This is a genomic window from Sphingomonas bisphenolicum (genome assembly GCF_024349785.1).
GTDB lineage: Bacteria > Pseudomonadota > Alphaproteobacteria > Sphingomonadales > Sphingomonadaceae > Sphingobium > Sphingobium bisphenolicum.
Window position 1 is genome coordinate 3,404,633 of record NZ_AP018817.1, and the last position, 111,345, is coordinate 3,515,977.

Genomic DNA, 111,345 nt, shown 5'->3' on the forward strand with positions numbered 1-111,345 from the left:
CGACAGCGGCTGGTCGCCCGACGGCTCCTATATGATGGCCAATTTCGTGTACGACCTGGCGCAGCTGGTCGACCTGCTCGACCGGTCGCCCGTGACGATCGTGGGCCATTCGCTCGGCGGCGCGATCAGCCTGCGCTATGCGGGTCTGTTCCCTGAAAAAGTGCGCAAGCTTGTCGCGATCGAAGGTCTGGGTCTGTCGCCCGACCGCCTGAAGCAAAAGGCCGAACAGGCGGCGCCCCAGGTCTGGCGCGAATGGATCGACACGCGCCGCGCCAGCGCACGGCGCACGCCGCGGCGCTATCCCACGATCGAGGCGGCGATCGGCCGGATGCGCGAGCGCAACGAGCATCTGACGGTCGAGCAGGCGCTGCATCTGACCAGCCACGGCGTCAACCGCAACGAAGACGGCAGCTATGGCTGGAAATTCGACCCCTATCTGAAAGGGCTGGCGCCCCAGGCCGGCACCGATGAGGAACTGCCCGACTTCTGGAAGCGGATCAGTTGCCCCACCCTGCTCTGCCTGGGCCAGGATAGCTGGGCATCCAACCCGGAAAAGGACGGCCGCATCCGCCATTTCAGCGACGCCCGGCTGGTCGAGTTCGCCGATGCCGGCCACTGGCTGCACCATGACCAGTTCGAGCGCTTCATCGGCGAGGTTCGCGGCTTCCTAGAGGGTGAAGCCGGCGACAGCCGCACGGTAGTCCGCCTTTAACCCCGCGACGAAATCGGCGGTCGGCTGCACCTTGTCGACCGCGCCGATCCCCTGGCCGCAACCCCATACGTCGCGCCACGCCTTCTTGTCGCCGCCGGTCATCGCCGCGAAATCCATGTCCTTCGCCTTGGGCAGGCTGTCGGGGTCCAGCCCCGACGCGACGATGCTGGGGCGCAGATAATTGCCGTGGACGCCGGTGAACACGTCCGAATAGACGATGTCGGCGGCATGGCTGTCGACGATCATCTGCTTGTAGGCGGGGTCGGCATTGGCCTCCGCCGTGGCGATGAAGGGCGATCCCATATAGGCGAGGTCCGCGCCCATCATCCGCGCGGCGGCGATGGCGCGGCCGGTGGCGATCGATCCCGACAGCGCCAACGGCCCGTCGAACCATTGGCGGATTTCCTGGATCAGCGCGAAGGGCGACAGCGTGCCGGCATGGCCGCCCGCCCCCGCCGCCACCGCGATCAGGCCATCGGCGCCCTTCTCGATCGCCTTGCGCGCGAACATGTCGTTGATGATATCGTGCAGGACGATGCCGCCATAGCTGTGGATCGCCGCATTCACATCCTCGCGCGCGCCGAGCGAAGTGATGACGATCGGCACCCTATATCGGACACACAGCGCCAGATCCTCCTCCAGCCGCGCATTGGTGCGGTGGACGATCAGGTTGACGGCGAAGGGCGCATCGGCGTCGGTCAGTTCCGCCTGCAACTGCTGCAACCACGCCTCGAACATGCCCGACGGCCGCGCATTGAGCGAGGGAAAGGCGCCGACGATCCCTGCGCGGCACTGCGCCATGACCAGCGCCGGTTGCGAGATGATGAACATCGGCGACCCGATCAGCGGCAGCGCAAGGCGGCCTTCCAGCAATGTCGGCAGGGTCATGGAACAGGCGTCTCCTCTATTATCACACCGCGCTAACACCGCTCGACCCTCGGAAAAAGGTCAAAATCAACTGTATTGATGTATTAATACAGCAATGCTATAACGACGCTGCCAGACAGTGTCGGGAGCAGGACGATGTATAGCGAGAGCGATCTACAGGATGCCGTAGCGGCGGGCGCAATCCCAGCGCAGGCGGCGCAGGCGTTGCGCGATCATGTGGCGGGACTGCGCGCCTCGCCGATGGTGGACGAAGAACATTTCCGGCTGCTGACGGGCTTCAACGACATCTTCGTCGCGATCGCCAGCGTCCTGCTGCTGGTGGCGGTTGGCTGGCTCGGCAACAGCCTGCGATTCGGGGCGCCGGACCATCATCCTGCCTTCATGGCCGGCCTGCTGGTGGCTGCCGTCAGTTGGGGCCTGGCCGAATATTTCACCCGGCGCCGCCACATGGCGCTGCCCTCCATCCTTTTGCTGGGCGGTTTCGTCGGCGGCATCGTCTTTGCGGTCGGCGCGCTGGGTGCGCAGATATTCCCCCATGCGGGCGACAGCCTGGCCTCTATGATCGTGTGCGTCGCGGCCGGCGCGGGCGTGCTGGCGGCCTGGGCGCACTGGCGGCGCTTCATGGTGCCGATCACCGTGGCGGTCGGCGCGGCGGCGGCGGCCGGCGTCGGCGTCAGCCTTGTCATGGCCGGCACGCCCGACGATATGACCCTGCCCTTCGCGTTGCTGCTGATCGCGGGCCTCGCCATCTTCGCGCTGGCCATGCGGTGGGACATGAGCGACCGCGCCCGCACCACGCGGCGATCCGACGTCGCCTTCTGGCTGCACCTGGCCGCCGCGCCGATGATCGCGCATTCGCTGTTCCACCTGCTGGGCGTGATGAACGGCGACGAGATCAGCGCCGCGCGCGCCGCGCTGGTGATCGCCCTCTATGTCGCCTTCGGCCTCATCGCGCTGGCGATCGACCGGCGCGCGCTGCTCGTCTCCAGCCTCGCCTATGTCCTTTTCGCCCTGTACGGCCTGTTCCGCCAGGTCGGCGCGGTGGAACTGTCCTGGGCGCTCACGACGCTGGTGATCGGCGCGGCGTTGCTGCTGCTGCTGTCGGCGCTATGGCACCATGCCCGCGCGCTGGTGGTGCATGGCTTGCCGCCACGCCTTTCCGAGCGCCTGCCCTATCTGGATCGCGCCGTCGCGTGACCGCGACCGGCGCCGCTCCCTCTTTTCAGGAGGGAGCAGCCGCAGACCTTCAATCCTCGACGATCCGCAGCAGCTTGCGCTCGACCGGTGCCAGCACGCCCTGCAACTCCTGGCCGCGCTTCAATATCTGGCCGCTTTCCCCGACCAGCGCCCACATGCCCTGGCGATGGCGCAGCGCCGGGCGCTTCTCGATCCGATATTCGGGGCGTTCGGCGGAGCGGCGGAAGGCGCTGAAGATCGCCGCCTCCTGCCCCATGTCCATCGCATAGTCGCGCCAATGGCCGGCCGACACCATGCGGCCGTACAGATCCATGATCCGTTGCAGTTCCAGCCGCTCGAACCCGACCTGGCCGCCCTTCGGCCCCGGCCCCGCTCCTTGATGGGGAAACGGCGTCACATTGGTCATCAGGCCCGGCCGCGCTCCTTGAACAGCGGCGCATCGTCATCGTCGCCCAATGCCGATGGCAATATCGGTCTCTGGCGCTCCGCCATCAGTTCGGCGAGGCGCTTCTGCAACTGTTCGACCTCGCACTGAAGCATCTCCAGCTTCTGCTTTTCAGGATCGAAACAGTCCGAACAGGGCGTGCCATAGGGCATGAAGTCGCGCTGATAGGCGGTCACGTCGACCAGCATCGCCCGCGCGGGAATGCCGACCATGGTCGCGCCTTCCGCCACATCCTTGGTGACCACGGCGTTCGCACCGACGCGGGCGCGCGCGCCGACATTGATCGGCCCCAGCACCTGTGCGCCCGACCCGACGATCACGCCGTCGTTCAGCGTGGGGTGACGCTTGCCGGCGATGCCGTTGGCGGGGTCCGTGCCGCCCAGCGTGACATTCTGGTAAAGCGTTACATCGTCGCCGATCTCGGCCGTCTCGCCGATCACGGTAAAGCCATGGTCGATGAAGAAGCGTTTGCCGATCTTCGCGCCCGGATGGATGTCGTTGCCGGTCAGGAAACGCGACAAATGGTTCACGGCGCGCGCAAGAAAGAACAGCCGCGCGCGATACAGGCGATGGGCGACCCGATGAAAGGCCAGCGACCAGACGCCGGGGTAGAGCAGGATTTCCGCGCGGGACCGCGGCGCCGGATCGCGGGATTTGATCGAATCCAGATAGGAAATGAGGCTGCGCACCATCCAGACGTCCCTGACCGTTCCTAGACTTGTTATGAGCATCCCATATAAGGGGAATTGCCCGGCTTTTCCAGATGGGGCGCTAACCGCGCTTTTTCGCCGCAAATAGAAACTTGCTTGGCGGCACGCGATATACCAATCATGGAGGTAGACAATTCCAGTGAGGGGTAGCGGATGATCGACACTTTTATCGCCCATTTCGGCGAAATCCTGCCTTTCATCCTCGTCGGATTCGGCGCGCAGATCATCGATGGCGCGCTGGGCATGGCTTATGGCGTCATTTCCAGCACCCTGCTGCTGACCCTGGGCGTGTCGCCCAGCCGCGCGTCCGCCAGCGTCCATGTCGCCGAAACCTTCACCACCGGCGTATCGGCGATCAGCCATATCCTGCACCGCAATGTCGACTGGAAACTATTCGCCCGGCTCATCATTCCCGGCGTGATCGGCGGCGTCAGCGGCGCCTATTTTCTGTCCAATATCGACGGCGCGGTGATCAAGCCTTTCGTTCTGGCCTATCTCGCCGCGATCGGCTTCTACCTCATCTGGCGCGGCTTCCATCTGCCGCCCAAGCCCCGCGATCCCAAATGGGTCGCGCCTCTGGGCCTGGTCGGCGGCTTCATGGACGCCAGCGGCGGTGGCGGCTGGGGACCGATCGTGACATCGAACCTGCTGCTGCAGGGGTCCAGCCCGCGCCACACCATCGGCACGGTCAACACGGTCGAATTCATCCTGACCCTGTCGATCAGCCTGACCTTCCTCCTTCATCTGGGCTGGGAAGCCTTCACCACCTATACGCTGGGCCTGCTGATCGGCGGGGTGATCGCCGCGCCCTTCGGCGCGATGCTGGCACGCCGGGTGGCGCCGCGCATCCTCTTCTCGGCGGTGGGCGTCATCCTGACGATCACGTCGCTGTTCGGGGTCGCCAAATATCTTGGATATATCGGCTAAGACGCTTATATTCGGATTTCTGATCGAGGAATCCGATAAATGTCCAGTTATCTGCCCACGCTCAAGCAGCTGCAATATCTGGTTGCGCTCAAGGAGCAGGGCCATTTCGGCAAGGCCGCCGATAGCTGTTTCGTCACCCAGTCGACCCTGTCGGCGGGCATCCGCGAACTGGAATCGCTGATCGGCGTCACCCTGGTCGAGCGCACCCGCCGGGTGGTGCGCTTCACCGCCCTGGGCGATCGCATCGTGGTCAAGGCGCATCGCGTGCTGCGCGAGGCGGAGGAGCTGGCCGCCATCGCCGAGGCGTCGGGCAAGCCGCTGACCGGCGAGTTGCGGATGAGCGTGATCCCGACCATTGCGCCCTTCCTGCTGCCGCGGATGCTGCCCAGGCTGCGCGCCGACCGGCCCGACCTCAAACTCTATCTGCGCGAGGAAACGACCCAGGCGGGGATTGAATCGCTGCGCCACGGCCATGTCGATTGCGTGCTGATGGCGCTGCCCTTCGCCATGGGCGAGGTGGACAGCGAAATCCTGTTCCAGGACCGGCTCTATGTCGCCTTCCCGCATGACGAGCCGCGCGATCCGCCCGAATGGATCGGCCCGGACATGATCGACGAGAGCAAATTGCTGCTGCTGGAGGACGGCCATTGCCTGAAGGACCATGCGCTGGCCGCCTGCAACCGGCCCGACCTGCGCGCCAGCGCGACGATGATGGGAACGTCGCTGCACACGCTGATCCAGATGGTCGATAATGGCCTGGGCATGACGATGATCCCGGAAATGGCGATTGCGAGCGGGATATTGGAGCATACGCAAATTGTCGCGCGGCCGCTGCAGTCGGAACGCGCCTGGCGCGATATCGCGCTGGTGTGGCGCCGGAACAGCCCGCGCGAGAAGGAATTCCACCTGCTGGCCGGCATCTTGCGCGACGCCGCGGCGCTCAATTGCCGGTTGCCCGAAGCGGCTTAAGCCTTCCAGCCCTTCGCCCTGGCCTCATCCTCGGCCCGCGCCGCAACCCATTGAGTTGCGCCGTCGCCAAAATGCTCCTTCTTCCAGAAGGGCGCGTCGGACTTCATCCAATCGATCAGGAAGGCGCAGCTTTCCAGCGCGGCGGTGCGATGGCGCGACGCCGTGCCGACGAAGACGATGCGCGCGCCCGGCGCCAGCCGCCCGAAACGATGGATCACGCTGACGCCCAGCAGCGGCCAGCGCGCCAGCGCCTCGTCCACGATCCGGTCGACCTGCGCCTGCGTCATCGCCGGATAATGTTCCAGCTCCAGCGCGATCAGGCCGCCGTCCCCGCGCACTACGCCGGTAAAGCTCGCCACGCCGCCACCGCCCAGCGCCTCCAGCGCGGCCAGTTCGGCAGCGACATCGAAATCCGCCGCCTGGATGGCAACCCGTTTCATCCGCCCGTCACCGGGGGAAACAGCGCCACTTCGCGCGCGTCGCCGATCAGGCTGTCCAGCGGCACGAAACGCTGATCGATCGCCGCACGCAGCCGCGCCGGATCACTCAAAGCCTGCGCGTAACCCCCGCCCCGGGCGGCCAGCGTCGCGACCAGATCGGCCACGCTGCCATCTGCCGCGGGTCGCGCGACCCGCTCCTCGTCGCGGCCGATGGCTTCGCGCACCCAGGCGAAATAGACGATGGTCAGGTCCGCCATCGCCGGTCAGTCCATATGCTTAATGCCGACGCGCAGATAGTCCCAGCCGGTGACCAGCGTCAGCATCGCCGCGGCCCACAGGGTCACGATGCCCACCGTCTGGACGAAGGGGAATTGCGGCACCGCCCCGGCCAGGATCAATGCGCCCAGCGCGATGATCTGGAACGTCGTCTTCCATTTTGCGAGGCGCGACACCGGCACCGACACCTGCAGCCCGGCCAGAAATTCGCGCAGGCCCGACACTGCGATCTCGCGCAGCAGGATGATCATCGCGGCGGCGATATGGATGCCCGCTATGTCGCGGGTCGCCGCCAGCATCAGGATGACCGCGCCGACCATGATCTTGTCCGCGATCGGGTCCAGAAACACGCCCAGTTTCGACACCGTGCCCTGCGCGCGCGCCAGATAGCCGTCGAAATAATCGGTCACGCCCATCAGGCAATAGAGGGCGAAGGCCAGCGCATAGCCGGTGGTCCAGCGCGCGCCCTGTTCCGCCGGCCACAGCAGAGCGACCAGCAGCGGCACCGTCACGATCCGCGAAAGCGTCAGCAAATTGGGCAGCGTTAGCATCGCCGCGAACTGCCACAGTCCGGCGCGGCATACAAGCAAAGCCGTATCGTCATGCCCAACCCATTGGACACAGACGTCGTCAACCGCTAGACCCCGCCCCGGTCGCTCACGGGAAAGAAGACGCCCCTATCCATGCAAGCCTCTCTCAGGCTCTTGAACAAGCGCCGTTTTCTGCCGCTTTTCATCACCCAGCTCCTTGGTGCGTTCAACGACAATCTGTTCAAGAACGCGATGGTCCTGTTCGTGGTCTATCAGGTCTATAACGACGAGAAATCCGAAACCTGGTTCAGCGCGCTGGCCACGGGCCTGTTCATCCTGCCCTTCTTCCTGTTGTCGGCGATATCGGGCCAGTTGGCCGACCAGCGCGACAAGGCAGTCATCATCCGCTGGGTGAAGGCGGCGGAAATCCTCATCATGGGCGTGGGTGCGGTGGGCCTCGGCCTCATCTGGAGCGGCATTGCGGTCCACACGCTGGCGATCCCGCTGCTGCTGGTCGCGCTGTTCGCCATGGGCATTCATTCGACCTTCTTCGGCCCGATCAAATATGCGATCCTGCCTCAGCATCTGCATGACGACGAAGTGCTGGGCGGCACCGGCCTGGTCGAAGCGGGCACTTATATCGCGATCCTGGCCGGCACGATCCTGGCCGGGGTGATCCCGGTGGAGGTGGCCGCGGTCGGCATCATCATCACGGCGCTGATCGGCTATATCGCGGGGCGGGCAGTGCCCTCGGCGCCGTCATTGCTCGAAAAGCAGCCGATCGACTTCCACATCATCCGCTCGTCGGTCGCGCTGGTGCGCGGGACGATGCATATTCGCCGCCTGTTTCTGGCGATCATGGCGATCAGCCTGTTCTGGGCGGTCGGCTCGATCCTGTTCATCCAGTTCCCGCCGCTGGTGAAGAATGTCCTGACCGCCGACAAGCCGGTCGCAAGCCTGTTCCTGGCCATCTTCTCGATCGGCATCGCGATCGGCTCCGTGGCGATCAACCGGCTGTTGCAGGGCCATGTCTCGGCCAAATATGCGCCCGCGTCGGTGATCGGCATGGGGCTGTGCATCGTCGCCTTTCACATCGTATGCGACCTGTGGACGCCCTCGCCGGACGGGAAGATGCTGTCGCTCGCCGGGTTTCTGGCCCATCCGCTCGCGATTCCCCTGTCGTTCTGCCTGCTCGGCGTCGCGACCTTCGGCGGCATGTTCGTCGTGCCGCTCTACGCCTTCCTGACCACGACGGTCGAAAAATGCGAAGCGGCGCGCACCGTGGCGGCCAATAATATCGTCAATTCGGGCGCGATGGTGGTCGGCTCGCTCTGCGCCATCGGGCTCAGCATCGCCGGCGTATCGGTGGTGATGCAGTTGCTGCTGGTCGCCTTCCTCACCCTGCCCTGCGCGGCGATGGCGTGGAAGCTTCACAAGGCCTGCGACGGCCCTCTATGCCATTGACCGGACGCGCCCGGTCCTCGTCTTAGAAAATGAAGCTGTAGAAGGCCGTGAAGAAGGCCGCGAAGCTCAGGCCGAACAGCTTCCAGTCGCTGTCGTCGTCGCTGAACCGCTTCTTGCGCGCGGGCATATCCTCCACCACGCGCAGCACATGGGCGGGCAGCCGCTGGCGGAACGGATGGCGGGCCGATTCGGTGGTGAGAACGAGGGGTCGGTTTCGCATAGCGATTGGTTAACGCAAAATTTACCATATAGACCAGCGCATATTGTGGTTAATTCCGGCCTGTCCCGGCACGGGACAGGCTTGACTGTATGATATGAATAACACAGTATGACCCAAGACATGCCCGATTCCGCCCCACTCGATCCCTTCGCGCAACCACCGCGCGAGTTCGGCGCGGGTCCGCCCAGCGCCTTCGCACGGCCCACGCCCTGGCGTCGCCGGCTCCAGATCGCCGGATGGGTGATCGCCGCAGGCCTCGCCGTGCTGATGATTCTGGTCGCCTGGCTCGCGGTCACGGCGCCGCTCTCCCGCTCGCTCAAGCCGATCGCGCCGCCCAGCATCAGCCTGACGTCGGCGGACGGCCATCTGATCGCCCGGCGCGGCGCGGTGATCGACACACCGGTGACGATGGCCGAATTGCCCGCCCATGTGCCGCAGGCGTTCATGGCGATCGAGGATCGCCGCTTCATGACCCATTGGGGGGTCGATCCGCGCGGCATCGCGCGGGCCATGTGGCATAATCTCTGGTCGGACGGATCGTCGCAGGGCGGCAGCACGATCACGCAACAACTGGCCAAGGGCGTCTTCCTGTCCAGCGACCGCACCTTCGGCCGCAAGGCGCGCGAGGCGCTGATCGCGGTCTGGCTCGAAGTCTGGCTGACCAAGGACCAGATCATGGAGAGATATCTCTCCAACGTCTATTTCGGCGACAATGTGTATGGCCTGCGCGCCGCCGCGCTGCATTATTTCAATCGCGCGCCCGAACGGCTCACCATCCCGCAGGCCGCGATGCTGGCGGGGCTGTTGAAGGCGCCCTCCCGCCTCGCCCCCACCAGCAACCTGAAGGGCGCGCGCACCCGCGCCGCGCTGGTGACGCAGGCGATGGTCGATGCCGGCTATATCAGCCAGGCGGAACGCAACGCCCTGCCTCCCGCCCGGCTCAACGTCCATGACACGCCCGACGCCACCACCGGCACCTATTTCGCCGACTGGGTGCTTGCCGACGCGCGCGATCGCGCCGGGGCCGTCTATGGCGAACAGAAGATCGAAACCACGCTCGACTGGCGCATCCAGCGGCTGGCCGAAGCCGCGATCCGCCGCGCGCCGCTGGGGGCTGCGCAGGCGGCGCTGGTGGCGATGAAGCCCGATGGCAGTGTCGTCGCCATGGTCGGTGGCAAAAATTACGCCAAGAGCAGCTTCAACCGCGCGGTGCAGGCGAAGCGCCAGCCGGGTTCGACCTTCAAACTGTTCGTCTATCTCGCCGCCTTCCGCGCGGGGATGACGCCCGACGACATGATCGATGACACGCCGATCACCACCGGCACCTACCGCCCCGCCAATCACAGCGGCAAGTATCGCGGCCGCATCACCCTGCGTCAGGCCTTCGCCGCGTCGAGCAACGTCGCGGCGGTGCGGCTGACGCAGAAGGTCGGCGTCGACAATGTCATCAAGGTCGCCCGCGACCTGGGCGTCACCGCGCCACTGACCGAAGATTTGAGCCTCGCGCTCGGCACGTCGGAAATCCCGCTGGTGGAACTGGCGGAGGCCTATGCGGCGGTCGCCGCGGGCGCCTATCCGGTGCTCGCCCATGGCCTGCCGCCCGAGGAACAGGGCTGGTTCGAAAAGCTGATGCAGCGCCAGCGGCAGTTCAGCCAGGACCAGCTCGACATGATCCGCGACCTCCTCTCCTCCGCCGCCAATCGCGGCACCGGCAGCGCGGCGGCGCTGCGCACCAGCACCTTCGGCAAGACCGGCACGACGCAGGACAGCCGCGACGCCATTTTCGTCGGCTATGCCGGGGGCCTCGTGACGGCGGTGTGGATTGGCAATGACGACAACGCCCCCCTGCCCGGCGGCGCGGCCGGCGGCGGCGTGCCCGCGCGCATCTGGCGCAATTTCATGAGCGGCGCGATCAACGAGCCGGTCGAGGATGCCCCCGAAGAAACGCAGGACGCCGATCTCGTCAACGCGATCGCCAATGTGACGGTGGAAACCGGCATCGGCAATGTCGGGCTGGGCGTCGATGAAGGCGGCATGACGGTGAACATCGGCGGCGGCCAGATCCGCCTGCCGATCGACCAGCCTGCCGGGCCGTCAGGCACTCCACCGCCGAGGATCGCGCCGACGCAGCCGGGCGAAGGCGAGGATGGCGGGCCGCAATAAGGATGAAACAGACCACCTTGCCCCCGTCCTGAATATTCCATATCCTGTGGACAGGAAGGTTATCGCATGTCCAAACCAATGACCCTGAATGTGCGCGTGAGCGGTGCGCTGAGCGATTTCGTCTCTACCAATATCGGGGACAGCGGGGCTTATGAAAATGTCAGCGAATATGTTCGCGATCTCATCCGTCGGGACAAGGCACGGGTCGAGGGCGAGCGGCTTGCGCTTCTCAAAACCGAACTGGTCCATGCCTTCGCCGCACCAGAGAGCGACTATCAACCGCTCGATGCCGATATGATTATCGCCCGCAACGCGCGGCCATAGGCGCATGGCCGCCTATCGCGTGCGGCAGGCGGCCGGACGGCGGATCCACGATATCTATCGCTACACCCGTGATAGATGGGACCAGGACCAGGCCGAGAATTATATTCGCGGCCTTTTCGCGCGGTTCGAGGATATCGCTATGCGGGACTGCGTCTGGCGGGATATTCCTGCGGAGTTCGGCGTCGATGGCTTTTTTTGCCGCTATGAACACCATTATATTTATTGGCGCGTCCTGTCGGACGGTGCTGTCGGCATCGTGACGGTGTTGCATGAACGAATGCACCAGATTGATCGCTTCCGGCAGGACCTGACCTGACCATCAGCCCGAAAAGAAAAAGGCCCCCGCAGTGCGGAGGCCCCTTCCTTTGTCTTCGCGATAAGCGAACCGATCACATATGGATCGGCTTGCCCGTTACGGCCATGGCCGCTTCCTTGATCGCTTCGCTGTGCGTCGGGTGCGCGTGGCAGGTATAGGCGATGTCTTCGCTCGACGCGCCGAATTCCATCGCCTGCGCCGCCTGCGCGATCATCGTGCCCGCGGGCACCGCGATGATCCACACGCCCAGCACCTTGTCGGTTTCGGCGTCGGCGATGATCTTCACGAAGCCGTCCGGTTCGTGATTGGTCTTGGCGCGGCTGTTCGCCATCATCGGGAATTTGCCGACCTTGATCGCGCCCTTTTCCTTGGCTTGTTCCTCGGTCAGGCCCACGCCCGCGATTTCCGGCTTGGTGTAGACCACCGACGGGATCACGGCATGGTTCACGATGCCGGTCAGGCCCGCGATATTCTCCGCGACGGCAATGCCTTCGTCCTCGGCCTTGTGCGCCAGCATCGGACCGGGGATCACATCGCCGATCGCCCAGACGCCCGGAACCTTGGTCGCGAAGTCATGATCGGTTTCGATCTGGCTGCGCGCGTTGAGTTCCAGACCGATCTTGTCGAGACCAAGCCCTTCGGTGTTGGGACGGCGGCCGATCGACACGAGGACCACATCGGCCTCGATCGTCTCCGCGTCGCCACCGGCGGCGGGTTCGACGGTCAGGGTCACGCCCTTCTTGCCGACTTCCGCGCCCGTGACCTTCGTACCGAGCTTGTACTCGAAGCCCTGCTTCTTGAAGATCTTGTTGGCTTCCTTGCGGACTTCGCCGTCCATGCCGGGCAGGATCTGGTCGAGATATTCGACCACGGTCACCTTGGCGCCCAGGCGCTTCCAGACGCTGCCCAGTTCCAGCCCGATCACGCCGCCGCCGACGACGACCAGATGGCCGGGCACCTTGTCCAGCTCCAGCGCGCCGGTCGAATCGACGATCTTGCCGCCTGCGTTGTCGACTGCGACGCCGGGCAGCGGCGTGACCGACGAACCGGTGGCGATGACGATATTCTTCGCCGTCACTTTCTCGCCGTTGATCTCGACCGTGTTGGCGCCGGTGAAGCTGGCCAGGCCCTTGAGCCAGGTCACCTTGTTCTTCTTGAACAGGAACTCGATGCCGCCGGTCAGGCCCTTGACCGCGTCGACGCGCTGGCCCTGCAGGGTGGGCAGGTCCAGGCTCATCTTGTCGATCTTGACGCCCAGCTTGGCGAGCGCGCCATTGGCCGCTTCGTCATACAGCTCCGACGCATGCAGCATCGCCTTGGACGGGATGCACCCTACATTGAGGCAGGTGCCGCCCAGCGTCTCGCGGCTTTCGGCGCAGGCGGTCTTGAGGCCAAGCTGCGCCGCGCGGATCGCGGCGACATAGCCACCGGGGCCAGCGCCAATTACCAGGACGTCATAGTCGAAATCGGACATGGAATTTTCCTCTTCCCGTCATGCCAGCGGAGGCTGGCATCTCCCTTTTCTTCTGAAAGAACAAGTGAGACCCCGGCTTTCGCCGGGGTGACGTTAGAATTTAAGTGTTACAGGTCGATCAGCAGGCGGGTCGGATCTTCGATCGCATTCTTGACCGCGACGAGGAAGGTGACCGCTTCGCGACCGTCGACCATGCGGTGGTCGTAGCTGAGCGCCAGATACATCATCGGGCGCGCAACGATCTGGCCGTTGCGGACGACCGGCCGTTCCTCGATGCGGTGCAGGCCCAGAACCGCCGACTGGGGCGGGTTGATGATCGGGCTGGAGAGCAGCGACCCGAACACGCCGCCGTTGGAGATGGTGAAGGTGCCGCCCTTCATATCTTCCATGGTCAGCTTGCCTTCCTTGGCCTTCTTGCCAAAGCCGCCGATGGTCTTTTCGATGTCCGCTACGCTCAGCGCCTCGGCATTGCGGATGACCGGCACGACGAGGCCGGTGGGCGCAGACACGGCGACCGAGATGTCGCAGAAGTCGTTATAGACGATCTCGTCGCCTTCGATCTGTGCGTTCACGCCCGGAATGTCGCGCAGCGCCATGCAGACGGCCTTGGTGAAGAAGCCCATGAAGCCCAGACGGACGCCATGCTTCTTCTCGAACAGGTCCTTATATTTGGCGCGCGCCTCGATGATGTTGGTCATGTCGACGTCGTTATAGGTCGTCAGCAGCGCAGCGGTGTTCTGCGCTTCCTTCAGACGCTTGGCGACGGTCTGACGCAGGCGGGTCATCTTGACCCGCTCCTGCTTGCGGCTGGGGCCGGAGGCGGCCGGAGCGTCGACGGCAGGCGCAGCGGCGGCCGCACCGGCGGCAGCCTTGGCGGTGCCGGCGGCGGCGGCGGCAGTAACGTCGTCCTTGGTCAGGCGGCCGTCCTTGCCGGTGCCCTTGATCTTGCTCGGGTCAAGGCCATGTTCCAGCACCAGGCGGCGAACCGCCGGCGACAGGGTCAAATTGCCGCCCTCTTCGTCATCCGAAGCGGCAGGCGCCGACGCGGCGGGCGCCGGGGCAGCGGCTTCCGCCTTGGCGGCAGGCGCGGCAGCAGCGGCAGGCGCCGGCGCGGCAGCGGCCGAACCGCCTTCGTTCACATAAGCCAGCAGCGCGCCGACCTCGACCGTGTCGCCTTCCTTGGCGATGATGTCGCCCATGACACCGGCGACGGTCGAGGGTACGTCGACCGCGACCTTGTCGGTTTCGAGGGACACGATCGGCTCGTCGACCTTGACGGCTTCACCGGGCTTTTTGAGCCACTGGCCCACGGTTGCTTCGGTAACGGATTCGCCCAGGGTTGGGACTTTGACTTCGGTAGCCATGAGCTTGATCAGCCTTTCTTCTGGCGACGGATTTCTTCACGGACGCTGTGACCCAGCGCATCGGCGACGAGGGCGCCCTGTTCGGACACATGGCGCGACGCCAGCCCCGTGGCGGGCGATGCCGACGCCTTGCGACCGGCATAGCGGGCGCGCTTGGGCGCCTTGCCGGCCTTGGCCAGGGCTTCCTCGATATAGGGTTCGACGAAGAACCATGCGCCATTGTTGCGCGGCTCTTCCTGGCACCAGACGATTTCGTCCAGATTGGTCATGCGCTCGATGCGCTTGGCCAGGGCGTCGGTCGCGAACGGGTAGATCTGTTCGATGCGAACGATCTGCACATCCTTGTCGCCGGCCGCGTCGCGCGCCTCCATCAGGTCGTAGAACACCTTGCCGGAACACAGGACCAGGCGCTTCGTATCCTTGTCGGCCGACCCGTTGGGGTCCGACAGGATGCGCTTGAACTGGGTTTCGCCCAGGAAATCCTCCGCCTTGCTGACCGCCAGCTTATGACGGAGCAGCGACTTGGGCGCCATGATGATGAGCGGCTTGCGGAAGGGCCGCAGCATCTGGCGACGCAGCGCGTGGAAGTAATTGGCCGGGGTCGTGATGTTGGCGACCTGGATATTGCCTTCCGCGCATAGTTGCAGGAAGCGTTCCAGACGCGCCGAACTATGTTCCGGCCCCTGCCCTTCATAGCCGTGCGGCAACAGGCAGACGAGGCCGTTGGAGCGCAGCCACTTGGTTTCGGACGAAGCGATATACTGGTCGAAGATGATCTGCGCGCCGTTGGCGAAATCGCCGAACTGCGCTTCCCAGATTACCAGGCTCTTCGGGTCGGCCAGTGCGAAACCATATTCGAAACCCAGTACGCCATATTCGGACAGCGGCGAATCCAGCACCTCGAACCGGCCATGCGGTACGGTCGACAGCGGGATATATTTATTCTCGCTGTCCTGATCGGTCCAGACCGCGTGACGCTGGCTGAACGTCCCGCGCCCGGAGTCCTGCCCCGACAGGCGGACGCCATAGCCTTCCGACAGCAGCGAACCGAAGGCCAGGGCCTCGCCGGTCGCCCAGTCGAAATTCTCGCCGGACTTGAACATCTCCGCCTTGGCGGCGAGGACGCGCGTCAGCGTCTTGTGGACGTTCAATCCTTCGGGAACGGTGGTCAGCGTCTTGCCGAGGCCGTCGAACAGCTTGGTGCTGATCGCCGAATCCACGCTCTGGCGCGAGGTTTCGGCGTCGGCCGGCTTGTGCAGGCCCGACCAGCGACCGGCAAACCAGTCGGCCTTGTTGGCCTTGTAGCTCTTGGACGCCTCGAACTCTTCTTCCAGATGATTGACGAAATCGCCCGTCACCTTGTTGACATAGTCGTCGTCGACCACGCCTTCATTCTTCAGCCGCGCCGAATAGACGTCGCTGACCGGCGGATGCTGGCGGATTTCCTTGTACATCAGCGGCTGGGTGAAGCCGGGCTCGTCGCCTTCATTATGGCCGAAGCGGCGATAGCACCACATGTCGATCACGATGTCGCGGTGGAAGGTCTGGCGATATTCCATCGCCAGCTTGCACGCGAAGGTCACCGCTTCGGGATCATCGCCATTGACGTGCAGGATCGGCGCCTGGACACCCTTCGCCACATCGGACGGATAGGGCGAGCCGCGCGAAAATTGCGGGCTGGTGGTGAAGCCGATCTGATTGTTGATAATGAAGTGGACGCAGCCGCCGGTATTGTACCCATGCACGCCGGAGAAGCCGAGGCATTCCCAGACGATGCCCTGCCCCGCAAAGGCCGCGTCGCCGTGGATCAGCACGGGCAATACCTGCTCATGCTTTTCCAGATCGTCGCGGAAGGTCTGCTGCGCACGGACCTTGCCCAGCACCACCGGATCGACGGTTTCGAGGTGCGAGGGGTTGGGGACCAGCGACATATGGACCTTGACGCCGTCGAACTCGCGATCGGTGGACGTGCCCAGATGATATTTCACGTCGCCCGATCCGCCCACATCTTCCGGATTGGCGGTGCCGCCGGAAAATTCGTGGAAGATGACGCGGAAGCCCTTAGCCATCACATTGGCCAGTACGTTCAGGCGCCCGCGATGGGCCATGCCGAACACAATCTCGCGCACGCCGGACTGGCCACCATATTTGATGACCGCTTCCAGCGCGGGGATCATGGATTCGCCGCCGTCCAGGCCGAAGCGCTTGGTGCCGACATATTTGCGGCCCAGGAACTTCTCATATTGCTCGCCCTGGATGACCTTGGCCAGGATCGCCTTCTTGCCCTCGGGCGTGAAGATGATTTCCTTGTCCTTGCCTTCCAGCCGGTCCTGCAGAAAGCGGCGTTCCTCCACATCGGCGATGTGCATATATTCCAGGCCGACATTGCCGCAATAATTGGCGCGCAGGATCGCGACGATCTCCGCCACGGTCGCATATTGCAGGCCCAGCGTGCCGCCCAGATAGATTTTTTTCGCGGGGTCAGTCAGGCCGTGATATTCCGGCGTCAGGTCGGCCGGCAGATCGCGCTTGGTCAGCCCCAGCGGATCGAGATTGGCGGCCAGATGGCCACGCACGCGATAAGTGCGGATCAGCATCTGCGCGCGGATGGCGTCGTCGGCAGCGGCGACGGCGTCGACATCCGACACGGCTTTGCCGGCGGACTTGGCGGCGGCCTTCACGGCGACCTGCATCTGGGTGGGGTCCATCGCCCCGGTCAGATCGTCGGTGTCGCTCAGCGGCCAGTTATCGCGCGCCCAGCTTGGCCCGCGTTCAATCTCGAATTCCTGGTTCTCGTAACCCATTGCCTTGTCCCATGCCAGCCGCGTGCAGTCGCGGCGCGGGGAAATCAGCGGCCGGGGTGCAGCCCGGCCGCCTGCATAGATAGGAGCTGTTTAGCCCTTCAACACGTCGACCAGCGTCGAGCCAAGCTCGGACGGGCTGGCGGCGACCTTGATACCGGCCGCTTCCATCGCCGCGATCTTGCTTTCCGCGTCGCCCTTGCCGCCCGACACGATCGCGCCGGCATGGCCCATGCGACGGCCCGGAGGCGCCGTGCGGCCCGCGATGAAGCCGGCCATCGGCTTCTTGCGGCCGCGCTTGGCTTCGTCGATCAGGAACTGGGCGGCCTGTTCTTCCGCATCGCCGCCGATTTCGCCGATCATGATGATCGATTCGGTGGCGTCGTCGGCCAGGAACAGTTCCAGCACGTCGATGAAGTTGGTGCCGTTGACCGGGTCGCCGCCGATGCCGACGGCCGTGGTCTGGCCCAGGCCCGCATTGGTGGTCTGGAACACGGCTTCATAGGTCAGGGTGCCGGAACGCGACACGACGCCGACGCTGCCCTTCGAGAAGATCGAACCGGGCATGATGCCGATCTTGCATTCGCCCGGCGTCAGGACGCCGGGGCAGTTCGGGCCGATCAGGCGCGACTTGCTGCCCGACAAAGCGCGCTTTACGCGGACCATGTCGAGGACAGGGATGCCTTCGGTGATCGCGACGATCAGCGGGATTTCGGCATCGATCGCTTCCAGGATCGAATCGGCCGCAAATGGCGGCGGCACGTAGATGACCGAAGCGTCGGCGCCGGTCTTGCTCTTGGCTTCGGCGACCGTGTCGTACATGGGCAGGCCGATATGGCTGGTGCCGCCCTTGCCGGGGGTCACGCCGGCAACCATCTGGGTGCCGTAGGCCAGGGCCTGTTCGGTGTGGAAGGTGCCGGTGGCACCGGTCATACCCTGCGTGATGACCTTGGTGTTCTTGTTCACCAGAATGGACATGGGTGTCCCTTTATCTGCTGTGGAAGTGGCACTTGGGTCTAAAGCGCCCCGTTCCAGGCTGCGCACTTACCTGGAACGGAACGGTGCAGCTGTTAAAGCTCAGGCGAGCGAGGGATCGATTCCCTTGCACGCTTCCAGCAATTCCTTGACGGCGTCGACCGACACCTGAAGGTTCGCCTTGGCTTCGTCATTCAGTTCGATCTCGACGATCTGCTCGACGCCGTCCTTACCGATGATGACCGGCACGCCGACATAGAGATTGTCGACGCCATATTGACCGGTCAGGTTCGCGGCGCAGGGCAGCAGGCGCTTCTTGTCGCCCAGATAGGCTTCGGCCATCGCGATCGCGCTGGTGGCGGGCGCATAGAAGGCCGAACCGGTCTTGAGCAGCGCGACGATCTCGCCGCCGCCCGAACGGGTACGCGCGACGATGGCGTCGATGCGCTCCTGGGTCGACCGGCCCTGCTTGATCAGGTCGGGAACCGGGATGCCGGCGACGGTCGAATATTCGATCACCGGGACCATCGTGTCGCCATGGCCGCCCAGCACGAAGCTGGTGACGTCCTTGGCCGAAACCTGGAATTCCTCGGCGAGGAAATGGTTGAAGCGCGACGAGTCGAGCACGCCGGCCATGCCGACGACCTTATTGTGCGGCAGGCCCGAAAATTCGCGCAGCGCCCACACCATCGCGTCGAGCGGGTTGGTGATGCAGATGACGAAGGCGTCGGGCGCATTGGCGGCGATGCCCTCGCCCACGGCCTTCATGACCTTGAGGTTGATGCCCAGCAGGTCGTCGCGGCTCATGCCCGGCTTGCGCGCCACGCCGGCGGTGACGATGATCACGTCCGCGCCCGCAATGTCGGCATAATCGTTGGAGCCGGTGATCTTGGCGTCGAAGCCTTCGACCGACGCGCACTGCGACAGGTCGAGCGCCTTGCCCTGCGGCACGCCTTCGACGACGTCGAACAATACAATGTCGCCAAGCCCCTTGAGGGCCGCGAGATGCGCCAACGTGCCGCCGATATTGCCAGCGCCGATGAGCGCGATCTTGTTACGGGCCATATGCAATCATCCTCCAAGTCGTGACTACTGGAATTGCTGGTCCGCCTACGCCCTTCGAACAGGGGTTTCAACCGCCGAAGCCCTGGGAATGCAAATTATCTTTGCAATTCATTCGCAATTGCATTAGATGCGATTCACACCCTGTCGCTGTAGACTTCTACCCTGGTCTTCAGCCTTCCCTGCAGAGGTATCCTGCCGGGCGCCTTTCTCCTCGGAGGCGCCCGGCCTGTTTCCCACCTTAAGATTGCGGCCTGATGAACGGCCCGCGCGCGATCGGACGGGCCGATTCCACCCGGCGACGAACGGACCGACGAGGATGAAGTCATGTTGGGTCCATGACCCGGCGGGCTATTTCGGCCCGTGGCCCAGCGCCAAATAGTCGTCCGACTGCATTTCCATCAGCCGCGACACGGTGCGCTCGAATTCGAAGGCGCCGTCTCCCTCCGGATAGAGGCGCGCCGGTTCGGCATCGGCCGACGCCAGCAATTTCACCTTATATTCGTAGAGCGAGTCGATCAGCGTCACGAAGCGCGCGGCTTCGTTGCGGTTTTCCGGCCCCAGCACGGGAATGCCGACGATGATGACCGTATGATATTTACGCGCGATCGCCAGATAGTCCGGCGCACCGCGCGCTTCCGCACACAGCCGCTTGAACGAGAAGACCGCGACGCCCTTCAGGCTCTTGGGCACATGCAGGGTGCGACCGCCCTGCACGACAATATCCTCCGACGGCACATTGGCACGGTCGGACGGCGGATAGTCGGTCAGCCGGAAGAAGGCCGTGCTGAGCGCCTGCGTCGCTGCGTCGCCATTGGGACAATGCCACAATGTCGCGTCGCCCAGACGGTCGCGCCGATAATCGGTCGGCCCGTTCAGCGTCATCACGTCCAGCTTCATCTTTATGAGGTCGATGAAGGGCAGGAAAAGCTGGCGGTTGAGGCCGTTCTTGTAGAGTTCGTCCGGCTCGCGGTTGGACGTCGTGACGATCGTCACCCGCTTTTCCAGCAATCCGGTGAACAGCCGCGACATGATCGCCGCGTCGGCCATATTGTTGACGACCATCTCGTCGAAGCAGAGCAGGCGCGCCTCGTCGGCCAGCGATTCGACCACTGGCGGGATCGGATCGCCCGTTTCCGACTTGCGCGCGTCGGCCAGCCGGGCATGGACGTCGAGCATGAATTCGTGAAAATGCGCGCGCTTCTTCCGCTGAATCTGCACCGTGTCGAAGAACAGGTCCATCAACATCGATTTGCCGCGCCCGACCCCGCCCCACATGTAGAGACCGCGGGGCGGATCGGGTTGCTTGCGCAGCAGCTTCCACAGCGTCGATCCGCGCGCGGGCACCGCTTGCAGCTCCTGCTGCAACCGATCGAGTCGCTCGGCCGCCGACCGCTGGTCGGCATCGGGCCGCAATTCGCCCGCCTGCACCAGCGCGTCGTAGCGGGCGAGAACGGCGGTCACTTTTTCGCGCGCGCCTTGCGGATCGTGGCGGTCGATGCCGCGACCGGCTCGCCGTCCTGCGTCATCACCATGCGCAGGAACAACATCCGCCCGGTTTCGCGCAGCAGCTCGACTTCGGCGATCAGGTCGGGGCCGACCTTGCCAGCGCCCAGATATTGCATGTTAAGGTCGATGGTCACGCCATTGACATGCTCCTTCAGCCCCATGGCCCACAGCGCGCCGAAAAAGGCATGGTCGGCAAAGGCGGCCAGGAAGCCGCCATGCAGCATGTCGATTCGGTTGCGATGGCCGGGGCGCGTCTCCAGCCCCACCTGCGCCCTGCCCGAACCCAGGTCGCGCATATAGCCGCGCCCGATGGCCTGCAGGAAGGTGTCGGGATGCGGCTCGGCCCAACCGGACCAACCCGCCCATTTCCCTTCGGTCAGCGCAATCCCGCCTGCAACGCCGTCACTGCTCAAGATCAGAGCTGCCGCTCGACCATCATCTTCTTGGTTTCGGCGATCGCCTTGGCCGGGCTGAGGCCCTTGGGGCAGACATTCGCGCAATTCATGATGGTGTGGCAGCGATAAAGGCGGAAGGGATCTTCCAGGTCGTCCAGACGCTCGCCGGTATATTCGTCGCGGCTGTCCGCCAGCCAGCGATAGGCCTGGAGCAGGATCGCCGGACCCAGGAACTTGTCCGAATTCCACCAGTAGGACGGGCAGCTGGTCGAGCAGCAGGCGCACAGGATGCACTCGTAGAGGCCGTCCAGCTTTTCGCGCTCGGCGGGCGACTGGAGCCGCTCCTTGCCCGAGGGCGGCGGCGACACGGTCTTCAGCCAGGGCTGGATCGAATTATACTGGGCGTAGAAATGGGTGAAGTCGGGCACCAGGTCCTTGATGACGTCCATATGCGGCAACGGCGTGATACGCACATCCTTGCCGCTGCATTCGTCGATCGCGGTGGTGCAGGCCAGGCCGTTCTTGCCGTTCATGTTCATCGAACAGCTGCCGCAAATGCCTTCGCGGCACGACCGGCGGAAGGTCAGCGTGGGATCATATTCATTCTTGATCTTCAGCAATGCGTCCAGAACCATCGGGCCGCACGCATCGAGATCGATGTCGAACGTGTCGTAGCGCGGGTTCTGGCCGGAGTCGGGATCGTAGCGATAGACCTTGAAGCTGCGCACATTGGTCGCGCCGGCGGTCGCGGGGTGGGTCACGCCCTTGCCGCTGATCTTGCTGTTCTTGGGCAACGCAAATTCGGCCATCGCTCGTCGAGCCTCTTCGAATAGGTCTGTCTGGTCGGGGTCCGCATAACAAAAAATAAGCAAAGGTCCAGCGTCGTGGACCATGTTTCTGTCCTCAAGCGCTTGTTGCAAATGGCTTGCAAATCATCGGAGGGCCGCTTGCTTCCTCCACCATCCGCGCTAGGGCGGCAAATCTCTAAGGATATAGTCTTGCCGACCGACATCGCCTTTCTCGCTATCGCCGAAGCGCAGCAGCTCTATCACTGGCTGCCCGCCGCGCTGGAACTGGCGCGCCGGCCCGACGTGCGGGTCAGCATATTGTCGCCATCGGACCAGATATTGGCGCTGGTCGCCAGCTATGATCCGCAGGGCCGCCTCGCCTGCATCCGGCTGCGTCGGCCCCCCTCCCGCCCCGACTCGCTGTTCCGCCAGCCGTCCCGCCTCGCGACCCTGCTGCTCAACTATGCGACCATCGCACGCTTCCCGACTCTGGTGACGACCGAGATCAGCAGCGCCTGGCTGCGCCGCGTGCCGGGTTTCGCCTCCCGCCTCATCCTCATCAAACATGGCGCGGGCGACCGGGAGGGCGGCTACAAGAAACGCCATGCCGATTTCGACCTCACCCTGGTCGCGGGCGAAAAGGACCGCCGCCGCATGATCGATCGCGGCCTGTGCACGCCCGAAACGGTCGCGGTCGGCGGCTATCCCAAGTTCGAGCTGAAAGCGCCGCGCCAGCGCTATTTCTACAATGACGACCCGGTGCTGCTCTATAACCCGCATTTCGACCCGAAACTCTCCTCCTGGATAAAGCACGGGCCACAGGTGCTTGCCGCGCTGGAGGCCCTGGTCGGCTGGAACGTCATTATCGCCCCCCATACCAAGCTGGCGCGCACCGCCGCCCCGATCGCCAGCCCCGCGCCGCATATCCGCATCGACATGGGCAGCCGCCATTCGATCGACATGAGCTATACGATGAGCGCGGACGTCTATCTGGGCGACGTATCGAGCCAGGTCTATGAATTCCTGCTCCACCCGCGCCCCTGCATCTTCCTCAATCTCGACCATCGCGACGGCGCGGGCGACGCCTTCGCCCATTGGCGGCTGGGCCAGGTGATCGAGTCCGCCGACGCGCTGCCCGCCGCGCTCGCCCGCGCAACCGACTTGCAACCCGGCTTCGTTGCTGCTCAGGAAGCAGCGATGCAGCAATCGATCGACCTGTCCCCGGCCCCCGCTTCGCAGCGCCAGGCCGACCTCATCCTGAATTTCGCCCACACACACCATCTTGCGACGAGCCAAGCATGACCCAGATCCTCGCCACCACCCTTGGCCCCGTCCGCCTTCTGGGCGACAATCCGACGCCGATCTGGGGCATGGCCAATGCCGAACGCAATCGCCGCATGGCGGAAAGCGCCGCGAAGAACGGCAGCCATCTGGCGGCGGGGCATGAACTGGTCTTCAACCTCCTCTATGCCTTCGACCCGCTGCTGCTGCGGCTGGTGCTCGAAACGCCCGGCACGCTCTTCGCCTGGGGCCGGACGCCGATCGTGGGCCAGGTGCCGCAGGGCAGCGATCCCCTCGCCGCGCCGCATGTCATCGACCTGTCGGACGGCCGCAGGCTCTACAATCGCCAGTTGCGCAAGCTGGAGCAACCGATGGTGCGCGAGCTGACCCCGGCGACCCGGCGGGAGATCGAGCGGCGCAGCTATTTCGGCGCCTATAAGGGCGTCACGGACCTGCTCACCAAATATCTCTGGCCCGAACTGGCGCTGATCCTGACCCGCATCGCCGCGCAGTTGAAGATGACGCCCAACATGGTGTCGGTGATCGGCGTCACCCTCTGCCTGGTCGCGACCTTCCTCTTCGCCGAGGGGATGTACTGGACCGGCTTCCTGAGCGGCTTCATCTTCATGGTGCTGGACACGGTCGACGGCAAACTCGCCCGCTGCACCATCACCTCGTCCAAATGGGGCAATGTGATCGACCATGGCGTCGACCTCGTCCACCCGCCCTTCTGGTGGTATTTCTGGGGCACGGGCCTGGCCTATTGGGGGCTGTCGCTCTCGACCCGCGCCTTCGCGCTGGTGATGGCGGCGGTGATCGCAGGCTATGTGCTGCAACGGCTGATCGAGGGCATGTTCCTCAAGGACTTCAAGATGGACATCCATGTCTGGCGTCCCTTCGACAGCCAGTTCCGCCTCGTCACCGCACGCCGCAACCCGAACATGGTGATCCTGTTCGTGTCGCTGCTCTTCGGCCGCCCCGACATCGGCCTGATCGCGCTGGCCTGGTGGACGGTCCTCTCGCTGGTCGTCCACGCCGTGCGACTGGCCCAGGCCTATGCCGTCAAGCGTTCGGGCCGTCCGATCGTGAGCTGGATGGACGAAGCGGAGGCCGCAGCATGAATGCCACCATCGCAAAATTCGGCTGGCCCGCGACCCTGATCGCGGAATTCGACCACTGGGTCGTGCTGCTCCGTCCTACCCAGCCGACGCTGGGATCGCTGGTGCTGGCGGCGAAGAGCGACGCGACCGCCTTCGGCGACCTGCCGGCGGAGGCCCATGCAGAATTGAAGACCGCCACCGCCACGATCGAGGCGGCGCTCACCAGGGCGGTGGGCTATGCGAAGATCAATTATCTGATGCTGATGATGGTCGACCCCCATGTCCATTTCCACGTCATCCCCCGCTATGAAGGAACGCGCAGCGGCGGCGGCTTGACGGTGGCCGATGCGGGCTGGCCGGGGCAACCGGAACTGGGCGCGGCGGTAAGGCCGGACGGCGCGCTCGACGATTTGCGGGCGTGGTTGCAAGGCTGGTTCGACGGGGCCATGGCGTAGCGCCAGCCCGCCTTCCCGCACAGGCACGCCAGCTAAGCCCGCCGCCCGGCGTCGGGCGACCGGATATGTTCGCGGCGCACGCCCAGACCCAGCAACCGCGCCGGCACTCCCCGCAGCGCAGCGTGCCGGTCCAGCATACGCACCGCCAGGGGTGGCCCGTCCAACCGCGCATCGGGCCGCAGCAACGCGCCGATGATCCGGTCATGCGCGATCTTTTGCACCCGCTGGATCAGCCATGTCGGCCACATTCGCCGCTGCTGGACGACCGCCGCCAGCCCGTCCGCCATGGCGCCCGCGGCCATCTGCGCCGCCATGATATTGGCCGCCGCCACCGCATCCTGGATCGCCAGGTTGATGCCGACCCCGCCCACCGGCGACATGGCGTGCGCCGCATCGCCGATCGCCAGCAATCCCGGCCGGTGCCAGCGCGTCAGCCGGTCGAGCGCCACCGACAGCAATTTCACCTGGTCCCAGTGGGTCAGCGCCTCCGCTGCCGACGCCATCTCGCGATTCAGCGTCGCAATTTCGGCGCGAAAAGCGGGCAGGCCCCGCGCCCGCACCGCATCGGCCTGCCCCTTGGCGAAGACATAGGCGCATTGCCAATATTCGCCCCGGTCGATCTGCACGAACAGCCGCCCCGCCTCGAACACGCCCATCGTCTCGTTGCCCGTTCCCGCGGTCTTGGGCAGGCGGAACCAGAAGACGTCCATCGGTGCGCCCAGATCCTTGCGCGGCAGCGCCGCCGCGTCGCGCAGCACCGACCGGCGGCCATCGGCGGCAATGACATAATCGGCCGCGATCACCTGTCCGTCCGCCATCCGCACCCCGTTCACCCGCTTGTGTGCATCATGGGTCAGGCCGGTCGCCTCGGTCTCCATGCGCAGCGTGAAATCAGGATAGCGCTTCGCTTCTGCCGCCAGGAAGTCGAGAAATTCCCATTGCGGCATCATCGCGATGAACCGGCTCTCCACCGGCAGGCGGCGGAAATCGGCGATCCGCACCGTCTGTCCGCCGATCCGCGCGCGCAACTGGTCGACCCTGTCGTGCGGGCGCCGCAACAGCGCGTCGCGCAGCCCCAGTTCGCGGAACAGTTCCAGCGTCGAAGGATGGACGGTATCGCCCCGAAAATCGCGCAGGAAATCGCCATGCTTTTCCAGCACCGTGGTCGGCACGCCCGCCCGCGCGAACAGCAACCCCGCCATCATCCCCGCAGGCCCGCCACCGACAATGACCAGATGCGACGCCATGGCCGATCTCCCAAAGCGGCATCATAGCATCGTTCGCCCGGCCTATTCCACCGTCACGCTCTTCGCCAGATTGCGCGGCTGATCGACATCCGTCCCCTTCGCCACTGCGACATGGTAAGCCAGCAACTGCACCGGCACCGCATAGACCAAAGGCGCGATCAGCGGATGCACCTTGGGCATCTCGATCGTCGCCATACAGCCCTCGCCCGCCGCCGCAATGCCTTCCGCGTCGGAAATCAGCACCACCTTGCCGCCGCGTGCCTGCACTTCCTGCATATTGCTCACGGTCTTCTCGAACAGCGGGCCACTGGGCGCGATCACGATCACCGGCACCAGTTCGTCGATCAATGCGATCGGCCCATGCTTCATCTCGCCCGCGGCATAGCCCTCGGCATGGATATAGCTGATTTCCTTGAGTTTCAGCGCCCCTTCCAGCGCCATAGGATAGTCCGGCCCGCGGCCCAGATACAGCACGTCCCGCGCCGGCGCGATCAGGTGCGCCATCGCCTCGATCTGCCCGTCGCGGCTCAGTGCCTCGTTCAAGGCCGCAGGCGCCTCGCTCAGGTGCCAGACGATCTGCGCCTCCTCCTGTGGCGTCAGCCGACCCTTGGCCCGCGCCAGATTGGCCGCCAGCGCCGCCAGCACCGCCAACTGGCAGGTGAACGCCTTGGTCGACGCCACGCCGATTTCCGGTCCGGCATGGGTCGGCAACAGCAGGTCCGCCTCGCGCGCCATCGAACTGGTCGGCACGTTCACCACCACCGCGATGATCTGCCCCTCCGCCTTGGCATGGCGCAGCGCGGCCAGCGTATCGGCCGTCTCGCCCGACTGGCTGATGAACAGCGCCAGCCCGCCCGCCTCCAGCACCGGGTCGCGATAGCGGAACTCGCTCGCGACATCGATGTCCACGGCCACGCGCGCGAATTTCTCGAACCAATATTTCGCCACCAGCCCGGCATAATAGCTGGTGCCGCACGCGACGATGGTGATGCGCTTCACCGCGCCCAGGTCGAACTCCATGTCGGGCATGGCGACCTCATTCTCCATCCGGCGCAGATAGGAACGCAGCGTCTGGGCGACCACGACCGGCTGCTCGTAAATCTCCTTCTGCATGAAGTGGCGATGATTGCCCTTGTCGATCATCGCCCCCGACACGCCGGAAATCGTCACCGGCCGCTCGACCGGCCGGTTGTCCTTGTCGAAAATTGCGGCGCCATCCGCCGTGACGACGACCCAGTCGCCTTCCTCCAGATAGGCGATGCGCTGGGTCAGCGGCGCCAGCGCCAGCGCGTCCGACCCCAGATAGGTTTCCCCCTCGCCATAGCCGACCACCAGCGGCGACCCCAGCCGCGCGCCGATCAGCATGTCGGGATGGCTGCGGAACGCGATAGCCAGCGCGAAGGCGCCATGCAGCCGCGGCAACACCTGCGCCACGGCCTCTTGCGGCGACGCGCCCTGCTCCACCAGTTCGCTCACCAGATGGGCGACGACCTCGGTGTCGGTCTGGCTGTCGAAATGCCGGCCCCGCGCCATCAACTCCGCGCGCAGCGACTTGAAATTCTCGATGATGCCGTTGTGGACCAGCGCGACTTCGCTGGTCGCATGGGGGTGGGCGTTGCTGGTGGTCGGCGCGCCATGCGTCGCCCAGCGGGTGTGCGCGATGCCGGTCGTGCCAGGCAGCGGCTCGTCGCGCAATTCGCGCACCAGATTCGCCAGCTTCCCCTCGGCCCGTCGCCGCTCGATCGCGCCGTCATGGATGGTGGCCACGCCCGCGCTGTCATAACCGCGATATTCCAGCCGCTTCAAACCGTCGACCAGCCGTTCCGCCACGTCGTCCTTGCCGATGATGCCGATGATGCCGCACATGTGCCGGAAAGCCTTTCAGAGTGTATAGGGAACGCGGATGCCCGGCATCTCTGCCGGGAAATCCTTTGTATTTCGTGTCACCAGCACGCGGCCGCGCAATTGCGCCGTGGCCAGGATGATCGCGTCCATCGCTTTGAGCCGCCCCCGTTCGCGGCGCAAGGCCGCCGCGCGCTTGCCGACCTCCGCGTCGATCTCGTCCACGCCAAAGCCGGACAGGAGCGTTTCCGCCCGCCACAGCCCGTCGCCCGACCCTTTCGACATCACTTCGATCCATACCGCCCGGCTGATCCACGCCCGCGCGCCATAGTCGGTCGCGCGGTCGATTTCCATACGGGCCGGGGCAAAGCCCGCCAAGGCATCGATGATGATATTGGAATCGAAGCTGAAACCACTCACCGGGACACGGGCTTCTTGGCGCCGGGATATTTGCCCGCCATCATATCGAGATAAATCTGACGCTGGCGATCATCCTCCGCGTCGAACAGGTCGGGAAACTCCGCCCTGGTCTCTTCATAATCATCGTCCCAGGGCCGGGTCGACGACGCCCGCTCGCGCCGCTGCCACGCGACCGCATCGCCGATATCGACCTCGTCCTTCCAGGCGCCAAAGCCGATATCGAGCCATTTCTTGCTGGTGAGCGATTCCGCTTCGGCGCGATAATCGCGCACCGCCTCCCGCAGCACCGCCGCCCGCGACTTGCCCTGCTCGCGCGCCATCTGGTCGAGCCATTTGACATCATCGTCGGGAATGTCGGCCAGGAAACGCATGATGCCATGATATCATATCATGATATCAGGTCAAGTCGCGGCCGGATCGTCACCAGCCAGATATCCGGCGGCGCCAGCATCCGAAACGGCGCGCTGCTCGTCCCCACCCCGCCCGACACGATCATCGTCCGCGCGCCTTCTCGATACAGCCCGCACGCATAGCGTGTCCCATATTTCGACGGCACATAAACGACGCCCAGGAATGGCAGGGCGATCTGCCCGCAATGGGTGTGGCCAGCGAGTGTAAGCGACGCCGCATCGGGTAGTCGCGGAAAAACATCCGGCCCATGCGACAGGATCAGCGGCGCGCCGCCCGCTTGGCGCATCGCCGCCAGCGTGTCGGGCATGTCGATCCGGCGGGTATAGACATCCTTCAACCCGCCGATCGCCAGCGGCCCACGCCGCACCGCGCCGTCCTGCAACAGGGTGACGCCGATCCGCGCGAACGCGGCACGCCAGTCCGGCCCGCTCAGCGCCCGGCGATTGCGCTTGCTGCGGCTGTCATGATTGCCCAGCACCGCCACCACGCCCAGCGGTGCGCGCAACCGGGCGAACGGCGCGATGCTCGCCCGCGCATCATAGGTCGCCCCGCCCTTGTCATCGCCGATATAGTCGCCGCCCAGCAGGATCAGGTCGGGCCTGAGCGCATTGATCTGCGCCACGATCCGGCGCAGCCGATCCGGGCTGTTGTCCGGCCCCGACAAATGCGTGTCGGTCAGCAGCGCGACGGTGACGGGTGCGCGCGGCGCGCCCGCCGGAAAGGGCAGTATGATCTCCGCCCGCCGCACGACCGGCATGGCGCTGGCGTTGTGGAGGAGCCAGCCGACAAAAGCGAGGATCGCCAGCAAAAGGCACAGGCTTCCTGTCAACCACGGGCGGCGGCGGACAAAACTCATCCCTTGGCGGCGGCTTTCCGCGCCAGCATCCGCTCGCGGAAGCGCTTGGCCCAGCCCGGCTTGCCGACCTGATCGGGCCGCACCAGACACAGCGCATCGGCCTCGACCGGCTTGGTCACCACGCTGCCCGCCGCCACGATCGCGCCCGCGCCGATGGTCGCCGGGGCGACCAGCGCGCTGTTCGACCCGATAAACGCGCCCGCGCCGATCTCCGTCCTATATTTGAAGAAACCGTCATAATTGCAGGTGATCGTGCCCGCCCCGATATTGGCGCCCGCGCCCACGCTGGCGTCGCCGATATAGGACAGGTGGTTGACCTTCGCCCCCTCGCCCAGGGTCGCCTTCTTGATCTCGACGAAATTGCCGACCTTGGCCTTCACGCCGATCTCCGCGCCCGGCCGCAGCCGCGCATAAGGACCGATCGCCGCCCCACGCGCGATCGTCGCCCCCTCCAGATTCGAAAAGGCGTGGATCACGACATCGTCCGCCACGGTCACGCCCGGCCCGAACACGACATTCGGCTCCACCACCACGTCGCGGCCCAGCACCGTGTCATGGCTGAAGAATACGGTCTCCGGCGCCACCAGCGTCACGCCCTCGCGCATAGCCTCGGCCCGCCGCCGCGCCTGCCACACGCCTTCCACCCCGGCCAGTTCGATCCGGCTGTTGACCCCCGCCACTTCCCACGCTTCCGTCTCGATCACCGCGCTCGTCCCGCCGGGCAGCATGACGATGTCGGGCAGATAATATTCCCCCGCCGCATTCTGGTTGCCGATCTGGTCGAGCAGCACGAACAGGTCGGTCGACCGCACCGCCATCAGCCCGCTGTTGCACAGCGTCACCGCCCGCTCGCCCTCGCTCGCATCCTTATATTCGACCATCTTCTCGATGATGCCCTGCCCGTCGGCGATGATCCGGCCATAGGCCGCCGCGTCATCGGGCCGAAACCCCAGCACCACCGCGCGCGGCTCGTCGCCCCGGCTCAGCCGATCGAGCATCGCGCGCATCGTGCCCACGCTCACCAGCGGCACGTCGCCATAGAGGATCAGCACGTCGCCCGCGAACCCCGCCAGCGCATCATGCGCCTGGGCGACGGCATGGCCCGTGCCCAGTTGCTGCGCCTGCACCGCGACGATCGCGCCGGTGCCAGCCACCGCCTGCTCGACCTGTTCGCGCCCCGCGCCGACGACCACCACCTGCCGCTGTGGCGACAATGCGCCCGCGCTCGCCAGCAGGTGGAGCAGCATCGGCCGCCCGGCCACGGGGTGCAACACCTTGTGCAGGCTGGATTTCATCCGCGTCCCCTGCCCCGCGGCAAGGATGATGACGGCGAGCGGGCGCGAAGACGAGTCGGGTACAGTCACGATGAAAGCGTCCCTGGCAGGAGGAGGAATCTTGCCGCTCTCTGCCATGTTTGCCTTGCCATTGCCACCGCGCACGCGGCATGGCGGCGGCATGACCAGCCCCCCCATCGATCCCATCCCCTTCGACATCGTCGGCTTCGACCTCGACGGCACCCTGATCGACACCAGCGGCGATCTCGCTGCCGCGGTCAATTACGCGATCGGCACGATCGGCCGTCCGCCCTTTCCCGCCGCATCAATCCACCCCTTCGTCGGCAAGGGCGCGAAAATCATGCTGGCGCGGGCGCTCGACGCATCGGGCGGCTATACCGCGGACACGCTCGACGCGCTCCTGCCGATCCTGCTCGACTATTATGAGCAGAATCTCGCCATCCACTCGGTCCCCTATCCCGGCCTGCTGGACGCGATGGACGCGCTGGCGGAGGCCGGCGTCACACTCGCCATCTGCACCAACAAGGCGGAACGCTTCACCATCCCGCTGATGCGCCAGCTCGGCCTGTCGGACCGCTTCGCCGCGATCGTCGGCGGCGATACGGTCGGCGTCGCCAAGCCTGATCCGGCCCCGATCCGCGAAATGATCGCCCGCGCCGGCGGCGGCCGCGCCCTCTTCGTCGGCGACACGATCAACGACATCGCGGGCGCGCGCAACGCGGGCATCGCCAATGTCGCGGTCGGCTTCGGCTTTCTCGACGGCCCGGTCGAAAATCTGGAGGCCGACGCCGTCATACACCATTTTGACGAACTGGTCCCGCTGCTGCGGCGCTGGCCGGCATGACGCCCCCTGTCATGCCCCTGCGTCTGGAACAGGACGGCCCGGTCGCCCGGCTGCTGATCGACCGGCCCGACAAGCGCAACGCCATGACCCAGGCGATGTGGGAGGCCCTGCCCCGGCTCGTCGGGCAGGCGATGGCCGACGACGCCATCCGCGTCCTCCTCCTCGCCTCCGCCACGCCCGGCCTGTTCTGCGCCGGCGCCGACATCCACGAACTGGCCGCCTGCGCCGGCGACCCCGACTGGCGCGCCGCCAACCAGGCCGCGATCCGCGCCAGCCAATATGCTCTGGCCCATGCCGAAAAGCCGGTGATCGCCGCGATCGACGGCGATGGCGTCGGCGGCGGCTGCGGCCTCGCCATCGCCTGCGACCTGCGCATCGCCTCGCCCGCCGCGCGCCTCGGCATCACCCCGGCGAAACTCGGCATCGTCTATTCGCTGTTCGACACGAAGCTGCTGGTCGACCTGGTCGGCCCCGCCCGCGCCAGGCGCATCCTCTACACCGGCGCGCTCCACAGCGCCGATGAAGCCCTGTCGATCGGCCTGATCGAGGAGATCGCGCCCGATCCCCTCGGCGCGGCGCACGCGCTCGCCCATATCATCGCCGCCAACGCCCAGCACAGCGTCCGCACTTCCAGGGCGATCGTCCGCCGCATCCTCGACGGGCAGGCGGACGACGACGCCACGACATTGGCGCTGTTCCGCGACGCCTTCACCCTGCCCGACTTCGCCGAGGGCGTCGCCGCCTTCCGCGCCAGGCGCCGCCCGGACTTCTGACGCGCCTTTTCCCGCGCCAACGCCAAAAGGCCCGGCGTCAACCGGGCCTTCGTCGCTGGCAGGATAGGCCGGTCGGGATCAGTTGCCCACCACCGGCCGCACATTCTTGCCCGCATCTGCATAGCGCTCGCCGGTCTCGGCGCGGGCGATGGCGGCGCTGACGGGGGCCTGGACATGGGCCAGCGCCTTCGCCTTGCACGCCTGCGCCGCGGCCAGGTCCATCGAGGAACAGACGCGGCTGGCGGCGCGGGCGATACGGCTGCGGAGCTGCTGCTGGTGCGCCGGCTGGGTCAGGTCCAGGTCGCCATGATAGACGGCGCTGTTGCGGCCATTGGAGACGAAGTCTTCGGCGGATGCGACGCCGGCGCTGGCCAGCAGGGCAAGGGACGCAACGGCGGCGGCGAATTTGGATGCAACGAACATGGGCTTATCTCCTCAAAATCTGTTGTGGCCGGCGCACCGCCGCAAAGGGGGGCTGTGCGGGGCGCCGGATGCGAACGGGGGGAGCCAAAGGGTCTTTCAGGGGGTCGGCGTCCTGCCCCGTTCGCCTCATCTTGTTACGCCCCCGTGGCGCGCTACGCCCGTCCGCTTCGACCGATGGCGATCCGCATCGGCCAACGACGCGATCGCCGACCAAGCGCAGACCGGCGCGGACGAACGGCGTGACGAACGACATCCGTGCCGATGCGAACGACATGCGCGGATCATATTGCCGTAGGGGAAAAGGCGAATCGCCCGACCGAAAGCGCCGGACGCGAAAACGCCCCCGGCGCAAGGGAGGGCCGGGGGCGTATCCAGATGCTGTCGGGCACCGGATCGGAGTAAGCTGCAGGACAGAGACGACGCCACGGGCGCTGAACCGTCGCTTAACGGGGCAGGTCCATCACCCGACGCCGCGCTCTGTCGATGCCCCACCATAGCGCCGCAACGCGGGCGATCCCGACCGCTTCGATGATCCGCCCACGCACAGCGCCCGGCGGCATCCGGGACGGACCAACGGCCGGCGCGAGGCGATGAACGACATGGGGAGCGGATACGGAAGAGCGAATGCCGGCATGGGCGCGGGCAACGGGCGGCCGGTGGTGGACCATCCAGGAGGCGGCGTGGACTAACATCGCCTATGCGTCCTTTGTCGCCATCCTGCGCCTCATTTCCGTTTTTCGGAAGCGGTCATTCGCCAGATTTACGCTGCCCGGCTGGCGATGAAAAAGCTACCGGTCGGCCGTCGGCCAATGCCGGCGCTGCCATGGCTTCGCTTTGCAGAAGGTTCAACACCTCTTAAAGGCAGGGCGTCAGGATCTGAATCACAATGAATTATCGCCATTCCTTCCATGCCGGCAATAGCGCCGATGTCGTCAAGCACAGCCTCCTGATCGCCTTGGTGCGGGCCTTGCAGCACAAGCCGGGCGCGCTCACGCTGATCGACACCCATGCTGGCTGCGGCCTGTACGACCTTGGCGGCGACGATGCCCAACGCACCGGTGAGGCGACGCAGGGCGTGCTGCGGGCGTTTGCCGACCCCAACCCCTTGCTGGACGACTACCGTGCCGCCGTGCAGGCAGTGAATGTCGGTGGAGAACCGCAGCTTTACCCCGGCTCGCCGCAGTTTCTGGCACAGCTTTTGCGCCCGCAGGATTGCCTGATCCTCAACGAAAAGCATCCGGAAGACGCTTACACCCTGCGCGGCGTGATGCGCGGCACCAGCTCGGCCATACATGAACGCGACGCCTACGAACTCTGGCTGGCTATGGTGCCGCCCCGCACCGCGCGCGGCGTGGTGGTGGTCGACCCGCCCTACGAGCAGACGGACGAACGCGCGCGCATCACCGCCACCCTCGCCGCCGCTCACCGCAAATGGGCGCATGGCGTGACGGTGATCTGGTATCCGCTGAAAGACCGCGCCACGCATTGGCATTGGAAGAAGCAGTTACGCAAGCTCGGCATCCCGAAATTGCTGCTGGTGGAGCATTGGCTATACGATAGCGAGCAACCCGGCATCTATAACGGCGCGGGCCTCTATATCGTCAATCCGCCTTACGCTTTCACGCAGGCACTGCCGCCATTGTTGGAGGCTCTGCGCCCCGCGTTGGCCCCCGAAGGGCATAAGGGCGAGATTATTTCCGGTTGGTTGGGCGATTAAGATAAGCCTCGTCCCACCCTTCCCCCTGCCCGCGCCTGCCCCCGCCGTCCCGCATCATAATCGCGGCAGCGCCCTCGCATTCCCCCTGACGCGCTCCTATCTTCGGCTCTGGATTCTCTCTCGGAACATTTGTAGAACGGATCGCATGAGCCTTACCCCCATCAAGCAGCAGAGGTTTACCGAATGCTGACTCACATAAGCGTCCGCGGCGCGCGCGAGCATAATCTCAAGGGCGTCGACGTCGATCTCCCCCGCGACAGCCTCATCGTCATCACCGGCCTGTCCGGCTCCGGCAAATCCTCCCTCGCCTTCGACACCATCTATGCGGAGGGGCAGCGCCGCTATGTCGAATCGCTCTCCGCCTATGCACGCCAGTTTCTGGAGATGATGCAGAAGCCCGATGTCGAGCATATCGAGGGCCTTAGCCCCGCCATCTCCATCGAGCAGAAGACCACCAGCCGCAACCCGCGCTCCACCGTCGCCACGGTCACGGAAATCTACGACTATATGCGCCTGCTCTGGGCGCGCGTCGGCATTCCCTACAGCCCCGCCACCGGCCTCCCCATCAGCGCGCAGACCGTCAGCCAGATGGTCGATCGCGTCGCGCTCCTGCCCGAAGGCACGCGCTTCTACCTGCTCGCCCCGGTCGTGCGCGGCCGCAAGGGGGAATATCGCAAGGAACTGGCCGAATGGCAGAAGGCGGGCTACACCCGCGTCCGCATCGACGGCGAAATGATGCTGATCGAGGACGCGCCCGCGCTCGACAAGAAGTACAAGCATGACATCGAAGTCGTGGTCGACCGTCTCGCCGTCACCGACGACATGGCCACCCGCCTCGCCGACAGTTTCGAGCAGGCGCTCAAGCTCGCCGACGGCCTCGCCTATGTCGATCTGGCCGACGGCGTCGTCCCCGGCCGCGAAGACGAAGTGCAATCCACCGACAAGAAGATGAAGGGCGCGGGCATCCCCCTGAACCGCATCGTCTTCAGCGAGAAATTCGCCTGCCCCGTCAGCGGCTTCACCATCCCCGACATCGAGCCGCGCCTCTTCTCCTTCAACGCCCCGCTGGGCGCCTGCCCGGCCTGCGACGGCCTTGGCGAACGGCAGGAGTTCGACCCCGAACTGGTCGTCCCCAACGAGGCGCTCTCGATCAAGAAGGGCGCCGTCGTCCCCTGGGCCAAGTCCAACCCGCCCAGCCCCTATTATATGCAGGTGCTCGGCAGCCTCGCCAAGGAGTTCGGCTTCTCGCTCGACACCCCCTGGGCCGACCTCCCCGGCGAGGTGAAGCTCATCATCCTCCACGGCACCGGCGGCAAGCCGGTCACCCTGCGCTTCCAGGACGGCAAGAAAAGCTACGAGGTCAAGAAGGCGTTCGAGGGCGTCATCGGCAACCTCAACCGCCGGCTCCTGCAGACCGAAAGCGCCTGGATGCGCGAGGAGCTGGCCAAATATCAGACCGCCATGCCCTGCGAGACCTGCCACGGCGCCCGCCTCAAGCCCGAGGCACTCGCGGTCAAGATCGCGGGCGAGGATATCTCCGTCTCCACCCGCCGCTCGGTGGTGGACGCGCTCGCCTTCTTCACCACCCTGCCCGATCATCTGAACGACCAGCAGCAGCAGATCGCCCGCGCCATCCTCAAGGAAATCGTGGAACGCCTGGGCTTCCTCAACAATGTCGGCCTCGATTACCTCAACCTCGACCGCACCAGCGGCACCCTGTCCGGCGGCGAAAGCCAGCGCATCCGCCTCGCCAGCCAGATCGGCAGCGGCCTGTCCGGCGTCCTCTACGTCCTCGACGAACCCTCGATCGGCCTGCACCAGCGCGACAATGACCGGCTGCTCGTCACCCTCAAGCGCCTGCGCGATCTCGGCAACAGCGTCATCGTCGTGGAGCATGATGAGGATGCGATCCGCCACGCCGACTATATCGTGGACATGGGTCCGGGCGCGGGCGTCCATGGCGGCCAGATCGTGGCGCAGGGCACGCTGGCCGAAATCCTGGCGCACAAGGACAGCGTCACCGCGGACTATCTCAACGGCACCCGCCGCATCGAAGTCCCCACCAAGCGCCGCAAGGGATCGGGCAAGAAACTCACCGTCCACAACGCCCGCGCCAACAACCTGACCGGCGTCACCGCGTCGATCCCGCTCGGCACCTTCACCTGCATCACCGGCGTCTCAGGCTCGGGCAAGTCCAGTTTCACGATCGACACGCTCTACGCCGCATCCGCCCGTGCCCTCAACGGCGCCCGCATCGTCGCCGGCCCGCATGACAAGATCACCGGCCTCGACCATTGCGACAAGGTGATCGACATCGACCAGTCGCCCATCGGCCGCACCCCGCGCTCCAACCCGGCCACCTATACCGGCGCCTTCACCAACATCCGCGACTGGTTCGCGGGCCTGCCCGAAAGCCAGGCGCGGGGCTACAAGCCCGGCCGCTTCAGCTTCAACGTCAAGGGCGGCCGCTGCGAAGCCTGCCAGGGCGACGGCGTGCTCAAGATCGAGATGCACTTCCTCCCCGACGTCTACGTCACCTGCGACGTCTGCCACGGCGCGCGCTACAATCGCGAAACGCTGGAGGTGAAGTTCAAGGGGATGAGCATCGCCGACGTGCTAGACATGACGGTCGAGGATGCGGTGGAATTCTTCAAGGCCGTGCCGCCCATCCGCGACAAAATGGCGATGCTCGCCGAAGTGGGACTGGGCTATGTCAAGGTCGGCCAGCAGGCCACGACCCTGTCCGGCGGCGAAGCCCAGCGCGTCAAACTCGCCAAGGAACTCTCCCGCCGCGCGACCGGCAACACGCTCTATATATTGGACGAACCCACCACCGGCCTGCATTTCGAGGATGTCCGCAAACTGCTCGAAGTCCTTCACGCGCTGGTCGACCAGGGCAACAGCGTGGTCGTGATCGAGCATAATCTGGACGTCATCAAGACCGCCGACTGGATCATCGATATGGGACCGGAAGGCGGCGTGAAGGGCGGCGAAGTCGTCGCGGAGGGTACGCCGGAGAAGGTGGTGAAGGAGAAGCGCAGCTTTACCGGGCGGTACTTAGCGCCGTTGCTGGGGCTGGAGGCTTTGGCGGCGGAGTGAGTACGCAAAAAAAGTCACTATCTGTTACCAATAGGCGTGAATCTTGTCTTTCATTCAAGGTTTTCCCTGGGAGAGGCAGTGCGGAACAAAATAATTTAGTACATTCTCAAGCGACGGGTTTCTTCTGGCGCCGCGAGCAACGAACATTTCTCGTTACTAATCTACACAACATTACCGGATGGAATTACGAAATTAATAAACCAATGAGTACCTTGGGCTGGTTACCAGAATGGATTGCACTTCAAGTCTCAGTCGCCTTCGACGAAGGCAGCGAATTTCTTCGCCTTAAGCATGAAACATGGCAAATAGATTTATATGATGAAAATGGAAATCCGAAATGGCTTATTCATCCGATTCATGGCACCGACATTGACGTTGGTGTTTTGCCAATTGATAATTTAGATGTCGACGGCAGACTGTATAATGAACCAGTAAATACTCATGACGAATGGATTTCTTTTTCCGGTCGGGTTGGCGATGATGCGTTCGTGCTGGGCTTTCCTAAAGGAATGGATGGTGGAAAGGGATTTCCATTATGGAAACGTGCATCGATTGCCAGCGAAACAAATTTCGATGTCAAAAACCTTCCTTTGATATACATAGATACTGCAACAAGAGAAGGGATGTCAGGATCACCTGTTGTCGTCTTACGTCGAGGATGGATCATGCCTGATGGTGAGGAAGATTTTTCGAAAGCAGTGATTGGTGAAGGCCTTAACTTTCTTGGAGTGTATTCTGGCCGCATAGGCGATGATGAATTGGGTGTACAAATTGGCATAGTTTGGAAACATACGGTAATTGATGAAATTATAACTGGAGGCATCGCCGGAACTTCAGTATTTCCTTGAAATAATTCAGATTTATTACAGATTCGTTATAGTTTTATTGATACTGCGAGTATCACTCTACCTACTCAGCGAATGACCGAATATTTTGCCAGATCCAAGCCATATCGGATCGACCCGCAGACACTACTATTGCTCCAATGCGCCTATTTGATACATTATGCTTATGACCAAGCTCACCCCCATCGAGTCCGAGTTCGCGACGACCGAAGACGCGGAAGCCTATGACGCATGGTTCCGTGCGGAGGTCGAGGCCGCCATGGCATCGGACGAACCCGATATCCCCCATGACGAAGCCATGGCCCGGATGCAGGCCATTATCGACCGCCGCAAAAAGGCGGACGAGCGCAATACGACATAGTGCTGCCGGTCGTCTGGAGAGCCAGCGCTCTACGAAAACTCGAAAACGTCATCGACTATATCGAAATACGGAATCCGGCGGCGGCCGACCGCATAGGCGCTGCGATCCGGTACCCAGCCGATCGCCTGTCCGACCATCCCTATCTTCACCGTCCCGGCCGTGTTCCCGGCACGCGAGAGGCTGTGGTTCATCCCAACTATATCCTCGTCTATCGCGTCATGGCCGACCGGATTCAGATACTTGCGCTCCACCATAGTCGCCAGCAATATCCCTGAAGATATCCGGGGGCCGCATATGAACGACATCATCAATCTCGGGATTTTCTTCGTCTGCCTGGCACTGCCTTTCGTCGCCATGCCCCTCCTCTGGCGGCGCATGAAGCGCGTCCGCAACGAAACCTATCAACACAGGAAGCAGGAACGGCGCGCCCAGCCATGGGAAGAATCTCTTGGCTCGGACGGCGAAGTCCGGCTCGCCCGATCCGGCAGCCCGAATGACGATCTCATCGACCTTGGCAGCAAGGCGCGCGAAACCCGCTGGCCGATCGACAATCCCTGACCTTCCTAAAAATCCTATTCCGCTGTCCTACATGCCCCTTTTCTGTCCATCCTCCCGGCAAACCCCTCAGCCGGAGGCACGCGACTCATGTCCTATCACGACCCCATCCTCCCCACCCCCGCCGCCGCGCCGCAAAGCCGCGTCGACGGCTGGAGCCCCGCGCGCCAGCGCCGCTTTCTCGAAGTCCTCGCCGCGACCGGCGTCATCCGCCTCGCCTGCGAAGCCGTGTTCATCACCACCCGCTCCGCCTACGCGCTGCGCATCCGCCGCGACGGCGCGGCCTTTCGCCTGGGCTGGGACGCGGCGATCCTGATCGCCCGCGCGCGGCTGGCCGATACCTTGCTCGCCCGCGCCATCATGGGGACGGAGGAAACCATCCGCCGCGATCCCGATAATTATGAAATCACCCGCCACCGCCACGACAACCGGCTCGCCATGTCGATGCTCGCCCGGCTCGATCGCATGGCCGATTGCCCGGCCGAAGGGTCCGACGCCGCGCTCGCCCGCGTCGTCGCGCAGGATTTCGCCGCCTATTGCGACATGCTCTGCCCGGAAGCCGACGCCCAGGCCGAAGCCGACCGTCTCGGCCTCCCCCGTACCGGCGCGGAACCGGCCGCACGAACCATGGACGACGCCACCCTCTATGACGGCTCCATGCCCGATACGCCCGCCCCGGTCGACGCGGAAACACCCCTCTCCTCCGGCGCATCGGCAGCCCTCTTCGTCGCCGCGCGCATGGCGCTGCACAAACCGCAAAACCCGCACTTTTCCGTCGATGATGAACGGTGTGAACTTCGCCCTCCGCCGCCCCCAAATCTTACCGATCTCCCGCCGGACGAAGCCGCCCATCGGCTGCGCGGCCTCTGGTGGGACGACCGGCTGGACCGCTGGCGCACCGATTTCCCGCCCCCGCCCGACTTTGACGGCAACGCCAGCGACAGCATCTACGACGTCGATAATTATGAGCGCGACCTGACGGAGGCGGAGGAAGAGGCGATCGCCGCCCAGCAGGAGGCCGAACGCCGCCCCTATGAACAGGCCGCCGCCCTCGCCCGCGACGATTTCTTCGGCTTCGTCCTGGCGCAGGACGCGGGACGCGCGGCGGTGACGGCCGGGGCGGGATGATGGCGGGATGTGCATCATGCCATCAAGGTTGCCTGGGAAAGCGGGAGCGCCCCTCCCTCCGTTCGCCCTGAGCCTGTCGAAGCCTGTCCTGAGCGACTGCCGCAGGCAGGCAGTCGAAGGGGGCCTTTCTTCCTGCGGGGGGACAGGTGCGACAGTGGCCGCCTATCCGCCATCGGGTTCACGCCCCACCCCTATTTGCTATTTAGCCCCCCATGCCCTATGTGGGGGATGCTACAGTCGCAAATCGACGGTTCTCGGCGCTTTGCGGCACCTGTTTCCTTCTTTCCCTGCCCCTTTAGCGATCCGGTGCGACCACACGGGCCGCGCCGCACGAAAGAAGGAACTACCATGAGCATCGTCGGAACCGTCAAATTCTTCAACGCCGACAAGGGCTATGGCTTCATCGCTCCCGATGACGGCAGCCCGGACGCGTTCGTCCACATCACCGCCGTCGAGCGCGCTGGCCTCGCCACGCTGCGCGAAAAGGACCGCGTCTCCTACGATCTGGAGCAGGACCGTCGTGGCAAGATGGCCGCTGTCAATCTTCAGCACGCCGAATAAACGGGGATGGCGGGCGCTCCGGCGCCCGCCTCCTTTTACGGCTGCTGGTCCATATAGACCGAGCCGACCAGCAAGATCGCGATCAGCGCGACCAGCAGCGCGCCGTTGATCCAGCGATGGCGCACGAACAGCAGGGCGATCAGCGCCCCGAACAGCCCCAGCAGCGCCAGCCCCATCCAATAATCGGCATCTGCGCTCAGGGCCGGCCCGGTCGATGGCCGATAGATTTCCAGCGCGATCTGGCCGATGATGCTGCCGATATTGGCGCACAGCACGCCGCCGATCACCAGCCTTTTGTGCCGGTCGTACCAATGATCGAAATCGGGCCATTCCTCCGGTTCGTCGGGAAAGATCAGGGTCGCGGCCAGATAATAGACCCCGACCAGCGCCAGCACCGCCGTCAGCGTCAGATAATTGGCGTCCATCTGCGCCCGCGCCTCGTATGCCGTCAGCCAGAAGCTGGTCAGGTCGAGCAGCACGAACAGCCCCAGCAGCGGCGTCAGCCAGCCGATCCGCACCGCCCTGGCGCCCCGCTTGAGCTTGAGCGCCCTGGAAAAGCCGCCCAGCACCTCGCTGATCGCCAGCCCCAGCAACAGCCCGAAGGCCGCGAACACCAGATCGAATCCCGACATTCGGCTCCCCCGACGCACCGTCCGTCGCAAGCCTAGCAAAAGCGACCGTCTAGGCAATCCGCCTTGGAACCCCCGGCCCCGCCGCCGGTTATCTCCCCGAACCCGCAACAATGGAGCATCCCATGATCCGCACCCTGATCTTCGGCGCCATCGCCGGCTATGTCGGCAAAAAACTCTACGACGAAGGCAAGCTGACCGAATTCAAGAACGACCTAGTCACCCGCTACAACGACGCCAAGACCAGCCTGGCCGACGAACGCACTACGGCGGATACGTCGCCGCTCGTCACGTCGGCCGGCGCGATCAACCGGCCGCTGCCCAACTAACCCACTATCCCCATCCGGCGGCCCAGTCCCCCGCTCGTCGCCGGTCACCGCCCGCTCGCAGCCGCTCCCCCTCTCGCGGCCGCAGCGGGCGGTCTTCTTTTCACCTCGAAATTGTTACCGCCACGCAACCACCGCCGCTGCGCCGGGTTGTTGCAGCCAGCAGGGTAACAAAAGAAGGAGAGACCCCGTGCAAAAACCCATTCTCGCCGTCGCCATGCTGGCGATGCTACCGCTTGGCGCCTGTATGTCTGACAATGGCGGCGGTGGCGGCTATGGCTATGACCGCCCCAGTGACCGCCGCGGCCCGCCCCGTCATCATCGCCGTCCGATCCGCGACAATGACCAGATTTACCGCGACAGTGACGGCCGCTATTATTGCAAGCGCGACGACGGTACCACTGGCACGATTGTCGGCGCGATTGCTGGCGGCGTCTTGGGTAACATCATCGCACCGGGCGGCTCGAAGACGCTGGGCACCATCCTGGGCGGCGCGGGCGGCGCCTTGGCGGGCCGCGCCATCGACAAGAACGACATCAACTGCGAATGACAGGAAAAGGGCGCGGCCATCGCTGGCCGCGCCCTTTTCCCGATCGCTCGCAAGGTCAGAGCTTGCCGGTCAGTTCCGGCACGACCTTGAACAGATCCCCGACCAGGCCGATGTCCGCCACCTGGAAGATAGGCGCATCCTCATCCTTGTTGATGGCGATGATGGTCTTGCTGTCCTTCATGCCCGCCAGATGCTGGATAGCCCCGGAGATACCAACGGCAACATAGACTTCGGGCGCGACGATCTTGCCGGTCTGGCCGACCTGATAGTCATTGGGCACATAGCCCGCATCGACCGCCGCGCGGCTCGCACCAACCGCGGCGCCCAGCTTGTCGGCGAGCGGGAAGATCACTTCCTCAAAGGTCGGCCCATCCTTGAGCGCACGACCGCCCGACACGATGATCTTGGCGCTGGTCAGTTCGGGACGCTCCAGCTTGGCGATCTCGGCGCCGACGAAGCTCGACAGCCCCTTGTCGCCGGTCGAGGCGACGGCTTCCACCGCACCGCTGCCGCCGTCGCGATCCGCCTTTTCGAAGGCCGTGCCGCGGACGGTGATGACCTTCTTGGCGTCCTTGCTCTTGACCGTCGCGATAGCATTGCCGGCATAAATCGGGCGCGTGAACGTGTCCTCGCTCTCGACCGACAGGATGTCGCTGATCTGCATGACATCGAGCAGCGCGGCGACGCGTGGCGCGATATTCTTGCCGTTGCTGGTCGCCGGCGCGACGAAGGCGTCATGATGGCCCATCAGTTCGACGATCAGCGGCGCGACATTTTCCGGCAGCGCATGGCCATAGGCCGCGTCGTCGGCGACATGGACCTTGCCCACGCCCGCGATCTTGGCGGCGGCGGCGGCGACGCCATCGACGCCCTGGCCCGCGACCAGCAGATGCACTTCGCCCAGCTTGGCGGCGGCGGTGATGGCGGAAAGGGTCGCGTCCTTGACGGCGCCGCCCTCATGTTCAACCCAAACAAGTGTCTTGCTCATGCGGCAACTCCCAGCGCTTTCAGCTTGGCAACCAGTTCATCGACGTCGGCGACCTTGACGCCGGCCGAGCGCTTGGGCGGTTCGGCGACCTTGAGCGTCTCCAGCCGCGGGCTGATGTCCACGCCGTAATCGGCGGGGGTCTTCTGCGCCAGGGGCTTGGACTTGGCCTTCATGATGTTGGGCAGCGACGCGTAGCGCGGCTCGTTGAGGCGCAGGTCGGTGGTGATGATCGCCGGGGTCGACAGCTTCACCGTCTCCAGACCGCCATCGACTTCGCGGGTGACCGAGACGCTGCCATCGGCAACCTCGACCTTCGACGCGAACGTACCCTGCGGCAGGTTCAGCAGCGCGGCCAGCATCTGGCCGGTCTGGTTGCTGTCGTCGTCGATCGCCTGCTTGCCCAGGATGATGAGGCCAGCGCCTTCTTCTTCCTGAACCTTGGCGAGCAGCTTGGCCACGCCCAGCGGTTCGACTTCATCATCGGTCTGGATCAGGATCGCCCGGTCCGCGCCCATGGCGAGCGACGTGCGCAGCGTTTCCTGCGCCTTGGCGACGCCGATCGACACCGCGATCACCTCGGTCGCCACGCCCTTTTCCTTCAGGCGGATGGCTTCCTCGATCGCGATTTCGTCGAACGGGTTCATGCTCATCTTGACGTTCGCCAGATCGACGCCCGTCCCGTCCGCTTTCACGCGCGGTTTCACATTATAGTCAATGACCCGCTTCACGGGCACAAGGATCTTCATTTCCAACATCCTCCAGTTTCACGCCATCGCCCGCCAACGCGAACAAGGACGTGGGCGGCCCGTTTCCGGACCACCCACGCCCCATGGCGTATCTCGTTAGGTGGGGTCGTGCCTCAGGCCGCCTTCCTCACTTCCGCCACGATCTTCTTCGCTGCATCGCCCAGGTCGTCCGCGGGGACGATAGCCAGGCCGGACGAAGCCAATATGTCCTTACCCTGCTGGACGTTGGTGCCTTCCAGACGGACGACCAGCGGCACCGACAGGTTCACTTCCTTGGCGGCGGCGACGATGCCATTGGCGATGATGTCGCACTTCATGATGCCGCCGAAGATGTTCACCAGAATGCCCTTCACCGCCGGGTCCTGCAGAATGATCTTGAACGCCGCCGTCACCTTCTCGGTCGTGGCGCCGCCGCCGACGTCCAGGAAGTTTGCGGGGAATTCGCCGTTCAGCTTGATGATGTCCATCGTCGCCATGGCCAGGCCAGCGCCGTTCACCATGCAGCCGATGTTACCGTCCAGCTTGATGTAGGCGAGGTCGTATTTGGACGCTTCGACTTCGGCCGCATCTTCCTCGGTCAGGTCGCGCAGTTCGGCGATATCCTTGTGGCGGAACATGGCGTTGCCGTCGAAACCGACCTTGGCGTCCAGCACCAGCAGATTACCCTGCTCGGTCAGCGCCAGCGGATTGACTTCGATCTGTTCGGCATCGGTGTCGAGGAACGCGGCGTAGAGCGACGAGGCGACCTTGGCCGCCTGCTTGGCGAGATCGCCGGTCAGGCCCAGAGCCGCAGCGATCGAGCGACCGTGGTGCGGCTGGAAGCCGGCAGCCGGATCGACCGAGAAGCTGTGGATCTTTTCCGGGGTCGAATGGGCGACTTCCTCGATGTCCATGCCGCCTTCGGTGGACACGACGAAGGCGATCCGGCTGCTGCCGCGATCGACCAGCAGGGCCAGGTAGAATTCCTTGGCGATGTCGGCGCCGTCGGTGATGTAGAGGCGGTTGACCTGCTTGCCCGCATCACCCGTCTGGATCGTGACCAGCGTATTGCCCAGCATGTCGGTGGCGTGGGCCTTGACCTCATCCAGGTTGAAGGCGAGGCGGACGCCGCCCTTGGCTTCTGCGCTAAGTTCCTTGAACTTGCCCTTGCCGCGGCCACCGGCGTGGATCTGCGACTTCACGACATAAAGCGGTCCGGGCAGCTTCTTGGCGGCTTCGGCGGCTTCCTCGACCGAGAAAGCGGCATAGCCGGCCGCGATCGGCGCGCCATATTTCGCGAGGAGTTCCTTCGCCTGATATTCATGAATATTCATAGGGCCTGCCCTTTTCGCTGAAATCTGATGTCAGCGGCTAAGCACAGCACCAGGCGAGGCGCTAGAAAATTTCGCAAAATGACTTTGCAAAATTGCAAAGCCAATGACGCCAATCCACCCCTTCATCCGCAAAAGCGATCAGACTGTGCAGGCCAGCGCCGATATACTGGTAACCGCAAAAATCTCAGGATCCTGTAAAGCCCGCACCTTGTGCAACAGTTGATCTACGGAGATTTTGCCGCTGTGAGACTTGCGGAGCGAAGCGAGCGACTGGAGCCTTCGCAACTGGGTCAGGCTCAGCCGGTCGACCATCCGTTCCGCCATGCATCCCGCCATGCGTGGCGAAAGGCCAGCCTCCTCAAGCCCCGCCCGAAGACGTGATTCGGGCGACAAGCTGGCGCAGGCGGAAAGGGGGAGAAGGGCGACGACCATCAAGGCGCGGGAAGAAATGAAACGCATCACGCTTTTCATGGCCGCGCCTGGCTGAACAGGGGATAAATGCACCGGTTTTGCAAAGGAAGAATCAGCCATGGATCGGATTTTCGCAGCGATGTCGCACCGGGTCGCCAACTGGGCGGGTCAGCCGTTTGCCTTCGTCCTGGCATTGGGCACCGTCATTCTATGGCTCGCGACCGGCCCGGTCTTCCATTATTCCGATACGTGGCAGTTGGTGATCAACACCGGCACCACCATCATCACGTTTCTGATGGTGTTCCTGATCCAGAATGCGCAAAACCGCGATGGTTCGGCGATTCAGGCGAAGCTGGACGAACTGATCCGGGCGGTCGAAAACGCCCGCAATGATTTCATCGGCATCGAGCATCTGACCGAAGCGGAACTGCAACGGATAAAGACCGTCCTGGAACGGGAATGCGGCGACGACGCGACCCATCGTCTGGCGATCGACAGGCTGATCCAGCGACGCTGACCCGATCGGTCAATGCGCGTGAATGATCAGCCGTTCATTTTCCCGACGATAGGCATCGATCCGATCAGTATAGCTTTGCGCAAGGCTTTCATAAGCGTCTCGCCCCTTGTCCGATCGGCTGGACTGCGCGCGTATCAGCGACATCTGCTGGCGGTGCAGCAGGTAGTTGACGTCCATCTCCATAGTCGCCCTCCTCCCGTCCAAGTTCGAAGAGATTGGTCGATTGGCCAAGGCTGCATACGACTCGCAACATCAGCACTTATAGACTAGCACTGCCGCTACCCGTTGGCGAACCCACTTATCGCGCCGCCGAGGCGGCCGGGCGCGCAATCCAGCGCAAAACCGCATATCCGGATAGAGCGGACAACAAGGATCCCAGGAGTATCCCTCCCTTCGCTTCCTCGACCAGCAGGGGTTGGCCGGGAAAGGCGAGCGCGCCGATGAACAGGCTCATGGTGAAGCCGATGCCGCATAGCATCGCCATGCCATAGACCTGGCTCCAGCTTGCACCGGCCGGGCGCTCCGCAAATCCCAGGCGTACCGCCGCCCAGACCGCACCGAAAATGCCCAGTTGCTTACCCAGGAACAGGCCAAATGCGACGCCCAGCGACAAGGGGGCGAACAGCATCGCCAATGCCTCCCCGCCTAGGCTGAGCCCGGCATTGGCGAACCCGAATAGCGGGACGATCAGATAGGCGCTCCAAGGATGGATGGCATGTTCCAGCCGGTGCAGGGGACTGTCCGCCGCATCGGGGGCGCCTGGTGTGCAGCGCACGGGCACCGTCATCGCCGCCAGCACGCCCGCAACCGTGGCGTGGACGCCCGATAGCAGCATCAGGAACCACAGCAGGGCAAATCCCAGGAGATAAGGGGCCAGCGCCTTCACCCCCGCACGATTGAGGCCGTACATCAGCGCCAGCACGCCCGCAGCGCCCGCCAGCGCCGCCAGATCCAGGCCATGGCTGTAGAAAAGGGCGATGATGGCCACCGCCCCCATATCGTCCACTATGGCGACGGCGGTCAGGAACAGTTTGAGCGAGGCTGGCGCGCGACGGCCCAGCAGCGCCAGCACGCCAATGGCGAAGGCGATGTCAGTTGCCGCCGGAATGGCCCAGCCATTGCCCAGCGCCGGCCGCCCGGCCGTAACCAGTAGATAGACCAGTGCCGGGGCGGCCATGCCTGCGACCGCGGCCAGGATCGGCAGGCGTCGCCTGTCCCAGGTGGACAGGCCGCCATCCAGGAACTCGCGCTTGATCTCCAGCCCGACCACCAGGAAGAAAATGGCCATCAGCCCGTCGTTGATCCAGAGATGCAGCGTCATAGGCCCGATCCGCGACGACAATGTCGGCCCCAGCGGCGCATGGAGCATGTCATGGTAGAGATGCCCGGTCGCGCCCGGCAGATTGGCCAATATCATCGCCGCGCCAGCCGCAATCATCAGCAATATCGCCCCGCCGGTTTCCCCCGTCAGAAAATCGCGCAATGCGGATCGCGGCGGTCGATTCATGCCTGTCTGTCCTTTCGGCTGCACCGGCGAAGGCAAAAACCCATGCCTTCGCCAGGATTTCCAAGGGCTTCTGCGTAAAATATGCAAAAGACTTGGAACGATGTGACGCAAATGGCATCCTCTCTCGCATAGGGGGATGGGGGTCAAGTCGTGGGAGACGTGGTGGCCGCAGGCCTATTGGCTCTGCACAGGGAAATCCTGCTTTTTGCCGTTGTCGGACTTGCGATCGGCGGGCTGGACGATTTGCTGGTCGATCTTCTCTTTCTGGCCCGTCGCTGCTGGCGCAACATCGCCATCTATGCCCGTCACCCGCGCATGAGCACGGCGACCTTGCCCGCTTCGGCAAAACCAGGCCGCATCGCCATATTCATCCCCGCCTGGCGCGAAGCGGAAGTCATCGGTCTCATGTTGCGCTACGCGCTCGCCTGCTGGCCTAACGACGATTACCGGATCTTCGTCGGCCTCTACCCGAACGACCCGGACACGCTCGAAGCGGTCGCGCCCATCGCCGCCGGGGAACCGCGAATCGTCGTGGGGATGAACCCCAAACCGGGACCGAGCACAAAGGCGGACTGCCTCAACATCCTGTGGCGATCCATGCTGGCGGAGGAAGCGCGCACGGGCAGAGCGTTCAAGGCGATCGTGCTGCACGATGCCGAAGACGTGGTCCATGCCGAAGAAATCCGGCTGTTCGACTTCATGATCGACCGCTTCGCCCTGGTCCAGTTGCCGGTCCTGCCACTCCCTGGTCGCGGCACATGGTTAGCGCGCGCGATCGCCAATCATTATGGCGACGAATTTGCCGAAAATCATGGGAAAGCGCTGACGGTGCGCGAAGCGCTCGGCGCGTCGATCCCATCGGCTGGCGTGGCATGCGCTTTCGAGCGGGCGACGCTCGGCCGTCTGTCCGATCCAATCCATGGCGGCCCTTTCGATCCGTCGTCGCTGACGGAGGATTATGAAGCGGGTCTGCGGATCGCCGATATGGGCGGGCGCGGCGTGTTCGTCCGTATGCGCGACCGGAGCGGAGCGCTGGTTGCGACGCGCGAATATTTTCCGGACAGCATCCAGGCCGCCGTCCGGCAGAAGGCCCGCTGGATGGTGGGGATATCGCTGGCGGGTTGGGACCGCATGGGCTGGCATGGCGGTCCCGCCGAATGGTGGATGCGCATCCGCGACCGGCGCGCCACCATGGCCGCGCTCGTCTTGTTCGCCGCCTATCTGGCGTTAATCCTGTGGGGACTGATCGTCGCGCTGGGCCTGTTCCTGCCGCTATCCCTCCCGCCCCGCTCGCCCATCGTCGATGCCCTGCTGTGGCTCAACATGGGCTTGATGGGGTGGCGGGCAGCCATGCGCGCGCTGTTTGTCGGCCGGGCCTATGGCTGGCGCCATGGGTTGATGGCGATACCCCGCACCGTCATCGCCAACTACATCGCCATATTGGCGGCCCGACGAGCTGTCTTCCTTTATGGCAAATCGCTCTTGGGCAAGCCGCTGAGCTGGGACAAGACCCAGCATCGCTTCCCCGACCTGAAGACCGATCCATGAACCGCACCGCCAGCGGACGCCCGTTGCGTTTCTTTGTCATGGTGTTGGTGGGTTGGGTTGCTATCCGTCTGCTGGGCCAGCAAGGCGTCACGCCGCCTGAACGGCAATATGCCGATATCCGTCATATCTCCTCACCAGCGCTTCTGCCGCAAGGGCTGCTCGCCTCCAGCGCCGTGGCGGTCGTGCAACCACCCATCCGACCGACTGCGCTACCGCCGCCGCCGATCGCAACGCAAGCGAGCACAGCGAATATGCAGATATCTGTCGCGCGAGCGCCTGCCGACATCGACAGCGCCATGCCGGTCGATCTGATGGATTTCATCACCTTCACCGTGGCGTTCGCCAACCGCCATTATGCCAGCGACCCGGCCTATATGAGCCGTTTCCAGACGCCGTCAGCCAGCCCGCCTCCTCTCATGGTCGAGCAAAAGACGCAGGATCGATGGCACGCCGCCGCGTGGCTGCTGTGGCGCCAAGGAGGTGCCAGCCCGAGCGGGACGGTGTCGACGGGGCAACTCGGCGGCTCGCAGGCAGGGCTTCGAGTGGATTATGATCTGACGCCGCGCGCCGCCAGCAGAACCGTCGCCTATGGCCGCCTGACCAGCGCGCTCCAGCACCCGGCGGCGCCCGAAGGCGCGATCGGACTGTCGATCCAGCCGGTCCGCGCGGTCCCGATTCGTCTCGCGGTCGAACGGCGCATCGCGCTCGGCACCGGCGCGCGCAACGCCAATGCGGTGATGGTGGTGGGCGGATTTGGCCCGGTGGCGATCGCGCCGGCAGTGGTAGCGGAGGGCTATAGCCAAGCCGGAATAGTGGGCTTCAGGCGGGGAGATGCTTTCATCGACGGTAAATTCTCGCTCTCCACCCCACTGGCGCGATCCCCCATGCGGGTCGGCGCAGCCTTGTCGGGCGGTACCCAACCGGGCATCAACAGGCTGGACATCGGCCCCGAAGTGCAATTCCGCCTGCCCTTGCCGAACGTCGGCGCCCGGATCGCCGTCGAATGGCGCGAACGTATCGCGGGGGACGCCCGTCCGGGATCGGGCCTCGCCATCACTCTCGCCGCCGATTTTTAATCGCCTGACGCCATCGCCGCTTTATATCGCTGCCCGTTGGCGCTACCTCCGGCAGGCATGGATCTTTACCTGCCTATAGCCAATCTGTCGGTCAATGCGCTTGTCATCATCGGCCTGGGCGGTGTCGTCGGGTTGCTGTCCGGCATGTTCGGCGTCGGCGGCGGATTCCTGACGACGCCCTTGCTCATCTTTTACGGCATCCCTCCGACTGTCGCCGCCGCTTCAGCCGCATCGCAAGTGACAGGCGCCAGCGTGTCCGGCGTGTTCACCCATATGTCCCGCGGCACCGTCGATTTCCGCATGGGCGGCGTGCTGATCGCCGGCGGTGTGATCGGCGCTGGCTTGGGCGTCTTCATCTTTCGCCTGCTGCAATATCTGGGCCAGATCGATACCGTCATCGGCATCCTCTATGTGCTGATGCTGGGCGGCATCGGCGCGCTGATGGCCAAGGAATCGATCCAGGCACTGATCGCATTGAAGACCGGCAAACGTCCGCCGGCGCGCAAGCGGCGCCACCATCCCTTGGTGGCGGCGCTGCCGATGCGCTGGCGCTTCTACCGCTCCGGCCTCTATATCTCGCCGCTCGCGCCGCTGCTGCTGGGCATGGCGACCGGAATATTGACGATGTTGCTGGGCGTGGGCGGCGGCTTCATCCTGGTGCCCGCCATGCTCTATCTGCTGGGCATGGCCACGCAGTCGGTGGTCGGCACCTCCCTGTTCCAGATATTGTTCGTGACCATGGCGACGACCATGATGCACGCGATGACGACCAAGGCGGTGGACCTGGTGCTGGCGCTGCTGCTGCTGATTGGCAGTGTGGTCGGCGCGCAGATCGGCACCCGCATCTCCATGTCGATCCGTCCCGAATATCTGCGCATATTGCTGGCCGCGATCGTGCTGCTGGTCGCGGCCCGGATGGCGCTGGGGCTGGGATGGCGACCCGACGAAATCTACACGATCGAGGTGCGCTGATGCGTCGCTGGCCCATCTTGCTCGCCCTGCCCGCCGCGGTGGCGCTGATCGGGGCGGACGAACCGCAACTGGTGCCGGATGTGTCCCAGCGCGAGGTGGAAATCCAGTATAGCTTCACCGGCGCGGACCTGCTGCTGTTCGGCGCGATCGTCTATCCCGACGGGCGGCGCCCCGACAAGCCGGCGGACATCGTCGTCATACTCAAGGGACCGGAACAATCGATCACCATGCGCGAAAAGCAGAAGGTCGCCGGAATATGGGTGAATGCCGACACCGCCCGCTTCCGTTCCGCCCCCAGCTTCTACGCCATGGCCTCGTCGCGTCCGATCGACCGGATCGTGGATGAACGCACCGCCGCCATTTACGAACTGGGCGTCGACAAGCTGCAACTCTCCCCCTCCTCGCTGAATGAAAGCGCGGAACTGTCCCGCTTTCAGTTGGGACTGGTCGATTTGCGAGCGCGATCCGGCCTGTTCGTCGAGCGGCCAGGCACGGTGGAGATCACCGATGGCGTCCTGTATCGCGCACGCCTGCCCTTGTCGGCACGCGTCATCGTGGGCGATTATACGGCCGAGACCTTCCTGGTGCAGGACGGCCGAGTGGTCGCCGCCGCGGTGCGCGACATCACCGTGCGCAAATCCGGCTTCGAACAATTCATGGCTACCGCGGCCGAACATTGGTCCTTCGTCTACGGCCTGGTAGCGATCGCCATGGCCGTGGGCATGGGTTGGGCGGCCGGCGCCATCGCCCGCCGCATCTGACGATCGCCCCATCCTCATTCTTTGGATCCAGCCAATTGCCCAAACCCCATTAGTCCGACTAAAATAAACCGAAATGGATCGAGGGGGATTGGACGATGACGGACGCGGTCATGCAGGCGGGCGATGGCCCATTTCCCAACCTAGCGCAGCGCAGCCATGCCCTGCGCGCATCGCTCTCGCGCGAAATGCATATCCGCAAGATGCCGCGGCTCGACACCCCTGCGCGCGCCGTACAATTCGTGATGATCGTCGATGAGCAGGAGGCGCGGGACAGCGTCCCCGCTCTGCAAGGCCTGTTGCCCTCTAGCGACGCCTCCCCCGATGCGAACGACCGCTTCTTTGCCTGCCGCGTCGGCGCATTGGGGTTTTCCTGGGAACGCCACAGCGAGTTCGTCACCTACAGCTTCATCGCCGACGGCTATGGCGAGCCGTTCGACCTTGCGCCCTTCCTGCCGGTGTCGCACTGGATCGACCAGCTACCGGGGCGGATCATCCGATCGACCCAGATCGCCCTGACCAGGAACGAGCCATCCAACGCGACCATCGCCGCGCATTTCGCTTCCGACGACCTCATCATCTCGGACATCGCGCAAGGACGCGCGCGCATCTGGGGCGATTTCCGGCTGCACGACAATGGGTTCGGCCGACTGCTGATTCAGGATCGAGGACTGGAAGGCGCCGAAGCGTCGCTGTTGGTGCAACGGCTCCAGGAACTGGGCAATTATCGCAAGATCGCCCTGCTTGGCCTGCCCGAAGCGCAGCAGGCGACCCCGGTCCTGGCCAGATTGGAGCAACGCCTGACCGATGTCACCGCACGCGTGGCGGAGCCGCAGGCGGACGCCGACGCCGTGCTGGAGGATATCTCATCGCTCAGCGCCGAACTGGCGCAGATCGTCGCCCGCACTCGCTATCGCATGAGTGCGACCCATGCCTATGCGGAACTCTGCTTCGACCGCATTCGCCGTCTGGATGTCGCGCCGGTGCGCGGCTATCGCTCGCTCGACGATTTCACCGAACGGCGGCTGCTGCCCGCGATGCGGACCTGCGACGCGTTCGGCCGGCGGCTGGAGGATCTGTCGCAGCGCACCGCCTGGACCAGCGCGATGCTGCGGACGCGAGTCGATACCGCCCTGGCGCGCCGCAATCGCGACCTTTTGGCGTCGATGGACCGGCGCACCGGGCTGCAACTGCGCCTGCAGCATACGGTCGAGGGGCTGTCGGTGGTGGCGATCAGCTATTATGCGTTGGGCCTGTGGCATCATCTCAAGGAGGCGATCGAGCATCAGGGCGCCCATCTGCCCGGCTGGATCGACCTGGCCCTGATCCCCGCGATCATCGGCGCGGTTTTCCTGGGCCTGCGCCAGATCAAGAAGGTCAAGCGCCCGCCATCCTTGCGGGACGGCGAGACGCTCGATCATTAGGGTTCATTCGGCGAGCAACTGCACCGGCCCGATCAGGCCGGACGGGCGTAGCGGCGCATCGGGCTTGTAGGTCGGGGCAGCAGTGAAGGTGATCTTCTCCGCTCCGGGTTGCTGGTCGCCGATCAGGCGATTGACCCACAGGTTGGCGACCTTGACCTCCAACTGGTTGTTGCCCGGCTTCACCAGCTTGCCGATGTCCAGGCGATAGGGCGCGAACCAGCTCGTGCCGGCCAGTCTGCCATTGACGCGCACCTCGGCCAGGTCGCCGATCTTGCCGAGATCGATCCACAATGGAGCGCCGGACTTCGCCCCTTTGGGCAAGGCAAAGCGCGTGGCGTAGGTCGCGATTCCGGAGAAATAGCGCACGCCTTTGTCGGCATTGCTTTCGAGCGGCGTCAGGGTCGACATGGCGATGCTGGCGGGCGCGCCTCGACCGGACTGGAAGCTGACGGTCCAGGGACTGGTTAGCGTTGCGACCGAGCGGGTGGCCTTGGCCGCGATGGTGACGGACGACGCCACCGCAGCCTTGCGGAACAGGATGAACAAGGCGTCCTCCGAGCCGACATCCAGCGGAATCACCGTTTCGCCGCCTTCGGTGCGATAGGAGACGGGCGATGTCGTAGCATCGATGGCGCGCCATATTTCGGGCTGCTTGCCGGTCACGCGAAAACGCGCCTCGATATGGCCAGCCTTGGACGTGCGGTTGTTGACGAAATAGAGGTCGCCATCGGCCAGTTTGCGATGGACGAAGCGATAGTCTGCGTCCTGTGCGCCATCGCCGATGCGGAAGTCCGGACCGGTACCAGCGCTTGCGAGCGCCGCTTCGACGTCGCTACTGGCGATCACGCGCCCTTTGCCTTGCGGAGCGCCGCTCCAGAGACGCGTCGTGAGCGCCTTGAACGCGGCGGCGTCATCCTGCAGGCCCGGCGCGCGTTCGGGCGCTTCGCCGATCACGGTCGCCCCCGCATCGACCAACCCGGCGATCCGTTGCAGCGTTGACAGCGTCATCACCCGGCTCGATCCGCCGAGATAGAGCGCGCGGTAACGGGCGTTGCCGGCCACCAGTTCGCCATCGTCCACGCTCATGCGGTTGGCGATGATATCGGCATTCACAAAGTCATAGGCGTAACGGGTCGGCAGATCTACGGGCACGCCATGTTCGAACAGCGAGGTGATCGGCGCGTCCTCGCCGTAGAAATAAGCGAGGTCGGCATGATCGCGCCCCTGCTGCAACAGATAGCCGGTGCGCGCCATATAATCGACCCAGGGCTTGGCCATTTCTGCCCAAGACTCATGCCGATTGAAATATTGGCCGAAGATCATGAGGCTGAGACCCGGGAGTTTGTCGTCGACCGGCTGGTGGACCGAGGTATGGACGATCGGCCGGTTGATGCCCGATGCGAACTCCAGATCGATCACCCGCTTCAGGTCCGACGGCGCAAAGGCCCAGGGCGCGAAGGCCGATGTCATGGACTCCGCCGACACGATATTCTGGCCATAGATATGGGCGACCGACGCCGCCCCCTTCATGTCGCCGATCAGCGTCGGGCGCGGCGCGGCCCCGCGGTTGAAGGTCCACATCGCCGCCATCGGCACATCGGTATGGGACCGCATGGCCAGATCGTCGCCCAGCACCGGGCGACCGTTTTCCAGCGCCTCGCCATAGACGGTCAGACCGTTTTCATGCGCCACCTGTGCCACCGTGCCATAATGGGCGTGGGCCAGAAGGTCGGCGAGTGTCTGGCGATAGTCATGGAGGAAGGCGTCACTGCGCGCAGCGGAGCCGACCACTGCGCCGGTCAGCGTGGGCAGAAACGGCGTCGGGTCATAGCCGCGCCGGGCCTTGAATTCCTCGACCATGCGCGGGGTCCAGTTGGATGCGCCGACCTCGATACTGTCGGTCAGCAGCGCCCGGATGCCTTTCTTGCCGATCCATTCCGCACCCACCGTATCGCGATACATGCCAAGATAGGTTTCAAGATAGCGGCGGACGGCGGCGGCGTCATATTTATCGACCTCCAGGCCGGTCGCTTCGGGCGTGGCGGGATGGTTCATCTTGCCGGTCAGCGAATAGCCCATGCGCAGGATGCGCCAGTCGCTACCCTTGGGTGCGGTCCAGTCGAGCGTGCCGTCGGGACGCAGATGATCGGTGATATCCACGACACTGGCGGGGTCGATAGCCATCGCCGTGGGCACGATACTCTCGCTCAGCCTGTTATAGTCGGGCGCGATGGCGTAGGCGGCCTTCGCTTCATATTGGTCGATCTTCGACTCGGCAGACAGACGCAGGTCGCCGATGCCGAGCGTCGCGCTGGCGGGGCGCCCGAACACGTCGAGCATGATCGCCCCCGGCGCGCCGTCGCCCAGCCCAGGCGACTTGGGTCCATCGTTGGGCGAAAGCACGAGGCGGAAGCGCCGGGCGGTGACGGGCGCGAAGCCGATCGTCGCCGACACTTCGGTCAGGGAAAAGCGGCCGACCGGCTGCCAGCCCTGCACCGTTTCCGCCTCCAGCATCGGGCGATAGACCGGATCGCCAAAAGGCGGCCGGGCATGGGGCACGAACAGGCTGGCGGAACGGATGGTGACGGGCTTGCCATAGTCGAGGATCAGCCCGCCCGGATTAGCGGCGTCGCCCTTGGCGATCTGCCCCACGGTTTCGAGGTCGTTATCGAACAAAGGCGCTGCGGCGAGCGCCGTTCCGTCCGCCTGAAAGACGCGCGGCTGCGACAAAAGGCTGACTTTGATCGGATAGGCAAGGACGCGCGCGTCGGCATAGAAGCTGGGCAGCGCGCCTGTTTCCTCGCCGGCGGCGAGCGGATCGCTGAACTTCGCGCTCTGGAACGCGCCGGTAATGGAGGGCGGCGCGGCCAGCGCTCTCTTCAGGCGCTGGCCGCCGCGCAGGTCGGTTTCGCTCCAGACCAGCTTCTTCATCGCGTCCTGCGGCTTGACCCAGGGACCGCCCGTCTCGCTCCAGCCCGGCGAGGCGGCGATGGCGAATTCCAGACCCTTGGCATCGGCCGTCTGGACAGCGTGACGGAACGCATCCTTCCAGCCGTCGGTCATATAAGGCAGCCGTTCCTTGACGATCTGCGGCGTCATCAGGCTGGCGTCGAAATTCTGTACCCCGCCAATGCCCATGCGGGCCATCCAGTCGAGATCCTTGTCGATCCCGTCCTTGGTCACATTGCCGTTCATCCAATGCCACCAGACGCGCGGGCGCGCCGATTGGGGCGGATTGCGGAAGCCGTCGGCCAGCTCGTCTGCCCAGAGCGGCACGTTGAAGGAGGCGCAGGCCAGCAAGGCGGCGAGGCGAAGAGCTTTACGGGTCATGAGCAATCCTTACGAAAATCAGTGCGTGCCGAGCAGGCCGCGCATGTCCATCCAGGCGAGGAATTCGGGCAGGAGCATCGCCGTCGTCGTCCCCGGCCGACCCGCTCCAAAGCCATGGTCGCCCCGTTCATAGGCATGAAGTTCGACCGGACGCTTCGCCTTGCGCCAGGCTTCGACGATGCCAAAGCCCTGCTTGGCGAACAGGCCGTCATCCATGGCGATGGCGTTGAACATGGGCGGCGCATCCGCGGGCACCGCTATTTCGATCATGGGGCCGTAGATATAGCCGATAAAGGCAGGGCGCAGGTCGCCCTTGCCATCCAGCACCGCGTTCAGCGTTGTTATTGCGCCGGCCGAAAAGCCGATCATGCCGATACGCGCCGGATCGACATGCCAATCCGCGGCGCGGCTACGGATGATGGCCAGCGCTTGCAACGCATCCTGCGTGGCGCGGGGTTCCTTGACCTCCGGCGTCGAACTGGACTGCGCGGCGGCCGAGAAACGCTGCCCCATGACGCCCATGAAAGCCTTGTCGTCGCGCGGCGTTTCGTTGAGGCGATATTTCAGCACGAAGGCGGCGACGCCATGGTCGGCCAGCCAGCGCGCGATATCGCTGCCTTCGCCTGTCATCGACAGCGACAGGAACGCGCCGCCGGGCGCGACCACTACCGCCGCGCCGGTCGACTTGGCGGGATCGGGCAGATAGGGCGTAATGGTCGGGCGCACGACGTTGCGGACCATGATATTGTCGATGCTGTTCGCGCCGATCCGAACATGCATGCTCGACCATTGTTCGTCGTTGCCAGCCTTCACTGCGGGCTGGTCCGGATAGAGCGCGATCGCCCCCTCCTGCCCCTGCGACGGAACCGTTTCCATGCGCACGTCCTGCGCCATCGCGGGCGTGGCGAGCATCAGCGCCAGCGTCATCATAGAACGGATCATCGGGTCATCCTCTTGAGAGCCAGGGTTGTTATGAGGGCGCCCAGCGATCCGCCGTAGAGCAATTTCAGCGCCAGTGCCTGCCCCCAGCCGATAGGCGGTAGAGCGGCAGCATCGGTCGCCCAGGCCAGCAGACCGCCGAGCACCGCGCCACCGATTGCAAAGCCGAACGCGCGCAGGAGGATGGTGCGGACCGATATGGCCAGCCCAAGCCGCTTGCGTGCGATCAAAGACGGGACGAGCGCGCTCATGAGTGCAACGGCGATGCTCTGCGGCACGAAGTCGAGGCCCAGCGCATCGGGTGCGCCCCAGGTGAGCGGGCGCGCAACCATCCCGAAAATGCCGAGGAAGAAGGCCAGGCTGAGGGTCGCGTTGATCGCAAAGCCGATGCCGGCCTCGCCCGCGATCGGCAAGGCCGGCACGGCGCTCATTGGGCGACCTTCGCGTTCAGCAGCCCGCGCATGTCCAGCCAGGCCTGGAATTGCGGCAACACGCCCATGGTCGTCGTACCAGGCTTGCCCGTGCCAAAGCCATGGTCGCCACGTTCATAGGCGTGCAGTTCGACCGGCGCATGGGCGCGGCGCCAGCTTTCGACCAGGCCGTAGGAGGGATTGGGGAACAGGCTGTCGTCATTGGCGATGGCGGCGAACATGGGCGGCGCATCGGCCGGCACCTCGCGCGCCAGCATGGGGCCATAGACATAGCCGATGAAGGATGGGCGATCGCTCCCCTTCCCTTCCAGCGCTGCGTTGAGCACAGTCATCGCACCGGCGGAGAAACCGATCATGCCTACACGCTGCGGATCGACGCCCCATTTGCCGGCGCCGGCGCGCACCAGCTTGAGTGCCGCCAGCGAATCCAGCGTTGCGCGCGGTTCAGTGATTCCCGGCGCGGCAGTCGGATCGCGCAGCGACTCCGCCATGCGCTTGCCCATATAGGCGGACGCTTCGCCGATGTCGGCGGGGGTCTGGTTCAGCCGATATTTCAGGACGAAGGCGGCGATGCCGTGATCGGCGAGCCAGCGCGCGACGCTCCAGCCCTCATGATCCATCGCCAGCAGCATGAAGGCGCCGCCGGGCGCGACCACCACCGCCGCACCGGTCGCCTTGGCGGGATCGGGCAGGACAGGCGTGATGGTCGGCACGGTGACATTGCGCACCGCCAGATCCTTACCGAAACGCACCCAATTTTCGGTCGATCCTTTGGGTGCCTTCATGTCCGGATAGAGCGGAATGGCGTTCGGATCGGCGGGGGCTTCGGCGGGAACCGGCGTCGGCATCTGGGCGATGGCGGGAACCGCGAGTACAAGGGCGACAGCGGCGGCGATACGCTTCATGTCTTTCTCTCCTTAGACCGCATTGCGGCTGGCGATCGCGCCATAGACGGCGGCGCTTGGTTTGGCGGTGCGGGCGAAGGTGACCGGATCGACGCTGTGCAGGCCGAACTTGACCTTATAGCCGAATATCCATTCGAAATTGTCGAGCAACGACCAGTGGCAATAGCCCAGCACCGGCACGCCGTCGTCCATCGCCTTCTTGAGTTCGGCGAGCGCCGCGGGGATGAATGTGGCGCGGATGGTGTCGTCGGTCGTGCCGACGCCATGTTCCGACACCAGGATCGGCACGCCTGTCGCTGCATGGGCGTAGCGGACCGCGCCCGCGAGCGAGGGCGCCCAGACTTCGGTGCCAGACCAATTGACGATCGAACCGGCGGGCGTTGGCAGACGCCCCTTGTCGCCCCAGAGCGCGCGCTCGTAATTCTGAACGCCCATGAAGTCGTCGGCCTTGGCTATGTCCAGCCAGTTGCCGTACAATTCCTTCCGCATCCGGTCGCGCACCGAGTTCCTGCCGACCGCCTGATCATCCATCAATGCAAGAGAGAAGCCGACAGGCAGGTCGGGACGGACCGCCTTGATCGCGGCCTTGCCCGCTTTGTGTGCCGCCTCCAGACCGGCCTGCAACGCTGGTAGATCCTCGACCCCGGCGACATTGGCGGCGACGAATTTCGGCACGCCCAGGCGCTTGGCCGCGGTTTCCAGCGTGAGTTTCTGGATGTCCCACACCTGCGGCGGCAGCATGGGCTTCAAAAGCAGCAGGATATTGGGTTCGTTGAAGGTGATGGCGCTGGCGATCCCCTGCCCCAGCGCGCGCATCGCCTTGTCGCAATAGCGGGCGAACAACTGCGCGCTTTCCGGGTTGGTCCAGCCGCCCTGCGCGCTGAACCAGCGCGGCGCGGTGAAATGGCTGAAGGTCACGATCGGCGCCAGACCGCGCTGGAGGCAACCGTCGATGATCGCCTTGTAATGGGCCAGCATCGCCTGGGAGAAGAGGCCCTTCTCCGGCTCGATCCGCGCCCATTCGATACCGAAGCGATAGGCATTGAGGCCCATGCCCTTGACCAGATCCAGGTCGGTTTCCCACAGTTCGAAACTGTTGCAGCTATCGCCCGATGGTTCGGCGAAGACGGTCGGCTGCTGGTTTTCGATAAACCACAGGTCGCTGGCGATGTTGTTGCCCTCGATCTGGTGCGGCGCGGTGGCGACACCCCAATAGAAGCCCTTGGGGAAGCCGGGGCTGGCGGCCGCCTTGCGCGCGGCCATGGCGGGAGCGGCCATCATGGCCCCGGTGGCGATTCCGGTCGCGAGCAGCGTCCTGCGATCGAGCATCTGTTTCTCCTGATTATGATTTGGTGGTTTCGCGCACGAAAGCGCAGATTTCGTCCGATAGCCGCCGGTCGGCGGTGCCAAGGTGCATGGCCATGCTGTAATGGTTGTGGCCCGAATGGATGAAGGCCCGCGGCATGGCGCCGTGGCGGGTGCGGCGATCCTGCATCAGCCCCAGAAACTCGGCCTGAAAGCGCGGCGGATCGAACTCGGCGCAGGCCAGGAACAGGGGCAGGCTGGTGGAGGCGACCGCATCCAGCGGCATCCGGTCGGGATAGAGCGCCGGGTCGCCATAATAATATGTGTCGCGCTCATCGAGCGGCGTGTAGCCGTAGAGACCTGAGAGCAGGATTGCGGCGCGAATATCGCGGACGCCGGCCAGTTTCAGATAGCCCGCCACATGCACCGAACCGGCGGACGTGCCCATCAGCACGATCCGCTCCGGATCGCCGCCATGTTGCGCCGCATGGGCCTTGAGCCAGGCGACGACGGCCGCGACATCTTCCGATCCGGCAGGCCAGACATTGTCCGGTGCGAGGCGATAGTTGATGACGCCCCCCACAAACCCGGCCTGTGCCGCCATGCGACCGACATTTGCGTTGGGCCAGGCATCGACGCCGCCCTTGTCGCCCTTGAGGAAGCCGCCGCCGTGGACGAAGACGAGGACGGGCGCCAGATTGCTGCCCTGCGGCCGATACAGGTCGAGGCGATGTCGCTCATGCGGGCCATAGGCGATATCCGCGACCGTCACCGGCACCTGCTCGCGCAGGGCGGATTGGTCGGCATCGAACAGGGCGCGACATTGCGCGAGAATGTCCGGGCCAAGGTCGGTGCCCATGGCGGCGATCGATTGTCTGATCTGGTTCATTCCCGCATCCCTGACCGCCACGATTGACAAAAAAGAGGCAGGGCGGCGTCACCTGCGCCGCCCTGCCTTATCGCATCAGAATTTGGCGTCGAAGCTGATACCGACCTGACGGAAGGACTGCGGACCGTAGATGGCGCCGATATTCTGCTCCCCGCTATCGGTGGTATAGGGGAAACTGCTCTGCATCAGCGAGGGCTCGTGCACGTCGAACAGGTTGCGGCCGAACACCGCGACGCTGTAGCGATTATCCTCGGTACGGACGCCGATGCGACCGCCGACCAGCCAGTGCGAACGGAAGGTGGTTTCGCTGTTCGAATTGGCTTCATAGCGGACCCGCGACTTCCAGACCGTATCCGCGGCCAGGAAACCGTTGAAGCGGCTGGTGACAGGCACTTCATATTCGCCAGACAGGGTGAACTTATATTTCGGGGCATAGGCCAATTGGCTGCTGCCGATGTCAGTCCCATCAGTGCCGATAAAGCCCTTCGGATAGGTCGCCTTGGCATAGATGAAGCCGGTGTTCAGCGACAGGCCGTCGAACACCTTGCCGAAGAAGTTGATTTCCGCGCCGCGGGACTTCACGCCATCGATGTTGGTCTGCACGCAGGAGATGACCGCTGTGCTATCGACCGTGCATTGTTGCGCCTGGAAGTTCTTGATCTTCTGATAGAAGACGCTGAGGTCCGCCACCCAGCCGCCGAACAGGGTGCTCTTGAGCCCCGCTTCATAGGCCATCGGAATTTCCGGCAGCACGACGAACGGCTGGAGCGGGGCCGACGGGGTTGCGATCTGGCCCCCTTTGAAGCCGCGCGATGCGGTCGCATAGACCATCGTCCGCTGGTCGAGGTCATATTGCGCGCCCAGACGCCACGAGAATTTCTGAACGTCGAGGACCGTCCTGGTGAACGGATCGGCGGGAATCGCATAGTTATAATAGTCGAGCGACAGGCGGTCGGTGGTGTAGCGACCACCGGCGATCAGGCGCAGGCTGGGCGACAGATGGAAGGTGCCCTGACCGAAGAAGGCGAGCGATTCGTCCTTGATTGCGACGTCGGCACCAGGATTCCGCACGATGGGAATGACGAAGCCGGGGAACGGCACGACCGAGACCGACAGGGTTTCGGGATCGCGCAACTGCTTCTGGTTCGAATAGAAGGCGCCGAGCGTATATTCCAGGAACTGGTCCGCAGGCGAAGACACCCGGAATTCCTGCGTGAACAGGCTGAGCCGACGATTCACGGCGCCATTGCCGACCTGCAGTTCCAGCGGCTCGCCGCGGAACACGTCGGTCGCTGCGCCAAAGCCGGTCTCGTTCGATTTGCGATAGGCGGTGACGGAGGTCAGTGTGAACGGATCGGCTTCATAATCGATCTGAAGCGAACCGCCGTAATTTTCCGAACGACCGACATAGGCACTGCTGGAGCAATAGTTGCGATTGCCCTCGCCCGGCGTCACACCGCAGCTTGCAAGGCGCGCCGTAATGCCTTGGCCATCCTGGAGCAGGCCGCCCAGTGCCGTGCCCGGTCCGCTGGTCTTGACGAAGGTAAAGAAGTCGCCGCCATTTTCAGCCCGGCTCTTGCTATAGTCGCCGATCAGGTTGGCGGTCAGCCGCTCGGTCGGTTCCCAGAGCAGGCGACCGCGCAGACCATAACGGTCATTGTCGTTGTAGTTACCAGTCAGTGTATTGCGGTTGACGCCCTGGCGCAGGTTGGTGACGCCCGACACACGAATGGCCGCGTTCGACGCCAGCGGGATGTTGACCACGCCCTGAATCACCTGATTGCCGAATTTGGAACCGGCAGTGCCGGCATCCGACAATTCGGTGCGGACGCGCGCAGAAAAGCCGTTGGGATCGGGCGCGTTGGTGGTGATATTGATGACACCGGCCGAGGTGGTGAGGCCGAAGAGCGTGCCCTGCGGCCCCTTGAGCACTTCGATCCGCGACACGTCGAACAGGTCGGAGATGTTGGCATTGCCTTGGCTCACCTGATCGACGACGACGCCGACCGAAGCGACCGCGCCGGCCGAGAAAGTCTGGGTCCCGATGCCACGGATCGCGCCGCCGCCGCCGGTATTCTGGCCGGGCGCCTGCTGGATTTCCAGCGACGGCGCGATGCGGCTGAGGTCGTTGACCGTATTGACCTGCTGCCGTTCCAGTTGGGCCTGGTTGGCGACGGTGATGGAAATGGGTACCTCCGTCACCTTCTCGGCCTTGCGCTGAGCGGTGACGATGATGTCCGAATTGGCGTCGGGCGCCGCCTGCTCAGGCGCAGCAGCATCCTGGGCCATGGCGGGCGCCGTCAGCGCGATGACACTGGCACTGGCGAGCGCCGCGATCGAAATGAAGTTACGCATATATATTCCTCCCCTTCTTATGATTGGGTCGTTCAGGCTTATTGTTCGTCGATGATGCGGTTGGTGAGCGTACCGATGGCGCCGATGGCGACTTCCACCTTGTCGCCGGCTTTCATGTAGAGCGGCGGGGTGCGCTTATCGCCGACGCCGCCGGGGGTGCCTGTGGCGATAACGTCGCCGGGGGCGAGCGGCGTGAAGGCGCTGATATATGCGATGACCGTGGGGATATCCCAGATCATGTCGGCGATCGGCTGATCCTGCACCAGTTCGCCGTTGAGGCGGGTCTGGACGCGGAGCGCGCCAAGGTCTTCGATTGCGTCCGCCGTCACCAGCGCGGGGCCGAAACCGCCGGTGCCGGGGAAAGTCTTGCCAGGCGTGAACTGGATATTGTGACGCTGCCAGTCGCGCGCGGACCCGTCGTTGAAGCAGGCATAGCCCGCGACATAGGCCCAGGCGTCGGCGGCGACGACCTTGTGGCACGGCTTGCCGATGACGACCGCCAGTTCGCCCTCATAATCGAAGCGCTCGGTCACGCGGGGCTTCACCAGCGGCTGGCCGTCGGCGACCAGACTGTCGGCATAGCGCACGAAGATCGCGGGATGCGCCTTCTGCTCGCGGCCGGTTTCCTTGACATGTTCGGCATAGTTCAAGCCGACGCACAATATCTTGGCAGGATCGGGGATGACCGGCAGCAGCACGACATCGGCGGCGGCGAAGGACGCGCCGTCGGCCAGCATCGACAGGCTGCCGTCGCTCAGCGCCGCCTTCAGGCTGGGCGTCGCATCGGTCGCCAGTTCCACGATCGTCTCGCCATCCTGGCGACCGAAGCTGGGGGTGCCGTCGGGGCGGCGGAAGCTTACAAATCGGGTCACGTCTCTGTCTCCTCTACCGCGCGGGGCGGCCTTCAATCCTGTCGTTCCGAGCAGCGCGCCGCCAAGCGCGGCGAGCGCGGTGCGGCGGTCAAGCGTCAAGCGGCGCGGCCTCCCAGTCGCGGCGATGACGGAATTTCTCCTCGGCGGCGCGCAGGCCGCCGAAATCCTTGTCGGACATGCCCCACTGGTCGATCCGCTTTTCGGGCCAGGTCCAGTCCTCGGGCGCGCCGGCCTGATAATCGTCGGGCACTTTGTTCACCGCAGTCGAAAATTCGATGACCGGGCCAAAGGGGGCGATGAAATAGGCGAAGACATTGGCGCCCGGGCCATGACGACCCGGACCCCAGGCCGGGGCCATGTCCTGATCGCGCAGGCGACCGATGCCGCGCATCACCGCGTCCAGATCCTCCATCTCGAAGGCGATATGGTTGAGCGACGCGAAGCCTGCGCGCGCGAAGGCGGTCGAATGATGCGAGTCGTTGCAGCGCACGAAGACCATGCCCTTCGTCCGGTCCGACACGCGGAAGCCCAGCGCATCCTGGACCAGATGGCCGGTCGCTTCTGCGTCAGCGCTGTTGAAGACGACATGGGTGAGCTTGACCGGCAGGTCATGCCCCTCGATCGGCGCCACTTCCGCCGCGTCGACCAGGAAGCGCAGCAGTTCACCCTCGGCCAGTTCGACGATGATGCCGTGGCCGCCGCCCAAATCATCAGAAGTGGCGGGCGCGGCGGTCAGGCCCGCTGCGCTGACCGCGCGCTTGAGCTGCTCCAGCCGGTCGGCGGTACAGACGAAGGTGGTCGAGCGGACATAGCTGTCGGCTGATTCCTCCAGTGCCACCAGATAGGGGAAGCTGCCCGATCCGCGCAGATAATGGATATTGCCGACGACGTCCGCCGGCGCCATGCCCCAAATGTCGGTCATGAACGCGGCGGCGTCCGCCGCGCCGGGCATCGCCAGTTCGATGCTGCGTAATTTCATTGCACGTCTCCGTGGGAAAGGCCGGCGGCGAGGATACCGGCGATGGCGCAGGCTTCGTCGCAATCGCCGGTGTCGCCGCTGATCCCGACGGCGCCGATCACCGTTCCTTCCACGTCACGGATCAGCACGCCGCCGGGCGACAAAGCGAGCCGACCACCGGTGGCGGCGACGACGCTCTGAAAGAATAGGGGGTTGGCAGCGGCGCGCACGGCCAGAAGCCGGGTGTCCGCCCCCATGCCCAGCGCGCCTGTGGCCTTGGCCTTCGCTATGTCGAAGCGGAACAGGCTGGCGCCATCCTCGCGCACGGTGGCAACAGGGTGCGCACCCGCGTCCAGCACGACCAGGGCAAGCGGCTGCGCGCCATCGGCGCGGGCCTTGTCCAGCGCTGTGTCGATAATCGTGCGCGCCTGGGCGAGAGTAAGGCTCATGCGGCAATCTCCTGTCGAGGGACGCCGGCGATCAGGGCGGCGCGGCGGGCGATGAGGTCCGACGGCTTGCCGGTGCCGAAGACATAATGGTCGGGCCGGACCAGCACGGCGTCGGCGTTGCGATCGGCCAGCCAGGCGGCGATCGCGCCCTGGTCGTCCAGTCGCGCGAGGTCGATGACGGTCACGTCGGCCCTGTCGATCGGGGTCCGGGTGAAGAGACGCCAGCCGCCGCCCGTCACGTCGTCGAGCAGCCGGTTGCCGACGCGCGGCTGGATGAAGCGTTCGCCAGCGCCCGGCGTATCGCCGGCGATGATGCCGGCGGCGATGGCGGGGATCAGGTCGGCGGCGGTGCCATGTTGCGCACCCTTTGCGGCTTCGCGCATCGCCGCATCGCGCTCGGCGGCCGCCTGCGGGTCAAGCATACAGATATAGCGGCCCGCGCCCACGGCGGCGGCGATGACGGCGCGAACATGGGGATCGCGTTCAGGCTGGTAGCTGTCGAGCAAGGCGTCGGGTGCATGGTCCTTCAGCACTGCTTCCAGTTTCCAGGCGAGGTTCGCGACATCGCGCAGGCCATGGCACATGCCCTGCCCGAAAAAGGGCGGCGTCTGGTGCGCGGCATCGCCGGCCAGGAAGACGCCGCCCATCCGCCACCGCTCGGCGATCAGTCCATGAAAGCGATAGGTCGCCGCGCGCACCACCTTGTGCGGAACCCCGGAGAGATAGGGTGCGACAAGGGCAGCGACCGCATCGGGCGCCATCATCGCCTGATCGTCTTCGCCCGGCAGCAGCATGAATTCCCAGCGGCGGTGATTGCCGCGCCCCGGCACGATCGTCGCCGGGCGTTCGGGATCGCACATCATCACCGACAGCTTTTGCAGGTCGGCGGCGTCAGGGACGCCCCACAGGTCGGGGAAGCGCACCGGGCCATCGACTTCGGCATCGACCACCAGCCAGGGCTCTTCGAAATCCAGATCGTCAAGGCGGACGTCCAGCGCCTTGCGCACCGCGCTGCGCGATCCGTCGCACGCGATGACATAGCGGGCCTGCTCCGCCTGGCCACCCGACAGGCGCAGCGTGACGCCGCTTTCATCCTGTTCCAGCCCTTCAAATGCGATGCCGAGTTGGACAGTTATATTGGGATAATCGGCCAGCGCCTCGCGGAGACGATCCTCCAGTTCGGGCTGGTAGAAGAAATAGTCGTTGGACCAGCTAAACGGGCGCGCCCGGCCGACCGTCCCCATATAGCGGATGACGCCATGGTCGGCGCCGACATGCAGATGGCCTTCGGTGTCGCGCATGTCGCTCGCCACCCGATCGATCACGCCGGCCGACTGGAACAGCCGCATCATTTCATGGTCCAGATGGACCGCGCGGGGCAGCGGATAGGGATGCGCCTCCTGCTCGATCACTAGGACAGACAGGCCGGATTTGCCCAGTAAATTGGCCGCAAAGGCCCCCACCGGCCCGCAGCCGATGATCGCAACGTCGAACATGGTAGCGTCTTTCCGGTCAGGCGGTCACGGGCTGCGCTGCGGGCGATTTATGCATCCGCCCGCCCAGCATGATCATCTTGATATGATTGGCATCCTGCATGATGCGGACATCCTGCGTCGGGTCGCCGTCGATCAGCAGCAGGTCGGCCAGATAACCCGGCTTCACCTGTCCAACTGGCTGTCCCATCAGCTGCCCGCCCAGCATGGTCGCGGCGCTCAATGCCTCGGCCGGGGTGAAGCCATAATAGGTGACGAAATGCTCCAGGTCGCGGGCGTTGCGGCCATGGGGATTGAAGGGAAAGCCATAGTCGCCGCCGGGCAGGATACGTACGCCCCGCGCCTTCAGCTTGGGAACCAGGACTTTCTCCAGTTCCAGACGCTCGGCCGCGCTGGCCTTCATGGAACTCATGTTGATATGCGGCGGCGGCGAGGCTTCCAGCGCGGCGACCGAGACGCCGGGGCCGGGAGCGTAGAAGATGTCGTCCTTCTTTGCCGCCATCGCGTCGATCGCGGCATCGTCGGCGAAGGAGCAATGATAGAGGATGCGCGCACCCGCTTCGAGCGCGAGGGTGATGGCGCGGGGCGAATAGGCGTGGGTGGCGATCCACAGCCCTGCATCCCTGGCGGCTTCGCCAGCCGCCAGCATTTCCGCGTCGGTGTATAGAATGTCGCCCGACGATCCGGGCTTCAGCGCGTCTTCGCCGGAAATGACGAGCTTGAGCGACTTCACCCCTTCCGCTGCGCAATAGGCGACGAAGGCGCGCATCGCGTCGGGACCGCGGCCGTTGAACACGTCTCCGGTTTCGACCCCTTCCTCACCTTCGGGGCTGCGCTCCAGCGTCGAAGGAACGAGACGGGGACCGGGGGTTTCGCCCGCTTCGATCGCGCGGGCCAGTTCGGGCTCGATCTGGTCGCCCAGCGCGCCGGCCGAATAGAGGCTGGTATAGCCATGGTCGAGCAGCACCCGGGCATTGCGCCAGGCGGCGACCTTCAACTCTTCGGGCGGCAGGATGAACTGGTGATAGATTTTCTCGATCGAGCTGCCCCAGGTGAGATGGGTATGGGAATCGACCATGCCGGGCATCAGCGTGCCGCCCTGACCGTCGATCACATTGTCCGCTTCGACCGCGGCGATGGCGGCGATGGCGGCGTTGTCATGCAGGACGGCTGCGATCCTGTCATCTTCTATGACCACCGCTCCGGCGACCGGGGCGCTGCCCGTACCGTCGAAGATAGCGATGTTGCGGATGATGTGCCGCACGATGGTCTCTCCCGAAAGCTCTTGTTGGGACGCTTATGCGTTGCTTTCGAACCAAAGAAAAATAATGATTTTTGCGAACGTCATAGCTTGGAGCTATGAATAAGAACGTCGAGCAGCGCATCGCCCAGTCGGGACAGCCGCCCGCCTGCCAGCATCCGTACGCCGATGCTGCGTGGAAAGGCGGCTTCCTCGATGGTGATGGCGCGCAGTACGCCAATCGACAGTTCGGCTGACGCGACCTGCATCGGCAAGATGGTGACGCGCTGGCTGCCCCGCACCATCGCCTTGGTGGTGAGCAGGGAATCGCAGCGGATTATGTCCTGCGGCACGGGAATGTCGGCGGCCATGAACAGGGCGTCCACCTGCCGGCGGAAAGCGCCGCGCGCTTCGGGCAAGACCCAGCGCATCAGCGCAGTGTCGCGCAACGACAGGCTGGCGGGGAGATGGTCGTTCTGCTTGCCCACGATCAGGGCGAAGGGATCGCGGGAGAAAGTCCGCTCCTCTATGCCCTCCGGCGGTTCGTCGATGCCGGTGGTGACGAAGGCGAGTTCGATGTCGCCGCGATGGAGCATCGCGGCCAGATCATGGTCGGGCCGCTCCACGACATGCAGCGCGAAGCGGCCGATCCGCGCCTCCAGCCGGTGTACCGCGTCGGGCAACAGGCTGACCAGCGCGCCGGGTGTGCCGCCGATCCGCAACGGTCCGACAATGCCGCGGCTGGCGAGTTGCACTTCCGCCTGCACATCGGCGAGAAGGCTGTCCATCGCCTCGGCGCGGCGGAGCAGCGCCTGCCCTTCCGGCGTGAGCCGGATCCCGCTACGCGAGCGTTCGAACAGCGAGACGCCCAGCGACTGCTCCAGTTGCGCGATGGCATTCGACACCGACGGCTGCGAAATGTTGAGCGCACGCGCGCCGCCGCTGATGCTGTTGGCGCGGCACACCGCCAGGAAGGTGCGGATCGCGCGCGGGTCGATCATGCCGGACCACCGCCGATAATCGCCGCATAGGCTGCGGGGTCGACATTGCTGCCGGACAGCAGGACGACACTCGCGCCATCGCACGACGGCGCGAGGTCATGGAGCATCGCCGCCAGCGCGACCGCCCCACCCGGCTCCACCACCAGCTTGAGCGTGGAAAAGGCGAAGCGCATGGCGTCGCGCACCTGATCGTCGCTGACGACGAGGCCGCCGGACAGCAGCGCCCGGTTGATCGGGAAGGTCATCGCGCCGGGACTGGGCGCCATCAGCGCGTCGCAGATGCTGCGGGCGTCCGACGCTATGCTTTCGCGCACGCCGCTGGCGAGCGACCGGGCGGTATCGTCGAAATCGGCGGGTTCTACGGTATATACGGCGATATCAGGCGCACGCGCCTTCACCGCCGTCGCGATGCCAGCGGTCAGGCCGCCGCCGCCGCAACAGACGAGAATCTGGCCGATGATGGCACCCGCCTCCGCCGCCTGGTCGAGGATTTCAAGGCCAGCCGTCCCCTGCCCTGCGATGATGAAAGGATCGTCGAAGGACGGCACGAGCGTCGCGCCCCGGCTGCGTGCCAGTGCGGTGGCGATTTCTTCGCGACTTTCGCTGTGGCGGTCATAGGTGACGACCTCCGCCCCCAGCGCGCGGGTATTGGCCAGTTTGATCGCGGGTGCATCGGCGGGCATCACGATGGTCGCCGGCATGGCGAGCAGTTGGGCCGCAGCGGCTACGCCCTGGGCGTGATTGCCCGACGACCAGGCAACGACGCCGGCCGCCCGCTGCTGCGCATCAAGGCGGGCGAGGCGGTTGTAAGCGCCGCGGAACTTGAACGATCCGGTACGCTGCGCCCCTTCGAACTTCAGCAGGACACGGCGGCCCAGCCGGTCGTTGAGCGCATGATTTTCTAGCAGCGGCGTGCGCACCGCCGCAGGGGCGATGATGCGGACGGCGTCGATGATGGCCTCGATCGTGACGGCGGGCTGTCGGTCCATGCGCTACTCCTGCTTTGGCCCAAGGTTTTAGCTGCGGGCCGGGCCAGGGAGAAGCGGCAACTTAGGATCTATTGCCATCTTGCGAGGACTCGCTTTTCGGCACCCTGTCGGCGCAGGGCCAGACCCCGTCCGGCCGTCATTGCCGTACAGGATGTTCGGGCGCCGCAGCGATTTCCATTGCTATAAGACGGCAGGATGAGCTTCGAGGGCAGCGGCAGGTACAGTGGCATCCGCATGAGCCACCGCCTCCCCGATCAGTATGAGCGCAGGCCGATCTTCTGCAAATGCAGACGCAACGAGCGGCAGCAGATCGAGCCGGGTGCGTAGTCGCCGTTCGTCAGGCAGCGACGCGTCACAAGTGATGAGGACGGGCGTTGCCCCAGGCAATCCTGCCTTGATCAGCGCCTGGCTCAGTTCAGGCGCGGCGTCTCTACCCATGTAGACGGCAAGCGTACAGGCAGGGTCAGCCAATGCGTTCCAATCCAAATCCAATGCCTGCCCTCTACGGCTATGCGCCGTTATGAACTGAACGCGGCGCGCCACCCCCCTCAGCGAAAGGGAGATGCCAGCCGAAGCGGCGACCGCACTGGCGGCAGTTATGCCCGGACAGATGCGCACGCTGGCACCTACAGCGCGCAGAGCGGCTATCTCCTCTGTCGCGCGCGCAAATATCGCGGGGTCGCCTCCCTTCAACCGCACAATCCGCTTCCCTGCCAGCGCAGCAGAAACGAGCATCTCGTCTATCGTTCGCTGGTCCTTGGAATGACGTCCCGAACGTTTTCCTACGCTGACCCGCTCTACGCCCATCGGAATCAGGTCGAGGACGGCCGGGCCGACCAGTGCGTCATAGAAGACGATCTGCGCCGCCGCGATAAGCTTTTCCGCCTTACGGGTCAGAAGGTCCGGGTCGCCCGGCCCGGCACCGACCAGCCAAACCTCACCCGGCGCGATCAAGTCATCGGACAGATCATTCTGCTGCATGGAGCGTCTCCTGGGTGGCTTGATTCAGGATGTTGGCAAGTGCGGGGCGGCAAGAACCGCAATTCGTCCCCGCGCCGAGCGCCTTGCCAATGGCCGGGACGTCCACCAGCGCCTGCTCGCGAATGGCCGCGACGATCTGATTGAGGCCGATATCGAAACAGACGCAGATGGTTGCGCCCTTGTCCGGTTGGCTGCCGGGACCGCGCGCGGCGAGAACCGAGCCACCCACCCCTTCCGCCTCCAGTTGCCGGATAAGCCAGTCGCGCGATGGCAGCAGGCCCGTGCGCGTCACCATCATCACCCCGCCCAGCCGACCTTCACTAATGGTGGCAATGCGACGTGTGCCACGCGACGCATCCATGGCTTCGACCCGGTCTCCCTGCGGCATAAGCCCTTCCAGTCGCGCCGGGTCGCCATTGCCCGCAAGTTCGTACAGCGCCCCGCCCGGCACGGTGATACGCGTTGCCCACAGGCATTGCGGCCGCACCGGCTCATCGCCACGCAGGATCAGGAAGCCCCGCCATTGCGTCGTCACCCGTTCAATGCTGGCGGGCGTAGATTTGAAGCCGGGTTGACCGGAATGCGGATCGACCAGCGGACGGGCCAGCAGTCCGGTTCGCCCGCCGCTCGCATTTTGATCGGTCCAGTGGATAGGCGTGAAAATCTCACCTCGCCTTTGCCCCTCACTCAATGCCACGCGAAAAATGCTTTGACCTTGCGCCGTCCGCACCTGCGCCAGATCGCGGTCGGCGACACCCAGCGCCGCTGCGTCGTCAGGATGGATTTCGACCATCGGCTCTTCGCGATGCCGCGCCAGCTTGGGCGACAGACCCGTGCGACTCATCGTATGCCACTGGTCGCGATACCGTCCGGTGTTGAGCGTCATCGGCCATGCCTTGAGCGGTTCTGCCACAGTCATCTGCCTGGTCAGAACCAGCCGCGCCTTGCCATCGGCTGTCGGAAACCGGCCATCCGCGAAGGGCGTCCCCCCCAGCGAAAGGGCTGCATCGCGTCATAGGCTTCATTGCCCATGGCGGCCTGAGAACGTAGGTTCAACAGTCGCTGCCCGTCATTCTGGTAGGCCGTCAGGCGTGCGTGTTCGCGCCAGATTTCCGCCGGACGATCATAGGCAAAGGCATTGCGCCAGCCCATGCGGCGCGCGACCTCCTTGATGATCCACCAGTCGGGCCGGGCCTCGCCCGGCAATGGCAGAAAGGGACGCTGACGGCTGACGGTACGATCCGAATTCGTCACGGTGCCGTCCTTTTCTCCCCAACCGGCGGCCGGAAGGCGGACATGGGCGTGCGCGCTGGTGTCCGTATCCGCCATTATGTCCGACACGACCACAAACGGGCATGACGCCATCGCTTCGCGCACGCGTCCCGCATCGGGCAGCGATATGGCGGGGTTGGTCGCCATCACCCACAACGCCTTGATCCGGCCTTCATCCATCGCTCGGAACAGGTCCACCGCCTTCAGACCCGGCTTGGTCGCCATGTTCGGCGCCGCCCAGAAGCGGCCGACCCGCGCCACGTTGTCGGGCGCAAAATCCATATGCGCGGCAAGGGTCGAGGCAAGGCCACCGACTTCCCGGCCGCCCATCGCATTGGGCTGACCCGTAATCGAAAAGGGAGCGGCCCCAGCTTTGCCTATGCGGCCGGTAGCGAGATGAACGTTGATGATCGCGTTGACCTGATCGGTGCCGCGGATCGACTGATTGATGCCCTGGCTAAACAATGTGACGGTGCGCGGCGTCGCGGCAAACAGCTCGAAAAATTGCTGCAGCACGGCCGGTGCAAGGTCGCACGTCTTCGCCGTGGTCCACAGGTCATGCCCGGACCGGACATGCTCCCAAAAGTCCTCGGGCATATCTACGTGCCGCTGCATGAATGTGGGATCGGTGCCACCATGCCGGTCACACCAGGCAAGCAGTCCGTTCATCAATGCAACGTCCGTGCCTGGCTTTACCGCCAGATGCAAATCCGCCCCTTCGCACGTTTCCGTGCGGCGCGGATCGATCACCACCAGCTTCGTCCCCCGCGCCGCGCGGGCAGCCTGTATCCGCTGATAGACGATGGGATGGCACCAAGCCGTATTGGAGCCGACCAATATGATCAGGTCCGCCTCGTCCAGGTCCTCATATCGGGCAGGCACCACATCCTCGCCAAATGCGCGGTTATGCCCGGCGACCGCACTGGACATGCAAAGGCGGGAATTGGTGTCGATATTGCCCGAACCGATGAAACCCTTCATCAGCTTGTTCGCGACATAATAGTCCTCGGTCAACAACTGGCCCGAAACGTAGAAGGCGACGCTGTCCGGACCATGACGCGCGATCGTTTCGCGAAAGCGCTTTGCGACCAGATCGAGCGCCTTGTCCCAGCTTGCCCGCTTGCTGCCGATGACAGGATGAAGCAGTCGTCCGGTCAGCGCCACGGTTTCGCCCAGATGCGTGCCCTTCGAGCAGAGCCGCCCGGCATTCGCCGGATGCGCCTCATCCCCCCGAATGGCGACCGAGCGCGGCCCCAGAGGCGTCGCCGCAATGCCGCAGCCGACGCCGCAATAGGCGCAGGTGGTGCGGATCGCTTCGGTCATGCCGCCCGCTTGTCCATCACGGCCGACCGCAGCAGGAAGATGCGGCCTGCATCGATCTTGAGCGGAATCACAGGCACGCAACCCTTGTCCTCGCCCAGCGCCTCTCCCGTCTTCAGCGAAATGTGCCAGCTATGCAGCGGGCAGGTGACGACGCCGCCATGAACAATGCCCTGCGACAACGGGCCATGCTTGTGCGGGCAGCGATTGACCAATGCATGAAAGTCACCCGTCAGCGTGCGAAAGATCGCGATCTCGTCGCCGCCACGCACCGGCAAGGTGCGCGCGTTGCCGGGCGTGATCTGATCCACGGAACCGATGTCGAGCCAATCGCCAATCATCCTACCATCTCCATCGGCCGCACTTCGGCGATATGTTGGTGCAACTCGCCATGCGCGCCGTCAGCGCGTTCAGCCCAAGGGTCATCCTGGCTGAAGCTTTGTGAATACAGGAAACGGCAACGCAGTGCTTCGCGACCAGCACCATCCTCAACGATCCGCTGTTTGACATAGTCGACACCGACGCGCTCGATCCAAGGCGCCGTACGCTCCAGATAGCGGGCTTCCTCGCGATAGAGCTGAATGAAGGCGGCGCAATAATCCATCGCCTCCTGCTCCGTCGTGACCTTGCAGAGTAGGTCGGTGACGCGGACGTGAATCCCGCCATTGCCCCCGACATGCAGTTCATAGCCTGAGTCCACGCACACGACACCGAAGTCCTTGATCGTCGCCTCCGCGCAATTTCGCGGACAGCCCGACGCCGCGATCTTGAACTTGTGGGGCATCCATGACCCCCAGGTCATCCGCTCGATCTTGACGCCAAGGCCGGTCGAATCCTGCGTGCCGAAGCGGCACCATTCCGACCCTACGCAGGTCTTTACCGTCCGCAGCGACTTGCCATAGGCATGGCCGGACACCATCCCCGCGGCGTTCAGATCTGCCCAGACGGCTGGCAGATCCTCCTTCTTGATTCCAAAAATGTCGAGCCGCTGGCCGCCAGTCACCTTGACCATCGGCGCGTTGAATTTTTCAACCACGTCGGCGATCGCACGCAACTCGCGCGGGTTGGTAAGGCCGCCCCACATCCGCGGCACCACGGAATAGGTGCCGTCCTTCTGGATATTGGCGTGCATCCGTTCATTGACGAAACGGCTCCGCTGGTCATCGACATAGTCGCCCGGCAACGCGCAGAGCAGATAATAGTTGAGCGCCGGGCGGCAGGACGAGCAACCATCAGGAGTCGACCAGTGCAGCTTCTGCATCACCTCAGGGATAGAACGCATATCCTGCGCCACGATTTCGCGGCGGACATCGTCATGGCCGAAGCTGGTGCATTTGCACATGGTTTTGGGACCGGACTGGACATCGTCGCCCAGCACCACGGCCATCAGATTTTCCACCAACCCGGTGCAGCTGCCACAACTCGCCGATGCCTTGCATCCCGCACGCACCGCATCCAAGCTACATGCGCCCTGTTCGATGCAGGCCACGACCTGGCCCTTGCTGACGCCGTTGCAGCCGCATATCTCGGCATGGTCCGAGAGCGCCGCAACGGCCGCCTTAGGGTCCAGTGCGCCCCCTCCCGAGGCGAAGGCTTGGCCGAAAATCAGCAGGTCGCGGATATCGGCCACATCCTCCTGCTTCCTGAGCAAGTCGAAATACCAGCCGCCATCCGCGGTATCGCCATACAGCACTGCGCCGACGACCTTGTCGTCCTTCACGACAACGCGCTTATATACGCCGCGAGATGCGTCGCGCAGGACGATATCCTCGCACCCTTCGCCACCAGAGAAATCGCCGGCGGAAAAAACGTCCAGCCCTGCAACCTTGAGCTTGGTCGATGTGACGGAACCTTTATACCCGCTATGCCGGTCGGTCAGTCCATCGGCCAAACTGCGGCACATGTCCCACAGCGGTGCGACGAGACCGTAAACATTGCCGTCATGCTCGACACATTCACCGACCGCCAGAACGTCCGCGTCGCTGGTGACCATATGATCGTCGACCTTGATGCCCCGTCCTACATCCAGGCCCGCTTCTCGCGCCAATGCTACCGAAGGCCGGATTCCGACCGCCATCACGACCAGACTGGCGGGAATGTCGCGGCCATCCTTCAGGCGGACGCCCTCGACCTTGCCTTCGCCATAGATTTCCGCCGTATCGGCGCCCGTCAGCACGGTCTGCCCCCGCCCTTCCAGCGCGCTCTTGAGGAGCCAGGCGGCCGCTTCGTCGAGCTGGCGTTCCATCAGCGTGGGCATGATGTGCAGCACGGTCACATTCATACCGCGCAAAGTCAGGCCATGCGCCGCCTCCAATCCCAACAGTCCGCCGCCGATCACGACGGCGCTGCCTCCCCCGATGCCTTGCCCGCTTGCGCTGCGGCCAGCATCGTGTCGACATCCTTCATGTCGCGAAAGCTGATGACGCCGGGCAGGTCCTTGCCGGGCACAGGAATGATGAACGGATCGGAGCCGGTCGCAATCAACAGCTTGTCATAGCCAATGGTGCGGCCGGCCTGGCTGGTAACGGTCTTGGCGACCCGATCGATCGCAGTTACCGGATCGCCCACGATCAGATCGATTCCATTGTCATCATACCAGGCACGACTGTTGATGATAATGTCATCGAACGTCTTTTCCCCGGCGAGCACCGGCGAAAGCATGATGCGATTATAATTCACATGGGGTTCGGCCCCGAAGATGGTGACGCGATAACGTCCCGCATCTCGTGCCAGCAATTCCTCCACCGCGCGGCAGCCGGCCATGCCGTTACCCACGACCACCAGATGCTCCCGGACATCGTCCATCGGGACGAGGACATTATCCTCGCTGCTCGTCACCGGCCCCAAACCGTCTTGCAATTCCATCCCCATGACTCCAGAAAACAAAAAAGCCGCCATTCTGGCCTCGGTTAAAAACCGAAGTCAGAATGGCGGCTTTGCCATCATATGTGCCTAGCTGGTTCGTCGCTGAACCGGATCGGCTATGTGAAGAAGGACATCCTTGTCCTTTGCAGCGCAGCATATGGCAAATCAGCCGAGGGCTCAAGTGATTCCTCGAACGCTTTGCAAATCAAATGGCCCAATCGGCCTGCAACCACAGCTTATCGGTATTGGTGGCCAGGGTGCTCGCATCATAATGCGCATAGCGGATCGACAGCATCGCCTTCCTCACCTTCGCAGATGCGAGAATGTCGATTTCATTGCCATAATGCTGATTCAGGCGATCGGCGTCGAAACGATGCCAACTCGCGCCCAGCGCAACCCCAATCAGCGGCCCCATCTGCTTCCAGCCATAGCTGCCCCCGACATAAAGATCGCGCACGCCATTGCCCGGCGTCGTCAGAAACTTGCCGGCCCATCCCTGAAACTTGAAATTGGTCCCAAGCGGCGTTTGAAAACTGGTGAAAGGCAGACCATCGCTGGCCCCAAGCACTTCATAGCCGCCGTTCAGCTTCCAGCCTTTCATTTCCAGCGTAGCGTCGGCCAGCCAGTAATCAGCATCATAGGCATTCGGATTGGCGTGATAATCAGACTGGCGCGCATAGCTGAGCTGGTAGCCGATCTTCATCGTCTTCGACAGGGCCCCGCCGCCTGCCAGCCGCACGCCGTAGGTCTGGCTCGAAAGGCGGAAAGCCTGCACTGCGGCCTCATCCTGATCCACCAGATAGGCAAAGCCCGTGATCGTTCCGATGGGCGCGGCGTAAGACAGGTTCGCGAATATATTGTCGCCGCTTACGGCCTGCTGCCGTGCGCCAATCCCGTCCACGCCCCAGATCGTGCGCACGCTCCACGCATAGGCGACATCCAGTTTCAGGCCCTTGATGGGCACCAGTTCCGCGCGCACCGCGTCGAACGTCTGCGCATTGTCGCGAAAGCCGACATTGCCGACGAACCGTTCATCATCCAGCGCGATCTTCTGTCGCCCGGCGGTCAATGTGATCGCCTTGCTCCTATATTGCAGTTGCGCGACATAGAGGGCGATATTCTGCGGGTCGGCCACCAGCGGGCGGATCGCTGCGCCATTCAACCCGTCATAATAATGGTCCACCACTGCCAGCGTCCCTTGTCCCACGACTGTCGCGCTGATCGCGCCGCTCGTGGCGGTCAGTCCGGCCCGAGCCCGGATTGTGAGGGCATCGGCCTCTTTGGACAGGCCGTCCTGATCCACATGCTCATAGCGAAGCCGCGCTTCGGCGACAGGTTTCAGCGTGATGTCCTGGGCGCAGGCCGGCGCCGCGACGGCCAGCACGGCCGCCGATGCAAGAAGATATTTCATGGAAGTCCCCCCTTCGGACTGGATGCAATGGAAGACGGCGGCCTGCGATGGGCCGCCGTCCATGCTCTACAGTCAGATACGCGCGCCGCTGGTCCAGGTGGCGCGCCACCTGGCCTTCACCAGGGTAAGGCTCAGCACCGCGATCACCGCAAACCCCGCGAAGATCAGGAAGCCTGACGAAAAGCTGCCCGTCAGTTGCTTGGCTATGCCCAGCGAACTTGCGAGATAAAAGCCGCCGATACCCCCGGCCATGCCGACGAGCCCCGTCATCACGCCGATTTCGGATTGAAATCGCTGCGGCACCAACTGGAATACCGAGCCGTTGCCCGTGCCGAGCGCCAGCATGGCAAGGACAAAACAGCCAAGCGCGCCCACCAGCGTCGTTGCGAAAGCGACACCCGCCAGCGCCAGCGCGGCGACGATATAGACCATCGTCAACGTCTTCACGCCCCCGATCCGGTCGGCGAGCGCGCCGCCCAACGGACGGACCAGCGATCCTGCAAAAACGCAACCGGCGGTGCAATATCCTGCGACGATCGGGGTCAGGCCGAACTGGTCCGTAAAATATATCGGCAAGGATGCGGCCAGGCCAACGAAGCCGCCAAAGGTGACGGCATAAAAGGCCATCAGCCACCACGCATCAGCATTTCCAAGCGGCTGGAAATAGTCGATCAGCTTCTTGGGGGCGGGCGGGTTCGGCGCGTCCTTGGCCATGACCATATAGGCCGCGAAGACGATCGAGAGGGGGATACAGGCAAGTCCCAGGACCGCGTTCCAGCCGAAAGCCTTGGCCAGCATCGGCGCGAACAGCGATGCCAGAACCGTGCCCGAATTCCCCATTCCGGCAAGACCCATGGCTTTGCCCTGATGCTCGGGCGGATACCAGCGGCTGGCAAGCGGCAGCGCGATTGCGAAACTGGCCCCTGCAAAGCCCAGAATAACGCCCAGCATCAGCGTCCCGCCGAAGCTGTTGACACCCATCGCCCAGGCGCTGAACAAACCGACGATGACGATGATCTGGCTGATCGCACCCGACCGCTTCGGCCCGATCCGGTCCACCAGCAGGCCATTGAACACGCGCAGCAACGCGCCCGCAAGGGTCGGCGTGGCGACCATCAGGCCCTTTTCCGCCGGAGTCAGCATCAATGTCTTGGAGATCATGGGCGCCAGCGGCCCCAGCAGCACCCACACCATGAAGGCAAGGTCGAAATACAGAAAGGCAGCGATCAAGGTCGGCGTGTGGCCGGCCTTCCAGAAGCTTGTCGCGACGGCGGGCGGCGCGCCTCCTTCTTCACGATCCCAATAAGCGGTAGCCATATGACGCTCCCCAATATGCGGAAAATGGACACGAAAAAAGCCGCAGGCCGGACGTCACCCATTGGATGAATCCGGTCAGCGGCTTTGCTGCGAGATATGATGAGAATGGCGATCCCATCATTGGGACGGCGCATCCTGATAAGCGCGCTTCGTCGCGCGACGGCTATCTTATCTCGTGATTCGCGCCATGTTGCAAGGCACAAAATTCCACGTCAATTCAGCGTGGCGCTCCGAAGCCGGCCAAAAATTCGTCGATCTTTTCCGGGTCGAACACACGCCCATCGAAAAATCGATCCGGCCCCAGCGTCAATTCGCCCCGCCGTGATCCTACCGCCAATGGCAGATCCACCGCCCCTTCCAGCTTCATACTGGCGCCCGGCATGGCGACATCGCTTTCGGCGAGTGCACGGCGAAATATGTCCGGTCGGAACACCGCGCCTGCCTTTGCGGCATTGTCGGGCGAATGCTCGACCATCTTCCAGCGCACAAGCTGAGAATATATCCAAAGGGCCTGGCTGCGCCACGGGAAAAACGTTGCTTCGCGTGCGAAAAGCATGAAGTCAGGATGGGCGATTGGCGCCTCCCCCGAACGCGCGACAATCTGGCCGCTCAATGCGCGACCGATCAACTCCGCCGGTTGATCGACATAGCGTGGATTGGCGAGCAAGGCAGCCAATGCCGAGTGATTGGCCGGATTATCGCACCAGACAGCCGCGCGCGCCAACGCCCGCAACAGGCGGTCGACCGTTTCTGCATTGTCTTCCAGCCAGGCTTCGCGAAAAGCTAGTATCTTTTCTATCCCGCGCTGCCAGATGCGTTCGCCGATCGCCACCGTTTCCGCCAGGCCTTCTTCGACGGCCGCGCTACCCCAGGGTTCCCCCGCGATGAAGCCGTCAATCTCGCCCGCGCGCAGTGCTTCGACCGTCAACGATGGGGGCAGCACGCGCAACACCACATCCCGGTCCGGATCGATGCCCGCACTTGCCAGCCAATAACGCAACATCATGGAATGACTGGAAAAGCGATGGACCACGCCGATGATCGGCTTACGCCGCCAAAGGCCGATCGCCGCTGCGAAATCATGCGCCGTGCCCAATGGATCGGCCAGCCGCGCCGCCACGCTCTGGTCGAGCGCCTGGGCAAAATCGGTCGCCATCACCAGCATATTGCCGTTGACGTTGAGCTTGTAAGGAGCGGCCAAGGCGGCGGGCTGCTGGCTCAGCCCCAAAGTCACCGCAATGGCCAAGGGCGCCAGCATTTGCGCGGCATGGACCTGTCCGAATACCAGGCGGTCGCGAAGTGTCGCCCAACTGGTCGTCCGCACAAGCTCCAAATCCAGGCCTTCGGCTTCGGCAAATCCCATGTCGCGCGCGGCGACCAGCACGGCGGCGTCATTCAAAGGCAGGAAGGCGATCTTCACTGTCGTCGTCATATGCCCCCTCCCAGAAGGTCGCTCGCGGTAATCAGCGCCTGCGCCACGTCGACAATCTTCTTCCCCTGGTTCATTGCTCCCGATCGCAGCAGCGCATAGGCGTCTTGTTCCGAGAGATTGCGCTGGTTCATCAGGATCGACTTGGCCCGATCAATAATTTTCCTCTCGGAAAGCGCCGTGCGGGCCTCGTTCAGTTCGGCCTGCATCTTGGCGAAGGCGTTGAAGCGCCGGACCGCAAGTTCCAGCACAGGCTTCACGCGCTCCTTGCGTAAACCGTCAACCACATAGGCGGAAACGCCCGCATCTATTGCGGCACCGATCATGGCCTCGTCCGATTGATCGACGAACATGGCGATAGGACGGGCCAAGGCGCGGCTGACGATCAGCATCTCCTCCAGAGTGTCGCGGCTGGGACTGCCAAGATCCATCAGCACGACATCAGGGGCCATACGTTCCAATCGTGCGACAAAGGCGCCGCGGGGCGGAACGATGTGAATGTCGTCATAGCCGGCGTCTCGCAGACCTTGCTCCAGCACGGTCGCGCGCAACCCGCTGTCGTCGATAATGACAATTCGCATCAGCGCCCCTTTACCAGCGACTATAGCATCGTTTGGACCGCTTGCATCAACCCAAGCGATTATTCGAACCATCCGTGCGAAACAGGCCGACGAAGCGTTGCCTATGACTGGAAGACGGATTTGCGGCCCAAAGGCCCGCGGCGCCGACAGTTGATGACTTCGTCCAATGTCGCGGGCATGACGGCTGAAGTCCGCAGGCCGCCATCCGAAAGTTCAGGTTTTGCGGTAGTTTGAGAGAAAACTGGCTGGGGCGGCAGGATTCGAACCTGCGAATGGCGGCATCAAAAGCCGCTGCCTTACCACTTGGCGACGCCCCAGCAGGGCCGATCATCTCGGCGCGGATCGCCATATAACGCGTCATCGGCGAAAGGAAAGCCTAGTCATGATAGTTTCGTGACGCCAATATGCGCTTTGTCTCTTTGCCGGATCACACCCCTTCATGTCGGTTTCCAGTTCCCCCGCCTCGCCCGCCCCGATCTCGCCTGCGTCCCCTCTCTTCCTGCGCGAGGACGAGATCAGGCGAGGGATAGAGATGCTGTATTTCGGCTATTCGGCGCTCACCCGATCGATCGATGAGGGGCTGGCTGCGCAGGGCCTGGGCCGGGCGCATCATCGCGCACTCTACTTCATCTCGCGCCAGCCGGACCTGACCGTCAAAGACCTGCTGCGGCTGCTGGCGATCACCAAGCAATCCCTGGGCCGGGTGCTGAGCGATCTGGTGGAGCGCGGCTATATCGAGACGCGGGTGGGTGCGAGCGATCGCAGGCAGAAATTGCTGCGGCTCAGCCCGTCGGGCAAGGCGCTGGAGGCGGAACTGTTCCGCGCGCTGCGCGAAAAGATGGCGACCGCTTATGCTCAGGCGGGACAGGGATCGGTCACCGGATTCTGGCGCGTGCTGGAAGGGCTGATCCCCGAAGCCGACCGGTCGATGGTATTCGGCCTGCGCGGCGGATAGTGTATGCGGGCGAAACCTTCTGCCGCTTCCTGCGCTTATGGGGCTCCATTCAATGGCAAGAGGAGCCACGATGCGCACTTCCCTTATCGCCGCCGCCGCGCTGCTGACCGTCGCCGGCCTGTCCGCCTGCTCGGAAAAGGCGCAGGACAATCTGGACAATGCCGGATCGGCGATCGGCAATGATGTGAGTTCGGCGGTAGACCGTGCCGGCGCGAAGATCGATAACGGCCTTGATGACGCCGGCCGCGCGATCGATCATGGTGCGGACAAGATCGGCGCGGCGACCGACAAGGCCGCAGCCGATGCCAAGCGCGAAGCCGGCGAGACGAAGCGCGACGTCGGCGCCTCGCTGGAAAAGGCGGGCAGCGATCTGCGGAACGAGTGAGCGGGCCTGACGCCCCTGTCGCTTAAAAGACGACGTTTCGGACGAACCGCACCGGCCCTGCTTCGTGATTGACGAAGATATAGGGCCGATCGCTGGTGAAGATGAGAAAGTCGCCGGCCACCACTATTTGGGGATCGGCGCCTTCTCTCTCGACCGTCAACACGCCTTCCATGACATAGAGCATCTCGTGCCAGTCGGCCGCATCCGCTTCGGCAGGATAGGTTTCGCCCGCGGCCAGCGACCAGGTCCATAGTTCGGCTTCTCGCGCGGCGGGGACGGTGCCGAGCAAGGTGGCGCGGCTGTCGGGGCTTTGCCCCCGCCACGCCAAGCTGTCGATCCGGCTGTTGTCGCGCATGTCGGGCGGGCGAACAAGGCGCGAAAAGCTGACGTCCAGCGCCTGGGCCAACCGGTCCAGCGTCGACAGGCTGACATTCGCTTCCCCGCTTTCGATGCCGGAAATCATGCGGCGGCTCACACCCGCCTGCGCCGCCAAACCATCTTGGCTGAAGCCGCGCTCGGTACGCAGCGCGCGGACATTGCCCGCAACATGGGCGAGGACATCCGGGCGCCGCTCCTGCGTCGGCATATCTTGACTGTGCAATATATTGCTCATAGGGCAATGTGCATTATGTTGCACAATGATCCTTCCGACAAGCCTGCAGAAAGCCGAATGATGATCGGCCGCCCCGAACTCGCGTTGATCGGGGTGACGATACTGTGGGGCGGTACTTTCCTGATCGTGCATCAGGCGATGCGCGAAAGCGGGCCGCTCTTCTTCGTGGGCCTGCGCTTTGCGACCGCCGCCCTGCTGACGCTGCCGCTCGCCCTGCCGGTGCTGCGCGGGCTGACGCGGCGCGAACTGGTGGCGGGACTGGTGATCGGGCTGGGCATTTTCGTGGGCTATTCGCTCCAGACCTGGGGCTTGCAGACGATCAGCAGCAGCACGTCGGCCTTCATCACCGCCGCTTATGTGCCGCTGGTGCCGATATTGCAGTGGGTGATCCTGCGGCGGCGGCCCAGACTGACGAGTTGGGCCGGGGTCGCGCTGGCCTTTATCGGGCTGCTGCTGATCGCCGCGCCCAAGGATGGACTGGCTCTGGGGACCGGCGAATTGCTGACCTTGCTCAGCACCGTGGCGATCGCGCTGGAGATCATCTTCATCAGCCTGTGGGCCGGGCGCGTGAATGTTGCGCGGGTGACGGTGGTGCAACTGGCGGTGACCGCCCTGCTCGCCTTCGCGTGCATGGGGCCGGCGGGCGAGAGCGTGCCGCCCTTTTCCTGGTCAGTCGTTTTGAGCGCCTGCGGCCTGGGGGCGATGACGGCGCTGATACAGTTGGTCATGAACTGGGCGCAGCGGACGGTGTCGCCGACGCGGGCGACCCTGATCTACGCCGGCGAGCCGGTCTGGGCCGGGATCATCGGCCGGGTCGCGGGCGAAAGGCTGCCGCCGACGGCGCTGGTCGGCGGACTGCTGATCGTCGCAGCGGTGATCGTCAGCGAGATACGCTTTGGTCGAAAGGCCGATTAGCTCCGTCGAAACACCGGCGCGCGTTTTTCGAAGAAGGCGGCAAAGGCTTCCTGCGCCTCGGGCGAGGCAAGCGTTTCGCGGAACAGGCGTGCTTCCTCTTCGATCCGGGCATTGAGCGCGGTGGGATCGCCCTTCATCAAACGGCGGGTGGCGGCCAGCGCCTGTGGCGGCTTGGCCATCAGCGCCGCCGCCTTGGCGCGGGCATGGTCGAACAGACCCGCGGCCGGGACAATCGCAGTGACGAGGCCGGCGCGGTCGGCGCCGTCTGCATCCATCGGTTCGCCCAGCAACAGCATCGCCGCCGCCTTGGCATGGCCCATGACCGCGGGCGCGAGCAGGCTGGAGCCGGCTTCGGGCACGATCCCCAGATTGACGAAGGGCATGACAAAGCGCGCATCGGGCGCGGCATAGACGAGGTCGCAGTGGAAGAGCATGGTCGTGCCAACGCCCACCGCCAGCCCCTGCACCGCCGCGACCAGCGGCTTGTCGAAGGCGGCGATGGCGCGGATGAAGTCGAAGGCGGCGGCCCCGCCCTCCGGCCCGGCGGTGAAATCCTTCAGGTCGTTGCCCGCGCAAAAGGCGTCGCCCCGACCTGCGATCAGCACGGCGCCGATGTCGGCGCGGGCCGATGCGTCGGCCAGTGCGGCGGTCATGGCGCGATACATCGCCGCGGTCAGCGCATTCTTCTTGTCCGGGCGATCGATGTGGATTTCGATCACGCCTGCCTCGTCCACGATCGCGATATGGTCGCTCATGGTCAGAGTCTCCCTGTCCTGTCTAACTTGTGCCGGCCCAAGGCGAAGTTGTTGGCGCATCCCATGGCCCGCGTCTATCCCCCCGCCTATTCTATCGCCTGACCGAAGCTGATGATGAACCGCCTGCGCCAAGCCCTGGACCCGTTTCTGCTACTCCTGCTTGCGACCGTCGCCCTAGCGTCGCTGCTGCCGGCACGCGGCGAGGGCGCGCGCATCGCCGGGATCGTCGCGGACGCGGGGATCGTGCTGCTTTTTTTCCTGCATGGCGCAAAATTGTCGCGCGAGGCGATCTGGAGCGGTGCCAAGGCGTGGAAATTGCACCTGGCGACGCTGGGGACGACCTTCGTCGCCTTCCCGTTGCTGGGATTGCTGGTCGGCCGATTCGGCTTCGTGCCGCAGGATATGCGCGCGGGTCTGCTGTTTCTGGCGCTGCTGCCGTCGACGGTGCAATCGTCCATCGCCTTCACCGCGATCGCGCGGGGCAATGTGGCTGCCGCGGTGGTCAGCGCCTCCTTCTCCAACCTGCTGGGCATCTTTCTGACGCCGCTGTTGGTCGCGCTGCTCATGCAGAGGGGCGGTAGCGGGAGCCTGATCTCGCTGTCTTCGGTCGAGGGGATCGTGCTGCAACTGTTGCTGCCCTTCGTCGTGGGGCATCTGTTGCGACCGTGGATCGGCGGCTTCGTGACGCGGCACAAGATGATGCTGGGACGGGTCGATCGCGGATCGATCCTGCTGGTGGTCTATGCCGCCTTTTCGGCCGCGGTGGTCGAGGGGCTATGGTCCAGAGTGTCGAGCGAGGAACTGCTGGTGCTGGCGGGGCTGTGCATCGCGATGCTGGTCGTCATCCTGCTCTTCACGCTGATGCTGGGGCGGATGCTGGGCCTGTCTCGGGAAGATGCGATCGTGCTGCAGTTCTGCGGGTCCAAGAAAAGCCTGGCGTCGGGCGTGCCGATCGCGGGCGTGTTGTTCCCGGCGGCGGCGGTCGGACCGATCCTGCTGCCGATCATGGTCTTCCACCAAATCCAGTTGATGGCCTGCGCCATGCTGGCGCGGCGGTACGGGGCGCAAGCGGATGCCAAAAGCGACGGCGAGTCGGACAGCTGAATCGATTTGGGATGGCGTTCCGCACGGTTACATTATACAATCGTAAAATTATGAATTGACGCTAGGGAATCCTGACAAAGTGGCGGGGCAGATCGACAGGATGGTGGACCCGGACTCCGGATGGAGCCTGCCCGCATGGACCTATAGCGATCCTGAATTTTTCGCGGTCGAGGTGGAGCGCATCTTTCGCCCGGCCTGGCAGATCGTCTGCCACCAGAGCGACATTCCCACCCCCGGCGATTTCCACACGCTCGATATGATCGGCGAGAGCGTGATCGTGATCCGCGGCGACGATGGGGCGGTGCGCGCCTTTACCAATGTCTGCCGCCATCGCGGCGCGCGGATCGTGGATGGCGCCAGCGGCTGCGCGAAGAAGCTGGTCTGCCCCTATCATGGCTGGACCTATGAGACGGACGGGCGGCTGACCGGCGTGCCGATGAAGGCCAGCTATGGCGCGGCTTTCGCGATGGCGGATCATGGCCTGATGCCGGTCGAGGTGGAAAGCTGGCAGGGTTTCCTGTTCGTGCGGCTGGCCAATGATGGCGGGCCGTCGGTGGCGCAGATGATGGCGCCCTATATGGACGAGGTAGCCGCCTATCGCTTCGAGGACATGCGGGCGCTGGGGCGGGTGACGCTGCGGCCACGGCCGGTGAACTGGAAGAATATCGGCGACAATTATTCGGACGGGCTGCATATCGCGGTCGCGCATCCGGGCCTCAAGCGGCTGATGGGCGATGGCTATGGCGTGGAGGCATCGCGCCACGCAGACAAGATGTGGGGACCGATATTGGACCGGCCGTCGGCCAACCTGTCCGAGCGGGCTTATCAGCACTTCCTGCCGGACGTGCCACATCTGCCGCCGGAACGGCAGCGGCTGTGGACCTATTATAAGCTGTGGCCCAATTTCGCGTTCGACATCTATCCCGACCAAGTGGATTTCATGGCCTGGCTGCCGGTGTCGCCGACGCAGACGCTGATCCGCGAGATTAGTTACGCCCTGCCCGATACGCGGCGGGAGATGAAGGCGGCGCGCTATCTCAACTGGCGGATCAACCGGCAGGTCAATGCCGAGGATACGGAACTGGTCGCGCGGGTGCAGGCGGGGATGGCGTCGGCCAGCTTCACCGTCGGGCCATTGAGCGAGCGGGAAGTGGCGCTGCGGCATTTTTGCGGGCGGGTGCGCGATGTGATCCCGCAGGCGCGGCTGCATCGCGCGCCGGGGATGGGGTGGAGTAATAAAGCATGACCAAATCCTACGACGCCGTCATCATCGGGGGCGGGCATAATGGGCTGGTCTGCGCCTTCTATCTGGCGCGGGCGGGCTATAAGGTTCGCATATTGGAGCGCCGCGCCGTCGTCGGCGGGGCGGCGGTGACCGAGGAGTTTTATCCCGGCTTTCGCAACTCGACCGCCAGCTATACGGTCAGTCTGCTCAATCCCAAGGTCATCCGCGACATGCAACTGACCGATCATGGCTATCGCGTGATCGAGCGGCCGATCAGCAATTTCCTGCCGCAGCCCGATGGCGGCTATCTGAAACTGGGCGGCGGGCTGGAAAAGACGCAGGCGGAATTCGCCAAGTTCAGCGCGCGGGATGCCGAGGCGCTGCCCGCTTATTATGCGGCGCTGGAGGTGGTGGCGGACGTGCTGCGCGACCTGGTGCTGAAAAGCCCGCCCAATGTCGGCGAAGGGCTGACCATGATCGTCGAGGCGCTGAAGCAAGGACGGCGCGTCGCGGGACTGGGGCTGGAGCAGCAGCGCGACGTGCTGGACCTGTTCACCAAGTCGGCGCGTAGCTTCCTCGACGGCTGGTTCGAGAGCGACGCGGTAAAGGCGGCGTTCGGCTTCGACGCGGTGGTCGGCAATTACGCCAGCCCCGATACGCCGGGCAGCGCCTATGTGCTGTTGCACCATGTGTTCGGCGAGGTGAACGGCAAGAAGGGCGCATGGGGCCACAGCGTCGGCGGCATGGGCGCGATCACGCAGATCATGGCTAAAGTCGTGACCGCCATGGGGGTGGAGATCAGCCTGGAGGCCCCGGTCGAGACGGTGCTGGTGGATGGCGGGCGCGCGGTCGGCGTACGGCTGGAGAGCGGCGAGGAAGTGATGGGCGGCGCGGTGATCGCCAATGTCGGGCCGAAGCTGCTCTATGAGCGGATGATGGACCCAAGCGACCTGCCGGCCGATTTCACCAAACGGGTCAAGGCGTTCAAGGCGGGATCGGGGACGTTCCGCATGAATGTGGCGCTGAGCGCCCTGCCCGACTTCACCTGCCTTCCGGGCGTGGGGGAGCATCACCAGTCGGGGATCATCATCGCGCCGACGCTGGACTATATGGACCGCGCCTTCATGGACGCAAAGCGGGACGGCTGGTCGAAGGCGCCGATCGTGGAGATGCTGATCCCGTCGACCATCGACGATACGCTCGCACCCGCAGGTTGCCATGTGGCGAGCCTGTTCTGCCAGCAATTCGCGCCGGAGCTTCCCGTTGGGCGGAGCTGGGACGAGGAGCGCGAGACGGCGGCGGACGATATCATCGCGACGGTGGAGGCGCAGGCGCCGGGCTTCGCCAGGAGCGTGATCGCGCGGCAGATTCATTCGCCACTGGATCTGGAACGGAAATTCGGGCTGGTCGGCGGCGACATCATGCATGGCAATCTGACCTTGGACCAGATGTGGGCGGCGCGCCCGGTATTGGGCCATGGCGCCTATCGCGGGCCGGTGAAGGGCCTCTATATGTGCGGCGCGGGGACGCATCCGGGCGGCGGCGTGACCGGCGCGCCCGGGCATAATGCCGCGCGCGAGGTGATGAAGGACAAGGCGATCTTCGGGAAATGGCGCGGGCGGGGATAAGCCCGCCATCGACGCCTTGCCCTCCCCCGCCGCCTTCCCTAAAGCACCGGTTCATGCCCGACATCTTCATACCCGATGCGACACCCGAGCTGACAGGCCGGGCGTTGTTTCCGCACAAGCATCTTCTGTCCATCGCGGACCTCAAGCCGTGGGAAATCCGCTTCCTGCTGGATGAGGCGGAACATTGGGCGCAGGCGAACAAGGGCCGGGCGCGCAAGCATGACGGGCGATTGGCGGGGATGACGCAGATCAACGCCTTTTTCGAGAACAGCACGCGGACGTTGCTGTCGTTCGAGATTGCGGGGAAGCGGCTGGGCGCGGATGTCGTCAACATGCATGCGGGCCAGTCGAGCGTGAAGAAGGGCGAGACGCTGATCGACACCGCCATGACGCTGAACGCGATGGCGGCCGATGTCATCGTGATCCGCCATGCCAGTTCGGGCGCGGTGCGGCTGATCGCGGACAAGGTGGACTGCCCGGTGCTGAACGCGGGCGATGGCTGGCACCAGCATCCCACACAGGCGCTGCTCGATGCGCTGACGATCCGGCGACGCAAGGGCGGGTTCGAGGGGCTGGTGGTCGCGATCTGCGGCGATGTGCTGCACAGCCGGGTGGCGCGATCGAACATGCTGTGCCTGGCCGCGCTAGGCGCGCAGGTGCGCGCGGTCGCGCCGCCGACTTTGCTGCCGCCCGAGGTGGAGATGCTGGGGGCGACGCCCTTCACCCGGATGGATGAGGGGCTGGAGGGGGCCGACGTGGTGATGATGCTGCGACTCCAGAATGAGCGGATGGACGGAGCGTTCATCCCCTCCCCGCGCGAATATCATGCGCTCTACGGGCTGACGCCGGAACGGCTGGCGCTGGCCAAGCCGGACGCTCTGGTGATGCATCCGGGGCCGATGAACCGGGGCGTGGAGATCAGCAGTTCGGTCGCCGATCATCCCGAGCGCTCCGCCATCACCGAGCAGGTGGCGATGGGCGTGGCGGTGCGCATGGCCTGCCTGGACGTGCTAACGCGCGGGGCGCGGGGAACGGAGGGGTGGGTATGAGCCTTCCATCCTTTGACGGCATTTGGTTTGAGGAAATGACAGCGTGAGCAGGATCGCCATTATCAACGGCAGACTGGCCGATCCTGCCGGCGATGCGCTGACGCCCGGCATCGTGCTGATCGCGGGCGACCGGATCGTCGCGGCGGGCGATGTCGCGGTGCCGGACGACGCGCAGCGGATCGATGCGCAGGGGCTGGTGGTCGCGCCCGGCCTGATCGATCTGGGCGTCTTTGCGACCGACAAGCCGGCCTTCCATTTCGGCGGGATCACGCGCGCGGCGCTGATGCCCGACCAGCGCGCGCCACTGGACGAGGTCGGCCTGATCCGGGAAGCGACCCGCGCGGGCAAGCCCGATTTCTGGGTCCATCCGATCGCCGCGGCGACGCGCGGGCTGCTTGGCCAGGAAATGGCCGAAATGGGCCTGATGCAGATGGCGGGGGCCAAGGCGGTCGGCACCGGACGGCAATGGATCGCCGATTCGGGCGTGATGCTGCGCGTGCTGTCCTATGCCAGCGGCCTGGGCCTGACCGTCATCGCCCATGCCGAAGATGGCGGGTTGACCGCCAAGGCGGTGGCAACCAGCGGCGAGACGGCGACCCGCCTCGGCCTCCCCCACGCCCCGGCCTGCGCCGAGGCACTGGCGATCGCGCGCGACATCATGCTGGCGCGCGAAACCGGCGCGGCGATCCATTTCCGGCTGGTGACGACCAAGGCGGGATTCGACCTGATCCGCGCGGCCAAGACGGAAGGGCTGAAGGTCACATGCGGCATCAGCCCGGCCTATCTGTTCCTGAACGACCAGGCGGCGACCGACTTCCGCACCTTTGCACGGCTGTCGCCACCGCTGCGCGACGAGCGCGACCGGCAGGCCTGCCTCGCGGCGGTCGCCGACGGGACGATCGACGTCATCACCTCCAGCCACGATCCGCGCGGGCCGGAGGACAAGCGCCTGCCCTTCGCCGATGCGTCGCCGGGCATGGCGGGGGCGGAGACGCTGCTGGCGCTATCGCTCAACCTGGTCCGCGACGGGCAGGTGACGATCAACCGGCTGATGACGCTGCTGTCGGCCAATCCGGCGAAGATTTTGGGCGTCGATGCGGGCGGCTTTGCGGCCGGGAGCGCGGCGGACCTGATCTTCGTCGATCCCGACGCACCCTGGATCGTCGATTCGGCGAAGATGGCGGCCGCGGCGGGGAACACACCGTTCGACCGGCTGCCGGTGCAGGGGCGGGCGCGGCGGATCATGAAGGGCGGCGTGTTTCTGTAGACAGCAGGGTGGAGGGAACCGCCCGACCGCTCGCGCGCTTGCCTTGCATGACCGGCAGGGGATGTGGATGACGCAGAAAGTCGCGCAGCAGGTGCATGTCGATGCGCCATGGAAGATACCGCCGCGAGCGTGGTGGGAAATTCTCAAACGGGTGCATGGCGCGCTGTCGGGCAATCATGTCGGACTGCTGGCCGCGGGCGTCGCCTATTATGCCTTCCTGTCAATCGCGCCGCTGCTGGCCGCGGTCGTGCTGACCTATGGCCTGTTCGGCGATCCGGCGATGGTGCAGCGGCATATGCAGGCGATCATCTCCGTCGTGCCCGCCGATGCCGCGTCACTGATCAACGACCAGTTGCTGGGCGTGGTCAGCACGCGCAAGCCCGCGATCGGATTCGGCCTGCTGCTGGCGCTGGCGATCGCCGTCTATGGCGCGACGCGGGCGGCGTCCGCGATCATGGAGGCGCTCAATATCGTCTATGGGCAGAAGGAAGGGCGCAACATCTTCCGCTTCTATCGCACGTCGATGGGGATCACCTTTTCCGCGGTGCTGGTCGTGGTCGTGGGCGTGTTCACCGCAACGATCATCGGCCTGTTGCAGGATTTCCTGACCAATTGGGGACCGGGCGTGCTGTTCGCGATCAAGGCGACGACATGGGTGTGCGCGGGATTGCTGGCCAGCATCATCTTCGGCCTGATCTATCGCTTCGGCCCCAACCGGCGCCATGCGCAATGGCAGTGGCTGACCGTGGGATCGGTGTCGGCGACGCTGTTCTGGCTGGTCGCGACGCTGGGCGTGTCCTTCTACGTGTCCACCTTCGGCAATTACAACAAGACCTATGGATCGCTGGGCGCAGTGGTGGTGCTGCAACTCTGGCTGTTCGTATCGGCCTATATCGTGTTGCTGGGCGCGCAGATCAACGCGGAAGCCGAGCGCCAGACCAGCGCCGACACCAGCGTCGCGCCGCAAGACGCAAAAGCGGCATAATCGCGCTTGCCCTCCCTGTCATGCCACGCTAAAGCGCCCTCCTTCGCTGGCTAGGGCCAGTGCAGGAGTGTAGCTCAGTTGGTAGAGCGTCGGTCTCCAAAACCGAATGCCGTGGGTTCGAGTCCCTCCACTCCTGCCAAGCGAACTGGCTGCGGACCCTTGAAAATTCGGGGGTTCGCGGCTAAGTGCGCCGAAGCGATTTCGAGGTGGCCGGCGACGGGCACCGTCAAGAAATCGCGGCCGCACAGGCCGGTGAATTTGGTCGCGGAGCATGTGGCCGCACCCCCGGACGCCAGACAGGGCGGGATCGGGAGGGCGGACTGTTGCTTCGCGAATTGGTGTTGGTTCGAGACGTGCAGAGGCAGGCGATGGCGAAGGTTTCCCCCGGCGAATTCGTCAATCAGGTGCAGACCGAGGCGAAGAAGATCGTATGGCCTACCGGCCGCGAAACCATGATGACCGGCGTGATGGTCGTCATCATGACGACGCTGCTGGGCCTGTTCTTCTTCGGCATCGACACCTTCTTCGGCGCGATCGTCCAGTGGTTGCTGGGCGTCGCCGCAGGCCGGGCCTGAGCTTTGTCGGCGCGATTTCGGAGTAAATCGCCCGAGTTTTTGTTGGCGCGATTTTCAAGTAAATCGCTAGAGCCGGGCCTGATTGGGATTTTGAAAGGGTAACATGGCGCGCTGGTACATCATCCACGCCTATTCGGGCTTCGAAAACAAGGTCAAGGAATCGATCCTGTCCGAAGCCGAGCGCATGGGCCTCTCCCAGCTGGTCGAACAGGTGGAAGTGCCTGTCGAGACGGTGACCGAGGTCAAGCGCGGCAAGAAGGTCCAGGTCGAGCGCAAGTTCATGCCCGGCTACGTCCTCGCCAAGCTGGCGATGAACGACGACATCTATCATCTGGTCAAGAACACGCCCAAGGTGACGGGCTTCCTGGGTTCGATGGGCAAGCCGCAGGCGATCAGCGAAACCGAAGCCGCCCGCTATTTCGGCGCCCGCAAGGAAGCCGAAGCCGCGCCCAAGCACAAGGTCAGCGTCGATTACGAGATCGGCGACAGCGTCAAGGTGCTCGACGGCCCCTTCGCCAGCTTCAACGGCGTGGTCGAGGAACTGGATTTCGAGAAGAACCGGGTCAAGGTGTCGGTGTCGATCTTCGGTCGCGCTACCCCGGTCGAACTGGATTTCGAGCAGGTCGAACTGTCGAAGTAAGAATTTGGTGGCCTTGCTCCGGCAGGGACGCGAACAGAAATTTCCGGGCGACCGGAAATGTTGTGCGGGAGGAGGCTTCGGCTTCCGGTTGAACCGCTAAACTTGAACCGGGCGCGCCTTGCAGGTGCGTCCAGCAACAGAGTGAGTGACAATGGCCAAGAAGATTACGGGCTATATCAAGCTCCAGGTGCCCGCTGGAGCCGCCAACCCCTCGCCGCCGATCGGTCCGGCGCTGGGTCAGCGCGGTGTGAACATCATGGAATTCTGCAAGGCGTTCAACGCCTCGACGGACAAGATGGAAAAGGGCACTCCGCTGCCGACCATCATCACCGTCTATGCGGACCGCAGCTTCACCTTCACGACGAAGCAGCCGCCGGCCACCTACCTGATCAAGAAGGCGATCAACCTGAAGTCGGGTTCCAAGGAACCGGGCAAGATCGTCGCCGGCAAGATCACGCGCGCCCAACTCGCTGAAATCGCGCAGGCCAAGATGGTCGACCTCAACGCGAACGACATCGACGCTGCAACGAAGATCATCGAAGGCTCCGCTCGCGCGATGGGCCTCGACGTGGTGGAGGGCTAAGACCATGGCAAAGCTGACCAAGAAGGCGAAGGCTCTGGCCACCGCAGTTGACCGTGAAAAGCTGCACGGCGTCGATGAAGCGCTGGGCCTGATCAAGACCCACGCGACCGCCAAGTTCGACGAATCGGTCGAAATCGCGATCAACCTGGGCGTCGATCCGCGTCACGCCGACCAGATGGTCCGTGGCGTCGTCACCCTGCCCGCCGGCACCGGCAAGGACGTCCGCGTCGCCGTGTTCGCCCGCAACGACAAGGCCCAGCAGGCGCTCGACGCCGGCGCCGACATCGTGGGCGCCGAAGACCTGCTGGAATCGATCCAGGCCGGCAACATCGATTTCCAGCGCGTTATCGCGACGCCGGACATGATGGGCCTGGTCGGTCGCCTGGGTAAGGTGCTTGGCCCCAAGGGTCTGATGCCGAACCCCAAGCTGGGCACCGTGACGCCGAACGTCGCCGAAGCCGTGAAGGCCGCCAAGGGTGGTCAGATCGAATTCCGCGTCGAAAAGGCCGGCATCATCCACGCCGGCCTTGGCAAGTCGAGCTTCTCGGCCGAAGATCTTCGCAAGAATTTCGACGCTTTCGTCGATGCGATCGTCAAGGCGAAGCCGTCGGGTTCGAAGGGCAAATATGTCCGCAAGATCGCCCTGTCGTCTTCGATGGGCCCGGGCGTCAAGGTCGATGTGGCGGAAGTCGCCTCGGTCTGATTTTTGCGCTATATAGTTAAGGCAAGCCTCCTTCCTCGGGAACGCGGGAAGGAGGCTTTCTTATTTGGGGGATGGGCGAAATGCTCGTCCCCTTGGCCGTTCCACGGAATGGCGGTTGGGCTACCAACCTGAACGGGTGCGAAATGACCTGACGCACCGGCTGATCGCGCACAGGCGACAGCGAGAAAGGTTATGTTGATTCCGTCGGAAGAAGGCGGGTCGCTTTATCCGATGGAAAACAATAATATGACATTCGACACTCTCCACCCCCTCCTCGCCCAGGCGCTGACCACCAAGGGCTATGAAGCGCTGACCCCGGTCCAGGCCGAAGTCACGCAGGAGGAAGCGCATGGCCGCGACCTGATCGTGTCGGCGCAGACCGGTTCGGGCAAGACCGTCGCCTTTGGCCTGGCCATGGCGAGCGAGCTGCTCGGAGACGCCGATCGCCTGCCCCCGCCCGCCTGGCCGCTGGCGCTGGTGATCGCGCCGACGCGCGAACTGGCGTTGCAGGTCAGCCGCGAGCTGGAATGGCTCTATGCCGGCGCCCGCGCTCGCATCGCCACATGCGTCGGCGGCATGGACGCCGCCAAGGAACGACGCGCCCTGGCGCAGGGCGCGCATATCGTGGTCGGCACGCCGGGCCGCCTGCGGGACCATCTGGAGCGCGGCGCGCTCGACCTGTCGGCGCTCAAGACCGCCGTCTTGGACGAAGCCGACGAGATGCTCGACATGGGTTTCCGCGAGGATCTGGAAGGCATTCTCGACGCCACGCCCGATGGCCGCCGCACCCTGCTGTTTTCGGCGACCATGCCCAAGCCGATCGTGCAGCTCGCGCGGCGCTACCAGAAGGATGCGTTCCAGATCACGTCGGCCGCCGGTGAGCGCGGCCATGGCGACATCAGCTATCAGGCGATGACCGTGGCCCCTGCCGACATCGAAAATGCCGTGGTGAACTTGCTGCGCTATCATGAGGCGGAGACGGCGATCCTGTTTTGCGCCACGCGCGACAATGTCCGCCATCTGCACGCCAGCCTGACCGAACGTGGCTTCGCCGCCGTGGCGTTGTCGGGCGAACATAGCCAGAATGAGCGCAACCATGCGTTGCAGGCGCTGCGCGACAAGCGGGCGCGGGTGTGCGTGGCGACCGACGTCGCGGCGCGCGGCATCGACCTGCCCTCGCTGACGCTGGTCGTCCATGTCGAACTGCCGCGAGATGCGGAAACGATGCAGCACCGGTCGGGCCGCACCGGGCGAGCGGGCAAGAAGGGCACCGCCGTGCTGATCGTGCCTTATCCCCGCCGCCGCCGCGTCGAATCGATGCTGCGCGGGGCCAAGATCCCGGTCGAATGGACGACGGCGCCCAGCAAGGAAGCGATCGCCCAGCAGGATGCCGAGCGACTGCGCGCGCAGTTGCTGGCGCCGGTGGAACTGGAAGAGTCCGACTGGGCGCTGGGCGCCGAGCTTCTGGAAGCCAAGAGCGCCAAGGAAATCGCCGCGATGCTGGTGAAGAGCGCGCGTGCCGCCATGCCCGCGCCCGAAGAGCTGCTGGACGCCAGCGAAGCGCCGGCGCGCCGCGACGGGCCGCGTCCGGGCTTCGAGGACACCCAGTGGTTCCGCATGGACATCGGCCGGCGGCAGAATGCCGATCCGCGCTGGATCCTGCCGCTGATCTGCCGTCGCGGCCATGTGTCGCGCGGCGATATCGGCGCGATCCGCATCACCACCAACGAGACAATGTTCGAAATCCCCAAGGCGATCGCAGCCAAGTTCATCGCCGCGGTCAAGCGGTCTGGCGAAGCGGGTGACGAAGGCGCGGATGTCGCCTTCGAGCCCGTCGATGGCGCCCCGCGCGAGGAAGCGCGGGAGAATCGCCGCCAGTTGCGGCCGTCCAACGACGCACGGCCCAACCGCAGCGGTCCGCCGCGTGGCGGTCCGGGTGGCGGGCGTCCGCACAGCCCGCGCCCGTTCAAGGGCGCCGGCGCCGGTGGCCCGCGCAAGGGGCCGCCCCGCCCGCGCGGTTGATGGACAGGCCAAGATAGGAAAAGCCCCGTTCGGTACGAAACCGGACGGGGCTTTTCCTTATCCCGCGCCGCAGAGCGTCAACATGCGCCCGGCCAGTTCGCGTTCGCCCATCACGATATGGGGCACGCCCAGCGATTCGAGATATTCGACCTCCGCGTCCGAATGGGCGCGGGCGATGACCTGCAGCCGGTCGTTCAGATGCCGGGCATGTTCGTGGATCGCCCCGCCCTCAAAGCCTTCGGGGACGGCGATCAGCAGGTGCCGCGCCTCCCCTATGCCGGCGGCGATCAGATATTTATCCTCCAGCGCGTTGCCGCGCACGACCGGCAGGCCGGCTTCCTTCGCCTCCGCCACTTTTTCGGCGTCATCCTCGATGATGGTGAAGTCGATCCGGCGCTGGGCCAGCCGTTCGGCGATCAGCTTGCCCACGCGGCCATAGCCGACGAGGATGACATGGCCCATGCGGGGCGCGGCGGCCGCAGCGGCGCGCGCGTCCTCCTCATCCTGCTCCTCCTGCTTGCGCGCGCGCACCACCAGCGAGAAGAGGATCGGGTTGAGGAAGATCGATACGATCGCCCCGGCCAGGATCAGGTCGCGCGCGTCGGCCGGGAGGACGCCGAGGCCGGTGCCGAGCGAGGCGAGAATGAAGGAAAATTCGCCGATCTGCGCCAGGCTGACCGCGATGGTGAGCGCGGTGTCGTTGGGATAGCGGAACAGGCGGACGATGGCATAGGCGGCGATCGATTTGCCCACGACGATGATCGCAACGGTGGCCAGCAGCGGCAGCGGCTGTTCCCACAGGACGGCGGGATTGAACAACATGCCCACCGACACGAAGAACAGCACGGCGAAGGCGTCGCGCAGGGGGAGCGTTTCCTCCGTCGCGCGGCGGCTCAGGGGCGTTTCGCCCAGGATCATGCCGGCGAAGAAGGCGCCCAGCGCGAACGACACGTCGAACGCATAGGCAGCACCGAACGCGACGCCCAGCGCGATCGCGAGGACGGCGAGGCGGAACAGTTCGCGCGATCCGGTGTGGACGACCCAGTGCAGCGCCCAGGGGATGACCCGGCGGCCCACCACCAGCATCAGCGCGACGAAGCCCGCGACCTTGAGCAGGGTGCCGACCAGCGGCGCGATCAACGCTCCCGCGCCCCCACCCGCGTCGGCGCTGTTGATGACGTTGGCGAGCGCGGGCAGCAGGACGAGCGCCAGCACCATCACCAGATCCTCCACGATCAGCCAGCCGACCGCGACCCGGCCCCGCCGGGTTTCGACCAGATCGGCCCCCTGGAGGGCGCGCAGCAGCACCACGGTGCTGGCGACCGAGAGCGCGAGGCCGAACACGATCCCGCCCATCAGCGGCCATCCCATCAAGTGGGAGAGGCCCATGCCAAGCAGAGTCGCGACCGCGATCTGCACCAGCGCACCGGGGACCGCGATATATTTGACCGACAGAAGATCCTTGAGCGAGAAATGCAGGCCGACGCCGAACATCAACAGGATGACGCCGATTTCGGCCAGTTCGTTGGCCAGGCCCGCATCGGCGACGAAGCCGGGGGTGAAGGGGCCGACCATGATGCCGGCGACGAGGTAGCCGACCAGCGGCGAGAGTTTGAGGCGATGGGCGATGGCGCCCATGATGAAGGCGACGACGAGGCCGGCGACGATAGTGCCGATCAGGGGCGTGTGATGGGGCATGGAAGCCTTTCGAAACGCTGCTGCCGACGGCGCGATATGGGCCGCGCCGTCGTACAGTCTAACATGATTATTCTACGACGGTCATCATCACCGCGGACAGACCTGCGGCGGCGACGGCTAGACCGGACATGACGGCGGGCATGAACCACCAGGGCGGGCGGCGACCGGTGCGCCGGGCTTTCCTGCGAGCCATGGGATGCTCCTTCTTCCGACGAATGCCCGCAAGGTGCGGGCGGAGAAGCGAATCGTCAGGAAGGGGCAGGCGGCGCGCGGGCGCGACGGGTGCGCGACGGGGTAAAGGACCGAGGGTTCTGGATGAAACGGACCGTCGGCGCGATCGGCACGGCATGACGGCCGGCCAGCAGGATGATGGCGAGGGCGATGGCCAGAATCAGCGGCGGCGCGCCGTCGCCATCGGGGCGCAGTGCTGCGACGACCTGCCCGCTGGCCTGGGTACGCGCCTTCAATACGACGTCGGCAGTGGCGGGATTGAAGGCGGAGCCGGTGGCCCGGCTGAGCGGCGGCCCCAACGGCGCCAGGGCGGACAGCAATGTGACCAGAATCAGCGTCCATAAGGCGATCAGGACGGGCAGGCGCAGGGTTGCGCCCTTTCCGTTCCATTCCTGCCCGATGGCGTGCCGCATATATAGTCGCTATCCCTTGTTCGCCGCCAAGATAGGCATGGTGACGCGGGAAAACCACCCCCGTCCTGCGCCGCCATCGGTTGACAGGCGCGAGTCATTCCACTAACGGGCCACATTCCCGCGCGGGTCGGCTAAGGCGTCATGTCTTTGGTGAGCTGCGTAAAGCAGATTTGAACGAGAAGAGACAAGCCATGTTCGCTATCGTGCGCACAGGCGGCAAGCAGTATCGCGTCGCCGCCGGAGACAAGATCGTCGTTGAAAAGATGGCTGGCGAAGCCGGCGACCAGGTGACGCTGGGCGATGTCCTGCTGGCCGGCGAAGGCGGCGACCTGAAGGACGTAGCCAAGCTGACCGTTGCGGCGGAAATCATCGCGCAGGCGAAGGGCGAGAAGGTCATCGTCTTCAAGAAGCGTCGCCGTCACAATTATCGCCGCAAGAACGGCCACCGCCAGAATCACACGATCCTGCGGATCCTGTCGATCGGCGGCGAAAGCAAGAAGGCCGACAAGGCCGCTGCCAAGACCCAAGACGCAGCGCCGGCTGCTGCCGAAGCCTGATCGCTTCCGGCCAGATATTCCAGGAGTTTAGACAATGGCACATAAAAAAGCTGGCGGTTCGTCGCGCAACGGTCGCGATTCTGAGTCGAAGCGCCTTGGCGTGAAGAAGTTCGGCGGTCAGGAAGTGATCGGCGGCAACATCATCATTCGCCAGCGCGGCACGCGCGTCTATCCGGGCCGCAATGTCGGCATCGGCAAGGACCACACGCTGTTCGCGCTGAACGAAGGCCGCGTGGTATTCCACACCGGCAAGCTCGGCCGCAAATATGTGTCGGTCGACGCACTGGCCCAGGCGGCCGAATAACGGACGATCGATGACGGATCGTCCCCCGCAAAAGGGGCGATCCTCCCGGTCGGAGCCTGCACGGGCATCCGCCGGTTTCGAGGGAAACAAGGGGCGCTCCTTCCATGGGAGCGCCCCTTTTTCCGTTGCCCGTTCTTTGCCGGAACGGTGCTGACAGACAAGGGGGCATTTCTCTTCCGATTTCCCTCCAAGCCTCTGGAACTCCACGTCTTCTCGCGCGTCTTGCGGGCGGGGATTCATCCAGAACCGCGCGTCGCGAAGTCGTCATGATTGGCGGCTAAGGGCGCAGACAAGAGGAGAGACGAGAATGTTTGCCCGTACCCCCCGCCTGCTCCTGCGTCCGGGCTGGATGGAAGATGCCGCCACGCTGGCCCAGACGATCAACGACCCGGCGATCCTGCGCAACCTGTCGCGCGCGCCCAGCCCCTATGGCCCGGACGATGCAGAGGCGTTTCTGGCCCTGCCGCAGCATCCGCAACTGCCCCGCCTGCTGGCCTTCACCCGCACCCAGGGCGCGCCGCGCCTGGTCGGCGGCTGCGGCGTCCATCTGGACGAGGATGGCACGCCCGAACTCGGCTATTGGATCGCCCGTCCCTATTGGGGCCTGGGCTTCGCGACCGAGGCCGCGCGCGCCGTGCTGGGCATGGCGCGGGCCAATGGCGTGCGCGACATCCGCGCCGGTCATTTCGCCGACAATCGCGCGTCGGGCAACGTCCTGCGCAAGCTGGGCTTCCGCTTCAGCGGACGGACCGCGCAACGCTACAGCCTGGGCCGCGACGCCATGGTCGATTGCCTGTTGTTCGAGGAAGGCGATGCCGGACGGCAGAGCAACGACCCGGCGATAGACCTGTATCGCGATGCGGTCGTGCCGATGGCGGCCTGATTGGGCGCCTCCCTTTACAGGGGAGGCGCTTTCGGTCGATCGAACACCCGCGTCGGCTTTCCGCCCAGTTCGGTGTCGGTCAGCATCTGGAAACCCAGTTTCTCGGCGACCTTGATCGAGGCCATATTGCCAGGATCGATGATGCAGCGCAGCGATGGCGCTTCGAGATGGGAGTCGCTCCAGATGAGGATCGCCTGCATCGCCTCGGTGGCGATCCCCCTGCCCCAGGCTTGCGGACCGAGCACCCAGCCGGCTTCCGGCACGCCCTCCAGTTCGGCAAGACCCCGCTGCGCGCTGAGCAGTCCGGCTTCGCCCAGGAAAGCGCCGCTGTCGCGCGCCTCGATCACCCACATGCCGTAACCGAGCAAAGGCCACATGCCGGCATAGCGCAGGATACGAAACCAGACGGCCTGGCTGTCGAGCGGGACGCCGCCGATATGGCGCACGACGTCCGGATCGGCCCAGAGGGTCCGGCAGGCGCCATAGTCGTCCACCCGATGGGGGCGCAGGACCAGACGGGCGGTTTCGAGTGTGGGGGCATCGGTCATGCGCCGATAAGAGCCCCCTGCGCGCGTCCGGTCAAGCGGTCGAAGGCAATGCGCCGTCAGGCCGCGCATGGGCGTAGGGGCTGTCGGCGAGAGCGATGAGCGCGCGGTCGTCGATCGCCCACGGATGGAAGCCGGGCAGGAAATAGCCCAGCCACGGCCGCACGACCCGGCGTACGATACCGGGCCGCACCAGCGCATAGCGCAGCAGCCGGCCCCAGGCGCGCCGCCCGGTAATGCCGTCCTGCCGCAACAGGTCCATCATCCCGCGAGCGCGGTGGTGGAGGAAATGCCTGGTCACGACCAGCATCATCGCCGTCTTGACCCACCAGCGTTTGAAGCGGCTCCAGTCCCGCGTGGCATGGACCCAGGTGTCGTGCGCCACGCCCTTATGCTCGATCTCCTCGATCGCGTGCCAGCGCCACAGCGCCGCGCTCTCCGGGTCGGCGCCGTCCAGATGGCGCGGGTCGCGAAGCAGCTCATGGGCGAGGATGGCGGTGAAATGCTCCAGCGCCATGGTCGCGGCCAGGCTGGCGATCGGCGGGCGCTGTTTGGCCAAGTCCAGCACCATCGTCACGTCGGCGTCGAGGCGCGACACGTCATAGCCATGGTCGGTCACCTGCCGGTTGAAGGCGATATGTTCGCGGCTGTGGACGACTTCCTGTTTGGTGAAGGCGGCGATCTCGCCCGCCAGCCTGTCGGGCACGCCGTCGCGGAAGGCGCGGACGCTCTCGATGAAAAAGGCTTCGCCGCGCGGGAAGGTGATCGACAGCGCATTGAAGAAAGCCGTGGCGATCGGGTCGCCGTTCAGCCAATGTCGCGCTGTTGCACGATCTCGCCCGAAACGGCGGTCGCGCGGCGTGATGGTGAGGTCGGTCGGGGTCATGGGAATGTCTCCGGTCGTTACTTACATTGATGTAAATAAGAGTTGCTTACAATCATGTCAATAAAGCGCGCGCGCCTCAGCCCGGATGAAAGCCGCCTCGTCGCCGTGGAGGCGGCCCGCGATTTGCTTATCGAAGCGGGGCCGCAGGCGGTGACGCTGAAAGCCGTGGCCGGGCGGGTCGGGCGGACGCACGCCAATCTGCTGCACCATTTCGGATCGGCGGCGGGATTGCAGAAGGCGCTGGCGGCGCATCTGGCCGACACGATCACCGCCAAGATCGGCGAGGCGGTGGATGCGGCGCGGCGCGGCGAGGTCAGCCCGCGCACGATCGTCGACATGACGTTCGACGCGTTCGATCGGGAAGGCGCGGGCGCGCTGGCGAGCTGGATGCTGGCGTCGGGCAATGAGGATGCGCTGGACCCGGTGGTGGAGGCGATCCACCGGCTGGTCGACAAACTGGCGGCGAGCGCGCTGACCCCGCATCTGGCCGAACTGATCCGGGACAATACGCTGATGCTGGTGCTGCTGGCGCTGGGCGATTCGCAGCTGGGCGGCGCGATGGCCGCCGCGCTTGCCCTGCCGCGCGAAAAAGCGCGCGAAATCGCCACGCGCAGCCTGACTTTCGCGCTGATGCAGGAGGCTGCTGCCATAGCGGCGCAGGCCAAGGTTTAACTTTTCCCCTTTTGCGGTTATGGGCCGCCCATGCATTTTCTCGATCAAGCCAAAATCTATATCAAATCCGGCTGGGGCGGCCCCGGCGCGGTCAGTTTTCGCCGCGAAAAATATGAGGAATATGGCGGTCCCGACGGCGGCAATGGCGGCAAGGGCGGCGACATCATCTTCGAAGCGGTGCAGGGTCTCAACACCCTGATCGACTTCCGCTACACGCAGCATTTCAAGGCGCAGCGCGGCACGCCCGGCATGGGCAAGAACCGTTATGGCGCGGGCGGCAAGGATCTGATCATCAAGGTGCCGGTCGGCACGCAGATCCTGTCCGACCCCAAGCCGATCGAAGGCAGCGAGGACGAGGACGGCAATTGCGACTATGAGGACCAGGACGTCCTGGCCGACTTCACTGAGGTCGGGCAGCGCGTCACCTTCCTGCGTGGCGGCGACGGCGGCCGGGGCAACATGTCCTACAAGACCAGCACCAATCGCGCGCCGCGCCAGCATGGCACGGGCTGGCCTGGCCAGGAAATGTGGGTGTGGCTGCGGCTGAAGCTGCTGGCCGATGTCGGGCTGGTGGGGATGCCGAATGCGGGCAAGTCTACGCTCATCAATCAGGTGACCAACACCAAGGCGAAGGTCGGCGCCTATGCCTTCACCACCACCAAGCCGCAACTGGGCGTGGTGTTGCATCGCGACCGTGAGTTCGTGCTGGCGGACATTCCCGGCCTGATCGCGGGCGCGGCGGAAGGGGTCGGCATCGGCGATCGCTTCCTGGGGCATATCGAGCGTTGCCGCGTCCTGCTGCACCTGATCGACGCGACGACCGACGATCCGGTCGAGGCGTTCCATATCGTCACCGAGGAACTGGCCGCTTATGGCGAGGGGCTGGACGAGAAGCCGCAGATCGTCGTGCTCAACAAGGGCGACCTGCTGGGGCAGGAGCTGATGGAGGATATTGCCGACCAGCTGCGTGAAGAGGCGGGGGTCGAGGACGTGTTCATCATCTCCGGCGCGACCGGCGAGGGCGTGGGCGCGCTGCTCGACGCGGTGCTGCTGGTAATGGACGAGGATGCGCGCGAGGCGTCCGAAGATAGCGGGGAAGAAAGCGACGGGACATGGTCGCCGATCTGACGGCGCTATAGCCCTACCTCCCTTTGGTTCGAGCTTGTCGAGAACCATGCGCGAGGGTTCTCGACAAGCTCGAACCGAACGGATGTTGTTTTAGACCGCCATGAACGCCCTCTCCGGTTTCCCCCCCGCCCTCGTCCGCCGCCTGGTCGTCAAGATCGGCTCCGCGCTGCTGGTCGATCCGGCGGGCGCGGTGCGGGTGGACTGGTTGCGCACGCTGGTCGCCGATGTCGCGGTGCGTCGCGCGGCGGGGCAGCAGGTCATCATCGTGTCGTCGGGCGCGATCGCGCTGGGCGCGCGGCGGCTGAAGCTGCCCAAGGGCGGGCGCGGGTCGCTGGAGGATGCGCAGGCGGCGGCGGCGACGGGGCAGATCGCCCTCTCGCAATGCTGGGCCAGCCTGCTCGACGAAAAGGGCATCACCGCCGCACAGATGCTGGTGACGCTGGACGACCTGGAAAATCGCCGCCGTTACCTCAACGCCTCGGCCACGCTGGAGCGGCTGATGGCGCTCAATGTCGTGCCGGTGGTCAATGAGAATGACAGCGTGGCGACGGCCGAAATCCGCTTCGGCGACAATGACCGGCTGGCGGCGCGCATCGGACAGGCGGCACGGGCTGACGCGGTTGTGCTGCTTTCCGATGTCGACGGGCTTTACACCGCCAACCCGCACGCCGATGCCGGCGCCATGCTGATAGAGACGATAGAGACGATCGACGCGCGGATCGCGGCTATGGCCGATGACGGATCGGCGTCGGGCATGGGATCGGGCGGCATGGTGTCGAAAATCCAGGCCGCGCGGATCGCGACCGGCGCGGGCGCGCATCTGGCGATCATTTCGGGCAAGGTGGACGCGCCGTTGTCCCACTGGGCCGGTGGCGGCAAGGGATCGATCTTCCTCGCCGCGCAAGGAAAAGGCGCGCGCAAGGGCTGGCTGGCCGGACGGCTGACCACGCGCGGGCGGATCATCGTCGATGCAGGCGCGGAAAAGGCGCTGACTAAAGGCAACAGCCTGCTGCCCGCCGGGGTCGCGCGCGTCGAGGGCGTGTTCGATCGCGGCGACGTGGTCGACATCGTCGCGCAGGACGGTCGGGTGATTGCGCGCGGGTTGATCGAATATGACAGCGAGGCCGCGGTGAAGATCGCAGGCAGGCGCAGCGAGGATATCGCTGCGCTGCTGGGCGAAATGCCGCGGTCCGTACTGGTCCATCGCGACCATATGGCGATGGTCTGAGCGACATGCAGCAGATGCGGATTGCCATGACCGGCGCGACGGGCTTCGTCGGCGCCGAAACGCTGGAGCAGGCGTTGGCGGATGGATTGCGCATCAATGCGCTGACTCGCCGGGCGCAGCCGCCGCGCGCGAAACTGAAATGGGTGCATGGGTCGCTGGAGGATGGCGCCGCGCTCGATACGCTGGTGCGCGACGCCGATGCGGTGATCCACATTGCCGGCGTGGTGAACGCGCCCGACCGCGACGGTTTCGAGGCGGGCAATGCGCGCGGCACCATGGCGGTGGTCGATGCGATGCGGAAGCGCGGGATCAAAAGGCTGGTGCATGTGTCGTCGCTGGCGGCGCGGGAGCCGGGCCTGTCCGACTATGGATGGTCCAAGGAACTGGCCGAGAAGCATGTGAAGGCGAGCGGGCTGGATTGGACGATCGTCCGCCCGCCAGCGATTTACGGGCCGGGCGACAAGGAGATGCTGGAGCTTTTCCGCATGGCCAAGCGCGGCATCATGCTGCTGCCGCCGGGCGGGCGGTTGTCGGTGATCCATGTGCGCGATCTGGCGGCGCTGCTGCTGTCCTTGACGCAGGAGCGTGAAAACAGCCTGACGCGCACCTATGAGGTGGATGACGGCACGCCGGGCGGCTGGGATCATCAGGATTTCGGGGCCGCGATCGGCCGGGCGGTCGGGCGGACGGTGCGGACCTTCGCCACGCCGGAATGGCTGCTGAACATCGCGGCGCGGACCGACCGGATGGTGCGGGGCCGCAATGCCAAATTGACGCCGGATCGGGTCGATTATTTCTGCCATCCCGACTGGGTAGTGGGCAAGCGCAAGCAGCCGCCCAAGCGGCTATGGTTACCACAGGTGAAGACGCAGGACGGGCTACAGGCGACGGCGGCGGCCTATCGGGAAAAGGGCTGGCTGTAACCGCTCAACGGAGGTTACTGGTTTTCCGCCGCCGGCTTTTTGGCGCGCTGTTCCGCCAGAAATTCGCTGATCGCCTGACCGCTGGCGTTGAGCAGCGGATAGGTGCGGGCGTCCGACAGCCAGTCGGGGCGGCGCGCGCCGCTGCCGTAGAATGTGTCGTAGACCAGACTGAAGGCGAGGAAGAGCAGGGTTGCGCCGATCAGGCCCTTCACCGCGCCAAAGCCCGCGCCCAGCACCCGGTCGACCGGCCCCAGCACCGACTGGCGAGTGCGGCGGCCGATGGCGTGGGCGATCAGCTTGCCCGCGCCGAAGGTCACGCCAAACACCAGCACCAGCGCCAGGATCGCCGCGCCGCTGGCGGTGCCGACGAAAGGGGTCAGCACTTCGGCGACCGAGGCATGGAACAGGCGGATGCAGAAGATCGCCAGCACCCAGGCGATGAGCGAGAGGGTTTCGAGTACGAAACCACGCATGAGGCCGAGCACGGCGCAACCGCCGATGGCGAGCAGGACGGATATGTCGATGGCGTTCATTGCGCCTGTGGCTATCCGTGTCCCAGCATCTGGTCAACAAGCTGCGCGAGGGTGCGAAAACCGCTGACCGCGATTCCCTTCACCCCGTCCGCCGCGGCGGCGGGGATGAAGGCGCGGTTGAAGCCGAGCTTGGCGGCTTCGCGCAGGCGCAGCGGGGCATGGGCAACGGGGCGGATTTCGCTCGACAGCGCGATCTCGCCGAACAGGATGACGTCCGACGGCAACGGCTTCTCCGACAAAGCCGACACCAGAGCGGCGGCGACGGCGAGGTCCGCGGCAGGATCGGACAGGCGATAGCCGCCCGCGACGTTCAGATAGACTTCGCAGGTCGAGAAGCTGAGGCCACAGCGCGCCTCCAGCACGGCCAGCACCATGGCGAGCCGCCCGCTGTCCCAGCCGACCACCGCGCGCCGGGGGGTCGCGCCGCTCGACAGGCGCACGACCAGCGCCTGGATTTCGACCAGCACCGGCCGCGTGCCTTCCAGTGCGGGGAATACGGTCGCGCCCGTCACCGTCTCGTCGCGCTGGGTCAGGAACAGGGCGGACGGATTGGCGACCTCCTCCAGTCCTTCGGCGACCATGGCGAAGACGCCGATCTCGTCGGTGCCGCCGAAGCGATTCTTGATCGCGCGCAGAATGCGATATTGGTGGCTGCGCTCGCCCTCGAACGCCAGCACGGTATCGACCATATGTTCCAGCACGCGCGGGCCAGCGATGCTGCCGTCCTTGGTCACATGGCCGACGAGAATGAGGGCAGTGCCGCGTTGCTTGGCGAATTTGATCAGTTCCTGCGACGAGGCGCGGACCTGGCTGACGGTGCCCGGCGCGCCCTCGATCAGGTCGCTATGCATCGTCTGGATCGAATCGATCACCAGCAGGGCGGGCGGCGGCCCTTCGCTCAGGGTCGTCAGTATGTCGCGCACCGACGTCGCGCTGGCGAGCATGACCGGCGCATTGCCCAGGCCCAGCCGCTGCGCGCGCAAGCGGACCTGGTCGGTCGCTTCCTCGCCGCTAATATAGGCGACGGACAGCCCGCGCGCGGCGACCCGCGCGGCCGCTTGCAGCAGAAGCGTCGATTTGCCGATGCCCGGATCGCCGCCGATCAGCGTCGCGGAACCCGCGACGATGCCGCCGCCCAGCGCCCGGTCGAACTCGGCGATGCCGGTGCTGGTGCGCGGGGGCAGTTCGACCTTGCTGTCGAGGCCGATCAGCGTGATCGCCCGGCCGCCATTTTGCAGGTCGTGGCGCGAGGAGAAGACGGTTTCGGCCGCTTCCTCGACGATGCTGTTCCACTCGCCGCAATCCTCGCACTGGCCCTGCCAGCGGGCCGCGACGGTGCCGCATTGCTGACAGACGAATTTGCGCTTTGCCTTGGCCATGGGGTCGATATGGCGGGCAAGTGCGAACAATGCAAGAACATCGATTGCGTCGCTGGAAACATCCGGCGCGCTGGCGCATTGTTACGGCCATGAAAACTATCCGCGTCGCCAGCTATAATATCCGCAAGGCCATCGGCACAGACCGGCGACGGATGCCCGAACGGGTGCTGGAGGTGCTGGCGGAGGTCGATGCCGACATCGTCGCCTTGCAGGAGGCCGACCGGCGTTTCGGCGTGCGGTCGGCAGCCATCCCGCTGCGGCTGATGGACAGCCAGAGCGATTATAAATCGGTGCCGCTGAACGTGCAGGCCGATTCGATGGGCTGGCACGGCAATGCGCTGCTAGTGCGCAAGAACGCCGAACTGGGCGCACATGACGTGCTGCACCTGCCCTATCTGGAGCCGCGCGGCGCGACCATGGCGGAGGTGACGACGGGCGGCGCGAGCCTGCGCGTGTTCGGGATGCATCTCGACCTGTCGGGCCTGTGGCGACGCAAGCAGGCCGCCGCGGTGATCCATGCCGCGGCGCAGGGCGCGGCGATGCCGACGATCTTGATGGGCGATCTCAACGAATGGAGCGCCGGGCGAGGCTGCCTGGCCGATTTTGCGCGCCATTACAGCTTTGCGCCCTGCGGCCGGAGCTTCCATGCACGGCGGCCGGTGGCGCGGCTCGACCGGATCATGCATTGCGGCAAGCTGACGCTCAAGGATTGCGGGGTGCATGAAAGCGCCGCGGCAAGGAAGGCGTCGGACCATCTGCCGATCTGGGCCGAGTTTGCGGTTGGGTAGCCGCTGCCTCCGTTGTTTTGGCTTGTCAGCCTCGACAAGTCCGCCGCGCTCTGCGACGCTTGCCCCATGAAGGAGCGGGAATTGCGCCTGGCGCTGGTCTGCTATGGCGGCATCAGCCTGGCGATCTACATGCATGGCATCACCAAGGAGGTGTGGCATCTGGCCCGCGCCAGCCGCGCCTTCCATGAGGGCGCACCGGGCGGCGGCGGCAGCGAGACGGTCTATGCCCAGGTGCTGGCAGCGATGGAGGCGGCCAGCGGCGTGCGACTGCGCGTCATGCCGGACATCATCGCGGGCGCCAGCGCGGGCGGGATCAACGGCATCTTCCTGGCGCAGGCGATCGAGACGGGCCAGTCGCTGGAGCCCCTGACACGCATGTGGCTGGACAATGCCGACGTCGACCGGCTGCTGGATCCCGATGCGCGGCCGGCCCGCGCCATGACCAAATTCTGGGCCACGCCCCTGGTCTGGATGGCGGCGCGGCGGCCGGGCGACGCGGTGGAGCGCACCGTGGCCCCGGACACGCGCGAGGAAGTGCGGATGAAACTCTCCCGCTTCATCCGGTCGCGCTGGTTCGAGCCACCCTTTGGCGGAGAGATATTCTCCACCATGTTGATCGACGCCTTCGACGCAATGGCGGCGACCGGCAACGGTCCGCCGCTGCTACCCGACGGACATCCGCTGGACCTGTTCGTCACCGTCACCGATTTCGAGGGGCATCCGCAAAGCCTGAACCTCAACAGCCCGCCGCAGGTGATCGAGACCGAGCATCGGCTGTCGATCGGCTTCAAGGCGCGCGGACGCGGGGAGCGACCGTTCGCCGATCCGGCCGAACTGGTGTTCGCGGCGCGCGCGACCGCCAGCTTCCCCGGCGCCTTCCCGCCCTTCACCGTGCGCGAACTGGACCGGGTGTTGAAGCGCCGCCATCGCGCCTGGCCGACTCGCGACGCCTTTCTGGGCCGCGCCCTGCCCCGCCATGCCGCACGCGGGACGGCCGAGGATGCGGTGCTGATCGACGGATCGGTGCTGGCCAATGCGCCCTTCGCCCAGGCGATCGGCGCGCTGCGCAACCGGCCCTCGCGCCGTGAAGTCGACCGACGCTTCGTCTATATCGATCCCAAGCCGGGGCACCGATCCATCCGCCTGAACAAGGAAGGCGAGCAGCAGGAGGCGCCGACCGGGGCGGACACGCCCCTGCCCGGCTTCTTCCGCACCATTTTCGGCGCGCTGTCGGACATTCCGCGCGAACAGCCGATCCGCGACAATCTGGAGGCGATCGACCGGCACAGCACGCGCATCCGGCGGATGCGGCGGATATTGGACGCGCTGCGTCCCGGCATCGAGACGGAGGTGGAGAGCGCGATCGGCAAGATGCTGTTCCTGGACCGGCCGACGCCCGCGCGCCTGTCCGCCTGGCGCGCCAAGGCGCAGCAGCGGGCGGCGAGCGCGGCGGGCTTTGCCTATCCGGCCTATGGGCACCTGAAATTGTCGGGCATCGTCGAATCGCTCTGCGC

The 111,345-nt window shown here is 64.8% G+C and carries 111 protein-coding genes, 2 tRNA genes and 2 pseudogenes (2 of these 115 only partly in view); 53 read left to right on the forward strand and 62 right to left on the reverse strand.

Annotation, left to right across the window (positions count from 1 at the left end):
- A protein-coding gene (locus tag SBA_RS16920) for an alpha/beta fold hydrolase (RefSeq protein ID WP_261935261.1) crosses the window boundary here: on the forward strand, positions 1–712 show its 3' portion. The gene continues 206 nt to the left of window position 1, outside the view; the window shows 712 of its 918 coding nt (coding positions 207–918); its start codon lies off the left edge, out of view; its stop codon occupies positions 710–712.
- On the opposite strand, the gene SBA_RS16925 is transcribed toward SBA_RS16920, so the two are convergent.
- Entirely contained in the window at positions 668–1,600 is a 933-nt protein-coding gene (locus tag SBA_RS16925; protein ID WP_261935262.1) for an NAD(P)H-dependent flavin oxidoreductase, read from the reverse strand. The genes SBA_RS16920 and SBA_RS16925 overlap by 45 nt on opposite strands.
- Before the next feature lie 135 nt (positions 1,601–1,735).
- Here SBA_RS16925 and SBA_RS16930 point away from each other — a divergent pair, with 135 nt between their 5' ends.
- Positions 1,736–2,797, forward strand: coding sequence for a hypothetical protein (locus tag SBA_RS16930; protein ID WP_261935263.1), 1,062 nt, complete (start codon positions 1,736–1,738; stop codon positions 2,795–2,797).
- Between the two features lie 49 nt (positions 2,798–2,846).
- Here the strand turns inward: SBA_RS16930 and SBA_RS16935 are convergent, their stop codons facing one another.
- Entirely contained in the window at positions 2,847–3,203 is a 357-nt protein-coding gene (locus tag SBA_RS16935) for a DUF2794 domain-containing protein (RefSeq protein WP_224549968.1), read from the reverse strand.
- Positions 3,203–3,934, reverse strand: coding sequence for a serine O-acetyltransferase EpsC (gene epsC, locus SBA_RS16940; protein ID WP_261935264.1), 732 nt, complete (start codon positions 3,932–3,934; stop codon positions 3,203–3,205). The genes SBA_RS16935 and epsC overlap by 1 nt, the downstream gene beginning before the upstream one ends.
- 171 nt (positions 3,935–4,105) lie before the next feature.
- On the opposite strand from epsC, the gene SBA_RS16945 reads away from it, so the two are divergent.
- Both SBA_RS16945 and SBA_RS16950 read left to right on the forward strand, forming a co-directional pair.
- Positions 4,106–4,879, forward strand: a complete 774-nt coding sequence (locus SBA_RS16945) for a sulfite exporter TauE/SafE family protein (protein ID WP_224549966.1) — start codon at positions 4,106–4,108, stop codon at positions 4,877–4,879.
- Positions 4,880–4,918: 39 nt separating this feature from the next.
- Entirely contained in the window at positions 4,919–5,848 is a 930-nt protein-coding gene (locus SBA_RS16950) for a hydrogen peroxide-inducible genes activator (RefSeq protein ID WP_261935265.1), read from the forward strand.
- Here the strand turns inward: SBA_RS16950 and SBA_RS16955 are convergent.
- From SBA_RS16955 to pgsA, 3 genes are read right to left on the reverse strand one after another with little or no spacing between them, the layout of a single operon-like run.
- The gene (locus SBA_RS16955) at positions 5,845–6,288 is read right to left on the reverse strand and encodes a molybdenum cofactor biosynthesis protein MoaE (protein ID WP_261935266.1); all 444 of its coding nucleotides are present in this window, start codon (positions 6,286–6,288) and stop codon (positions 5,845–5,847) included. The genes SBA_RS16950 and SBA_RS16955 overlap by 4 nt on opposite strands.
- A complete protein-coding gene (locus SBA_RS16960) occupies positions 6,285–6,545 on the reverse strand; it encodes a MoaD/ThiS family protein (RefSeq protein WP_261935267.1) in 261 nt (86 codons plus the stop codon). The genes SBA_RS16955 and SBA_RS16960 overlap by 4 nt, the downstream gene beginning before the upstream one ends.
- A 6-nt stretch (positions 6,546–6,551) precedes the next feature.
- Complete coding sequence (gene pgsA / locus SBA_RS16965; protein ID WP_224549962.1) at positions 6,552–7,115, reverse strand: CDP-diacylglycerol--glycerol-3-phosphate 3-phosphatidyltransferase; 564 nt, start codon at positions 7,113–7,115, stop codon at positions 6,552–6,554.
- Between the two features lie 132 nt (positions 7,116–7,247).
- On the opposite strand from pgsA, the gene SBA_RS16970 reads away from it, so the two are divergent.
- On the forward strand, positions 7,248–8,558 hold the full coding sequence (locus tag SBA_RS16970) for an MFS transporter (protein ID WP_261935268.1): 1,311 nt from the start codon (positions 7,248–7,250) through the stop codon (positions 8,556–8,558).
- Between the two features lie 22 nt (positions 8,559–8,580).
- Here SBA_RS16970 and SBA_RS16975 read toward each other — a convergent pair whose 3' ends face one another.
- Positions 8,581–8,778, reverse strand: a complete 198-nt coding sequence (locus SBA_RS16975) for a hypothetical protein (RefSeq protein WP_224549960.1) — start codon at positions 8,776–8,778, stop codon at positions 8,581–8,583.
- Between the two features lie 120 nt (positions 8,779–8,898).
- Between SBA_RS16975 and SBA_RS16980 the strand changes: the two genes are divergently transcribed.
- From SBA_RS16980 to SBA_RS16990, 3 genes are all read left to right on the forward strand, one after another.
- Positions 8,899–10,941, forward strand: a complete 2,043-nt coding sequence (locus SBA_RS16980) for a transglycosylase domain-containing protein (protein ID WP_390902352.1) — start codon at positions 8,899–8,901, stop codon at positions 10,939–10,941.
- Positions 10,942–11,007: 66 nt separating this feature from the next.
- Positions 11,008–11,265, forward strand: coding sequence for a ribbon-helix-helix domain-containing protein (locus tag SBA_RS16985; protein ID WP_224549958.1), 258 nt, complete (start codon positions 11,008–11,010; stop codon positions 11,263–11,265).
- Positions 11,266–11,269: 4 nt separating this feature from the next.
- Positions 11,270–11,581: a type II toxin-antitoxin system RelE/ParE family toxin gene (locus SBA_RS16990; protein ID WP_261935270.1), complete on the forward strand. Its 312-nt coding sequence runs from the start codon at positions 11,270–11,272 to the stop codon at positions 11,579–11,581.
- Between the two features lie 73 nt (positions 11,582–11,654).
- Here SBA_RS16990 and lpdA read toward each other — a convergent pair whose 3' ends face one another.
- From lpdA to SBA_RS17030, 8 genes are all read right to left on the reverse strand, one after another.
- Positions 11,655–13,055, reverse strand: coding sequence for a dihydrolipoyl dehydrogenase (lpdA, locus tag SBA_RS16995; protein WP_261935271.1), 1,401 nt, complete (start codon positions 13,053–13,055; stop codon positions 11,655–11,657).
- Between the two features lie 107 nt (positions 13,056–13,162).
- Positions 13,163–14,419, reverse strand: coding sequence for a 2-oxoglutarate dehydrogenase complex dihydrolipoyllysine-residue succinyltransferase (gene odhB, locus SBA_RS17000; RefSeq protein ID WP_261935272.1), 1,257 nt, complete (start codon positions 14,417–14,419; stop codon positions 13,163–13,165).
- A gap of 8 nt (positions 14,420–14,427) precedes the next feature.
- Complete coding sequence (locus tag SBA_RS17005) at positions 14,428–17,223, reverse strand: 2-oxoglutarate dehydrogenase E1 component (protein ID WP_261935273.1); 2,796 nt, start codon at positions 17,221–17,223, stop codon at positions 14,428–14,430.
- 90 nt (positions 17,224–17,313) lie between these two features.
- On the reverse strand, positions 17,314–18,198 hold the full coding sequence (gene sucD / locus SBA_RS17010; protein ID WP_224549952.1) for a succinate--CoA ligase subunit alpha: 885 nt from the start codon (positions 18,196–18,198) through the stop codon (positions 17,314–17,316).
- Positions 18,199–18,297: 99 nt separating this feature from the next.
- Positions 18,298–19,260 (reverse strand): malate dehydrogenase, encoded by a 963-nt coding sequence (gene mdh, locus SBA_RS17015; protein ID WP_261935274.1) that lies wholly within the window; start codon positions 19,258–19,260, stop codon positions 18,298–18,300.
- Between the two features lie 348 nt (positions 19,261–19,608).
- Positions 19,609–20,721, reverse strand: coding sequence for a cell division protein ZapE (gene zapE / locus SBA_RS17020; RefSeq protein WP_261935275.1), 1,113 nt, complete (start codon positions 20,719–20,721; stop codon positions 19,609–19,611).
- On the reverse strand, positions 20,718–21,179 hold the full coding sequence (locus SBA_RS17025) for a PaaI family thioesterase (protein ID WP_224549949.1): 462 nt from the start codon (positions 21,177–21,179) through the stop codon (positions 20,718–20,720). The genes zapE and SBA_RS17025 overlap by 4 nt, the downstream gene beginning before the upstream one ends.
- Before the next feature lie 2 nt (positions 21,180–21,181).
- Complete coding sequence (locus tag SBA_RS17030) at positions 21,182–21,970, reverse strand: succinate dehydrogenase iron-sulfur subunit (RefSeq protein ID WP_261935276.1); 789 nt, start codon at positions 21,968–21,970, stop codon at positions 21,182–21,184.
- Positions 21,971–22,159: 189 nt separating this feature from the next.
- Here SBA_RS17030 and SBA_RS17035 point away from each other — a divergent pair, with 189 nt between their 5' ends.
- Genes SBA_RS17035 through SBA_RS17045 form a run of 3 tightly spaced genes read left to right on the forward strand, consistent with a single transcriptional unit; the run spans position 22,160 to position 24,785 of the window.
- Positions 22,160–23,251 carry a glycosyl transferase gene (locus tag SBA_RS17035; RefSeq protein ID WP_261935277.1) on the forward strand — a complete coding sequence of 364 codons (1,092 nt, stop codon included), beginning with the start codon at positions 22,160–22,162 and terminating at the stop codon, positions 23,249–23,251.
- Positions 23,248–24,351 carry a CDP-alcohol phosphatidyltransferase family protein gene (locus tag SBA_RS17040; RefSeq protein WP_261935278.1) on the forward strand — a complete coding sequence of 368 codons (1,104 nt, stop codon included), beginning with the start codon at positions 23,248–23,250 and terminating at the stop codon, positions 24,349–24,351. Before SBA_RS17035 ends, SBA_RS17040 begins: the two co-directional genes overlap by 4 nt.
- Positions 24,348–24,785 (forward strand): HIT family protein, encoded by a 438-nt coding sequence (locus tag SBA_RS17045; protein ID WP_261935279.1) that lies wholly within the window; start codon positions 24,348–24,350, stop codon positions 24,783–24,785. Before SBA_RS17040 ends, SBA_RS17045 begins: the two co-directional genes overlap by 4 nt.
- Positions 24,786–24,817: 32 nt before the next feature.
- On the opposite strand, the gene SBA_RS17050 is transcribed toward SBA_RS17045, so the two are convergent.
- The 6 genes from SBA_RS17050 to glmU are packed head-to-tail and all read right to left on the reverse strand — an operon-like array spanning position 24,818 to position 30,856.
- Positions 24,818–26,032, reverse strand: a complete 1,215-nt coding sequence (locus SBA_RS17050; protein WP_261935280.1) for an FAD-dependent oxidoreductase — start codon at positions 26,030–26,032, stop codon at positions 24,818–24,820.
- A gap of 42 nt (positions 26,033–26,074) precedes the next feature.
- Entirely contained in the window at positions 26,075–27,898 is a 1,824-nt protein-coding gene (gene glmS / locus SBA_RS17055) for a glutamine--fructose-6-phosphate transaminase (isomerizing) (RefSeq protein WP_261935281.1), read from the reverse strand.
- 15 nt (positions 27,899–27,913) lie between these two features.
- Positions 27,914–28,294 carry a PIN domain-containing protein gene (locus SBA_RS17060; RefSeq protein WP_224549942.1) on the reverse strand — a complete coding sequence of 127 codons (381 nt, stop codon included), beginning with the start codon at positions 28,292–28,294 and terminating at the stop codon, positions 27,914–27,916.
- Entirely contained in the window at positions 28,291–28,665 is a 375-nt protein-coding gene (locus SBA_RS17065) for a ribbon-helix-helix domain-containing protein (RefSeq protein ID WP_315975782.1), read from the reverse strand. The genes SBA_RS17060 and SBA_RS17065 overlap by 4 nt, the downstream gene beginning before the upstream one ends.
- A gap of 17 nt (positions 28,666–28,682) precedes the next feature.
- Positions 28,683–29,561: a metallophosphoesterase gene (locus SBA_RS17070; RefSeq protein WP_261935282.1), complete on the reverse strand. Its 879-nt coding sequence runs from the start codon at positions 29,559–29,561 to the stop codon at positions 28,683–28,685.
- Complete coding sequence (gene glmU, locus SBA_RS17075; protein ID WP_261936775.1) at positions 29,558–30,856, reverse strand: bifunctional UDP-N-acetylglucosamine diphosphorylase/glucosamine-1-phosphate N-acetyltransferase GlmU; 1,299 nt, start codon at positions 30,854–30,856, stop codon at positions 29,558–29,560. Before glmU ends, SBA_RS17070 begins: the two co-directional genes overlap by 4 nt.
- Before the next feature lie 175 nt (positions 30,857–31,031).
- Between glmU and SBA_RS17080 the strand changes: the two genes are divergently transcribed.
- Positions 31,032–31,700, forward strand: a complete 669-nt coding sequence (locus SBA_RS17080) for an HAD family hydrolase (protein WP_261936776.1) — start codon at positions 31,032–31,034, stop codon at positions 31,698–31,700.
- Positions 31,701–31,711: 11 nt separating this feature from the next.
- Positions 31,712–32,473 (forward strand): enoyl-CoA hydratase/isomerase family protein, encoded by a 762-nt coding sequence (locus SBA_RS17085; protein WP_261935283.1) that lies wholly within the window; start codon positions 31,712–31,714, stop codon positions 32,471–32,473.
- Positions 32,474–32,551: 78 nt separating this feature from the next.
- On the opposite strand, the gene SBA_RS17090 is transcribed toward SBA_RS17085, so the two are convergent.
- Positions 32,552–32,896 carry a UrcA family protein gene (locus SBA_RS17090; protein ID WP_261935284.1) on the reverse strand — a complete coding sequence of 115 codons (345 nt, stop codon included), beginning with the start codon at positions 32,894–32,896 and terminating at the stop codon, positions 32,552–32,554.
- A 443-nt stretch (positions 32,897–33,339) separates the two neighbouring features.
- Positions 33,340–33,588 (reverse strand): hypothetical protein, encoded by a 249-nt coding sequence (locus tag SBA_RS17095; RefSeq protein ID WP_261935285.1) that lies wholly within the window; start codon positions 33,586–33,588, stop codon positions 33,340–33,342.
- A gap of 194 nt (positions 33,589–33,782) precedes the next feature.
- Here SBA_RS17095 and SBA_RS17100 point away from each other — a divergent pair, with 194 nt between their 5' ends.
- The 8 genes from SBA_RS17100 to SBA_RS17135 all read left to right on the forward strand — a co-directional run bounded on the left by SBA_RS17100 (position 33,783) and on the right by SBA_RS17135 (position 41,162).
- On the forward strand, positions 33,783–34,613 hold the full coding sequence (locus tag SBA_RS17100; RefSeq protein ID WP_261935286.1) for a 23S rRNA (adenine(2030)-N(6))-methyltransferase RlmJ: 831 nt from the start codon (positions 33,783–33,785) through the stop codon (positions 34,611–34,613).
- A gap of 183 nt (positions 34,614–34,796) precedes the next feature.
- On the forward strand, positions 34,797–37,712 hold the full coding sequence (uvrA, locus tag SBA_RS17105) for an excinuclease ABC subunit UvrA (protein ID WP_224549936.1): 2,916 nt from the start codon (positions 34,797–34,799) through the stop codon (positions 37,710–37,712).
- The gene (locus SBA_RS17110) at positions 37,709–38,560 is read left to right on the forward strand and encodes a serine protease (protein WP_261935287.1); all 852 of its coding nucleotides are present in this window, start codon (positions 37,709–37,711) and stop codon (positions 38,558–38,560) included. Before uvrA ends, SBA_RS17110 begins: the two co-directional genes overlap by 4 nt.
- A gap of 163 nt (positions 38,561–38,723) precedes the next feature.
- Complete coding sequence (gene relB, locus SBA_RS17115) at positions 38,724–38,918, forward strand: type II toxin-antitoxin system RelB family antitoxin (RefSeq protein ID WP_261935288.1); 195 nt, start codon at positions 38,724–38,726, stop codon at positions 38,916–38,918.
- Positions 38,918–39,193, forward strand: a complete 276-nt coding sequence (locus SBA_RS17120; RefSeq protein ID WP_261935289.1) for a type II toxin-antitoxin system RelE/ParE family toxin — start codon at positions 38,918–38,920, stop codon at positions 39,191–39,193. Before relB ends, SBA_RS17120 begins: the two co-directional genes overlap by 1 nt.
- 19 nt (positions 39,194–39,212) lie before the next feature.
- Positions 39,213–39,476, forward strand: a complete 264-nt coding sequence (locus tag SBA_RS17125; protein WP_261935290.1) for a hypothetical protein — start codon at positions 39,213–39,215, stop codon at positions 39,474–39,476.
- 87 nt (positions 39,477–39,563) lie between these two features.
- The gene (locus tag SBA_RS17130) at positions 39,564–40,601 is read left to right on the forward strand and encodes a hypothetical protein (protein ID WP_261935291.1); all 1,038 of its coding nucleotides are present in this window, start codon (positions 39,564–39,566) and stop codon (positions 40,599–40,601) included.
- Between the two features lie 348 nt (positions 40,602–40,949).
- Positions 40,950–41,162, forward strand: a complete 213-nt coding sequence (locus tag SBA_RS17135) for a cold-shock protein (RefSeq protein ID WP_066603914.1) — start codon at positions 40,950–40,952, stop codon at positions 41,160–41,162.
- Between the two features lie 35 nt (positions 41,163–41,197).
- Here SBA_RS17135 and SBA_RS17140 read toward each other — a convergent pair whose 3' ends face one another.
- Positions 41,198–41,794 carry a hypothetical protein gene (locus tag SBA_RS17140; protein ID WP_224548511.1) on the reverse strand — a complete coding sequence of 199 codons (597 nt, stop codon included), beginning with the start codon at positions 41,792–41,794 and terminating at the stop codon, positions 41,198–41,200.
- A gap of 122 nt (positions 41,795–41,916) precedes the next feature.
- Between SBA_RS17140 and SBA_RS17145 the strand changes: the two genes are divergently transcribed.
- Both SBA_RS17145 and SBA_RS17150 read left to right on the forward strand, forming a co-directional pair.
- Positions 41,917–42,120 (forward strand): hypothetical protein, encoded by a 204-nt coding sequence (locus SBA_RS17145; protein WP_261935292.1) that lies wholly within the window; start codon positions 41,917–41,919, stop codon positions 42,118–42,120.
- Positions 42,121–42,307: 187 nt separating this feature from the next.
- A complete protein-coding gene (locus tag SBA_RS17150; RefSeq protein ID WP_224548509.1) occupies positions 42,308–42,667 on the forward strand; it encodes a glycine zipper 2TM domain-containing protein in 360 nt (119 codons plus the stop codon).
- 55 nt (positions 42,668–42,722) lie between these two features.
- Here the strand turns inward: SBA_RS17150 and SBA_RS17155 are convergent, their stop codons facing one another.
- From SBA_RS17155 to SBA_RS17170, 4 genes are all read right to left on the reverse strand, one after another.
- Positions 42,723–43,655 carry an electron transfer flavoprotein subunit alpha/FixB family protein gene (locus SBA_RS17155; protein ID WP_261935293.1) on the reverse strand — a complete coding sequence of 311 codons (933 nt, stop codon included), beginning with the start codon at positions 43,653–43,655 and terminating at the stop codon, positions 42,723–42,725.
- Entirely contained in the window at positions 43,652–44,401 is a 750-nt protein-coding gene (locus SBA_RS17160; protein WP_261935294.1) for an electron transfer flavoprotein subunit beta/FixA family protein, read from the reverse strand. Before SBA_RS17160 ends, SBA_RS17155 begins: the two co-directional genes overlap by 4 nt.
- 113 nt (positions 44,402–44,514) lie before the next feature.
- Entirely contained in the window at positions 44,515–45,714 is a 1,200-nt protein-coding gene (gene sucC, locus SBA_RS17165) for an ADP-forming succinate--CoA ligase subunit beta (protein ID WP_261935295.1), read from the reverse strand.
- 138 nt (positions 45,715–45,852) lie between these two features.
- Positions 45,853–46,173, reverse strand: a complete 321-nt coding sequence (locus tag SBA_RS17170) for a hypothetical protein (protein WP_261936777.1) — start codon at positions 46,171–46,173, stop codon at positions 45,853–45,855.
- A 70-nt stretch (positions 46,174–46,243) separates the two neighbouring features.
- On the opposite strand from SBA_RS17170, the gene SBA_RS17175 reads away from it, so the two are divergent.
- Entirely contained in the window at positions 46,244–46,642 is a 399-nt protein-coding gene (locus SBA_RS17175; RefSeq protein WP_224548505.1) for a low affinity iron permease family protein, read from the forward strand.
- Positions 46,643–46,651: 9 nt separating this feature from the next.
- Here SBA_RS17175 and SBA_RS17180 read toward each other — a convergent pair whose 3' ends face one another.
- Both SBA_RS17180 and nhaA read right to left on the reverse strand, forming a co-directional pair.
- Positions 46,652–46,825, reverse strand: coding sequence for a hypothetical protein (locus SBA_RS17180; RefSeq protein ID WP_224548504.1), 174 nt, complete (start codon positions 46,823–46,825; stop codon positions 46,652–46,654).
- Between the two features lie 115 nt (positions 46,826–46,940).
- Complete coding sequence (gene nhaA / locus SBA_RS17185; protein ID WP_224548503.1) at positions 46,941–48,149, reverse strand: Na+/H+ antiporter NhaA; 1,209 nt, start codon at positions 48,147–48,149, stop codon at positions 46,941–46,943.
- Positions 48,150–48,308: 159 nt separating this feature from the next.
- Between nhaA and SBA_RS17190 the strand changes: the two genes are divergently transcribed.
- The 5 genes from SBA_RS17190 (at position 48,309) to SBA_RS17210 (ending at position 53,927) form a co-directional block, all read left to right on the forward strand.
- Positions 48,309–49,697, forward strand: coding sequence for a glycosyl transferase family protein (locus tag SBA_RS17190; RefSeq protein WP_261935296.1), 1,389 nt, complete (start codon positions 48,309–48,311; stop codon positions 49,695–49,697).
- On the forward strand, positions 49,694–50,773 hold the full coding sequence (locus SBA_RS17195; RefSeq protein WP_261935297.1) for a hypothetical protein: 1,080 nt from the start codon (positions 49,694–49,696) through the stop codon (positions 50,771–50,773). The genes SBA_RS17190 and SBA_RS17195 overlap by 4 nt, the downstream gene beginning before the upstream one ends.
- Positions 50,774–50,830: 57 nt before the next feature.
- Positions 50,831–51,745, forward strand: coding sequence for a sulfite exporter TauE/SafE family protein (locus SBA_RS17200; protein ID WP_224548501.1), 915 nt, complete (start codon positions 50,831–50,833; stop codon positions 51,743–51,745).
- Positions 51,745–52,506, forward strand: coding sequence for a TIGR02186 family protein (locus SBA_RS17205; protein ID WP_261935298.1), 762 nt, complete (start codon positions 51,745–51,747; stop codon positions 52,504–52,506). The genes SBA_RS17200 and SBA_RS17205 overlap by 1 nt, the downstream gene beginning before the upstream one ends.
- 95 nt (positions 52,507–52,601) lie before the next feature.
- A complete protein-coding gene (locus SBA_RS17210) occupies positions 52,602–53,927 on the forward strand; it encodes a DUF3422 domain-containing protein (RefSeq protein ID WP_261935299.1) in 1,326 nt (441 codons plus the stop codon).
- Positions 53,928–53,930: 3 nt separating this feature from the next.
- Here SBA_RS17210 and SBA_RS17215 read toward each other — a convergent pair whose 3' ends face one another.
- The 23 genes and pseudogenes from SBA_RS17215 to SBA_RS17325 all read right to left on the reverse strand — a co-directional run bounded on the left by SBA_RS17215 (position 53,931) and on the right by SBA_RS17325 (position 82,576).
- Complete coding sequence (locus tag SBA_RS17215) at positions 53,931–57,257, reverse strand: glycosyl hydrolase (protein ID WP_261935300.1); 3,327 nt, start codon at positions 57,255–57,257, stop codon at positions 53,931–53,933.
- An 18-nt stretch (positions 57,258–57,275) separates the two neighbouring features.
- Complete coding sequence (locus SBA_RS17220) at positions 57,276–58,196, reverse strand: alpha/beta hydrolase (protein ID WP_261936778.1); 921 nt, start codon at positions 58,194–58,196, stop codon at positions 57,276–57,278.
- Positions 58,196–58,627, reverse strand: coding sequence for a hypothetical protein (locus SBA_RS17225; RefSeq protein ID WP_261935301.1), 432 nt, complete (start codon positions 58,625–58,627; stop codon positions 58,196–58,198). The genes SBA_RS17220 and SBA_RS17225 overlap by 1 nt, the downstream gene beginning before the upstream one ends.
- Positions 58,624–59,532, reverse strand: a complete 909-nt coding sequence (locus SBA_RS17230) for an alpha/beta hydrolase (protein ID WP_261935302.1) — start codon at positions 59,530–59,532, stop codon at positions 58,624–58,626. The genes SBA_RS17225 and SBA_RS17230 overlap by 4 nt, the downstream gene beginning before the upstream one ends.
- A gap of 12 nt (positions 59,533–59,544) precedes the next feature.
- Positions 59,545–60,861 carry a family 1 glycosylhydrolase gene (locus SBA_RS17235; RefSeq protein ID WP_261935303.1) on the reverse strand — a complete coding sequence of 439 codons (1,317 nt, stop codon included), beginning with the start codon at positions 60,859–60,861 and terminating at the stop codon, positions 59,545–59,547.
- A gap of 13 nt (positions 60,862–60,874) precedes the next feature.
- Entirely contained in the window at positions 60,875–61,726 is an 852-nt protein-coding gene (locus SBA_RS17240) for an alpha/beta hydrolase (protein ID WP_261935304.1), read from the reverse strand.
- 75 nt (positions 61,727–61,801) lie between these two features.
- Positions 61,802–64,081, reverse strand: a complete 2,280-nt coding sequence (locus tag SBA_RS17245) for a TonB-dependent receptor (RefSeq protein WP_261935305.1) — start codon at positions 64,079–64,081, stop codon at positions 61,802–61,804.
- Between the two features lie 38 nt (positions 64,082–64,119).
- Positions 64,120–64,953 carry a fumarylacetoacetate hydrolase family protein gene (locus SBA_RS17250; RefSeq protein WP_261935306.1) on the reverse strand — a complete coding sequence of 278 codons (834 nt, stop codon included), beginning with the start codon at positions 64,951–64,953 and terminating at the stop codon, positions 64,120–64,122.
- Between the two features lie 88 nt (positions 64,954–65,041).
- Positions 65,042–65,932 (reverse strand): VOC family protein, encoded by an 891-nt coding sequence (locus tag SBA_RS17255; protein ID WP_224548487.1) that lies wholly within the window; start codon positions 65,930–65,932, stop codon positions 65,042–65,044.
- Positions 65,929–66,360: a GlcG/HbpS family heme-binding protein gene (locus SBA_RS17260; RefSeq protein WP_261935307.1), complete on the reverse strand. Its 432-nt coding sequence runs from the start codon at positions 66,358–66,360 to the stop codon at positions 65,929–65,931. Before SBA_RS17260 ends, SBA_RS17255 begins: the two co-directional genes overlap by 4 nt.
- On the reverse strand, positions 66,357–67,856 hold the full coding sequence (locus SBA_RS17265; RefSeq protein ID WP_261935308.1) for a bifunctional 3-(3-hydroxy-phenyl)propionate/3-hydroxycinnamic acid hydroxylase: 1,500 nt from the start codon (positions 67,854–67,856) through the stop codon (positions 66,357–66,359). The genes SBA_RS17260 and SBA_RS17265 overlap by 4 nt, the downstream gene beginning before the upstream one ends.
- Before the next feature lie 16 nt (positions 67,857–67,872).
- A complete protein-coding gene (locus SBA_RS17270) occupies positions 67,873–69,117 on the reverse strand; it encodes an amidohydrolase family protein (RefSeq protein WP_261935309.1) in 1,245 nt (414 codons plus the stop codon).
- 80 nt (positions 69,118–69,197) lie between these two features.
- Entirely contained in the window at positions 69,198–70,094 is an 897-nt protein-coding gene (locus tag SBA_RS17275; protein WP_224548483.1) for a LysR family transcriptional regulator, read from the reverse strand.
- Positions 70,091–71,083 (reverse strand): threonine ammonia-lyase, encoded by a 993-nt coding sequence (locus tag SBA_RS17280; protein WP_261935310.1) that lies wholly within the window; start codon positions 71,081–71,083, stop codon positions 70,091–70,093. The genes SBA_RS17275 and SBA_RS17280 overlap by 4 nt, the downstream gene beginning before the upstream one ends.
- A gap of 180 nt (positions 71,084–71,263) precedes the next feature.
- On the reverse strand, positions 71,264–72,064 hold the full coding sequence (cobA, locus tag SBA_RS17285) for a uroporphyrinogen-III C-methyltransferase (RefSeq protein WP_261935311.1): 801 nt from the start codon (positions 72,062–72,064) through the stop codon (positions 71,264–71,266).
- Positions 72,051–74,659: pseudogene (locus SBA_RS17290) on the reverse strand (molybdopterin-dependent oxidoreductase). The gene cobA and the pseudogene SBA_RS17290 overlap by 14 nt, the downstream one beginning before the upstream one ends.
- Positions 74,656–74,997, reverse strand: a complete 342-nt coding sequence (gene nirD / locus SBA_RS17295; RefSeq protein ID WP_261935312.1) for a nitrite reductase small subunit NirD — start codon at positions 74,995–74,997, stop codon at positions 74,656–74,658. Before nirD ends, SBA_RS17290 begins: the two are co-directional and overlap by 4 nt.
- Positions 74,994–77,521 (reverse strand): annotated as a pseudogene (gene nirB, locus SBA_RS17300) (nitrite reductase large subunit NirB). The gene nirD and the pseudogene nirB overlap by 4 nt, the downstream one beginning before the upstream one ends.
- Before the next feature lie 205 nt (positions 77,522–77,726).
- Positions 77,727–78,932 carry a hypothetical protein gene (locus SBA_RS17305; RefSeq protein WP_261935313.1) on the reverse strand — a complete coding sequence of 402 codons (1,206 nt, stop codon included), beginning with the start codon at positions 78,930–78,932 and terminating at the stop codon, positions 77,727–77,729.
- Positions 78,933–79,004: 72 nt separating this feature from the next.
- Positions 79,005–80,249 (reverse strand): nitrate/nitrite transporter, encoded by a 1,245-nt coding sequence (locus SBA_RS17310; RefSeq protein ID WP_261935314.1) that lies wholly within the window; start codon positions 80,247–80,249, stop codon positions 79,005–79,007.
- Positions 80,250–80,466: 217 nt separating this feature from the next.
- Positions 80,467–81,681, reverse strand: coding sequence for a CmpA/NrtA family ABC transporter substrate-binding protein (locus SBA_RS17315; protein WP_261935315.1), 1,215 nt, complete (start codon positions 81,679–81,681; stop codon positions 80,467–80,469).
- Positions 81,678–82,259, reverse strand: coding sequence for an ANTAR domain-containing response regulator (locus SBA_RS17320; RefSeq protein WP_261936779.1), 582 nt, complete (start codon positions 82,257–82,259; stop codon positions 81,678–81,680). Before SBA_RS17320 ends, SBA_RS17315 begins: the two co-directional genes overlap by 4 nt.
- 242 nt (positions 82,260–82,501) lie before the next feature.
- Positions 82,502–82,576 (reverse strand) — tRNA-Gln (locus SBA_RS17325).
- A gap of 122 nt (positions 82,577–82,698) precedes the next feature.
- On the opposite strand from SBA_RS17325, the gene SBA_RS17330 reads away from it, so the two are divergent.
- Both SBA_RS17330 and SBA_RS17335 read left to right on the forward strand, forming a co-directional pair.
- Positions 82,699–83,214, forward strand: a complete 516-nt coding sequence (locus SBA_RS17330; RefSeq protein WP_224548467.1) for a MarR family winged helix-turn-helix transcriptional regulator — start codon at positions 82,699–82,701, stop codon at positions 83,212–83,214.
- A 70-nt stretch (positions 83,215–83,284) separates the two neighbouring features.
- Positions 83,285–83,599 carry a hypothetical protein gene (locus SBA_RS17335; protein WP_261935316.1) on the forward strand — a complete coding sequence of 105 codons (315 nt, stop codon included), beginning with the start codon at positions 83,285–83,287 and terminating at the stop codon, positions 83,597–83,599.
- Between the two features lie 22 nt (positions 83,600–83,621).
- Here the strand turns inward: SBA_RS17335 and SBA_RS17340 are convergent, their stop codons facing one another.
- Positions 83,622–84,200, reverse strand: coding sequence for a helix-turn-helix domain-containing protein (locus tag SBA_RS17340; RefSeq protein ID WP_261935317.1), 579 nt, complete (start codon positions 84,198–84,200; stop codon positions 83,622–83,624).
- 27 nt (positions 84,201–84,227) lie between these two features.
- On the opposite strand from SBA_RS17340, the gene SBA_RS17345 reads away from it, so the two are divergent.
- Entirely contained in the window at positions 84,228–85,127 is a 900-nt protein-coding gene (locus SBA_RS17345) for a DMT family transporter (RefSeq protein WP_315975784.1), read from the forward strand.
- Here SBA_RS17345 and SBA_RS17350 read toward each other — a convergent pair.
- Entirely contained in the window at positions 85,124–85,882 is a 759-nt protein-coding gene (locus SBA_RS17350) for an enoyl-CoA hydratase-related protein (RefSeq protein WP_261935319.1), read from the reverse strand. The two genes, SBA_RS17345 and SBA_RS17350, sit on opposite strands and share 4 nt — an antisense overlap.
- A gap of 114 nt (positions 85,883–85,996) precedes the next feature.
- Between SBA_RS17350 and SBA_RS17355 the strand changes: the two genes are divergently transcribed.
- The 12 genes from SBA_RS17355 to SBA_RS17410 all read left to right on the forward strand — a co-directional run bounded on the left by SBA_RS17355 (position 85,997) and on the right by SBA_RS17410 (position 97,663).
- Entirely contained in the window at positions 85,997–86,986 is a 990-nt protein-coding gene (locus SBA_RS17355; RefSeq protein ID WP_261936780.1) for a bile acid:sodium symporter family protein, read from the forward strand.
- A gap of 100 nt (positions 86,987–87,086) precedes the next feature.
- A complete protein-coding gene (locus SBA_RS17360) occupies positions 87,087–88,232 on the forward strand; it encodes an aromatic ring-hydroxylating oxygenase subunit alpha (RefSeq protein WP_261936781.1) in 1,146 nt (381 codons plus the stop codon).
- Positions 88,229–89,839 carry a phytoene desaturase family protein gene (locus SBA_RS17365; RefSeq protein ID WP_261935320.1) on the forward strand — a complete coding sequence of 537 codons (1,611 nt, stop codon included), beginning with the start codon at positions 88,229–88,231 and terminating at the stop codon, positions 89,837–89,839. Before SBA_RS17360 ends, SBA_RS17365 begins: the two co-directional genes overlap by 4 nt.
- 53 nt (positions 89,840–89,892) lie before the next feature.
- On the forward strand, positions 89,893–90,888 hold the full coding sequence (locus SBA_RS17370) for an aspartate carbamoyltransferase catalytic subunit (protein ID WP_224548459.1): 996 nt from the start codon (positions 89,893–89,895) through the stop codon (positions 90,886–90,888).
- Positions 90,889–90,931: 43 nt separating this feature from the next.
- Positions 90,932–92,155 (forward strand): dihydroorotase, encoded by a 1,224-nt coding sequence (locus SBA_RS17375; RefSeq protein WP_261935321.1) that lies wholly within the window; start codon positions 90,932–90,934, stop codon positions 92,153–92,155.
- Positions 92,156–92,222: 67 nt separating this feature from the next.
- Positions 92,223–93,140: a YihY/virulence factor BrkB family protein gene (locus SBA_RS17380; RefSeq protein ID WP_224548457.1), complete on the forward strand. Its 918-nt coding sequence runs from the start codon at positions 92,223–92,225 to the stop codon at positions 93,138–93,140.
- Between the two features lie 63 nt (positions 93,141–93,203).
- Positions 93,204–93,279 (forward strand) — tRNA-Trp (locus SBA_RS17385).
- Positions 93,280–93,508: 229 nt separating this feature from the next.
- A complete protein-coding gene (gene secE / locus SBA_RS17390; protein ID WP_066603991.1) occupies positions 93,509–93,715 on the forward strand; it encodes a preprotein translocase subunit SecE in 207 nt (68 codons plus the stop codon).
- A 103-nt stretch (positions 93,716–93,818) separates the two neighbouring features.
- On the forward strand, positions 93,819–94,355 hold the full coding sequence (nusG, locus tag SBA_RS17395) for a transcription termination/antitermination protein NusG (RefSeq protein ID WP_066603996.1): 537 nt from the start codon (positions 93,819–93,821) through the stop codon (positions 94,353–94,355).
- A 151-nt stretch (positions 94,356–94,506) separates the two neighbouring features.
- On the forward strand, positions 94,507–94,938 hold the full coding sequence (gene rplK, locus SBA_RS17400; RefSeq protein WP_066603999.1) for a 50S ribosomal protein L11: 432 nt from the start codon (positions 94,507–94,509) through the stop codon (positions 94,936–94,938).
- 4 nt (positions 94,939–94,942) lie between these two features.
- On the forward strand, positions 94,943–95,641 hold the full coding sequence (gene rplA / locus SBA_RS17405; protein WP_224548456.1) for a 50S ribosomal protein L1: 699 nt from the start codon (positions 94,943–94,945) through the stop codon (positions 95,639–95,641).
- 246 nt (positions 95,642–95,887) lie between these two features.
- Entirely contained in the window at positions 95,888–97,663 is a 1,776-nt protein-coding gene (locus SBA_RS17410) for a DEAD/DEAH box helicase (RefSeq protein WP_261935322.1), read from the forward strand.
- Between the two features lie 57 nt (positions 97,664–97,720).
- Here SBA_RS17410 and ybaL read toward each other — a convergent pair whose 3' ends face one another.
- The 3 genes from ybaL to SBA_RS17425 all read right to left on the reverse strand — a co-directional run bounded on the left by ybaL (position 97,721) and on the right by SBA_RS17425 (position 100,005).
- Positions 97,721–99,361 (reverse strand): YbaL family putative K(+) efflux transporter, encoded by a 1,641-nt coding sequence (ybaL, locus tag SBA_RS17415; RefSeq protein WP_261935323.1) that lies wholly within the window; start codon positions 99,359–99,361, stop codon positions 97,721–97,723.
- Between the two features lie 67 nt (positions 99,362–99,428).
- Positions 99,429–99,554 (reverse strand): hypothetical protein, encoded by a 126-nt coding sequence (locus tag SBA_RS17420; RefSeq protein ID WP_261935324.1) that lies wholly within the window; start codon positions 99,552–99,554, stop codon positions 99,429–99,431.
- 55 nt (positions 99,555–99,609) lie between these two features.
- Positions 99,610–100,005 carry a hypothetical protein gene (locus SBA_RS17425; RefSeq protein WP_261935325.1) on the reverse strand — a complete coding sequence of 132 codons (396 nt, stop codon included), beginning with the start codon at positions 100,003–100,005 and terminating at the stop codon, positions 99,610–99,612.
- A gap of 191 nt (positions 100,006–100,196) precedes the next feature.
- On the opposite strand from SBA_RS17425, the gene rplU reads away from it, so the two are divergent.
- The 3 genes from rplU to SBA_RS17440 all read left to right on the forward strand — a co-directional run bounded on the left by rplU (position 100,197) and on the right by SBA_RS17440 (position 101,749).
- On the forward strand, positions 100,197–100,562 hold the full coding sequence (rplU, locus tag SBA_RS17430) for a 50S ribosomal protein L21 (protein WP_066604011.1): 366 nt from the start codon (positions 100,197–100,199) through the stop codon (positions 100,560–100,562).
- Between the two features lie 34 nt (positions 100,563–100,596).
- Entirely contained in the window at positions 100,597–100,866 is a 270-nt protein-coding gene (gene rpmA / locus SBA_RS17435; protein WP_066604014.1) for a 50S ribosomal protein L27, read from the forward strand.
- Positions 100,867–101,173: 307 nt separating this feature from the next.
- A complete protein-coding gene (locus SBA_RS17440; protein ID WP_261935326.1) occupies positions 101,174–101,749 on the forward strand; it encodes a GNAT family N-acetyltransferase in 576 nt (191 codons plus the stop codon).
- Positions 101,750–101,763: 14 nt separating this feature from the next.
- Here the strand turns inward: SBA_RS17440 and SBA_RS17445 are convergent, their stop codons facing one another.
- Both SBA_RS17445 and SBA_RS17450 read right to left on the reverse strand, forming a co-directional pair.
- Positions 101,764–102,297, reverse strand: coding sequence for a GNAT family N-acetyltransferase (locus SBA_RS17445; protein WP_261935327.1), 534 nt, complete (start codon positions 102,295–102,297; stop codon positions 101,764–101,766).
- Positions 102,298–102,328: 31 nt separating this feature from the next.
- Positions 102,329–103,180, reverse strand: a complete 852-nt coding sequence (locus SBA_RS17450) for a metal-dependent hydrolase (RefSeq protein WP_261935328.1) — start codon at positions 103,178–103,180, stop codon at positions 102,329–102,331.
- Positions 103,181–103,234: 54 nt separating this feature from the next.
- Here SBA_RS17450 and SBA_RS17455 point away from each other — a divergent pair, with 54 nt between their 5' ends.
- The 4 genes from SBA_RS17455 (at position 103,235) to SBA_RS17470 (ending at position 107,131) form a co-directional block, all read left to right on the forward strand.
- Entirely contained in the window at positions 103,235–103,852 is a 618-nt protein-coding gene (locus SBA_RS17455; protein WP_261935329.1) for a TetR/AcrR family transcriptional regulator, read from the forward strand.
- Positions 103,853–103,882: 30 nt separating this feature from the next.
- On the forward strand, positions 103,883–104,980 hold the full coding sequence (gene obgE, locus SBA_RS17460) for a GTPase ObgE (protein WP_261935330.1): 1,098 nt from the start codon (positions 103,883–103,885) through the stop codon (positions 104,978–104,980).
- Positions 104,981–105,080: 100 nt separating this feature from the next.
- Complete coding sequence (proB, locus tag SBA_RS17465) at positions 105,081–106,208, forward strand: glutamate 5-kinase (protein ID WP_224548444.1); 1,128 nt, start codon at positions 105,081–105,083, stop codon at positions 106,206–106,208.
- 26 nt (positions 106,209–106,234) lie between these two features.
- Entirely contained in the window at positions 106,235–107,131 is an 897-nt protein-coding gene (locus SBA_RS17470; protein WP_224548443.1) for an NAD-dependent epimerase/dehydratase family protein, read from the forward strand.
- A gap of 14 nt (positions 107,132–107,145) precedes the next feature.
- On the opposite strand, the gene SBA_RS17475 is transcribed toward SBA_RS17470, so the two are convergent.
- A complete protein-coding gene (locus tag SBA_RS17475) occupies positions 107,146–107,664 on the reverse strand; it encodes a CvpA family protein (RefSeq protein WP_066604042.1) in 519 nt (172 codons plus the stop codon).
- Positions 107,665–107,675: 11 nt separating this feature from the next.
- The gene (gene radA / locus SBA_RS17480) at positions 107,676–109,043 is read right to left on the reverse strand and encodes a DNA repair protein RadA (RefSeq protein WP_261935331.1); all 1,368 of its coding nucleotides are present in this window, start codon (positions 109,041–109,043) and stop codon (positions 107,676–107,678) included.
- 89 nt (positions 109,044–109,132) lie between these two features.
- Here radA and SBA_RS17485 point away from each other — a divergent pair, with 89 nt between their 5' ends.
- Together SBA_RS17485 and SBA_RS17490 are read left to right on the forward strand one after the other, a co-directional pair.
- Positions 109,133–109,831, forward strand: a complete 699-nt coding sequence (locus SBA_RS17485; RefSeq protein WP_261935332.1) for an endonuclease/exonuclease/phosphatase family protein — start codon at positions 109,133–109,135, stop codon at positions 109,829–109,831.
- Positions 109,832–109,897: 66 nt separating this feature from the next.
- Positions 109,898–111,345: the 5' portion of a patatin-like protein gene (locus tag SBA_RS17490; protein ID WP_261936782.1), read on the forward strand. 886 nt of this gene lie beyond the right edge of the window; only the first 1,448 of its 2,334 coding nucleotides appear in the window; it begins with the start codon at positions 109,898–109,900; the stop codon falls past the right edge of the window.

Coding starts and splice junctions, on each gene's coding strand:
- SBA_RS16925 (WP_261935262.1), bottom strand. CDS start 1,600: ATGACCCTGCCGACATTGCTGGAAGGCCGCCTTGCGCTGCCGCTGATC.
- SBA_RS16930 (WP_261935263.1), top strand. CDS start 1,736: ATGTATAGCGAGAGCGATCTACAGGATGCCGTAGCGGCGGGCGCAATC.
- SBA_RS16935 (WP_224549968.1), bottom strand. CDS start 3,203: ATGACCAATGTGACGCCGTTTCCCCATCAAGGAGCGGGGCCGGGGCCG.
- epsC (WP_261935264.1), bottom strand. CDS start 3,934: ATGGTGCGCAGCCTCATTTCCTATCTGGATTCGATCAAATCCCGCGAT.
- SBA_RS16945 (WP_224549966.1), top strand. CDS start 4,106: ATGATCGACACTTTTATCGCCCATTTCGGCGAAATCCTGCCTTTCATC.
- SBA_RS16950 (WP_261935265.1), top strand. CDS start 4,919: ATGTCCAGTTATCTGCCCACGCTCAAGCAGCTGCAATATCTGGTTGCG.
- SBA_RS16955 (WP_261935266.1), bottom strand. CDS start 6,288: ATGAAACGGGTTGCCATCCAGGCGGCGGATTTCGATGTCGCTGCCGAA.
- SBA_RS16960 (WP_261935267.1), bottom strand. CDS start 6,545: ATGGCGGACCTGACCATCGTCTATTTCGCCTGGGTGCGCGAAGCCATC.
- pgsA (WP_224549962.1), bottom strand. CDS start 7,115: ATGCTAACGCTGCCCAATTTGCTGACGCTTTCGCGGATCGTGACGGTG.
- SBA_RS16970 (WP_261935268.1), top strand. CDS start 7,248: ATGCAAGCCTCTCTCAGGCTCTTGAACAAGCGCCGTTTTCTGCCGCTT.
- SBA_RS16975 (WP_224549960.1), bottom strand. CDS start 8,778: ATGCGAAACCGACCCCTCGTTCTCACCACCGAATCGGCCCGCCATCCG.
- SBA_RS16980 (WP_390902352.1), top strand. CDS start 8,899: ATGCCCGATTCCGCCCCACTCGATCCCTTCGCGCAACCACCGCGCGAG.
- SBA_RS16985 (WP_224549958.1), top strand. CDS start 11,008: ATGTCCAAACCAATGACCCTGAATGTGCGCGTGAGCGGTGCGCTGAGC.
- SBA_RS16990 (WP_261935270.1), top strand. CDS start 11,270: ATGGCCGCCTATCGCGTGCGGCAGGCGGCCGGACGGCGGATCCACGAT.
- lpdA (WP_261935271.1), bottom strand. CDS start 13,055: ATGTCCGATTTCGACTATGACGTCCTGGTAATTGGCGCTGGCCCCGGT.
- odhB (WP_261935272.1), bottom strand. CDS start 14,419: ATGGCTACCGAAGTCAAAGTCCCAACCCTGGGCGAATCCGTTACCGAA.
- SBA_RS17005 (WP_261935273.1), bottom strand. CDS start 17,223: ATGGGTTACGAGAACCAGGAATTCGAGATTGAACGCGGGCCAAGCTGG.
- sucD (WP_224549952.1), bottom strand. CDS start 18,198: ATGTCCATTCTGGTGAACAAGAACACCAAGGTCATCACGCAGGGTATG.
- mdh (WP_261935274.1), bottom strand. CDS start 19,260: ATGGCCCGTAACAAGATCGCGCTCATCGGCGCTGGCAATATCGGCGGC.
- SBA_RS17030 (WP_261935276.1), bottom strand. CDS start 21,970: ATGGCCGAATTTGCGTTGCCCAAGAACAGCAAGATCAGCGGCAAGGGC.
- SBA_RS17040 (WP_261935278.1), top strand. CDS start 23,248: ATGACCCAGATCCTCGCCACCACCCTTGGCCCCGTCCGCCTTCTGGGC.
- SBA_RS17045 (WP_261935279.1), top strand. CDS start 24,348: ATGAATGCCACCATCGCAAAATTCGGCTGGCCCGCGACCCTGATCGCG.
- SBA_RS17050 (WP_261935280.1), bottom strand. CDS start 26,032: ATGGCGTCGCATCTGGTCATTGTCGGTGGCGGGCCTGCGGGGATGATG.
- glmS (WP_261935281.1), bottom strand. CDS start 27,898: ATGTGCGGCATCATCGGCATCATCGGCAAGGACGACGTGGCGGAACGG.
- SBA_RS17065 (WP_315975782.1), bottom strand. CDS start 28,665: ATGCGTTTCCTGGCCGACATTCCCGACGATGATGTCAAATGGCTCGAC.
- SBA_RS17070 (WP_261935282.1), bottom strand. CDS start 29,561: ATGAGTTTTGTCCGCCGCCGCCCGTGGTTGACAGGAAGCCTGTGCCTT.
- glmU (WP_261936775.1), bottom strand. CDS start 30,856: ATGAAATCCAGCCTGCACAAGGTGTTGCACCCCGTGGCCGGGCGGCCG.
- SBA_RS17085 (WP_261935283.1), top strand. CDS start 31,712: ATGCCCCTGCGTCTGGAACAGGACGGCCCGGTCGCCCGGCTGCTGATC.
- SBA_RS17090 (WP_261935284.1), bottom strand. CDS start 32,896: ATGTTCGTTGCATCCAAATTCGCCGCCGCCGTTGCGTCCCTTGCCCTG.
- SBA_RS17095 (WP_261935285.1), bottom strand. CDS start 33,588: ATGTTAGTCCACGCCGCCTCCTGGATGGTCCACCACCGGCCGCCCGTT.
- SBA_RS17100 (WP_261935286.1), top strand. CDS start 33,783: ATGAATTATCGCCATTCCTTCCATGCCGGCAATAGCGCCGATGTCGTC.
- uvrA (WP_224549936.1), top strand. CDS start 34,797: ATGCTGACTCACATAAGCGTCCGCGGCGCGCGCGAGCATAATCTCAAG.
- relB (WP_261935288.1), top strand. CDS start 38,724: ATGACCAAGCTCACCCCCATCGAGTCCGAGTTCGCGACGACCGAAGAC.
- SBA_RS17125 (WP_261935290.1), top strand. CDS start 39,213: ATGAACGACATCATCAATCTCGGGATTTTCTTCGTCTGCCTGGCACTG.
- SBA_RS17130 (WP_261935291.1), top strand. CDS start 39,564: ATGTCCTATCACGACCCCATCCTCCCCACCCCCGCCGCCGCGCCGCAA.
- SBA_RS17135 (WP_066603914.1), top strand. CDS start 40,950: ATGAGCATCGTCGGAACCGTCAAATTCTTCAACGCCGACAAGGGCTAT.
- SBA_RS17140 (WP_224548511.1), bottom strand. CDS start 41,794: ATGTCGGGATTCGATCTGGTGTTCGCGGCCTTCGGGCTGTTGCTGGGG.
- SBA_RS17145 (WP_261935292.1), top strand. CDS start 41,917: ATGATCCGCACCCTGATCTTCGGCGCCATCGCCGGCTATGTCGGCAAA.
- SBA_RS17155 (WP_261935293.1), bottom strand. CDS start 43,655: ATGAGCAAGACACTTGTTTGGGTTGAACATGAGGGCGGCGCCGTCAAG.
- SBA_RS17160 (WP_261935294.1), bottom strand. CDS start 44,401: ATGAAGATCCTTGTGCCCGTGAAGCGGGTCATTGACTATAATGTGAAA.
- sucC (WP_261935295.1), bottom strand. CDS start 45,714: ATGAATATTCATGAATATCAGGCGAAGGAACTCCTCGCGAAATATGGC.
- SBA_RS17170 (WP_261936777.1), bottom strand. CDS start 46,173: ATGCGTTTCATTTCTTCCCGCGCCTTGATGGTCGTCGCCCTTCTCCCC.
- SBA_RS17175 (WP_224548505.1), top strand. CDS start 46,244: ATGGATCGGATTTTCGCAGCGATGTCGCACCGGGTCGCCAACTGGGCG.
- SBA_RS17180 (WP_224548504.1), bottom strand. CDS start 46,825: ATGGAGATGGACGTCAACTACCTGCTGCACCGCCAGCAGATGTCGCTG.
- nhaA (WP_224548503.1), bottom strand. CDS start 48,149: ATGAATCGACCGCCGCGATCCGCATTGCGCGATTTTCTGACGGGGGAA.
- SBA_RS17195 (WP_261935297.1), top strand. CDS start 49,694: ATGAACCGCACCGCCAGCGGACGCCCGTTGCGTTTCTTTGTCATGGTG.
- SBA_RS17200 (WP_224548501.1), top strand. CDS start 50,831: ATGGATCTTTACCTGCCTATAGCCAATCTGTCGGTCAATGCGCTTGTC.
- SBA_RS17205 (WP_261935298.1), top strand. CDS start 51,745: ATGCGTCGCTGGCCCATCTTGCTCGCCCTGCCCGCCGCGGTGGCGCTG.
- SBA_RS17210 (WP_261935299.1), top strand. CDS start 52,602: ATGACGGACGCGGTCATGCAGGCGGGCGATGGCCCATTTCCCAACCTA.
- SBA_RS17215 (WP_261935300.1), bottom strand. CDS start 57,257: ATGACCCGTAAAGCTCTTCGCCTCGCCGCCTTGCTGGCCTGCGCCTCC.
- SBA_RS17225 (WP_261935301.1), bottom strand. CDS start 58,627: ATGAGCGCCGTGCCGGCCTTGCCGATCGCGGGCGAGGCCGGCATCGGC.
- SBA_RS17230 (WP_261935302.1), bottom strand. CDS start 59,532: ATGAAGCGTATCGCCGCCGCTGTCGCCCTTGTACTCGCGGTTCCCGCC.
- SBA_RS17235 (WP_261935303.1), bottom strand. CDS start 60,861: ATGCTCGATCGCAGGACGCTGCTCGCGACCGGAATCGCCACCGGGGCC.
- SBA_RS17240 (WP_261935304.1), bottom strand. CDS start 61,726: ATGAACCAGATCAGACAATCGATCGCCGCCATGGGCACCGACCTTGGC.
- SBA_RS17245 (WP_261935305.1), bottom strand. CDS start 64,081: ATGCGTAACTTCATTTCGATCGCGGCGCTCGCCAGTGCCAGTGTCATC.
- SBA_RS17255 (WP_224548487.1), bottom strand. CDS start 65,932: ATGAAATTACGCAGCATCGAACTGGCGATGCCCGGCGCGGCGGACGCC.
- SBA_RS17260 (WP_261935307.1), bottom strand. CDS start 66,360: ATGAGCCTTACTCTCGCCCAGGCGCGCACGATTATCGACACAGCGCTG.
- SBA_RS17265 (WP_261935308.1), bottom strand. CDS start 67,856: ATGTTCGACGTTGCGATCATCGGCTGCGGGCCGGTGGGGGCCTTTGCG.
- SBA_RS17275 (WP_224548483.1), bottom strand. CDS start 70,094: ATGATCGACCCGCGCGCGATCCGCACCTTCCTGGCGGTGTGCCGCGCC.
- SBA_RS17280 (WP_261935310.1), bottom strand. CDS start 71,083: ATGGACCGACAGCCCGCCGTCACGATCGAGGCCATCATCGACGCCGTC.
- cobA (WP_261935311.1), bottom strand. CDS start 72,064: ATGCAGCAGAATGATCTGTCCGATGACTTGATCGCGCCGGGTGAGGTT.
- nirD (WP_261935312.1), bottom strand. CDS start 74,997: ATGATTGGCGATTGGCTCGACATCGGTTCCGTGGATCAGATCACGCCC.
- SBA_RS17305 (WP_261935313.1), bottom strand. CDS start 78,932: ATGAAATATCTTCTTGCATCGGCGGCCGTGCTGGCCGTCGCGGCGCCG.
- SBA_RS17310 (WP_261935314.1), bottom strand. CDS start 80,249: ATGGCTACCGCTTATTGGGATCGTGAAGAAGGAGGCGCGCCGCCCGCC.
- SBA_RS17315 (WP_261935315.1), bottom strand. CDS start 81,681: ATGACGACGACAGTGAAGATCGCCTTCCTGCCTTTGAATGACGCCGCC.
- SBA_RS17320 (WP_261936779.1), bottom strand. CDS start 82,259: ATGCGAATTGTCATTATCGACGACAGCGGGTTGCGCGCGACCGTGCTG.
- SBA_RS17330 (WP_224548467.1), top strand. CDS start 82,699: ATGTCGGTTTCCAGTTCCCCCGCCTCGCCCGCCCCGATCTCGCCTGCG.
- SBA_RS17335 (WP_261935316.1), top strand. CDS start 83,285: ATGCGCACTTCCCTTATCGCCGCCGCCGCGCTGCTGACCGTCGCCGGC.
- SBA_RS17345 (WP_315975784.1), top strand. CDS start 84,228: ATGTTGCACAATGATCCTTCCGACAAGCCTGCAGAAAGCCGAATGATG.
- SBA_RS17350 (WP_261935319.1), bottom strand. CDS start 85,882: ATGAGCGACCATATCGCGATCGTGGACGAGGCAGGCGTGATCGAAATC.
- SBA_RS17355 (WP_261936780.1), top strand. CDS start 85,997: ATGAACCGCCTGCGCCAAGCCCTGGACCCGTTTCTGCTACTCCTGCTT.
- SBA_RS17360 (WP_261936781.1), top strand. CDS start 87,087: ATGGTGGACCCGGACTCCGGATGGAGCCTGCCCGCATGGACCTATAGC.
- SBA_RS17365 (WP_261935320.1), top strand. CDS start 88,229: ATGACCAAATCCTACGACGCCGTCATCATCGGGGGCGGGCATAATGGG.
- SBA_RS17370 (WP_224548459.1), top strand. CDS start 89,893: ATGCCCGACATCTTCATACCCGATGCGACACCCGAGCTGACAGGCCGG.
- SBA_RS17380 (WP_224548457.1), top strand. CDS start 92,223: ATGACGCAGAAAGTCGCGCAGCAGGTGCATGTCGATGCGCCATGGAAG.
- secE (WP_066603991.1), top strand. CDS start 93,509: ATGGCGAAGGTTTCCCCCGGCGAATTCGTCAATCAGGTGCAGACCGAG.
- nusG (WP_066603996.1), top strand. CDS start 93,819: ATGGCGCGCTGGTACATCATCCACGCCTATTCGGGCTTCGAAAACAAG.
- rplK (WP_066603999.1), top strand. CDS start 94,507: ATGGCCAAGAAGATTACGGGCTATATCAAGCTCCAGGTGCCCGCTGGA.
- rplA (WP_224548456.1), top strand. CDS start 94,943: ATGGCAAAGCTGACCAAGAAGGCGAAGGCTCTGGCCACCGCAGTTGAC.
- SBA_RS17410 (WP_261935322.1), top strand. CDS start 95,888: ATGACATTCGACACTCTCCACCCCCTCCTCGCCCAGGCGCTGACCACC.
- ybaL (WP_261935323.1), bottom strand. CDS start 99,361: ATGCCCCATCACACGCCCCTGATCGGCACTATCGTCGCCGGCCTCGTC.
- SBA_RS17420 (WP_261935324.1), bottom strand. CDS start 99,554: ATGGCTCGCAGGAAAGCCCGGCGCACCGGTCGCCGCCCGCCCTGGTGG.
- SBA_RS17425 (WP_261935325.1), bottom strand. CDS start 100,005: ATGCGGCACGCCATCGGGCAGGAATGGAACGGAAAGGGCGCAACCCTG.
- rplU (WP_066604011.1), top strand. CDS start 100,197: ATGTTCGCTATCGTGCGCACAGGCGGCAAGCAGTATCGCGTCGCCGCC.
- rpmA (WP_066604014.1), top strand. CDS start 100,597: ATGGCACATAAAAAAGCTGGCGGTTCGTCGCGCAACGGTCGCGATTCT.
- SBA_RS17440 (WP_261935326.1), top strand. CDS start 101,174: ATGTTTGCCCGTACCCCCCGCCTGCTCCTGCGTCCGGGCTGGATGGAA.
- SBA_RS17445 (WP_261935327.1), bottom strand. CDS start 102,297: ATGACCGATGCCCCCACACTCGAAACCGCCCGTCTGGTCCTGCGCCCC.
- SBA_RS17450 (WP_261935328.1), bottom strand. CDS start 103,180: ATGACCCCGACCGACCTCACCATCACGCCGCGCGACCGCCGTTTCGGG.
- SBA_RS17455 (WP_261935329.1), top strand. CDS start 103,235: ATGTCAATAAAGCGCGCGCGCCTCAGCCCGGATGAAAGCCGCCTCGTC.
- obgE (WP_261935330.1), top strand. CDS start 103,883: ATGCATTTTCTCGATCAAGCCAAAATCTATATCAAATCCGGCTGGGGC.
- proB (WP_224548444.1), top strand. CDS start 105,081: ATGAACGCCCTCTCCGGTTTCCCCCCCGCCCTCGTCCGCCGCCTGGTC.
- SBA_RS17470 (WP_224548443.1), top strand. CDS start 106,235: ATGACCGGCGCGACGGGCTTCGTCGGCGCCGAAACGCTGGAGCAGGCG.
- SBA_RS17475 (WP_066604042.1), bottom strand. CDS start 107,664: ATGAACGCCATCGACATATCCGTCCTGCTCGCCATCGGCGGTTGCGCC.
- radA (WP_261935331.1), bottom strand. CDS start 109,043: ATGGCCAAGGCAAAGCGCAAATTCGTCTGTCAGCAATGCGGCACCGTC.
- SBA_RS17485 (WP_261935332.1), top strand. CDS start 109,133: ATGAAAACTATCCGCGTCGCCAGCTATAATATCCGCAAGGCCATCGGC.